A 115,343-nucleotide genomic window follows, 5' to 3' on the forward strand; every position below is an offset into this window, starting at 1 on the left:
CCATATAATGTAAACATTAAGGACCTTGGTTTCATAGAACGTCACCACACTTATTATTTTTCAATATTTTTACTTTCATTATAGAGGATTTTGGAGATTATGCATTAAAAAGTGGTCTTTTTCCTGATTCATTTGTGTGGAGTTCTTCTTTAAGAATGGCTAATACGTCATTTGGTATTGGAACTGCTTTAATTTCAGCTGGCGTTTGTTTTACCCACCCTCTAATTTCATATCCATGTCCAGTTCGTGTTTCTCCTCTATACACCTCATGCCTTAGCTTGATTGTTTTTGTTTTAATTTCCTCAACCTGAGTTTTAATGGTAATAATATCATCATATAATAATGTCTTTTCAAAACTACATCTAGCATCAAGCATTGGCAAAATAATTTGACGTTCTTCTTCTAATGTGTTCGGTGACAATCCACAACTTCTAAAAAATTGATGTCCCGCAATGTCGAACCATTTAAAGTAATTTGGGTAGTATACAATACCTGCTTTATCTGTATCTCCCCAGTTAACGATGACTTGAAATTCATTTGATCTCACATTTCATCCCCCTATTAGAAAAGTGCAGGGCGCAGCTTATCGGCCACCAGTAAAAGACGCTAACAGAAGGTGCACATACATTCCGAAGCAATTGGTTTATGACCTAAGTACCGATGGCGCCGAAACTAGTCATTAGAAACTAAAAGGCTCGCGAAGGTCGCTGAGCCCTAAGATAATTAATTTGAAATTAGTAGGCTATTTTAAAAGAGCGATACCGGAATTTCCGGCATCGCTATGGATTCAGTTGACCTTATTTTCCACTCCAGTTAGCTTCACGCTTTTCGATGAACGCACTAAGGCCTTCTTGTGCATCTTGTGAACGGAATAATAAGTTTTGAAGCTCACCCTCGTAGCGGATTGCTACGTTAAGTGGCATTTCTTTTCCATTCATAATTGATAGCTTAATGTTAGAAGTTGCATAACTTGCGCTGTTCGCAATCTTTTCTGCGTATTCTAACGTTTTCGCTCTTGTTTCTTCTTGTGGAAACACACGATCTACTAAGTTAATATCTAGTGCCTCTTGAGGTGTTAATGTTTCGCCTGTAATATTCAGGTCAAGTGCTTTAGAGTGTCCAACTTGTCGAGCTAGACGCTGAGTTCCACCTGTACCTGCAAGTACGCCAAGGGAAACTTCAGGAAGCCCAATTTTACCTGCTTGATCTCCCATAAAACGAAGGTCACAAGCTAGAGCCATTTCTAAACCACCACCAACTGTGTGGCCCTCTAAACAAGCAATCCAGATTTGTGGTGAGCGTGCAATTTTATCTAATGTTTCGTTACAGAATAAGCAGAATTGTGTTTTAAAGCGTGGTTCAGCCGACTTTAAGAAATTAATATTCGCTCCTGCTGAGAAGAATTTTGGCATATCACTCATTAATACAGCTACTTTAATGTCATTGTCAAAACGAATATCATCAATTGCAGCGTTTAATTCTTTGTAATATTCGAGGTCATAAGAGTTTGTTTTGTTTACATGAATGTGAACTTCAGCGATCCCATTAGCCTTCTTTACTGTTAATGTTTTTGTTTCATTTACTGTAGTTGTCATTCTTCATTACCTCCTAGAATTATGTATTACGTTTTTGAACCTTTCGTAATTAATTTCAAATATACTGAATCTTTTTTTAATTATCAAGCCTGTAAATTGCTCATTTTCGCAAGGAAACAATATCTTTTCTCTTAAATACTCTTTCATTCTATCTTTTTGAAGGTTTTTAAAACGTTCGTAAAAAATACGTAATTTTTGTTTTAGGATGTGGTATTATTAATTTAAATACATAAGCTCTATTAGAAACATGGATATCTTGATAATCAAGGAGGTTAAAATGAAAGGTAATAGTAGATTCAAGAATCTATACGGAAATCTAAACGTTAATACGATTAGTTCAGGTGTTGTTGCAGCTATTTTCGGGTGTACAGGCCCTGCACTGATTATTATCGGAGGTGCATCAAGCGGTGGTTTAACCCATGAACAAACAATCAGCTGGTTATTTGCCGTGTATTTTTTTGGAGGTTTATTGGGACTCTTTTTATCTTTAAAATATAAACAACCGATTGCAGGGGCATATTCAATTGCTGGTGCTGTGCTAGTGGCAGGTGCTTTATCACATTTTTCATTACAAGAAGCAATCGGTGCCTATCTTGTAGCAAACCTCATTGTTCTTATACTAGGTATAACTGGATTAATCGATAAGGTGATGAATTGGATACCAGTTCCAATCGTAATGGGAATGATTGTTGGTGTCATGATGCGATTTGCAATTGAGATGATTACTTCTGTTGAAGTGTCCCCTCTGTTAGCAGGTTCGGCCATCTTAGTCTATTTGTTATCCTCACGATACATAAAAAAAGTACCACCTGTTTTATCAGCGTTAGTAGTATCAGTACTCCTTGCCATTGTCATGAATGAGTTTAATTTTTCAAATGTACAAAGTTCATTTGTGCTTCCTCAACTAGAACTTCCAACCTTTAGTTTTAACGCTATTATTTCTCTATCAATCCCTCTTGCAATCTTAATCATTTGTACAGAGAATGCACAAACTACAGGAATCCTAATGGCAAAGGGATATAAACCGCCAATTAGTGCGATGGCCATCTTTGGCGCAATTTTTGGTTTTATTGCCTCCTTTTTTGGAGCTCACGCCATCAACACTGCAGGGCCAATGACTGCTATTTGTGCATCTGATGAATCAGGTAAGAAAGAAGGCAGATATGCTGCTTCTGCATCAAATGGAGTTTTATTTGCAAGCTTCGGTATATTTGCAGCGCTTGTTGTTCCTTTTGTAATTGCGATGCCAGGTGTAATTGTGAGTACCATTGCAGGCTTAGCGATGATAGGTGTACTCTTATCGTCACTTAAAATTGCTTTTTCCGATACAAAGTTTCAGATGGGGGCATTTTTTGCATTCATTATTGGAATGTCTGGAGTAAATTTCTTTCATATCGGTGCCCCATTATGGGCGATTGTAGGTAGTGTTTTTGTCTCCCTTTTGATTGAAAAAAAGGACTTTGAAAGAAAGATAAAAGTAGAAAAAAATCTCAAGCATGGTGCATAGCATTCACGATGGATGTGTTGTAAATAGATGGACATACTAAACACATCCGAAAATCTCATGAGAGGTGAATCAACATGAACATTGATATAACATCTATTTATGACAACATGCCAGATTTTTCGAATCATATGGAAGCCAGAGAGTGGTTTAAAAATGAGTTTAAGGACAGATTTTTCTTAAGGACACATAGTGATAGCGATGGAAAAATGACGTATTTCTATCACATTGTCAAGGATCCAGAAACGTATCAAAGATACATGGAAAGTTTTGCAAGCAATGAGAAACGTGAAATTACGGAAATGTCAACATTTGAGAGCTACACAACCGTTGAAATTACAGAAGATGGCGATGTAAATATTACAATCTAGAAAGAGCCTCTTATCGGCGACAAACACGCGACGAACTCTTTCCTTAGAAATTTGTGACCTCGAGCAGGTGTCACTAAATACATGTAAAAAGGAGGTTTTCGATGTGAAACCTCCTTTTTATTCAGTCTATTTCTCCTATGACAGCCTCTTTAGACCTTATTGACTTTTTATGAATAAATTCAACCATATCAACTTTATTAATTGGCCGACTGAATAAAAAGCCTTGTATCTCGTCGCACCCCATGTTCACAAGGATATCACATTCATTCCAAGTTTCTACACCTTCTGCCACCACGTTCAACTGAAGTCCATGTGCAATATCAAAAATCGATTTTACTAATAACGCTTTTTTCTCATCTTTATCGATATTATGAATAAATTGTCTGTCGATTTTTATTTCGTCAATTGGAAGCTTCAATAATTGGTAGAGAGACGAGTATCCCTTTCCAAAATCATCAATTGAAATTTGAACTCCTAGCTCTTTCAGTTTTCGAATCCGATCAGCAACATGCTGTTGATTCGTAATAAATACACTTTCTGTAATCTCAAGCTTTAAATATTGTGGCTCTAATCCAGAATCTTGCAATGCCTTATTGACCATTGAAACAAGATAATCTTGTTGAAAATGTTTGGCCGATAGGTTTACCGAAATCGGAACATGAAGAAGGTTTTCAAGCTGCCATTGTTTATTTTGTCTACAGGCCTGGGTGAGAGACCACTCATCAACTTGCGAAATGAGACCTATTTCTTCAGCTACACCAATAAAAACTCCAGGTGAAACCACCCCTAATATGGGATCATTCCAACGAATCAATGCTTCAATACTTGTGATCTTACCTGCCATTGTCTTCGGCTGATAAAATTGTTCAAACCGATCCTTATCCACTGCAGTACGCAGAGCATTTTCTATTTCTAAACGCTCTTGAAATTTATTTTTCATGGACCCATTGAAAAACTGAACCCTATTGCCACCTTTCTCCTTCGAGGTGTACATTGCAATGTCAGCATATTTTACTAATGTATCTAAATCTTTACCATCTTCCGGGTACACACTGACCCCTATACTTGCAGTTATATAGTGATTTTGACCCGCTATTGTATAATAGGATGAAAATTCTTTGACAATCATGTCTAATGTTTTATCTATCTCATCTCTGCTATCAACAGAATGGACAACAACAAACTCGTCCCCTCCAAGTCTGAAAACCTGTCTAGTGTCTTCTTGCAACTTCTTTAGCTTGTTACCAGTTGCTTTTAGAAGTGTATCTCCTGCATCATGACCTAATGTATCATTGATTTGTTTAAATTGATTGAGGTCGATAAAAATAATCGCAAACATTTGGTCATGGTTATTTCGAATTAATTCACGTACATATTTTTGGAAGAAATAACGATTGGGTAAGTATGTTAAACTATCATAAAAAGCAAGTTTATGAAGCTTGTCCTCGGATTCCTTCAATCTTGAAGTTTGTTCTCTTAGAATGTGGTTCATCTCAATGCTCTCTTGAAATAACTCCTTTAGCTTATCAGCCATTTTCTTTAAATTTTTACTCAAGATGCGAAGTTCTGATATTGAACCTTGCGGCCATTCAATATTTTCTAAAGAACGCAGCTTTTGTGGTAATCCAGTTGTAATTGTTGTCAGTTGCCTTAGGTTATTCGTGAGCATTCTGCTAACAGCCATTACAAACAATATGGCTGAAACTGCTAGAATGAGTAAGTATTTTAGTTGGTCGAGAGAAATATTAAAAATTTGTTGTTGATACCCAGCGATTGGGTACTGCAACATAATTCGGTATGAATCCGTATCTCTTATATAAAAATAAAAAGCATCGTCCCACCTTGTAATCGGCTGCATTTCATTGTTAGCTACCGGTAAAGCCTCAAAAACATTAGGTGATATCTTCCGAATTTCATACTTTTTCGGATCAAAATCCGCCAACGCTGTCGATGAAATGACATGATTTCTATTGTCCAATACCGTAATATCGGTATCTTGGTTCTTATTTCGCCATAATATTTCTTCAATTTGATTAATGTCGATACTTCCGTTTGCTTTTTTTAGTTGATACAGGTCGTTTTCTATCCGATTTGCTCTCGTTTCACTAACATTAACTAAGTCCTTCTTAATAACTTCAAAGGTGTTTAATGTATTTGTAACTACACTAATAAAGAACGGAACAAGAATTGTTAAAATGGTGATTTGGGATAAGAATTGGTGTACTGATACATTATTTTTGCTGATTCGTTTATTTTTAACAAACTTATAGAATGGGAAATAAGCTAGCAACATATCTGCAACTAATACATTAAAAAGACCATTTGCAACATCTTTACAGATTTGAAAATAGAGTGCACTGCCTGACAGTGATTCTCGACAGAAAATAAAGAGCAGGGCTATTCCTATAAAAGTCCAGAAAAAAAAGTCAACGAAAAACATTTTTGCTTTTCGCCCTCTTAAGAAAAAGGCTCCAACAAATATGACTTCAACAAGCATGATCACTGCATAATAGGGACTGTTTGAAAAAAACATGGCAATAAAGATGGCAATTAAACTCGTTACAATCGCGGTGGTATAGCCAAAAATGCGAAGTATTAAAAAAACTGAAATACTCGCAAATGTAAAAGTAATTCCATAAAGTAACGTTAATTTGAAATGAGAGGCTAATAATACAAATCCTACCAGGGTTACTAATAGGATTAAATCCGTATTTATCTTGCCTTTAATCTGCAAAAATCCTAGCATAAAGTCTCCCCTGATTTATTTATATGTAAATCGATATTTTCTCTGTGGTTATGATAATAATATCATAAAATCTACATCTTTTTTTCAGTTTTTGTTTAACCAAATCATACAGTCTCAACTCAGATCAAAAGTCAGGATTATTGGCAAAAAGTAGTAAACTCTGTTAACCTAATATAGCTAAACTTTTGTGGGAAAACTATGTTTACATAAAAGTTAATGTAAAAGAAAGGGTTATATGATGAAGAAAATATCAAATGTTTTTTGGATTTCGGTTGCTATCGTTCTTGCAGCTGTCATATTTGGTGTTGCAGCACCAAAAAGTTTTGAAGAAGTAACAGGTAATATTCAATCATTTATTACATCAGCCTTTGGATGGTATTACCTTATTTTAGTCACAATCATTGTGATATTCTGCGTTTTCCTTATTTTTAGCCCAGTTGGGGCAATTCGATTAGGAAAACCTGATGAGAAACCTGAGTATTCAAATATATCATGGTTTGCGATGTTATTTAGTGCTGGGATGGGGATTGGACTTGTCTTCTGGGGGGCAGCAGAACCTCTTTCCCATTATATGACTCCCCCTTTAGCAGAGGGTGCTACAAACGCTTCCCAAAAAGAAGCGATGCGCTATACATTTTTCCATTGGGGAATACATGCTTGGGGAATTTATGCACTCGTTGCACTCGCCTTAGCCTATTTTAATTTTCGAAAAGGTGAACCAGGTTTAATTTCAGCTACATTAAAGCCTGTTCTAGGCAAAAAAGCAATGGAAGGAAAACTTGGTACCTTGGTTGATGTACTAGCCGTATTTGCAACGGTTGTAGGTGTTGCGACAACGCTAGGGTTTGGTGCAGCACAAATTAATGGGGGGTTAGCTTATTTACTTGATATACCGATTAGTTTCTTCATTCAATTAATCATTATTGCTGTTGTTACCGTCTTATTTATGATTTCCGCATGGTCTGGATTAAGTAAAGGGATTAAATATTTAAGTAATGCAAATATGATTTTAGCACTTGCCCTTCTCATTTTAATGTTTGTAGCAGGTCCTACAGTTCTGATTCTTGATATGTTTACAGATACACTTGGTGGATATATACAAAATATTGTACAGATGAGTTTTAGAATTGCTCCACTTAATGAAGAACACCGTTCTTGGATTAACGGTTGGACTATTTTCTACTGGGCTTGGTGGATTTCATGGTCACCGTTTGTAGGTATTTTTATTGCCCGTGTCTCAAAGGGAAGAACAATTCGACAATTTATTATCGGTGTTTTATTGCTTCCGGCATTAGTAAGCTTTATCTGGTTTGCAGCATTTGGGACTTCTGCTGTAGAAGTTCAAAAGGAAGGAAACGTGGATCTCTCACAATTTGCTACAGAAGAAGTACTTTTTGCAATCTTTAATGAATCTTCTCTATCGGTGGTTTTATCAGTGGTTGCGATTATACTTGTTTCGACATTCTTTATTACATCTGCGGACTCAGCTACATTTGTACTTGGTATGCAAACCACATACGGTTCACTAACACCCCCAAATACTGTAAAACTGACTTGGGGAATCCTTCAATCAACAGTAGCTGCTATTTTATTATATAGCGGTGGTTTACAGGCATTACAAAATGCCCTTATTGCAGCAGCTTTCCCATTTTCAATAATAATGGTGCTGATGATGATTTCACTATATCGTTCATTAACAAAAGAGAAAAAAGAACTAGGTTTGTATTTGAAACCAAAACCTAAGAAAAAATCTCCTGCTCCACAGCAGTAAAAATCAAAAAACCGGCATTGTGCCGGTTTTTTTGATTTGCAAAATCTTTTCGGTTTCACTTAGTAACTAACCCTTGTTTCCATGATTTAACCCCATCATCTTCTACAAATTCAATGATGACATCAGTCACTCCATTCATTGCTTGGATTTTTTCCTCAATGCGTTCTTTTATTTTAACAGCCTCTCTAACAGTTATATTACAGTCTATCTCCAGCTTCATTTCGATATGGAAATCCTCTCCTTCCTTCATGGCAAACAATGCGTTTATGTCTTTAATTTCTGGATTTGTATAAATAAGCTCAGCAATTTTGTTTTCTAGCTCTTCATCCGCTTCACCAAGTACCCCTTTGGCATTATCCAAGAATACTCTGCCCACTACGTAAAACATCATTAATCCAATTATGATTGATGCAATTCCTTCTGCGGCATGCCAACCTCCATAATAGGAAAGCAGAATTCCAAGAATTGCAATGACTCCACCAAGGGTTGCGACTAAATCCTCCATGAATACAAGTTTCGTGGCAGGTGTAGCTCTCCCTAAATTGTTGAAACTTTTGCCGATTGCTGCAAATCCTTTAGCTTCAACCCGTGCCTCATGTAAAACTTCCTTCATCGCCTTAAAAAGAACATAAGACTCCAAAATTACAGCTAACCCTAAAACAGACAGATTAATGGCAATCCCACTCGATTCGGTTGGGTGTTTAATATGATGATATCCCTCTTTTATTGTTTCATAACTCATAATCCCTACAATGATCACGGCACCGAGTAAAACCAAATTAACAAGGCGGCCAAAACCGTTTGGATATTTTTCGTTCGGCATTTTTTTACTTAATGCACTACCAATGTATACGAAAAATTGATTGGCTGCGTCACCTAGTGAATGCATTGTTTCAGCAAACATCGCGACATTCCCCGTGAAGAAGTATGCAACTCCTTTAATAATCGCAATTATAGTATTTACAATAGAAGCAATCAAAGATGACTTATTTCCGTTCTTTAATAAACTTTGCTTTTTTGACATAAAGACCTCCAAAGGATGATTCTTTTGGTAATACTTGTAGTATTTATTACTTTTGAAAAATTTATCAGAAGAATTGCGGTAAATCTGGAATGGATGTGTTTCCGCATACTTCCATTTCGGGCCAGATTTAAACCCTTCCGGCGGTTTCTCCGTAAGGCCGACTATGTAAAGGGGGTATTGATGGAAGAAGTTAGCTGGATTTCGGACAAAGTTACTGATTTATCGGACACAACACTCTAGATATCGGACATAATCCTGATTTTATCGGACATAACTTTTAAGATATCGGACATAGTCCTAATTTTATCGGACATATAGCCCGATTCGGAACCAAAAAAGAATGCCTTCCGGAACACCCGGAAGGCTTTAGCTTATCTTTATTCTTTTACAAGTAATGCAACTGCTTCAACGTGCACAGTATGTGGGAATAGGTCCACTGGTTGAACCATTTTTAGGGTGTATCCAAAAGGCTCAAGTTCTTTAATATCCGTTGCAAAAGTCTCTGGGTTACAAGAAACATAGACAATTCTTTCTGGCTGTGAGCGACCAATCCTTCTCATTACTTTACCGCCGGCACCTGAGCGTGGAGGATCAAGTAAAAGTAACTCTGGTCGTCCAAAACTCTCAAGCACTTCATCAATTCCTTTTCTTGCGTCCTTAGCTAAGAAATACGTGTTTGATAAACCATTATCTTTTGCATTGCGTTTTGCAGACTCAATTGAGCTTTCAACAATTTCAATACCTGCAAGCTTTTCAACACGACTGGCAAATGGTAGAGAAAATGTTCCAACACCACAGAAAAGATCAATCATTTTTTCTGTTTTCTTAGGTTCCCCCATTTCCACAGCTAGGTCTACTAACTTTTGAGCTTGCGTTGGGTTTGTTTGGAAGAAGGTGTCAAACCAGACACGGAAACGATATCCATCCATTTCCTCATAAATGAAATCACGCCCCGCTAATACATGCGTTTCTTCAGATTGAGTTCGGTCTGCCCAGTCCGTATTTTCAAGCCAAAGTAAGCTTTTTACTTCTGGAAATTTTTCTTCGATTCGTTTCACTAAATCATCTGAGGCATGTTTAAGATTGCCTTCTGGTGCCTCAGTTGCAAAAATGGCAAGCATGATTTCACCAGTAGCAAATGATTGTCTCACCATAAGGTGTCGAAGAAGACCTTCATGCTGATCTTTGTTATAGCCAGGTAGCTGATGGTCTTTTGCCCACTGTGCAACTTCCATAGCACCTTCCACCATTTTTTCACCTGCAATTAGGCATGTTTCAAGGGAAATGATCTTTCGGAAGTTTCCTTGTTCATGTAAACCTAGTGACCCCTCAGGAGAGAAGGTAAATTCCATCTTATTTCGGTAATGCCATGGCTCGTCCATTCCAATGGTATCTTTAACAAGGTCCGGATTAAAACCTTGTGATTCAACTTGTCGCTTTACATAATTTGTTTTGTACTGAAGCTGTCCCTTGTAATCCCAATGCTGCCATACACAGCCACCGCATTTTTCAAAATGAGGACAGGGTGGTGCAAGACGTTGTTTATTTGCTGCTAGGATTTCCTCAGCCATCACCTTTCTTCGTTTACGATCAGGTTGGTCTACCGTTACACGAACCTGCTCACCAATTAAGGTTTGCGGAATCGTGAGTTTTAGCTTTTTTTTATTACCGTGCTCATTTTCACGCCACACGACCCCTTGACCTGATCCTTTTTCATCTAACTTTTTTATCTCAACAATCATCGTTTCTGGTTTCGTTACTGCCAATTATTGTTCCTCCCTAGGTAAACCTTTTTGTCTATATTCAAGTTAATAAATCTTGTCGTTTTCAGGCTCTGAAGAAATATAAGTATAGTCCATTTCTATCCTTTTTTACAACATACTAACCAAGTATAAAGCACAACTCATAAATTTGGAATTCCTACACCCCTAGAAAGTATTAACATTCTGCCATTTATAGCTGGAGTCCCTCCTAATTAGAATAGCAAAAGAGCATCTGGCTTTCTTCACAAAAGCAAAATAACCTGTTCTTCAAAAGGACAGGTTTCGTTTATAAGTAGGATTTTATGTATTTCCCTTTACTATGGCAACACCTAAGGCATGGTACTCCCATAGAATATCTTCTATTTGCTTTGCTTGTAATTCATCACAATCGATGATAAGAATGGTTTCAGCAATTTTACCATTTTGTGACCTCTTTTTCTTTTTATATACAATCTCTACATATAGTCTGATTGCAAAGCCGATCATAAATCCAACTACTGCACCAATTAATCCCCAATAAATTTGCCCCCAAGTTAGGTTAAATCCAAGGCTTGCACCAATTACAGCAAACGCCGTAGCAAGTGCCGCCCCAATATCAAAAAGAGTGGTGCCATCCGATTCTTTCAATGTATCAAATAGTCTTACGTCTTCTTTTGGATTATCAAGCGGAACCGCAAAAATATTTTCGCTCTTTATCCCCTTTTTCTCTATCTCCACGATGGCAATCTCTAAATAATCATTATTTTTAAACGTTGCAAATACCTGCATTCATTTATCACTTCACTTTTTGTCCTTTGAGAACTTGAAATTGACTTGATTGGTAATTTTCTCTTAAGAAATTCCGTTGATCCCTTTCGTATAACTTGTTATTTTCAACTGCATTAATGTATGAATCATAAATAGCAAAACCAAAAACTGATGGTAAAAACAAGAACCACTCTGGATCTAAAACTTTTGTAGCTTCGTTTACTTTACCTAAGAACAATAGAGAGACAGCTTCTAGAGCATGTGAAAAGTAGAAAAAAATTACACAGCAAATAATTAGAAAGAAAGCCGTAATCGTTTTATGATTATAGAGGTGACCTAACCCTGGCATGAACAATGACCATATAATAACTAGGATTGGATTTCTTTTATCCAAATAGTTGATACCAGCAGCCCCCATGCTAAAAGTGTTAAATCGATGGTTCTCATGGTCGGCAAGTATATACATATTATTAAGATCAATTGTTGATCGGTAGCTGTCCCAAATCCCAAAAATGTAGACAGGTATGTACATAAGGAGCCATCTCGTGTCCAAGATGTTCTTGGCCATTTCTATATTTCCATGAAATGAATGAATCATTGCAAGGTTTACGTTAGCATTAATATTTACAATAACTTCCCAAATAATTAGCAGGTATCCACGATGATATTTGTCTAATAGCAAATGGCCAAACCCCGGAAAAGCCGCCGACCACCAAGCAATAATATATGGGTTCCTCAAGTGAATGATAGATGTACCAAATATACTGACATTTGCTATATAACGTCTTGCCGAATTATCATTCGTGTAATTGTTCATGACGTGTAGGTTAGCCTCCATCCGCTTGTTCCAATTTTATAAAGCCAGTATAAGAGGTAATCTTCCCCAACCTAAATCGAAATATCTAAAATGAAGATACGTTTAGTAGAAAGTCATTCGTGGATGGTGAATACTTCCTTCTTTGTTGTTAAATACTAATTGAAAGTATTTGCACTTTATACGGGGTTAGGTGGAGGTATGTTCTGGAAAAAGAAGGATTTTAAACAAACTGTTAACAGTTATGAAACTGAAGAAAAAACCATTGAGGAAGTATTTAATAAAGCAAAAAAGTCGAGTGATTTTACAACAATCACACCTATTGAGAAAAATAATAACATTTCATTAAGTTTTTTTAAAACGTTAGTTGATTCTAAAACGCTACAACAGTCCCTTTTACAGAATTTAAAAGAAAATATTTCTGTTGTAGAAAAAGTATCTGATTTGAAAAATATTATCCCAATTGAGGATATGGTAGTTACGAAGGATCCAAAGGAAATTGAAAAGGCACTTCATGAAGGTGCAACAGTTATTTATTTTAAAAATCAAATGGATGAATTTGCTCTACTTAAGATTGGGAACGCAAGACTTGGTCAACGGGAAACAAATGACACACAAAATGAATTTAGTGTGATAGGGCCAAAGGTTGGATTTATTGAAGATATTGGGACAAATCTCCATATGCTAAGAGAGCATCTTCATTCACCAGATCTTATTTTTGATGAATTAGTTGTTGGTACAAGGACACAAACAAAGGTTGTCATTGCTTACATAGATGGTGTTACGAATCCTGAGTTTGTAAAAACTGCGACACAGAGATTACAAAACCTTGATGTTGATGCTATATTTGACAATACTCAGCTGGAACAATTAATTTCCGATCATTCCTCATCACCATTTCCATTATTTGTAACAACAGAAAGAATAGATCGGACTGTGGGATCGCTTTTATTAGGACAAGTTGTCCTAATTACCGATAAATCCTCCTATGCTGTAATAGGACCCGTAAATCTCATGGATTTTTTCTCAAATCCAGAGGATTTTTATCTACCCTCTTTAATCGCATCTTTTTTTAAATTAATACGGATTTTTGGAATGCTTTTTTCTATGTTTGCAACATCCTTTTATGTTGCGATTCTAACATTCCATTTTGAGGTTATACCAAAAGACTTGCTTGGTCCAATCATTAACTCAAGAGCCAACGTTCCCTTTCCACCTGTCATTGAAGTTTTGTTCCTAGAAGTAACAATTGATCTTCTCAGAGAAGCTGGAGCTCGTTTGCCCACAAAAATTGGACAGACACTTGGAATAGTCGGAGGAATTGTAATCGGACAGGCAACTGTGGAAGCTGCACTTACCAGTACCATTTTGTTAATCATTGTTGCACTCTCAGCCTTAGCCTCTTTTACAACGCCAATATATAAAATGTCAACTGCTGTAAGAATGTTAAGATATCCTTTTATTTTACTAGCTGCCATTTGGGGTGGTTTAGGTATTTATGTAGGGTTACTTTTTATAATCGGACATTTGTCTCGACTCAAGTCATTAGGGGTTCCTTATATGGTCCCCCTCTATCCCTATCGTAAAGGCTGGGCACTTGGTTCTTTCATAAGGCCTAGTTTCGTAAATCTTAAAAAACGTCCATCGTACTTTAGACCATTAAGTAACAAACGATATACTCCAACCCCATCCCAAGATTCAGAAGATGGACTGAACTCAGAATAAAATTTTCTAAAAAAGAAAGCAGAGATTATATGGGTAAACGGAGAAAAGGTAGAATACTTGTTATTATATTTGTTTGTATCGGATGCCTAGTAGGATGTGCAAGAACTAAGATTGTTGATAAGTTGAGTATTATACATGTATTTGGTTTTGATTTAGACGAGAACGGGAATATGGTTGGAACTGCCTTGTATCCTGAATATACCAAGAGCAAGTCCAGCGATAAAATTCAATATTTAGAAGAGAAAACAGATGCAGTTGCGCTATTAAGACCTAAAATGTCAACACATACAAGTACCCCAGTAGCCTTATCCAAAATTAGGGTTATAGTGTTCGGTAATGATTATGCAAAAACTGGTGTTAACGATGTAGTAGAACGACTTCTTTTGACACCAGAAATCGCGACCAATATACAAATTGCTGTTTCTACCCACAGTGCCAAGGAAACACTTAACTCCCTAAAAAAGGGTAACCTGACGCTAGCTGATCAAATCAAACAAAACATGACAGGACAACAACTTCCAAAGATGAACCTGCATGTTTTTTTAAACCATTACTATGGAGAAGGAATGGATCCGTATGTACCAATGATAACGATTGACGAGAACGATAAGATACAGGTTGATCGAGTTGGTATTTTTAAAAATGATAAGCTCAAACTTCACTTGGATGAGAAAGAAACCTTTACTTTTTCGATTTTAGAGGATTATCGAACACAAGCCATATATGAAATTGTCCTTGACGAAAAGGATCTGAAAGAAGTCATTGTGATTCAAGGGTTTCGAAATAAAAGGAAGTGGGAATGGGTAAAAGATAAGCAGCAATTAAATCTTTCTTTAAAGCTCACATGGATAGTTACACATCATCCGGACCGTTTCAACTTAGAAAATCCACAGGATCTTGAAATGATTAAAGGTATAATTAAAAAAAATGTACAAGAAGATGTCAAGGAACTCTTAAATAAGTTCAAAGAAACAGGTGTTGATCCGCTAGGTATTGGAAATATAGTTCGATCCAAGGATCGAGATTGGGAAAAAACATCCTTTTATGAGCAATATCCTACGCTACCTATCAATATTGATTTGAACTTAGAAATCATACATTCGGGCCTTCAGGGCTAGGCTAGACAAGACTAGGATGGTCAATTATGAACAGTCAGATTAACGAAAGTAAACAAGTCTCTCCATATTTCCTGTTTTTTTTAATCCACACCTCTCAAATTGGGATTGCTTTATTAAGGTATCAAGGAAATGTAAGTAAAGGGGCTGCTAGTGAAGCATGGATGTCCATTTTAGCTTTGGGTTTAAGCCTTCACCTTTTGTTCTATATGATGCTATATATATTAAAACAGTCTCCCGCAGGCGATATTCTTTCGTTTCATAAAGACCTACTGGGAAAGAAACTAGGAGGCGTTTTAAATTTATTGTTGGCATGCTATTTTTCTCTAGCAGGAATAGCGGTTGTATATGGTTATATTGACCTTCTCCAAGTATGGGTTTTTGATGGCATTCCTAGTTGGGAGTATGCTCTTCTACTTTGTTGTCTCGCTTTTTATCTGGTCTCTGGGGGATTTCGAGTTATTACTGGAGTTGCATTTTGGGGTGTCGTGATTCCCATTTTCTTATTAGTTTCCTTTTTTTATATTGCAGGCTTTTTGGAGGTGTCATACCTCCAACCGCTTTTTGATCATAGTTTAAAAGACCATTTTATTTCGATTAAAGCAGCTATCCCATTATTTATAGGGTTTGAAACAGCTCTTGTATATTTTCCATTCATAAAAAACGGAAAAAAGGCGGGCAAGTGGGGGCATTTTGGCTTATTGTTTACAACAATCATAACTGTATTTATAACGCTTGTCTCTTTTATGTTTTTTGTACAAGGAAAAATTCAGCACTTAACATGGCCAACCTTGACAATGATAAAAATCATACAGTTTCCTTTTTTGGAACGCTTTGAGTTTATCTTTATATTCACCTGGCTCTTAGTGATCATGCCAGTTATATGTTTATATCTTTGGTCAGCTGTTCGCTCTATAAAAGTTACTCTTCCAAAAATAAAGCCAACTAATATTCTGCTTTTATTACTAGCTTTGTATCTTTTTGTAAATAGCGAACTTATTGATATCTATTACACTCAACTAATACAAAAAATGGTATTGATTAGTGGTACTACTTTATTATTTGGTTATATCCCGCTGCTTTTCATCATCAGTCTGATTCGTAAGTTCATAAAAAAGCAAAAGCAAGGTTGAGTTTCTTAAGCATGTGTATGGATTAAGAAAACTCAATCTTCTATTGGTCTTTATTTACCAGCTTTAGATTCAAAATTTTCAAGGAAGTTTAGTTGCCCCCTTATTAAGTTTTTAGGCAATGGGGTCGTCAAGAGTACCATTTTTTAGAAATTTAGGGTTATACTCCTATCACAAACGCGATATAATGAGTTTGGAGTGAAATGTTTTCGTATGGAGGGGAAGTTATCATGTTAAAAAAATTCGCAGCTGATGCTTTAGGTTTATCGGATATCGGAAAAATTATTGGTCCAGAGGATTATGACAAAACAGACGCAGATGATTATATTAGACATGAGGATAATGAAAAGATTTACTTCTTGATTAAGACAAAAGCCGATGAGTATTGCTTCACAAACACCGCTTTCATCCATGTTGATGGTGCGAATGCCGTTTCATCGAAACGGATGCTAAAACGCTACCCGTATTCACAACATAAAATCACAAATGTTTTTCTCGAAACAGCTGGTAGAGTTGATTTAGATATCGAAATAAAATTCAACTTAGGTAATCAAGCTTTTAGTATTGATGTGGATAAAAGACAGATCGATAAATTAAATGATTTATACAAAGCACTCGTTTATATTTCTGAAGTTATTCATGAAAATAATATTATGTATGATATGGCGATCAATAGCTTGGACAAAGCGGTAACAGTATTGCACAACTCCCGACCATCAGAAATCCAGCTTGCTGAGGAATACAAGCAATTAACCGAATACGGCTTCTCTTGGCTATCGTCAGCACGGGATAAGTACCTCAGGAAAGACTTTGGTGATGTTTTCGAAAAATATATTAATAACTAATAGAAAAGACGGCATCCGAATTGTGATGATGCCGTCTTTGTTTTTTGTAATTTGATCTATGTCAGAGATGTAGACCTTTACTAGATTCTACATGCTATGTTTGGTCGGGGGATCCATTAAGTTTATGAAGGACATTGGATGACGGCTGCCGGGGCGTTCCGGACTTCATACCGCTTATAAAGGACTTTCGGTGATGGCTGCCAGGGCGTTCGGGACTTCATCCCGCTTGTGAAGGACTTTCGGCGACGGCTGCCAGCGCGTTCGGGACTTCATACCGCTTATGAAAGACTTTGCACGATGGACGTCCTGGTGTTCGGGACTTCATCCAGCTTATGAAAGACTTTGAGCAATGGACGACGATGCGTTCGGGACTTCATCACGCTTATGAAGGACTTTGCGCGATGGACGCCCTGTAGTTCGGGACTTCATCCAGCTTATGAAAGACTTTGAGCAATGGACGACGATGCGTTCGGGACTTCATCATGCTTATGAAGGACTTTGCGCGATGGACGTCCTGGTGTTCGGGACTTCATCCAGCTTATGAAAGACTTTGAGCAATGGACAACGATGCGTTCGGGACTTCATCACGCTTATGAAGAGGATTCACACCAAAATCAAGGTTCCTTTTCCCCTTCATCTCGTTTATGAAGAGGATTCACTTCTAAATTCAAGCCTACTTTCCCCTTCATCCCCTCTATGAAGAGGATTCACTTCTAAATTCAGATTGCTTTTTCCCCTTCATCCCCTCTATGAAGAGGATTCGCTTCTAAATCCAGGGTCCTTTTCCCCTTCATCCCCTCTATGAAGAGGATTCACTTCTAAATTCAAGCCTATTTTCCCCTTCATTCTGCTTATGAAGAGGATTCAGATCAAAATCCAGATTGCTTTTTCCCTTCATCCCCTCTATGAAGAGGATTCACTTCTAAATTCAGATTGCTTTTTCCCCTTCATCCAGCTTTTGAAAAGGATACAGCTAAAAATCCTTGTTCGTTTTCCCCCTCCTCTCCCCTACAACGCGGATTCATCTCGTAATTAAAATTCCCTATCCCTCGTAGCAAGCTCATACTACAACTTTTCTAAATCTACATAAAAAATCGGTGCCTGATTCCCAGCGAGATTGCAAGATTACGATACTCACTGGGTGCCAGGCACCGATTCCGTTTTACCAGAATTAAGTGGCAATCCAACTCTAACACTCTATTTGGTATAACGGTTCGCGTAGCATGAGGCCACGAATGCATTTGGTTTTATTTTCGGTTCCACACCAATTGCTTCCATTCGTGTCACCATTTCCTTCACAAATTCACGTGTTTTGTTTCTCTTCCCTGCTCCGATGTCAATGTGCCCCTCCATTGTGAATGAAGCACCATCATATATATAAGGGAGCACGATATCGATGAGTTGATTTTTCTTCTCTTCGGTAAACAATGAAACAACTTCCTCCGATAATGATAATTCATAGGAAATGCGCTCATGCAATTGTTCCATTCTCCTTGGAACAACCACTTTTCGGATACATGCCCAGACACCTTTTCCTTCATTAAGGATGACAACACCTGTTATAAAGGTAGTTTGTCTTGGGTGCACTTGAGAATCTGTCCCAATAATGAGCCTGAATTTCCCACTAGGTTGGGAGCGCATGAACTCAGTAATATGCTCAAAAACTCGATCAAATGACATCCGTTTTTCCGTGAGATTTTTAAATAAGAAGTGATTATTTGAATTGTTTTTCATAAATTCATATCACAACTTTCCCGGTCTCTTTATTGACCTGCTTTTATACATTTTATGACCGGAAACAGAATAATGTGTGCTAAATGATGATTTGGTACAAAAATTGAAGCCCCACAATAAAAATCATGCTATTTTTCCTAGTACTTTGTTACCTACTTTCACCCACTTTTTGATTGTATAATATTACCATAATCCTAAATTGGAGCGTGCATGTGAAAAAAATGAAAAAACAAACAATTGATCCATTTGATTCCATTCTGTCAGAAGCCATAAATAATCCTGAGAAGCGCTATTATTTTTATAAAGCCCTCCTGGATTTAGAGGTGGTTGCAATCGGCACGGTTTCCTCCAGCACAAATGGAGAACCTATTTTGAATTTAAAGTATATAGAAATGAATAATGAGCTTGTTCTCCCTGTGTATTCAAGTATTGAGAAATTCAACTCCATCTATAAGGGAAACTATAAATATATAAAAATCTCCACACGTATGTTACTAAAACTAATTGAGTCAGATACCCCATGGGTTCTTAACCCTGGTTTTGATGTTAGTAAAAAGATTATCCAACAGGAACTCGAAACACTACGGGACGGAAGAATTTTACATTACTTTTTTGAGGAGTTAAGTGTTGAAGAAAAACAGAATTTCTTAACAAACCAAATGGAAGGAATCCCTCAATCTGTTCTAAGTGTTATTTCCGACAATTTAAAAAGCTTTCCTTCAATCAAAAACGCATACTTTACCCATATATACAATCCCGCTAGTGCAAGTAAGCCGATTCCATTTATTGGATTAACGGTAGACAATCAAGATGCGAAAAGTTCCGAGAAACTAGTATTGGATGTGTTTAAAACCGTTGATACACTTTCTAATCAGCAAATTGAAATTGTGATTCTACCAGAAGATTTGCCACTAACAAATTCGATTATAGATCAGACCAACCCCTTTTATACTCGTACAGCAATAAATGATTTGAATTCCTTGTTTCGATAATATTCACGAAAGGAGGTTTCGAAATGGCTCAAATAGACATAAAAGTGAATAGTGTCCGCTCCTCAAACAGTCGGTTAAAAGGAATCACTTCCGATTTAACAGATACACAGAGTCGAGTATCTAGTCTACGCCATGCGATTGACAGTCAAATCACTAGTAGGCAGGGCATTGCATTAAATCTAAATAATGTAGCTACTTCCATACATGATATAGAAAAACGTCTCAATCAACTGTATAGTTTCGTGGATACTACCATGACTCGGTATGAACAAGCTGATAAACAAGTAAACTCTCACTCACAACATTTAACCGCGCCTCCTACAAAGTCGTTTTGGGATTCGGTTGGAGATTTCTTTGGAGTTGTCGGCAGGTCTGTTAAAGGATTTGCAACAGGACTATGGGATGCCGTCGCATCCACTGTAGAAGGGATCTGGCATGCAATTACACACCCAATAGAAACGATTAAAGGATTAGTTCATGTTATTCAACACCCAGTTGAAACAGGAAAAGCGATATGGGATGCAATCAAAACATCATGGAACGAAGATGTTGTTAACGGTGATGCTGAAAGTCGAGGAAATTGGTTTGGTCGCGCTTTTGGAGAAATTGCGTTGGCAGTTGTAGGTGCAAAAGGTATTGATAAAGCAATAAAATTATCAAGAGGAGCAAATATTGTTGATGAGGTTGGTGGGGTTCGGATCGTTGATAATTCAGGCTCTAGTAATAAACCTGATGCAATAGACCCAACTGACGTGGGATTTACGATTGAACCAAGAATTGTAGATGAAATATTACAGACTAATAAAGGAAATCGTCCTGACCCTTCGACCTATTTACCACAAGAGTATATCGTAAATCATTTAGCCAAATTTGATGATGGTGTTACCAAAATCGCTTGGGCAGCACCAACACGACCATTAGGACCACCTGGAGGAACGTTCGTGATGCCAAAGTCTGTTGCTGACGAACTAATCACCCAATCCAATGGAAATGTAACAAAGTTAGAGGAATTATTAAGTTTAGAACCAGGCACACTTGGCGAAACGCCAGTTCGAATCGACATATCTCATCCAACAGGACTAAGAATGCCAGATGGTAATGAATTAGGTGCGAATGAACAGTGGATTCCTGGTGGCTATACCGGCGGAGGAATACCTGAGGCTACCATCGATCAAGTCCCACTTGATAAATTAGTAGTAACTGATTTATTTTTAGATTAAAGGAGTGAGGAAAAAGTGAAAAAAATATTCTCAGATTATGGCATTGATATTCACGAAAATAATGGTCAGTACTTCCTGACATTTGACCAAGGTGAAATTGCTGTTCAGATGACAACTATTGAAATCTCAAAAGAAGATGCTGAAAAAGCCCAACAAAGTGCGAATGATGCTTATCAGGTAATTATTAAGCACCAGAATAATGCAAGAAATTCTAATGTGTAATCTAGCAAACCTTCATTGGTTATGGTAAAGACCAAAAATGCCTAGACCCTTAATGGGCTAGGCATTTTTATTATTTCAAAACATTCACTGCTCCCTCTCCCCTTCAATCTCAATCACGCCTTTCAAATCGCCCTGCACGCTTTATGATACAAGGGGAACTTTTGAGCGGTAGGGTCGTTGGTTGTTGATGAGGTTGGCGGAGGTACGCAATATTATTCAAAAATAGAGGTTGTAGATGACTTCGGTAACAAAGTTCCTGCGACAGTCGAGAGCTTAATCAAATATGGTTATATTAAATAAGAAAAAGGGAATGAAATAAATGGACAAAGATCAACTATTACAAATATGCAAATATGTAGGTATTGCAATTAAACATGATAATCATATCTTGATGGAAGTGAAGTCACCTTACGAAAATTATGCTCAACTCGAGTTTAGCAATGGTAAATATGAGTATTCTGAAATTAACTTTGAAAGACAACCTAATCCAAAGAAAGAAAACATCGTTATGTTTAATGATGGAGCAAAAGCAACAAAGTATTTCTTAATTAAATTATTAAAGAAATTCTTTTTCTATAAAATTTTCCCTTCTGATAACCCAGTTCATGATTTCAAAAACACTAATGAGCTAATTGCCTATTTCCAAAAACTTGGGATTTCAAGTAAATATTATCATTTCAACACAATAAGTTCACAGACTATTCACTGTGAGATAGATAATAGTAATAACATGCTAATTAGTTATATTGATGTTAACAACAAAAAAAGCTTTACCACTATGCCACTGAGTGTAAATCGAGGTATTTTTGTTTTGTATCGATTGACTTATTCTTTGTATTTAATTAAAGAACTTGAGCAAAAACTAACCCTGCAAGGGCTTCTAAATGAAAAATTTGATGATGAAGATATCGAATTATTAATAAAATAAATCAACATAACCATGATCAATATTAATCTCGTCGAGGAATGATTGTTGAAGAGATATTTTAAAACTAGAAAAAGAGCCCTGATATAGAGGAGATGTGGTCATTATATGACGAAAGAACAGGCACTGCAAATAATTAAAGACGAGAATCTACAATTCTTTAACTGGTATAATGATCATGACATTAGTCCGAACGAGGTGTTAATCAGTCAACAGGGAAATACCTGGAAGGTTTCCACAACAGACGAACGCGCAAATGCTATTTCCGAAAAAGATTTCGACAGTGAGGAACAAGCATTAGAAAATTTTATTAAAAGAGTACGTGGATTGAACAAGTTTCATAATCTATCTAAATAAGAAATTTCCCCTAGGTTTTAAATTTTAAAATAATACTGAGGAAACAATTATGAGCGTATATGCAATTTATCAGAATAAGAACTACCCAGTGAATATTCGGGGTCAAGTACTTCGTTTAAAATGTGTATATAAAAATAACGGCTTTCAAGAACTTATTGATTTAGCAGGAAACAAGCATAAAGATATTTTTATAAAAGAGGTTTCCCTTGATGATGTTGAGCTAGTTTATGAGTTAAAGATTAACGCAATTTTTAAAGGAAAGGAATTTGAAACCTATGGGGTTGATACCTCTACATTAGAAAATAATTACATACTATTATTTAGCAAGAAGTATGAAGATGTAAATAATTACGGTTTCATCAAATACGAACAATTTGTTTACCAAAAAGAGGCAAAACTTGAAGACATTGATTCGTTAGTTGAAATAAAAAAGCCAATCTTAAAGTGGGAGAACCAGCCTGAATCTCGGAAAACAATTGCCAGTAACAAGATTCAAGAATATTTAAGAACAACCAAAAATGCCTAACCCTATAAAAAGGCTAGGCATTTTTATTTCGAAGCCTTCACTGCTCCCTCTCCCCTTCAATCTCAATAACGCCTTTCAAGTCATCTTGCACGCTTTGTTCTGCAAGGGGAACTTTAGAGCGATAAGCAGAGCGCACAATTACATGTGCCGCGACTGGAGCTGTAAGGAATACGAAAAAGATTCCTAGAAATAAGCGAATACTAAAAGTACCTTCCATGATAAAGAATAGAAACGTTCCTACAAGAGTAAACAGAACGCCCATCGTTGAGCTTTTTGAAGCTGCATGAGCACGGGAATATAAATCAGGTAATCTAATTAAACCAACTGCACTTAAAAAACTAAAGACAGTTCCCACTAATATCGATAAAACTGCAATGACTTCTAACACCTCAATCGGATTGCTTACGCCGCTCAATTACAACACCTCTTTCAATGAATCTCGCGAAGGAAATCGTTCCGATGAAGGAAAGAATCCCAATTAATAAAATCACTTCAAAAAAACCAGTATTCCTTAAAAACACGGAAAAAATAGCTACTCCCGAAATGATATTAATCCCTAAGACATCAAGCGCTTGGACTCTATCAGAGGCTGAGGGGCCTTTCACTAACCGATAAATCGTCGCAAAAATAGCGAATGTTAAAAAAAACAATGAAATTATTAAAATGATTCTGATCATTATCGCGTCACCCTCTTTATCGCCGCTTCAAATTTTTCCGTTGAACGTATGACAGCATCGCTTGATTCCGGAATATCCATAGCATGTATATAAAACTTTTTCTCATCATGTGATACTTCAACAACCACCGAACCAGGGGTTAACGTTAATAACATCGCAAGCAAGGTTATCTCCAAGTCCCCTTCTAGTTCCGTCTCTAAGGTAAAAATGCCCGGTGTGATATTAATTTTTGGACGCATAACTTGCTTAACAACTAACACACTGGATGTAAATAATTCTTGGATGAAAATAAAAAATAATTGTAAAATAGCAACCAAAGTCACGATATAGAATTGATGAGGGAAATACCTCCGTAGTATAAATAGCACGATTAGACCAAATAAATAACCACTAAAAAAGGTTAACACGGACCAACTATCCTGAAGGAACATCCAAATAAAACCGATTAACAAATTAATTAAAACCTGCATGGGCATTGATACCACCCCTTTCTTATTTAAAGAATAACCACGGGATTTTTCAAAAGATACTCTTCATCCGTCACCTTTTCACGCTCAAAAAACTTATTCAATAAAGGCACTACCCAAGACCGCCTCAATATAGATAGATGGATTCATAATCACTTCAACCGCAAGGTCAACATACTCACTAATCCCTTGAGTCCCTAATCCAAGCGTAATTGTCAAGCCGGTAAGAATGCCCATAGGTAATAATAATCCTTTTAAAGACTTAGTTGCGCTTTCCTCTGGTACGTCAGTATAACCCCAGAATCCATTCATAAAAATTTTCATCACAGAGTAAAGAACCATTAAACTTGTGAGCAGACCAATTCCACCAAGCCAAAAATAGCCCGTTGCGAAGGTCCCCTCTGTAATAAATATTTTTCCTAAAAATCCACTAAGGGGTGGTAATCCTCCGAGTGACAAAGCTGCAACGAAAAACATCCACCCGAATTTTGGTTGTAGGCGCATTAAACCACTGAATTCTTTTAAATTACTAGACCCAGTCAGATAAATAATAGTTCCTCCTAAAAGAAAGATAAGTGCCTTTACAATCATATCGTGGATTAAGTAGTAAATAGATCCGGTTATCCCTTCAGCAGTTAACGATGCAACCCCTGCTAAAATAAAGCCAACTCCTACGACCACATTGTACGTTATAATCCTTTTAATATCCCAATAAGCCACGGCCCCAAAGGCTCCAAGCAACATCGTAATAGCTGCTAAAACACCGATTAATAGATGTGTCACTTCTGGTTCATGGTAAAACACAAGCGTGAATACTCTCATAATCGAATAAATTCCAACCTTTGTTAACAGCGCTGCAAAGATTGCAGCAATCGCTGTTGGTGGTGCACTGTATGAACCCGGTAACCAAAAGAAAAGGAACAGTCCTGCCTTTAAACTAAACACAATCAAAAATAGGATTGCGACTGTCGTCATAACACCGTCCTGACCGACCTCAGCAATGCGAACTGAAAGATGTGCCATATTTAATGTACCTGTCATCGCATATAAATAGGCAACAGCTACTAAAAATAAGAAGGAAGAAATCAGGTTCACTAATATATATTTGATAGATTCCCTAAGCTGTATTTTCGTGCCACCCAAGGAAATTAAGACATAGGATGAAACAAGCATGACTTCAAAACATACGAATAAGTTGAAAATATCCCCTGTAAGAAAGGAACCATTAACACCTGTAATTAAAAATAAAAAGAGCGGATAAAAATAAAATAGTTCTCGGTCCCTCCCAATTGTGTAAAACGCATAAATGAGACAGCACAATGCCACAATGCTAGTGACCATAACCAAAATAACAGCCAACATATCTGCAACCATACTTACACCAAATGGCGCTTCCCATCCACCTAACTGGAGAACCTGAATTCCATCTATTTTTATTTGTTGCATCAGTACCAATGAAACCGCAAATATACTTACTACTGCAACTATACTAAGCGCCCTCTGCAGCATGATATTTTTTCGAAAAATAACCATAATCATCCCAATAAGAATAGGGATGATTATTGGAATAATAACTAAATTACCCATCGTTTTTACCTCTCAATGCTTGCGTATCGTCCGTGCCTAAAACCTTATACGCACGGTAACTTAGCACTAAAAATAAAGCAGTGGTCGCAAAGTTGATGACGATTGCTGTTAAAAGTAGTGCCTGTGGTAATGAATCTACATAGGATAATCCCTTTATTCCCAGTAGCGGAGGTCCACCCTTTTCGAGGCCCCCCATTGTAATAATGAGTAGGTTCACACTATGACCGATTATAGATGTTCCTAATATGATTCGTAATAGAGTTTTCGTTAAGATAAGATAAACCCCGATTGCAAATAAAATCCCGACAAGAATAGACATTAATGTTTCCATTATCGATCATCACCTATACTCATAATAATTGTGAGTGATGTTCCAATGACCGCCAAGGCGACACCTACATCAAACAAAACCGCTGAAGCAAGCTCTGTTTCTCCGAAAACAGGGAGCTCAATATATCCAAATGTTTGGGTTAAAAATGGCTCATTAAATAGCAAGCTTCCGACCCCTGTGCCAACTGCAATTAATACTCCGATCGCAGCAACCACTTTAAAATCGAGGGGCAAATTTTTGCGAACCGTTTCTATATCAAAGGTTAGGAACAGAAGGACCAATCCGGCTGAAAAGGTCAAGCCTCCTATGAAACCACCGCCTGGATGGTGATGACCAGAAATAAACAAGTTGATTGCAAATGTAAAAATAATAATAACCGCAATCTTAGTGATACTTCTTATAATGACGTCATTCGGCTCTTTCATCTGAACCCTCCTTTACTAAACGTAGCTTTATTAATGAATAAACTCCTAATCCTGCAATGCTTAACACCAGAATCTCAAGCATTGTATCAATACCTCTAAAATCCACTAGAATAGCATTGACGATATTCTTGGCTCCTGCAAGTTCATAGGCATTTTCATAGTAGCTTGAAATCGAATCAAATAATCGATTTCCATTCACAGATAATGCCACTAGTGTGATGACTACTCCTGACCCAATAGCTATGACCGCATTCGTTACCTTAAACGGGATTCGACTAATTTCTTTTCGCAATTGCGGTAAGTGATAAAAACATAATAGGAAAAGAGCGGTTGTGACGGTTTCCACAACCAGTTGAGTCAAAGCCAGATCTGGTGCACGGAATAAGACAAAGAAAAATGCCACTAAATATCCTAGTGCTCCCACTGCAACAATCGAAGAAATTCTTGATTTTGCAAATAGAACGGTGACAGCTGAAACTACAGAAACGATCATAATCGCGATTTCAAATAGTGTAGCCGGATTATCATTTGATGAATCAAAGGAAATCCCATCAAATAACCAGATTGATCCCCCGACAACGATAATCATGAAACCAAAGATATAAACAAGATAATCACGAATAAAACCTGTCATATAAAAGTTTGTAATCAAACCATAAATCTGTTCCAATTTATTTAAAGAAAGATTATAGATATGGTTAATTGTTAATGACTGTGGGTAAAACTTGTAAACCCGGTACCATTTTCTAATATTGAGATAGAGAATCGTTCCGAGAACAACTACCCCGATTGTCATCCAAAGTTCCTGATTCCAACCATGCCACGCCGTTATTTTCAACCTCAACACATCTGCCTCTGTAAGCATCGGCAATACTGACGTTAACGCCGGTTTTAATAAATACTGTGAGATCAGATTCGGGAAAAAGAAACCGAGAATCACGAGTGACCCTAAAATTATCGGAGGTATTAACATTCCAAGTGGCGCTTCATGAACAACTCGGTAATTATCGAGCTTATATTTCCCTCTAAATGTTTTAAATACAAGTATCATACAGTAGATAAATGTAAAAACACTGGCGATCCAAGCAATGATAGGAATTAATACGCCTATCGTTCCCATGTTAAAAAAGTCCATTTTTGCTGCATTATTGACCGCTGCAAAAAACATTTCCTTACTTAAGAAACCATTAAATGGAGGCAGTCCAGCCATTGAAAAGGCGCCTATCACCATTAGCGTAAAGGATATAGGCATAAGATGAATAAGACCACCCAACCTTCGAATATCACGAGTCCCTGTTTCATGGTCAATAATCCCGACTACCATAAAGAGACTCCCTTTAAATGTCGAGTGATTCAGCAAATGAAACAGTGCTGCAAAGACGGCTGTGCCGTATACAGCTGTTTCATCCCCCAAACCGAAATACATCGCAGCTGACCCGAGACCAAGAAGACTCATGATCAAGCCTAATTGGCTAATCGTTGAGTATGCCAATAGAGCTTTTAAATCTGTCTGACGTACCGCATTAACAGATCCGTACAGCAATGTAATTAAACCTACTCCCGTAACAATCCAAAACCATTCAGATGAGCCACCAAAAACAGGAGTTAATCGTGCAACTAAATAAATACCTGCTTTAACCATTGTGGCTGAATGTAAATAGGCACTAATAGGGGTCGGAGCTTCCATTGCATCTGGGAGCCAAATACTAAAAGGAAATTGAGCTGATTTCGTAAAAGCACCTAATAAAATTAATACCATTGCTGGTACGAATAAAGCACTCGATGTTATCGCATCAGTATTCATCAACATTTCACGAATGCTATAGGTTCCGGAGTTACTTGAAATCATTACAAGTCCCGCAAGCATCGCTAATCCACCAAAAATTGTAATTAGCATAGATTTTTGCGCACCGTATCGTGATTTCTCACGTTCATACCAATAGGCAATTAATAGGAAAGAAGATACACTTGTTAGTTCCCAAAATACATAAAGAACAAAGATATTATCAGAAAATACTAAGCCAAGCATGGCTCCCATGAACATCAGTAAATACACGTAAAAGTTATGAAGTGCTTCACGTTCTTTTGATAAGTAAAAAATGGAATATAAAATAACCAATGCACCAATACCCGTAATTAATAATCCAAACATTAAACCTAATCCATCGATATAGGTAGTAAAATTAATATTATAGGAAGGTATCCAAGGAAGGCTTGTAATAATGGTATTCCCATTAGAAATGTTGGGAATAAATGTAATAAGATAAACAAAAATCAGGAGTGGCACCAAGATCACGAACCAGCCCGTATGAATGCGAGGACAAAACTTCTTATATAATATAGGAACAAACACGGCGAAAATAAATGGTAGCATGATTAAAAAATGGAACCAATACATTGGAATCGCCTCCTTAGTGGATGATTTTTACAAAATGGCTGAATGGATTGACTCATTTTGTAGCATGCGATATAGTCATACATAGTTTATAAATTAAAGAACATTTTTTAATAACTTTTGTAATCAGTAGCTATTTAATTTCCTACTGAAATATAGCTTAGCGGTTGCCTCGATATACTCAAATATCGGATCTAATTAGCTAAGTGAATTTTAATAGGTGGTGTGATAAATGTAAGCCCAGCTAAATTAAGGGTTTATCCTTTAGTAGTTCCTTATTTGCTTGTTATTTATGAAACGGAAGTTGGCTAGGCCAATGATTTCACATCAACTTCGAGGTGAGTAATAATGAAATTAATAAAAGAGCGAATGGACGAGAGTATCCTTGTCTGTGTATATTATGGCCCAAATGGTGAACGTCTCATCCAACGTGGCTGCAAGATTGCAAAAATGCTAGATTGTCCACTTTATATCTTAACTGTTGATCCAAAGCCTTTCGATGATCTCGACCCTGAAAAGGTAAGCTATATTGAAAGATGGAAAGAGTTAGCTGACAAACATAGTGCGGATGCGTTTATTATCAAGGACAATGAAAAAAGACCAATTTCAAAAGTAATCGCAGATGTTGCAAGAGAGAAAAATGTTACCCAAATAATTCTTGGCCAAACCGCACAAAGTCGTTGGGAACAAATCGCAAAAGGTTCAATTATAAATTCATTGTTAAGAGAGATTCCTTTTGTAGATCTTCATATCATATCTGTTGCCCGTTACCTTAAAAACACTGAAGGCCATTTTGACAAAGGTGTTCGTGCATACCTAGTCCAGGAGGGTAATGTTTACCGCCTCATCTTTAAACATACAAAAAGTGTCCTTTATGAAGGGATCTTCTTTAAGGAATTCGGTACAGACTTTAATAATGGAATATTTAAATTCATGAAAGACCAGAAGACATTACAGGTCCAAGTGAAAGAGGATATCGTTTCCGATTTTACAAATGTAGAAATGAACACAAATTTAGACGACGATGATGACTTTTTATGACCACTCCGCTATCATGCGGAGTTTTTTTGTACTTTTTTTTTATTTATAGGTTTACGTCCACTTTCACTAATTGCTTCTCTTCGTTATTAATTCCGATATATTTGAACGTTTCGGAAGGTGAATGATGGTTGTAGATATCCATTAATATTGAAATTGCAATTCCTTTTAGGTATGCATGATAGCCAAATGTTTTTCGAAGAGTATGCGTTCCGATCTTCCCAGAAACTCCCACCTCTTTAGCAGCATGATTAATAATCCGGTATGCCTGCTGTCTGGAAATTGGTAGATTATCCTTCTTTGATTTAAATAAAAAATCACTGCCTTCGTATTCTTGTGAACTTAAATACTCAGTAAGTTCATTTTTTATCATATTATTTAAATAGAAAGCTTTAACTTCCCCACTTGTTATGTCATTTATATAGAGGAAATCCTTCATTCCAGATTCACCCCATACGTCTTCAACACGTAATGAAAGTAAATCACTAACCTTTAATCCTGTGTTGATCCCAAATACAAAAAATAATAAGTCCCGATGGGATTGCTTTTTAAGCACTTCCTTAATTTCATTTATTTTATTTACGTCTTTAATTGGATCGACAAATTCCATCGATATCCCCCTACTAATGTTACATAACTTAAAACTAACATACATTAAGTAACATGACAAGAATCATGCTTACAAATTTTTTAGAGAAATGCCCTCACTTTTTATTGAATAACACCATGTACTGCTAAAATCTCAAATTTTCAGCTAATAAATTGGATTATTTTATTTGGAGCAGGGCAAATTATAAAAAATCTTATTAACTTTATTCAGGAAAAGTCCACCACTTTATATGTAGTGGGATGAGTGCACTAATAGTAACTATTCAGAAGGAGAATTTGGACTGAATAAAGTTAAAGCCCTAGGCGGACGCCATGATTTTTCGGAGGTGTTTTTTCGACCATAAGATCAAAGACTACTAACGCCACTTCCTGTGGCAACGTCTTTGTGACCCACCTCGTGTGGGCCTAAGAATCTGGCGATAGTACGCTAAGCGGCATTTGATTAATTTTCACTATTATCACAATGGAAAGGAGTTTTACGGGATGAAAAGGTTTGGATGGGTTATTATTGTCCTGCTTGTTGTAATTGCCATCGGAGCTGGTGTAATGATTTCAAATAATATCGGCAAAGAAGAACAAGCTGAACAAGGAGTCGAAAACCAAGAAAAAGAAAAGCAGAAAGTAGACAAGAATAAGCATTTTTCAGTACAACATAAGGATTATCCTGGAAAAGTTGCCCCGAAATTTTCAGCTGAGGATTTGACGGCGGCACCAACAGGAGATTGGATTACACATGGTGGAAATATCTTCAATGGTAGGTACTCTCCGCTAGACAAAATCAACATATCAAATGTAAAAGGCTTAAAAGCTGAATGGGTTACAAGTCTCGGCTCAGGTTATGAATTTAAATATTCAGGCGAAGCAACTCCAATTGTCTATGACGGGGTTATGTTCACCATTACCGGTGCTGATGATGTTCAAGCAATTGATGCTAGAACTGGTGAATTAATTTGGGAATATCGCCCTGAATTAGCAGCGAACTTAGATACGGTCTGCTGTGGATGGACAAGTCGTGGTGTTGGATTAGGAGATGGAAAAGTCTTTGTCGGGCTATTAGATGCAAGACTAGTTGCATTAGATCAAAAAACAGGCGAACTTGTTTGGGAAACGAAAGTTGAGGATTGGGAAAAAGGATATAACATCACTAGTGCCCCACTTTATTTTGATGGATTGGTATACACAGGGGTTGCTGGAGGTGAATATGGAATCCGCGGTTTCGTTGCTGCATTTGATGCTGATAAGGGTAAAGAAGTTTGGAAAACCCATACGGTTCCTGGACCAGGTGAGGTTGGACATGATACCTGGCCGCAAGACACTGATGCATGGAAAAGAGGCGGAGCAGCTGTATGGCAAACCCCAGCAATTGACCCAGAGTTAGGGCTTCTCTATCTCTCAACTGGTAATCCATCTGCTGACCTAGATGGAAGCACTCGTGAAGGTGACAATTTATTTGCCGATTCCGTTCTTGCATTAGATGCGAAATCGGGTGAGTACAAATGGCATTTCCAAGAAGTACACCATGATATTTGGGATATGGATGCGCCAAACCCTGTAGTTTTATTTGATGTAGAAATGAAAGGAAAGATGAGAAAAGGTATTGCACAAGCTGGAAAAACTGGCTGGCTCTACATACTGGACCGAACTAACGGTGAACCACTGATCGGCATTGAAGAAAAACCAGTACCACAGGATGAAAGACAAAAAACAGCGGCCACTCAGCCGTTCCCGGTTGGAGATAATTTTATTCCACAGGGAGTCACAGAAGAAGATGTTAAAAAAGATTTTCCTGAGGGTTGGAAAGGAAAAATCGGTACGATCTTCACACCGTTCTGGGATGAGTTTGTTACATTAAAACCGTCACCACAAGGTGGAGCAAACTGGCCACCTTCAGCTTACAACCCAAATACTGAGCTGTTCTATTTATTAGCAAATGATACGTATTTTTCATACTCACATCGTGAAGGTGATGAGGCGAATAATTATAAAGAAGGCGAAGTTTGGCTTGGTAGTATATGGCAGCCTGTTAATGGAGCTCCTGGCCGTGGTGTGGTAACAGCCATGGATATTAAAACAAACAAAATTGTATGGCAAAAACATTGGGATCAAATTGCCTATAGCGGTCTATTGACAACAAAAGGAGATCTCTTGTTTACAGGTCATAACGATGGCCGAATCATCGCATTCGACGCAACTAACGGGAACGAATTATGGGAGTTTAAAATGGATGCCGGAGCAAACGCACCTCCTATCACATATGAAATTGATGGTAAGCAATATATTTCAATTTTTGCTGCTGGTAACTCACTTGCAGGAACAACACATGGAGATAAAATCTATACCTTCTCACTTGAAGGTGCGTATGCATCTCTAGAAGATATACCTGAAGATAAAATCAACATATCACCAACAGCAAATGATCCTTCCGCTACCGATAAGAAACAAGATGCAGAAGAAAGTGATAGATCAACTGCACATGAAGGCGCAGACATTTACAAAAACAACTGCTTGGCATGTCACGGTGACAACGGTGAAGGTGGTCACAACGGACCAAACTTACAGAAGAGTGAAATGCTCCAAGACAGGGACGCTTTAATTAATCAAATTAAAAATGGTAGCGCTGGAATGCCTCCATTTAAGGACAGCTTGGATGATAATCAAATTGATGCATTAGTTGAATATTTACAAAGTCTTGGTAAATAACAGAAAAGGGAATCGTTTGATAACGATTCCCTTTTTTTGTTGGTGTTTGTTAACTAATGTTTGGTATCGATTCGCTGGGGTTTTTATTGACGTGGATGAAAGACTTTAGCTTGCTTCCTCCTCCTCGCTCGGGACTTCATTGACCGGATAAGGACTTTAGCTTAAATTCCTCCTCATCACCTATGAAGGGGTAAATCACTAAAATATTTGACCGGTTTCCTCTTCATCGCCATCATGAAGTGCATAATCACCAAAATATTTGACCAGTTTCCTCTTCATTGCCACTATGAAGGGCAAAACCATTAGAATATTTAATCGGTTTCCTCTTCACCACCACTATGAATGGCAAAACTACTAAAGTATTTGACCGGATAAGGACTTTAGCTTAAAGTCCTCCTCATCACCTATGAAGGGGTAAATCACCAAAATATTTGACCGGTTTCCTCTTCATTGCCACTATGAAGGGCAAAACCACTAAAATATTTGACCGGTTTCCTCTTCATCGCCACCATGAAGGGCAATATCACCAAAATATTTGACCGGTTTCCTCTTCATCACCACCATGAAGGGCAAAACCATTAAAATATTTAATCGTTATCCTCTTCACCACCACTATGAAAGGCAAAACCACTAAAATATTCGACCGGTTTCCTCTTCATCGCCACTATGAAGGGCATAATCACTAATTCGTAAATAACTGAAGCTTCCTTAAGATATATTGTGACTTATCAACAGCGGAATTCACAGTGCCATACTCTTTTTATCGATCAATTAATTAAGAAAGATATACAAATATAATATCTAAAATTAAAACTTCGTTATATTCAGTAATTTAGTCCTATAATTTTGTGAACTCCTATTTACACTATTTAGCTTAATCTACGGGTAGACATTTACACATATTTCACATTGTAAAAGTTGTAAAAGCATTGGCTATTAATGAAAATATAGAAATTCTTGAATGCATATTTTGTAATAAAATGCAGATACTCTATTGTCCTTTAACGCTTTCATTAAAAAAATTATCAAAAAACACGAAATATTGTAGAAAAATGAAAAATAGATGTTATAATGTTCAATATCGTATAAAATTTTCTGAAAATAGGGGGCTTTATCATGAAAGGAAGAAAACTTTCCTGGATGGTACTCTTCTTCGTGTTTGCTTTAGTTTTAGCAGCATGTGGAAGTAATGAATCCAGTAACGAAGGCGAATCAACATCTGATGGCGCTAAAGACGAAGGAAAAACATACACATTTAAAGCAGGACATTCTCAAACAGAAGAACATCCTTATCATCTTGCATTACTTGATTTAGCTGAAAATGTGAAAGAACGTACTGATGGAAAAGTTACAATTGAAATTTTCCCACTTAACCAATTAGGTGCAGAGAGAGAACTAACAGAAGCACTTACACTTGGAACTGCTGATATGTCAATTTCATCAACAGCCCCAATTGCAAACTTCTATCCACAAATCGGAATCGTTGATTTACCATTCTTATTTGAATCAAGAGAACATGCATACAGCGTACTTGATGGACAAGTTGGTCAAGATCTATTAGCTGGTATGGAAGATGTAGGACTTGTGGGTCTTGCTTGGGCTGAAAATGGTTTCCGTCATATCACAAACGGCAAACACCCAATCACAAAGCCTGAAGACTTAAAAGGATTAAAAATCCGTACACAAGAAAACCAAATTCACTTAGATGCATTCAATGCTCTTGGCGCTCAACCAACACCAATGGCTTGGAACGAAGCACTAACTGCTCTTCAACAAGGAGTCGTTGATGCACAAGAAAACCCATTAATCATTGCTGATACGTACAAGCTTTATGATGCTAACCAAAAATACATGACATTAACAGGTCATATTTACTCACCTGCAGTTGTCATGTTCAGTAAATCAGTTTTTGATACACTTCCAGCTGAATACCAAGATATTCTTAAGGAAGAAGCAAAAATTGCGGGTGATAAAGTTCGTGAACTTAGCACAAAAGCTGACACTGATTCTTTACAGGTAGTAAAAGATGCCGGTATGGAAGTTATCGAAGATGTTGATGTACAACCTTTCCGTGACGCAATTCAATCTGTATATGAAAAGTACGAAAAAGACTTTGGTAAAGAAAACATCGAAGCAATCTTAAACGGAAATTAATCTAAATAAAAAAAACTTGGTGAGTGCCCAGCACAATCCAAGTTTTTAACTTTATTCAGGCGGGGTTTGAACCCCTACTGAATAAAGTTAAAAGCCTACGGCGGAGACAAGCGATTTTCAAAGGAAGCTTTTATAGCGTAAGATCAAAGACTAAGAACGCCACTTCCTGTGGCAACGTCTTTGTGACCCACCTCGTGTGGGCCTAAAAAATCTCGGCGAAAATCCGCTAATGCGCATTTAATTAGATAATAAGGGGAAATAAAGGTGATTAAAAAGATAGTAGATTTAATAAACGGATTTTTTAAATGGATACTAATCATCCTATTTTTTTTATTGGTAGTCGTTGTCTTTTTACAAGTGCTTTTCCGATTCGTTCTTGAACAGCCCTTGGCATGGACAGAGGAATTAGGTCGTTACTTACTCGTGTGGACGACGTTCCTGGGAGCAGGTTATGGAATGAGTGTAAAAGCACACCCTGGGGTTGAAATTCTCTATGACGCTTTCGGACCAACCGTAAAAAAAATACTAAATGTAGTTATTTCAATTCTTGTTATCTTTTTCTTTTGGCAGATTATCGTCCATAGTTTCGACTTTATCGGCCGAAGCATGATTCAGAAGTCTCCGGTTCTTCAAATACCGATGGGATATATCTATACAGTAATTCCGATATCAAGTGTTCTTTTTATTATCAATCTACTTTATGTCGTAATTACTGAATGGAAAAAGGAGGCGAAGAACTAATGGCTTGGTTATTATTTGGGATATTAATCGTCCTTTTCTTCATTAATGTACCAATCGCAGTTGCCCTGGGACTCGCTTCTATGATTGTGCTTATGATTCAAGATAATGTTCCATTAATGGTTATAGTTCAAAAAATGTTTACATCAACAGACTCGTTCACATTGATGGCTGTTCCCTTCTTCATCCTTGCAGGTAAGTTAATGGAGGTTGGCGGGATTTCTAAACGACTCGTAGATTTTGCAATGACGATTGTTGGAAGAATGCATGGTGGCTTAGCGATGGTTTCTGTTGTAACATGTATGTTCTTCGCTGCTATTTCAGGATCTGGTGCGGCAACAACAGCAGCAGTTGGAGCTATCATGATTCCAGCAATGGTTCAAAAAGGCTATGATAAGAGCTTCTCTACTGCCATTCAAGCTGCAGGTGGAACAATCGGTGTTATGATTCCTCCAAGCGTACCAATGATTTTATTTGGTGTTATCGCTGGGGCATCAATCAGTGATTTATTCATCGCAGGAATTATCCCTGGTATCTTTGTTGGTCTATCTTTAATTCTAGTTGCGTACTTTATTTCTAGAAAACGCGGGTACGGTAAAGAAGAAAAAAGTTCAGTTAAAGAAATCTTCACATCCTTTAACAGAGCCATTCTTGCGATATTGATGCCAGTTATTATTCTTGGCGGTATCTATGGTGGAGTGTTTACTCCTACTGAAGCTTCCGTTGTCGCTGTTGTTTATGGATTAATAGTTGGTCTGTTTATCTACAAGGAAATTAAATGGAAGGACCTTCCTGAAGTTTTTATTCAATCAGCTGTTACATCTGCAGTTATTATGTTTATCATTTCGTGTGCATCGATTTTTGGATTTATTTTGACAAGGGAACAGATTCCACTGTCAATTACAAATGCGCTACTTGCAATTTCAGATAATCCAATTATCGTTTTAATTATCATTAACTTAATTCTATTAATTGTAGGTACATTTTTAGAAACATCTGCTGCGATTATCATCATGGCACCAATCTTGCTTCCGGTTACAACAGCTGTTGGCATCGATCCAGTTCACTTCGGGATCATCATGGTTGTAAACCTTGCAATTGGATTCATTACACCACCAGTTGGTATTAACCTATTCGTAGCATCCAATATCGCAAACTTACGATTAGAAAAAATCGTTCGGGCAATTATTCCATTCCTGATTATTCTAATTATCGACATCATCATAATTAGTTTCGTACCTGAATTGAGTTTGTTCTTCTTGGATAAATAAAAATAGTGGAGTGCTTGTATCCAAATAATTTATGGATACAAGCACTTTTTTTGCGCCTACTTAGTATTTCTAATAAATGAACTGAGCATTTAAATTAAGTAATGGAAGCCTTTTGCAATTTACTAATAATCTGACAACCTCTTCATATACATTAGATGATAGTAACTTTATCATTGGAGGGGGAAAAGAAATGCAATTTTATTACGGTAATCAGATGCCATTGCGTGTTTTGGATGAGGCTGAATTTTGGAAACATCAAGAAGAAGAACATACTGTTGTTATTAGGGAACTTGTGACGAATCTTGAACAAAAATATGTGGACGCATTAAAGGAATGGGAAAAGTCATTTAAACACACCCATCAACAAGTTGTGAGATACATTGAAACAGTGAATCGAACACAGGGACAGGTTTCACAAGCACTCTATCAAGATATTCTTCAACTAACCTCTTTTTGCTTGAAGCAAAGTGAGCAGTTTATTCAATTTTGCCGAACGATGACTGAAGAAAGTAAGCCAATTAGTTCCAATCCAACTGCCAAAGTTGTAATGAATCATTTTATTGTAGAATCAGAGTATTTTATTGGTGTGGCGCAGACGATATTGTATCAGAGATAATTTCAAGGGTTTTCCTAAATAGTGGGTGAAGGCCCTTTTTCTATGCTCTTCTTCCACTCCCCCTCTTTTAAAATTCGATAATTTCTTCTATTCATTTTATAATAATATGTATGTGTTTATATATTTGAGTCGCAACGACAGGAGGCAAACGATGCAACAAGATATTATATCTTCCATGATTATCAAAAATATAAAATCAATCGAAGAATTACATCAGGTTCATGAATTAGAATCGACCGTTTGGAGTCCGGAGGATACGGTTCCGATTAGTCATACTGCAGCAACGATTAAGAACGGTGGGTTTATTTTAGGTGCTTTCTACGAGGAGCAACTGATTGGTTTTCAATATAGTTTCCCAGGTTTTGATGGGATTAAGCCCTACCTTGTTTCTCATAGTTTAGGAATTCACCCTGATTTTCGCAAGTTAGGTATCGGTGAAAAATTAAAGCATGAACAACGAGCGTTGGCAATGAAGATAGGATATGATTTAATTTCGTGGACCTATGATCCTCTTGAAACAGTAAATGGTAATTTGAACCTACATAAATTAGGGGCAACATGTACTGCTTATATCGAAAATGCATACGGGGAAATGACGGATGGCATGAATGACGGTCTTTCCACTGATCGTTTCGTTGTTGAATGGGCCGTAAAAGAAGTAAAACGTGGAAGTAAAAACTACGAAATAAGCAAGTTACCACTCTTAATAAATGTGGAATTTCAAGATGGCTCCCTAATTCCCGGGGATATAAACTTAGAGGAAAATAGTGATGCTTTGTTAGTACCGGTACCTGGCAATTTTCAAGAAATTAAAAGGATGAACTTCAATACCGCCATATTATGGAGAGAAAAAACAAAACAGGTGTTTACACATTATTTAAAACACGGATGGGTTGTAACAGATTTAGTAAAGGACCCCCAGAAGAAAAGTCAGTATATGTACCTTTTGGAAAAATAATTTTTTTGAGGAGAATTGACTTGGAAATTAAAAGTATTATTTTACGATATATGAGAATGAGATTGCTCCACCCTTTTAAAACGAGTGTAGGAACTATTACGGATAAAGACTTTATTTTAGTTGAGGTCAAATCAAAAAGTGGTTTGTCTGGTTGGGCAGAAACAGTCTCCGACGCAATTCCCATTTACCACGAAGAAACAGTTAAAACAAACTGGCATATGCTTAAGGATATTTTAATTCCGAAGCTCATGGAAACAGAGCTTAAACACCCAGAAGATGTGTCAAAAGCTTTCAAGGATTTGCGTGGAAACTATAATGCAAAGGCGGCCCTTGATGGTGCCATCTGGGATTTATATGCTAAGGAAAATGGCATCTCATTGACTAAAGCGATCGGCGGCATTAAGGATAAAATAGAAGTTGGAGTAAGTGTCGGAATTCAAAAGTCTGAACAGGAGCTTCTTCAAAAAATCGAAGGCTTTGTAACAAAAGGTTACAAGCGTATTAAGGTGAAAATTAAGCCAGGTTGGGATATGAATATTTTAAAAGCGATTCGTAAGGAATTTCCGGTGATTCCGCTTATGGCGGATGCGAACTGTGCATATACCATTAATGATATTCCTTACCTCAAACAATTGGACGAGTTCAATTTAATGATGGTCGAGCAGCCCTTAAGCTATGACGATCTCATTGATCACGCCAGACTGCAAAAAGAGTTAAATACCCCAATCTGTCTGGATGAGTGCATTCACACAGTTGAAGATGTTCGAAAAGCAATTGAGATTGGCAGTGGAAAAATCATCAATCTTAAAATTGGTCGTGTAGGAGGTATAACAGAGTCCTTAAAAATTCATGAGCTTTGTGAAGAGAACAAGATCCCGATGTGGTGTGGTGGAATGCTCGAGGCCGGGATAGGCAGAGCACATAATATCGCCATTACTAGTCTAGCAAACTTTACGTTACCAGGTGATACAGCCCCTTCTTCCCACTACTGGAAAGAGGATATTATTACTCCAGAAGTTACGATGAAAGATGGATATATTAAGGTTCCTACAGGGCTTGGAATTGGCTTCGAACCTAACATGGAAAAAATAGAGGATCTCATGCTCTATAGTGAAACATTTCATAATTATGAATAAGATAGTCCAAGAGAGATAATAAATGGAAAAACTATACACATGTGTATCATTTTTAAGCAAATAAGAGTTAAAAGCATTCGTAAAATAGAATTACGTATGCTTTTTTATAGATTGACTATATAAATGCATTCGCAAAATCCAAAGAATGGTAGAATTGATTTCAAAAAAGATATAAAATGTAAAAATTCTCCACTTGTGTATCCTTTTTAAGAAAAAATATGATAAAAGCATTCGTAAACAAGAATTACGTATGCTTTTTTATAGATTGACTATATAAATGCATTCGCAAAATCCAAAGAATGGTAGAATTGATTTCAAAAAAGATATAAAATGTAAAAATTCTCCACTTGTGTATCCTTTTTAAGAAAAAATATGATAAAAGCATTCGTAAAATAGAATTACGTATGCTTTTTTATAGATTGACTATATAAAAGCATTCGCAAAATCCAAAGAATGGTAGAATTGATTTCAAAAAAGATATAAAATGTAAAAATTCTCCACTTGTGTATCCTTTTTAAGAAAAAATATGATAAAAGCATTCGTAAAATAGAATTTCGTATGCTTTTTTTATAGATTGACTATATAAAAGCATTCGCAAAATCCAAATAATGGTAGAATTGATTTCAAAAAAGATATAAAATGTAAAAATTCTCCACTTGCGTATCCTTTTTAAGAAAAAATATGATAAAAGCATTCGTAAAATAGAATTACGTATACTTTTTTATAGATTGACTATATAAAAGCATACGCAAAATCCAAAGAATGGTAGAAACGATTTAAAAAAAGATACAAAATGTAAAAATTCTCCACTTGTGTATCCTTTTTAAGAAAAAATATGATAAAAGCATTCGTAAAATAGAATTTCGAATGCTTTTTTATTGATTGACTATACTAAAGCATTCGCAAAATCCAAAGAATGGTAGAAATGATTTCAAAAGAGACAATAAATGTAAATATTATCCACTTGTGTATTGTTTTCAAGTAAAAATGTGATAAAAGCATACGTAAACAAGAATTACGTATGCTTTTTAATAGATTGGCAGTATAAATGCATTCGCAAAATCCAAAGAATGGTAGAATTGATTTCAAAAGAGATATTAAATGTAAATATTATCCACTTGCGTATTGTTTTTAAGTAAAAAAAGTGATAAAAGCATACGTAAAAAAATTTTTAAGAGGCACTCTTTCTTACCTTTTGATGTTTTTCCTGAAAGGACTAAACTAGCTGCCATTGCCAGAACCGATGATCTTTTACTTCGTTGATAACACCCTCGTAAAGTGCACTTATCCTCAGCCGTTACTACACCCGGCACGTTTTCAATACCATTTACTTTTAGCCACCTGTTGCCCCAACCAGCTTATAATGTGTGTACCCTTCATGAATAGAATAGAATGGCTACATCTTTATTTAACTCGTGCTTAGAAGCATTAGTATATTATCCTTCAAGTTGCAAAAACTACCAAAAACAGTTTTTTAAGGTGGGGGTTGTGAATGAAAAACAGGATGATTGATTGGCCAACTTTTATTGGCGCATTTTCATTATTGATGTTGGTTACGATTCCTCTCGTCCTCTTTCCTAAAAAAGGTGAAGAGGTGGTTAATGCTGCGAATACGTATGTGACCACAAACTTCGGTGTGCTCTATTTGCTAGTTGGAATTGTCATTTTCTTTTTTCTCATCTATGTTTCATTTAGTGCAAACGGTCAGATATTGCTTGGGGATAAAGGAGAAAAGCCCGAATTTAATGATTTCTCTTGGGCTGGCATGCTATTTTGTGCTGGGATTGGCTCTAGCATATTATATTGGGGAACAATCGAATGGGCTTATTACCTTCAAGGTCCTCCCTTTGGAGTAGAACCTGGCACAAAGCAAGCCATTGCATGGGCAACCACCTATGGGATTTTTCATTGGGGACCAATTGCTTGGGCGATTTATACACTTCCAGCCTTACCAATTGCATATTTTTATTATGTTAGAAAAAAACCTGTCTTAAAAATTAGCGAAGCGACACGGCCATTAATTGGTAGACTAGCCGACGGTCCTATTGGTACCATAATCGATATCTTATTTATGTTTGGTCTTATAGGTGGTGCCGGAACGACGCTTGCCCTAGGCACTCCGATGATTGCTGAGGGTATTTATCGTCTAACCGGCATTGATGTGAACATGACTGTAAAGACGATTATTTTATTATTTGTGACTGTTATCTTTGCTGTTAGCTCTTATACAGGATTAAAAAAGGGAATAAAGATTCTTTCTGATGTAAACCTATATCTTGCTTTCTTTCTTTTGGCTTTTATCTTTTTATTTGGGCCAACTCGATTCATGTTAGAAACAACAGTAAATAGTATTGGTCTTTTATTGGATAACTTTTTTCATATGAGTACATGGACAGAGCCGTTTAATTCATTGGGCCCATTTGAGAAAACCTCCTTCCCTGAAACTTGGACGGTGTTCTATTGGGCATGGTGGCTTGTCTATGCCCCATTTGTCGGTCTATTTGTTGCCAAAATTTCACGTGGACGTACGATTAAACAGATGATTCTTGGGACGATGATCTATGGTACAATCGGAAGTATTTTATTCTTTGGTGTATTAGGAAATTACGCGATGCATCTCCAACTTACAGGAGAAATGGATATTATTAATACATTGAATACAGAAGGAGCTTCTCCTGCTATTTTAGATGTTATTGAGAGCCTTCCGTTTTCATGGTTTATGGTCCTCGTATTCACTGTACTTGCTATAGTATTTCTTGCTACAACTTTCGATTCAAGCTCTTATGTGTTAGCGTCTGTTGTACAAAAGGAGGTTAAAGATGAACCAATAAGGTGGAACCGATTATTTTGGGCATTTGCCCTCTGTATAATGCCACTAACTTTGATGTTTATCGGCGGACTCGGCACCTTGCAAACTGCAAGTATCGTCGGAGGCTTCCCTCTCCTTTTTATCATGGTCATGCTTGGTTGGTCCTTTCTAAAAGCATCCACCCGTGATATCATGGCATCCGATTATTATGAGCCAAAAACGATTGAGTTAAATTATCGTAAAATTCTTGAACGCTTGCGTCGGAAGAAAAAAGCAAAAGGGAAAGCATCTGGCGAACAAGACCAAAAGGGGCCAATCGATGCCCATTTTGAAGATGACAAAAAATAAATCTAGGACAGAGCCCATTTCGGCTCTGCCCTTTTTAATGGGACGCAGGGACAGGTCCCTTGACCCACTTTTTCTATCATTAGAGTCCAATAGCTTAGTGTTCGTGTTCAGCCTCCATTGCTGCTGCTTTTGTTTTATGGACAGTACCGAAAGGATGATTTGGTGGTGCATAGATTGAATATAGTTTTATTGGAACATTTCCTGTATTTGTTAGGTTGTGCCAATACCCTGCTGGAATAATAATGGCTGAATCGTCAGCAATTTGTCTTACAAAGTCTAACTGATTTTTGTTTTTCCCCATTTGAACAATTCCATTGCCTTGTTCAACACGTAGGAATTGGTCCACATCAGGATGTATTTCTAAGCCGATATCTTCTCCAGGTTGTAAACTCATTAATGTTACCTGTAGGTGAGTACCTGTCCAAATCGCGGTGCGAAACGTATTGTTTTGCTTGGAAGCTTCATTGATATTAACTACAAATGGCTGCTTACCTTGATCATTAAATTCGCGCATTTCCCTTCCCATATGCGGGTGATAGTATCCCCAATAGTTCCAGTAATGCATAGGAACATTCGTGTAATATGGATGGTGGTGATGATGTTGGTGGTAATAGTGATAGGGGTATCCATATGTTACATAATTCATTTTCTTCAATATCCCTCCTCAAATTGCTAAAATATCCTATGCAAGAGAGAGTGTGAACGGTACCCAAATTATTTGTCAATTATGCGGGACGGAGGGACCTGTCCCTGCGACCCACATTCTTACAATTCATCTAAAAGGAGAACTTCTCCTGTTGATGCATGAACGGCAAATTGGCAATCTATTTTTCCACACAGGACATATTGATTTTGGTCAAAGTCATACACGTAATAAGGCTCTAATTCGAACTTTCCTTTGACCTTTTCATAGGCCTCATCCTTGCTTATCATCACTTTCTCGGGTTCTTCAAATTCATCAAACATCTCTAACATCATCTGGTTATCCATATAATTCACAGCCTGAAGACTTTCAGAATCAATCATGACATTAACTTTCCGCTGAAATACGCGTTTATCCTGCTTGTTTGCTCTTACTATCGCATGAATATACCCCGACTCGCGATGAAGTGATTTTAACATCCAGACTCCAGAATCACTGGGATATACCCTTCGTAAAAAATCCCGGACCTCTATCGTACACATTTCTTGCTCTGTCTCTGTGATTGGTAGTGTATCAGGTGAGGGCTCGCCTGAAAATGCTTGGTCAGCCGAAACCTCTTCATGCCAAGTTATCTCGTTTCTTTCAAATGAAGAATCCTCAATCGGCTCATCCCAATCCAACGTTTTATCTATTTTCATATATCCTCTAACATCCACGATAACTTCAAAAGGGATTGTGGCTGATTGGTCATTCCGTACATAAAGTTCTTCTACTGCATAAGCGGAGACTAGTCGTTGTTGTTCCATTAACGGAAAATCAATCAACTTCACTTGATTTTTTGCGATTTCCTCAATTTTCTCAAAGGTCAATGTATAAGGTTCTATTTTCACCATGTCCTTCGCTGGAAAATGACCATGTGCAGAAAACAAAGTTAGCCTACCCTCCTGATCGAAATTGACCTCAATCATTCCAGAAGGCGAAACAGCAACACCATTAATGCATTCTTTAAAATGTAGCTCTCCCTCTTCTTCCTTATGTAACTGGAATTGCTGCTCAAACGTTAATCCTGTCTCCTGCTCAACCCATTTTATAATGTCATTTTTATCAGAGAAGTTTATCCCGTTTGTGGCAAACGTCTGACCCATCACGAAAATTACACTTTCAAAGTTACGACTATTTACATCGATTGTGATAACTGCCGTTCCAACTGGATTTTCATCCTCATACTCTTGTCCCAAACAATGATTAGGAAACCATTCCATTGACATTGTATAGACCGTCTCATTAAAAATATTGACACTTCGATTGAAACTGTAAGTTTCTAAATAATAGTCCCACAACCCAAACTTTTCTTTTGTAAAATCAACTAACTCCCGAGTTCTTTTATCCATATTGCCACCTCCAATATATTGCTTCGATAATAACTACGAATTACTCACCCAACGGTTTCACATTTTACCAATTTCAGGTTAATAAAAAACTGCACTTCTTTAAGTGCAGCAAATAATGGGTAGTCGGTATTCCGGTCCCTCTGACCTAGTATATTTTTGAATAAATGACAAAGGAGATAAACATCGTAGAGATTAATAATGTTGTGAGGATGTTGATCAGTTGTGCTGCAGTTAAAGCAATCAATTCAAATTGTAAACCAATGTTAAAAGCAATTAGAAAAATCATCATCGCAAAAAAAGAGGCGAAAATACCTTTCTCTCGGATAAGTTTCATGCGTTCATCCTTTTGCTTAAATTGTGGATACAAATATGCCAAACAAAAACTCATGACTGCCATAGCCATTGTCATAAAAGCCATAGGTGCGGGTGATGAATTAGCCATAATCCCAACAATTAGTAAAAAAACCGACATCACGGTAAACAAAATACCCAACACGATAAATGGAACTCGTGAATTTCCCATCTTTTTTCCTCCTTTAATATGACTTCGTCAAGAATAAATCCTTATTTATAATCTTCTTTCTCTAAAATGAAAATGTCTTCAACCTTCGTTTCAAAAACTTCAGCCATAATTAATGCTAAGGGAAGAGAAGGGTTGTATTTGCCCTTTTCAATTGAAATAATCGTTTGCCTGGAAACACCCAATTTTTCAGCAAGTCGATCCTGCGAAAAACCGTGTTTTTTCCTAAAATCTGATACTTTATTTTGCAACCCATTCACCACCTCTTATATTATTCATCATAATGTAAAGCTTCCTTTACGTCAAGTTTCCTTTACATTTTTTTAGGCAAAAAAAGAAAGTTAGTCACTTGAACTAACTCTCTTGCAAAATCACAATTTAGACCCCCACTAAGTAACCCGTCTCACTATGAATTTTTGTCGAGTACTTTTTGTATGGATTGATTAAGTTTATTTATATTTACTTGTACAGACTTTTTATCGCTTAACTGATACTTTTCTTTCAATTGGAGGATCCTAGTCACACTTTCATCGATTCTCTCTTCGGATATTTCACCATTTTTGATCGCACTTTTAATCGCATTATGGACCCGAACCACACTGTTGTAGTCATGTGCCACCATGATAATGTCACTTCCGGCCTTAATTGATTGAACCGCTGCCTCACCAATATCGTAATCATTGGTGATTGCTTTCATGTAAAAATCATCGGTAATGACTACTCCATTAAAACCTAGTTCTTTCCGCAGAATATCGGTGATTATGGTTTTAGACATGGAGGACGGATAGGTGTTGTCAAGCGCCGGGACTAAAATGTGGCCGACCATTACCATATCTGCTCCTTCTTTAATAGCCTTCCGAAATGGAATAAATTCCAGACTTTCTAGCTCCGCCCGCGTTTTTCCAACCCTAGGTAATTCAAGATGCGAATCAACATGTGTATCCCCATGCCCTGGAAAATGCTTGACTGAGGAAATAATAGACTGTGACTGCAGCCCTTTCATTGTTTGGATCCCAAGACTACTCACAATCTCTGGATTACTGCTAAACGAACGGTCACCAATAACAGGGTTATCAGGATTGCTATTAACATCAAGCACAGGTGCAAAGTCCACATTAAACCCAAATGCTTTAAGCTCTTTTCCAAGGACTGTGCCGATTTCATACGAGAGGGTTGGATCATTTATCTTTCCAATTTCTAGATTTGTCGGGAAGGTGATTAAACCTCCTGGCAACTTTGAGATTCGACCGCCTTCCTGATCCACACCAAAAAATAATGGAATTTTACCTTCATTAGCCTGTTTTATTTGGTTCAAATAGTTGACAGTTTGTTTCGGAGATACTAAATTATCCCCATTAAAAATGATGCCTCCTACTTGGTATTTCGTAATTAACTGGTTCATATTTTGGCTCATCGTTGTACCGGAAATCCCAGCAAAAATCATTTGACCAATTTTTTCATCTAAACTTTGGTTTTCACTTTCACCTTTATCAACCGATTGTTGAAGGTTTGTCACCACAGAAATATGATGAACAGTTGGGTTAGGCTTTTGTTCAGTCGGTTTCGGTAAAATCCACTTCAACTGAAAAGTAGGATTGACTTGATAGATGAAAATTACTTGGTTTACGTTTTCATCTTTATAATATTTAACCTCATCTGGCTCGCCTATCGCTTTTTGAATATCTTCTAAATGAATATCCATTAAATCCGAGTCGTAGGAACGGATGTCAAAAGCAGTCTTATTCTTAATCCCAATTGTTACGTCATGATCAGGATACACCACGAAGTCCCCAATCGAGCTTTTGTCAATAGTTGGCGGCTCTCCCCATTGATTGTGTATTTCTTGAATGTTTGTCTGTCCTGCTATAAAAGGAGTGTGCGGAACCTTCCCTGTTTTAGAAATTGAAAAAATTTCCTTAACTTGTTCTAAGGAATCTGGTTTTTCTTCTGCTGTTCCTTCTGGCAATGTCTCAGATTCATTTTTTTCTGGTTGCTGAGTCGACTCCTCACTTGGAGCACTCTGTTCACTTTGCTGTTTGTTACCTTTTTCAACATACATATAAACAGCTGCAACCACTACAACAACGGAAAGTATACCAATCAAACTTGTTAATATTCCTTTTTTCAACATAGGCTACCTCCCTGCAAGTTTTTCTTCTATAGTATTAGACTCTTTTAACAGCAGAAACGTTACATTCGTTTTTGGGACACGGGACCTGTCCCTGTGACCCACCAGATCGGTTTCATTGTGCAACAAGAATTCAAAGAGGCAAGGGTTCAAGTCCTTGCCTCTTTTTTATAATATTCCCCTAGAAACTGTGGCAATGCAAAACAGCTTACCACCATTTGCTCGTTCACATATTTTGTTTCTTTGTGGCTGACTTTGCTTGGGTTTACTTTAATGTGCTTCTTAGTTCCGATTGTGAAACTCCACATTCCACCAGGGTAGGTCGGTACAACTGCCGTATACAACTTAGTCTCATTGAAAAGTTCTGAGATTCGAGTATAGGACTGTTTCATTATGGCAGAATGGAATATTGGTGATTGGCTTTGACAAACCATGATTCCGTCATCTTTTAAGGCCTCATATAAGCTTTGATAGAAGCTCTCTTCGAATAATACCGCTGCTGGTCCAATTGGATCTGATGAATCCACGATTATCAGATCATACTCATTTTTCTTAGTAGCCGCGAATTTTACACCATCATCAAAAATAAGATGAACACGTGGATCTGCTAGGCGACCTGATACCTCAGGTAAATGTTCGATACTAGCTTTTACTACAAGCTCATCAATTTCAACCATATCAATATGTTCGATTTCTTCGTATTTGGCTACTTCCTTTGCAACTCCACAATCACCACCACCAATGATTAATACCTTTTTCGGATTAGGGTGAATCGACATGGGCACATGTGAAATCATTTCATTATAGATATGTCCATCAACTGAGGTCGTTTGAACAATACCATCTAACACTAGCATTCTTCCAAAATCATATGAATCCAGAATCATGACTTCCTGGAAAGATGATTGTTGATCAAAAATAATATCTTTAATCCGATAGCTGATTTTCAAGTTGTCGTACTCATCTTCGGTGAGCCATAAATCTCCATTTTTCTTAGATAAATAAGGCTTATTAAGTTCCATCATCATCCCCCATTCTATTCTTACTCTTCCAATATAAGAATAAGAAAGAACACTATGCATGTCCAGCAAAGTGGGTCGGAGGGACAAGTTCCTCGTCCCAGTTTAATCCTGTTGTGGAACGCGGGACCTGTCCCTGTGTCCCGGCATTGTAACAGTGATCTCTGTTCCGATGTTTTCCCACGATTCGACGTTAATATCTCCGCTATGCAATTTTGCAATTTGCAGCGCTATACTCATTCCAAGCCCTGTTCCTTCTACACGTTCATCTGTGTTTGTTCCACGATAATACCTATCGAATAAATGCTTCTTAGTCACCTCATCCATCCCAACACCGCTATCCTTGACAATTATTTTCGTCCTACCTTTTTCATTGGTTTCCTCTAAGAGAACTTCAACGCTTGTACCAGGCGGATTATGTTTCATCGCATTATAAATAAGGTTATCTAGCATTCTTTCAAACAACCGTTTGTTTACTTGTAGATAACGGTTATTGCGTAAAGGATCAAAGGCAATCGGGTAGTCTTTTATTATCCGGTCCCTTTCAAACTTCCCTAAGACCCCTTCTACAAATTCACTTACTTCTACTGTCTCAAACTGCACTTGATTCGTACCATTTTTCAGTTGAAAACTTAATGAAAAATCTTCTATTAAATGTAGCATATAATCACTTTTTTCACGTATCGTTTTCCCTATTTCTTCTAACTCATCCTTGGTCCAATCATATTGGCCACTTTCTAAGAGATTTCCATATCCCTGCATCGTCGATAAAGGTGTGCGTAAATCATGAGATATTCCTGTCATCCATTCTGATCGATTTTTCTCTAATTGCTCCCGCTCTTTCCTCGAAGCTTCGAGTTTACCTGCCATATCATGAAATGCCTCAAACACCTCTAGATATAACTTATATCGCAACCGAATCTTTCCATTCTTACGATATACCTTCTTCTTTTCACGCTCTGTTAGTACTTCACTGTAGTTTTCATTTCCCATCCTGCCAAGCCAATTCGCAAAAATAAACAGTGGATTTCCATAGCGAAATCCATTCCATATTGAAATTGCGATAGTGATAAGGAGGACAATCCCCCCAGTAATAAGAAATCCTCGTGCTACATCAAGATACGTTTCTAGTTTCACTACATTGCTATTTTCATTTGGTATATATAATTCCCAAACCATTCCATTCTTAGTGTCTTCATAAGTCGTTCTTTTTGATGAATAAATATCAGGTGCAACATCTCTAACAAAAACATCCAAAGGCTTCTCGTCTTCACGGTTTTGTAACCCAATCATTTGTTGCAATGACCCATCCTTACGATATATTTTCAGAGTGCCTTTTTGTTTTTTTAATAGATTCTCGACTTTAAGTTGGTCCGCTTCATCTATTGTCCCACTTTCCCCATACGCCCCAACAATTTGTTTTAGTAAAAGGTGTGCTTGATCCTGGTAGCCTAAAACAAATAGGTAAGGTACCTCGTAAAATGTCTCTAAGTAAAAGGCAAGTGAAAAATCTTGTAATTGCTTTGTTTCCTTCATCATTTCCAACTCTTGATATGTATATTTGTTCGGTATTTCACCTGGTACATTTCCTGATTCAATCACAGTTCCCTCATGATCAATTATTTGTACCCAAATTTGTTCCTTTTCTAAATCTTTATCCCAATCCTTGTTCATACTGAATTCTGAAAATGAAAACCCCGTATTGACTGAAATGGCCTCTAACTTTGCCTGGTAATAATTAGATTGAGATACATCTTCTGCATAAATACCTATAGCTATAATTAGGGTTAGAAAAATGACAATAACCATTAAGGCAGCTACTAACAAAAACTGTAATGAGAAATGCAAAAATAAACGCCATCTTAGCTTTTTCATGATTGATTTCCCTTAACAAGTTTATATCCAAGACCTCTTACTGTTAGTAAATATTTAGGGTTACTTGGGTCCTCCTCGATTCTTTCTCTAATTCTTCTAATATGTACCGAAACTGTATTCTCATCAACATAATTGTCAAATCCCCAGACTGCTTCAAGGAGTGCAGATTTAGAATGAACAATATTCGGATGCTTGCACAAATAAAGCAACAACAAATAAACTTGAGTTGGACAAGGTACTGGCTGACCGTTTACCAACAATTCTCCTGCGCCTTCATCTAACAAGAATCGATCAAAATCAAACTGCTTAGATTTCAATAGAATTGTAGGCTCAGCTAATTTAGAACTTCTTCTTAAATACGCTTTAATTCTTGCAGCCACCTCTAATGGATTAAACGGCTTTGTCACATAATCATCACCGCCAGTAGCAAATCCCGTTAGTACGTCTAAATCTGATACTCTAGCGGTTAAAAATAAAATATAGGCTGACGATAATTCACGGATTTTCGGACAAAAGTCGAATCCGCTGCCATCTGGTAGCATCACATCAAGGATAACAATATCAACCTGTTGTTTTTTTAGAATAGTAAGCGCATCTTCCCCTTTGTATGCCGTATATATATTTTGAAATCCTTCCTTTTTCAACATCATTTCTAACATTTTCACAATAGCTTGTTCATCATCAACTATTAAAATATTTGTCTCATTATACATAAGTTTCCACCTCATCCTTATCATAACAAAGCAACTTTACGAACAGTTGAACAAATCAAATAAAGTTTTATGCATCCGTAAGGTAGTGGTTAATTTTTGGAAAACTCATCCCTTTAACATATAAGGTAGTTCAATATGAAAGGGAGCAGAAAATGAAAAAACGAGTTAGGTTGATGGATGGACTAAGGGGATTCAGTTTAATTGGGATATTAATAGCGAATGTATTAATTTTTCAATATGGTATGTTTGGGAAAGATCAAATGGAAAACTATCAGACTTTAGCGTCTGATCAAGCATCCTATATTTGGATCAAAATCTTTATAGAAGGTAGCTTCATGCCTATCTTTTTGTTTTTATTTGGCTATTCTATGGTTAAATTATCGGAAAAACTTGAAGGCAATGGTAAAAAGATCAAACGACACCTAGTACGTCGTTTCATATTATTACTTACTTTCGGATTACTCCACTCCTTTTTTGTTTGGGAAGGAGATATTTTATTTTCCTACGGACTGATTGGCTTACTTATGATTGGCTTTGTTAAACGAAAGAAAAAGACAATACTAATTTGGACTGTGACGTTATTTTCTTTAAGTACATTGTTAGGGGTAATTGGAGCAAATGAAGAAATGGAGAAACCAAAGAATTTAGATTCCTATATCCAAAAGGAGTACGAAGCATATTCAAGTGGAGATTATTGGGAAACTTATGATTTTCGCAATAACGGAGAAGATCCGTATGGTTATCCTGATTTTGTATACCTAGTCATGTTAGTGCTTATGCCACTTGTGATCTGCCCGATATTCTTATTCGGAATGTACGCCGCTAAAAGCGGATGGTTCACATTTCCTGAAAAAGAAAAACGGAAATATAGTTGGTTAGCTTGGCTATTTCTACCTATGGGCTTAGGGTTAAAATCTTTACCATATCTGTTTCCAGAACATATATGGACAGAATCAATTTATACAATAGGTGCGCCCCTTCTCTCGGTCGGTTACATCTTCCTATTTGCATATTTTTATACAAAAGGAGAATCCGTCATTTTAACTCTTTTTGAAAATGTAGGACGTCTATCCATGACAAATTATTTAGCGCAAAGTTTTATATGTACTCTTATTTTTTATGGATATGGTCTAGGATTATTCGGAAAGATGGGTGTTCTTAATGGGATTTTGTTAGCAATCGTGATTTACTTATTCCAAGTTATTTTAAGCCACTTTTATCTTAAAATCTGGAAAATGGGACCTTTTGAAAAAATCATGAGAATCGGCACCTACATGACATGGCGAGGAATTCCAAAATCCAAAAAGGCACAAATTCGATTGCATGAAAAAGCTACGCATTAATGTGCGACAACTGTAAATGGCATGAGCTGAATATGGCGTTCGTATGAGTTTTCACCTTCACATTTGGCTATCAGCCATAAAAATATGTTATCAGCCATATTTTTTAGTTATTGGCCATAAATTTTCAGTAACAGCCGTATTTTCAAATTAACGGCCATAAATCGAAAAAAACGCCGCGAGTGTATTTGCACTGTTGCGGCATAGTATTATGAAGTGCTGGGACGAGGGACCTGTCCCCGTGTCCCAACAACCATAAAGATATTTTATCAGCCGTATTTTTTAGTTATTGGCCATTAATTTTCAGTAACAGCCGTATTTTCAAATTAACGGCCATAATTCAAAAAAACGCCGCGAGTGTCTTTGCACTGCTGCGGCGTAGTATAGTGAGGGCTGGGACGAGAGACCTGTCCCCGTGTCCCAACAGCCATAAAGATATTTTATCAGCCATATTTTTTAGTTATCGGCCATAAATTTTCAGTAACAGCCGTATTTTCAAATTAACGGCCATAATTCAAAAAAACGCCGCAAGTGTCTTTGCACTTCGGCAGCGTAGTATAGTGAAGTGCCGGGATAGAGCCCGGCGTCTTTTCTAAAACTTTTTAAGGAAGACTTTTTCCATGATGTGGTCAGGGCCTTTTTTGAAGACGATATCTGCGCGACGACGTGTAGGGAGAATGTTCTCTCGTAAGTTTTTGGCGTTGATTTCCTCCCAGATGTCAGTTGCCTTTTTAATCGCCTCGTCTTTTGACAACGATGTGTAGCGATGAAAATAAGACATTGGGTTCTGGAACGCCGTCTTTTGCAGTGTCAAAAATCTCTCAATGTACCATTTTTTAATATTTCTTACGTCCGCATCAATATAAATTGAGAAATCAAAAAAGTCACTGACAAAAACCGAATGGGACTTGCTGACTTGAAGGACATTTATCCCTTCAACGATTAAAATATCTGGCTGCTTAATAACCTCTACCTTATCGGATAGCACATCATACGTTAGATGAGAGTAAAGTGGAGCCTCCACTTTCGACTTACCAGACTTTACCTTCATCATAAACTCAATTAATCTTTGAGTATCGTAGCTTTCGGGAAATCCTTTTCGGCTCATCAAGCCCTTACTCTCCAAGGTTGAGTTTGGATACAAGAATCCATCTGTTGTAACTAACCCTACCTCTTTATGCTCATCCCAACGTGATAATAGAGTTTGGATCACCCTCGCTGCGGTGCTTTTCCCTACAGCCACACTACCTGCAATTCCAATAATATATGGAATTTTCTTAGCTTTATAGTCTAAAAATGAATTCGTTGCTCCCTGTAGCTGTTGCGATGCTTTTACCTTTAGATTGATCAAACGGGTCAATGGCAAATAAATTTCTTTTACTTCCTGAAGAGAGATTTCCTCGTTGATACCACGAATGCTCTCTAGTTCTTCTTCAGACAGTAACAAAGGAGTTTTATTGCGCAGTTCCGCCCATTTTTCTCTATTAAATTCAATATAATTTGTTAACGGATTCATAGCATTTACCTCTATTTTAGATTCATGTTCATTTTATCAGATTGTTACTTGAATTAATATGTTTTAATAAGAATGAGTTGTGCTCGCGATTTGCAAGACTTTCTTCGTTCTATTATTGACAACTTGAATGATTTTACCTAAAAACAACGCAATCACTAGAGTCCCAAGTCCAACCGGTCCTCCTAAAAGAAATCCGAGAACGGCTCCTGTACCTTCAATCCCCATTCTTACAATATTAAAGCTTAAACCGAACCGATTGCAAAACGCAACCATCATTCCATCTATTGGTGTCTTAGGTAAATTCGCCTCCATATAAATGCCAATCCCAATTCCAGCGATAACAAGACCTACAATGAAACTGACAATTTGTAATTCCCGAGATGATGTAAAGTCAACATTCCCTAATACAATATAAAACCAAAAATCAACAAAAACACTTCGGATTAAGATTGGAATAACCGATTCGATTCGCAATCTCTTTTTTTCAAGAATCCAGGTAATGAATATAAAAGTGAACTGTGTGAAAATTGACCACGTTCCAATCGTCAAACCTAAATGCTCTGTAAGCCCTACAGCTACGGTATCCCATGGCCCCGCTCCGATCAATGATTGAATAATAAAAGCAATTCCTAACGCAGTTAGAGCGAGTCCTCCAAAATAAATTCCTATACGCTTTCCCATGCTGCACCTCGATGTTGATTGATATTTCAAAATAATTATTTAATTATAACATTTGCACGCAAAATTCATCAAAAAAAGAGGCATCTGCCCACCAAAAAGGACAGAAGCCTTTAAACATTTCACTAGACTCATATTTTTTCATATTGAGTATTCTTGATATATTATGAAATACTATTCTACTTCTATTAAGACGGCTGCTCCTTGACCTCCACCGCCACACATTGAGGCAATGCCTCGGCCGCCGCCACGTCGTTTAAGTTCGCGAGCAAGTGTTAATACAAGCCTGAATCCGCTAGCACCTAGAGGATGACCAAGTGCTATTGCTCCTCCGTTCACGTTAACGACATCCGAAGGAAGACCGAGCTCTTGCTGACTAGCTATCACAACACTTGCAAAAGCTTCATTAATTTCAAACAAATCAATATCTGAAAGGCGTAAATTTGTACGTTCCAATAAAGCCCGTATCGCATTTGCCGGCTGGAGGTGCAATGATGGATCTGGCCCTGCCACAAATGCCCAGTCAATAATGGTTGCTAGCGGTGACTTACCTATTTTTTCACATGTGTCTAAACTAGATATTAGGCCTGCACTGGCACCATCTGACATCGGACTAGCGTTTCCAGGAGTAATGGTTCCCCCTTCTTCAAATGCCGGGGAAAGCTTTTGTAGTTTGTTAATGGAGGTTTGAGGACGAATACATTCATCCTCGGTAAGAATTTTGCCGGAAACATTAACTTCAACTATTTCATCCTTAAAAACTCCATTACTTTGTGCACGAGCTGCCCGTAGTTGTGAGTGTAGAGCAAATTCGTCTTGTTCTTCTCTGCTAATTTGTAATTCACGATTTGTACGTTCAGATAACCCGCCCATTGATTGATCAGAAAGCGCACACCATAAACCGTCATTCAAGGTATCATAGAATTCAATAGCACCCATTTTAACTTCTCGTCTAAGGTTAGATAGATGTGGTGCATTCGTCATGGATTCGAATCCCCCAACAACAAATAGGTCCCCTTCTCCTCTTTCTACACGGCGAGCAGCGTCAGATACTGCTGCTAAACTAGCAATACAAACGCTGTTTAATGTCAAGGCGGGAGTATGTATCCCAACACCAGCTTGATAAGCAACTTGACGCGCAGGGTTTTGACCTTGCCCAGCCTGTATGACTTGACCTAGTATAACGCCATCTGCATTAGCCGTTTCAGGAACACGGCGAACGAGCTCCGAAACTACCGCAACACCTAGTTCAGTTGCTGTATTCATGCTTAAACTTCCCTTAAACCGTCCAATAGGAGTACGAACTCCATCAATTAATACAGTTTTTTTCAACGAAATCACCCATCCTTTTTTGAAACTACTAAATTACTGGGTTAGTGAATCACGGTACGTTTCCCGTGCAAATAACGTTGCAACAATGCTAATCACACCTAATGAGACTAAATATAGAATAATTGGTAAGCTTTGCCCATTATATTTTGCTAGTAACCAAGTCGCAATTAGAGGGGAAAATCCACCTGCTAGGATAGCTCCAATTTGGTAACCAATGGATGCTCCACTTAAACGAACCTTCGACCCAAAAAGCTCAGAGTAGTATACTGCCTGAGGGCCGTAGACAGAGTCATGTATGACATTCAATCCAAGCACGATTCCTATTGTGATCCAAAGTACTGACCCTGTGTCCATCAGCGCAAAAAATGGAAAAATGAAAAGCGTCGTCGCTATTGTTCCACCCAAATAGACAGGTTTACGGCCAATCTTATCTGATAAATAGGACCATAGTGGCATGGTCACAAAACCAACTGCCGAAGAAATCATAACTGCATTTAGACCAATAGATCGGTCAACATTAACCGTTCCTACTAAATAGGTTAGAACAAATACAGAATAGATATAAAATGTTCCGTTTTGAACTAATTTCATACCAATCGTTAAGAATAATGGTTTTTTCTGGCTACGTAGTACGGTGAGCACAGGTTTTTCTTCTAACTGTTTCTTTTCTGCCAAATCCTCAAATACAGGCGACTCGCTGACTCTTAAGCGAATCCAAAGTCCAATGATGACAAGTATTGCACTTAGTAAAAAAGGAATACGCCAGCCCCAGGCAAGGAAAGCTTCATTAGACATATTGTTATTTACCGTCGAGAACACGAAGGTGGATAAGAGAAGACCAGCAGGAACTCCCATCTGTGGAAAACTACCGTATAATCCCCGTTTTCCTTTTGGAGCATGCTCGACAGCCATTACTACAGCTGAGCCCCACTCGCCTCCAACGGCAAATCCCTGGACAATTCGTAGAAGACTTATTAATAGTGGTGCCATCAATCCGATTGTTTGATAGGATGGTATCAGCCCCATTAAGAATGTTGCTATTCCCATTAATAATAGTGAAAGTGTAAGCATTTTTTTCCGACCAACTTTATCGCCGAAATGTCCAAATACCATACTTCCTAAGGGCCGTGCGATAAATCCTGCGGCATATGACCCAAAGGCCGCTAATGTCCCGTATAGAGGGTCGAAAGTTGGAAAAAACAATGCTGGAAATACTAAAGCAGCAGCTGTACCGTATAAATAGAAATCATACCATTCAATTGTTGTACCAATAAAGCTAGCCAAACCGACCTTGCGATGTTCTTTAGAAAAACCTTTTTTCTCGGTATTTATATCCTCCTGAATTACTGGAGCTGTAGACATCGACTTTCCTCCCTTTTTACGCTGGTGTAATATGTCTTAATGCTATTTTTCATTCCTTACTTTCGAAAAATGGCAACCACACATCATTGCATTTTATATATTTGACTTTCAGCGGCTGCCCAATTTTTAATTTTTGATCAGAATCAACTAAAAGATGTGTCAGCATCGATGGGCCTTCTTCTAGTTCAACAATCCCTAATACATAAGGTGTAACTTCTGCCCATCCAGGATGGCCAGGTCTGTGTACAATGCTCCATGTCTTTAATGTTCCTTCTCCTGAAGCTGGTTTCCATTCTAACTGGTCACTCCAACAATGCGGACAATGGGAACGAGGATAAAATACCCATTCACCACAATCACAGCATTTCTGCAAAATAAATTCCTTACGAGCTACTGCATCCCAGAACGGCTTAGTGATAGGTGTTATTGTTGGTCCTGGGACCGTTAAATTTTCAAATTTCTCTATCATAATTCCACCCCCAAGACCAGAGCAGCAGCTTCACTCAATGTAGCTCCATTCCCTGTTATCAGAGCATGACGGGCATTTGGAATTTGTCGCAAATCTGCTTCATGTCGCAATTGATGAACAGCTTCAATAATATGGGACATTCCACCAGCAAGATCTGCCTGACCAAATCCTAATTGTCCCCCGTGCGTGTTAAGTGGCCAATCCCCATCATGACCGAATGAATGCTCTTTCATCCATGAACCAAATCTTCCAGGTGCACATAGACCAGCATTTTCTAATGTTTGTGCAACTACACTCGTATAGCAATCATAGATAGAAAGTAAATCCATGTTTTGAACGGATAAACCTGCTTGTTCCAATGCCCTTGGGATCGCATAGCTTAGTGGAGCATTTTCCAAGGAAGGGGCTTGGCTGACGGCTCTATGAGTGATTTTTTCACCCGCCCCTAGTAAATAAACTGGAGGATGTCCTCCCTTAGAGGCATTTTTGGCAGAGGTAACAACGACAGCTGCGCCACCTGCTACAGGCATAACGATTTCAAATAAATGCAAGGGATCCACAATTAGCGGTGAATTCAACACGTCCTCTACTGAGGCTGGTTTTCCGTATGTAATGGCTTTAGGGTTGAGCTGCGCATTTTTTCGTGCCCAATGAGCAATGAGTGCAAAATCTTCTTGTGTTGATCCATACTCGGCCATGTGCCGTTGCTTTAACAGCGCATAAGAAGTGTTTGCGCCAGAAGCACCAAATGGAACATCAAATTCACGAATTGGATTACGATTTGGTGAACGTAAAGCTTTTCCTTTTTCATTGATATTGGCAAGCACACATACAACTGTTTCACACATTCCCGCTTCTATTGCAGCCACCGCTCTCCATATCATTCCCGCACCGGTAGCACCTCCAAGATCAACTACATTTGACATTGTCGGCTCAAGACCAAGGTATTCCGCAACAGTAGCTGGCACATGCTGCGGAGTTTCGCCTACTTGGGGGCCAACTAATAAACCATCTACCTCGTCTTTTTCAATTCCGGCATCTTGAATGGCCAGCCTTACTGACTCGGCAATTAATCCAAGAGTTGTCACACCCTCGCTATAACGGACTGGAGTAAGTTCTCCAATCCCTATAATTGCACCTTTCGGAACTTGGAGTTTACCCATTATACGAAACTCCTTTCGGACAAGCTGCTATATTCCTCTAGGCACGCTGGGTTGGCAAGTGAACCCCTATTCTTTATTGGCTGTCCAAGAACAGTTGAACGTACTGCCCCCTCTACCTTCTTGCCGTTAATTGTATAAGGAATCTCTTTGACACCGTATATACGCCTTGGCACATGCCGCGGTGAAGCTTTTTCCCTAATTTCCTTACGAATCTGAATCGCTAATGTTTTATCCAGTGATCCATCCTCGGTGACGACACACAGTGCAATCTCCTCATCATTATCAACAGGGTAGCCAAACACGATTGAGTCCTGTACCTGAGGAAGCTGCTCCACAACTCGGTAAATTTCAGCAGTTCCAATCCGGACACCCCCAGGATTAAGCGTCGTATCAGCTCTTCCATAAATAACTAACGTTTGCTCTATTGTTTGCTCAGCGAAGTCACCATGTGACCATATACCAGGACGTTCAGCAAAATATGCGGAAAAATAGCGCTCATCTCCGTCCTCTCCCCAGAATGTGATTGGCATACTAGGAAAAGCCTTTGTACACACTAACTCCCCTTTTTCATTGATTACGGATACACCTCTTTCATCGAGGACATCTACTGCCATCCCCAGTGCTTTACAGGTAATTTCCCCGCGTCTCACTGGATGTACAGGAGAACCCATCACAAAGCAGCCAATGATTTCGGTACCACCTGAAATCGAAGCCAACATGATATCCTGTTTAATATCGCTATAAATCCAATCATATTGTTCCGCCGATAAAGGTGCTCCACAAGAAAGAACACTGCGTAAAGATGAGAGGTTGTGTCTCTGACCAACCTGATAATCTGACTTCGCCAAGGTGTCTAAATACTTAGGACTCGTTCCGAAATGCGTAAGCCCAATCTCTTCTGCAATCTCCCAAAGAATCCCTATATTCGCCTTAGGTATTGGTGACCCGTCATAAAGAAGAATGGCAGCACCGCTTGCTAATCCAGATAGCAGCCAAGGATACATCATCCATGCTGTATTGGTGTACCAAAACAAGACATCTCCAGCTTTTAAATCACAATGTAACTGATGTTCCTTTAAGTGTTGAATTAATGTACCTCCGACTGAATGAACAATGGCCTTTGGCAGCCCAGTGGTCCCCGAAGTATAAAGGATGTAAAGTGGATGATTGAATGGAACTTGTGTAAATTCCAGATGGGATGATTCATTTTGACATAGCTCTTGCCAGCTCATCACTTTCGTTTCTTGATTAATCGATATATCTGCACTCTCAGATAAAGTCACAATAGCGGAAACATCGTTCAGTACCTCACTTACAGCGGAGATGTTATCTCGAATATCATAAGACTTTCCGTTATATTGATAATCCAAAGTTGCAATTAATACTTTTGGATGAACTTGCCCAATCCGATCGATAATCCCCTTTGGACCAAAGTCAGGAGAGCATGATGTCCAAACAGCACCTAATGAAGTGGTTGCCAATAAGGCTACGAATGCTTCAATTCTATTTGTTACAACTCCAGCAACACGATCACCAGCACTTACTCCCAAACTCTTTAACCCAGACTGGGCACGTGCCACCCTATTACGCAATTCTCCCATTGTGATTGTTTGAGAGACGCCGTTTTCATCTGATTCAATAACTGCGGTTTGCTGATCGTCACCACGTAAAATATTTTCTGCAAAATTTAATCTAGAATCAGGAAACCATTGTGTACCTAGCATTCCACCATCGCTTGGAGGAACTACGACTCTTTCTCCTTTATCTCCAATAACTTTTGCAAAGTCCCATACCGCTGACCAGAATGATTCAGGTTGAGCGACTGACCAGCGATGAAAACGTTCATAGGGTAGGAGTGGAAAACCGACCTCTTGTGAAAACTTCACCAAATTCGACTGTGAGACCCAAGTTTCACTCGGCTCCCATAGAACCTTGGATTCTAGTAAACTGTGTTGTGTTGTCATTATCTATTCCTCCCTCATACTAAGAGAAGCATTATTCTAAGCACACACCCATCCCTTAGTTCATATTTTAATAGTTTCTCTTTACAATCATCCCCTACCTATAGAGGTAGGGGAAATCTTCACAATTATATTTCACAAGCATACGTAACAATAGCACCTCTGAGACGTTGTGCCTCCTTATAGGTACATCTGTTTTGTACTACCTCAAGTCCTGCCTCTTTCGCAACTTCCACTGCCCTTGGGGAAATAACACCTTCTTGTAACCAGAATACTTTTGGTTGAATCTTTGCTGCTTCAGCTGCAACTCCAATTGCTGCCTCAGGACTACGGAATACTTGAACGATATCTACCTTTACCGGAATAGATGTTAAATCTGGATATGCCTGTTCACCGAGTACCTCTGTTTCCCTTGGATTAACCGGGATAATTTTATAACCGAGACGCTGCATTTTTCGTGCAAGTCTGTAGCTTGGGCGAGCTGGATTACCACTTAGACCAACAACGGCAATTGTTTTTGCACGCTGAACTTCTTTCCCTTCAACTTCTTCACGAATAAATGTTGATTGAAGTGCCCAGCGTATGACTCCCTCATCATTAACCGCTGTTTCTCCTTTTTGCTCCCCTTTTGATGAAATGCCTGTCGCTTCATAAAAAGCCTGGTCCAAGTCATTAACTAAATCACGGTATGATTCAATACCAACTGATAATCGGATTAATTCTTCACTTACTCCAGTTTTTACTAACTCTTCCGCACTTAATTGCTGATGAGTTGTTGATGCCGGGTGAATAATAAGTGACTTGGCATCTCCAACATTTGCTACATGTGACCATAGTGCAATGTTATTAATTACTTTCTTACCGGTTTCTCTTCCACCCTTAATGCCAAAGTTTACGATTGAGCCATATCCCGAACGCAAATATTTAGTAGCTAGTTCATGTGCTGGATGCTCTTCAAGACCAGGGTATGAAACCCAATCAACCGCAGGATGGTCATTTAAGAATTTTGCGACTTTCAGTGCATTTTCATTATGTTTTTCGATTCTTAGGTGTAATGTTTCAAGACCCTGTATCAATAGGAACGCACTATGTGGGCTTAATGAAGAACCAAAATCTCTTAAAAGCTGAACTCTAAGTTTGGTACTAAATGCTAAAGTTCCAAATTCATTTGCATACTTAATTCCGTTATAACTTTGATCTGGCTCTGTAAAGCCTGGGAACTTTTCACTGTTCCAATTAAAACGGCCTCCATCAACGACTAACCCACCAATTGTCGTTCCATGTCCACCTATCCACTTTGTTGCGGAGTGAACCACTATATCAGCACCATATTGGATTGGTTTACAAACATATGGAGAAGCAAATGTATTATCTATAATGAGTGGTACTCCATTTTCATGTGCAATCGCTGATACTGCTTCAATATCTAAAACATGCAAGCTTGGGTTTCCAATCGTTTCTGCAAATACGGCCTTTGTTTTAGGTGTTATAGCTTTTCTAAAATTCTCAGGATCTGTTGGATCAACGAAATGAGTCTTGATTCCATATTTCGGAAGCGTAACAGCGAAAAGATTGTAAGTTCCGCCATATAAGTTGGAAGCTGCTACAATTTCGTCTCCTGCTTGTGCGACGTTCATAATGGATAGAGCAATTGCGGCCATTCCTGAAGATGTTGCTACAGCTGCGACACCATCCTCCAACAACGCGATTCGTTTCTCAAGCACATCAACAGTCGGGTTACCGATTCTAGAATAAATATTACCTGACTCATCAAGACTAAATAGACTTTGAGCATGATCTGTATTATGAAAGACGAAAGAACTCGTTTGATATATTGGTACTGCACGTGAACCAGTTGTAGGATCTGGGGATTGACCACCATGTAAAAGTATCGTTTCATCATCATAAGTTTCATATTGTTTTGTCATTGTTTAAACCTCCAAGTTCAATTTTCTGCAAGTTTGCTAGATAAGTTTTTATTTTATGTAAATAAAAAGCCCCCTCAAAATAAGAAGAGGGGGCCTCAACTTATCTTTCAGATGTACACACATCTGCAGGAATTAGCACCTTTTCAAGTTTTCACTTGAAGGTTGCTGGACTTCATCGGGCCTGTTCCCTCAGTCTCTCTGGATAAGAATTTTATTAAAATGACGTATTAACGCTTTAATCCTTCATTAATATAAAGTATTATAGAATACTTTATTTTTTCAGTCAATATATTTTTTAGAAAAATATATCTATTGCCAAGATTTTTTCTATTTAAATTAACTGTTGAAAAGTTCTCCTTCTTCCACTTTAAAATAAGGCTCTTTTCTAAAAGATTGTTGCTTTTATATGTAGGGTGATTACCGCTCCTGGTACTCGCTTTCCGCGGACGATCCGCAAGCCTCCTCAACGAAATGTGGAGGCGGCTTGCACAGAAACGAGAAAATTGGCCGACTAAAGCGCCACGTCGTGTGCGTCGGAGACTCCGACAAAGAGGCGTATTTTGCCTCTGAAGGAGGAGTTGAAATTTCTCGAGTTTCTAGCCGCTGCAACTGGACAAGTCGCTATGTCACTGCGGGGTCTCACCTGGATCGCTATTCCCGCGGGACCTTGAATTGCTTCCTCGAAACTACACCGCACGAAGAAAATGCAAGCATTTTCGAGGATCCCGTACCATCCACTGAAATAATTAATTGGACAATAATATATCCCTTGCATATTCGGATCAAAAAGCAACAAAGTTTACGAAAATAGCCTAAAATAAAAACCCCTTCTGAAAGACCAGAAGGGGCGCAAGAATTTACAATAATAATATTTGCATTCGTCCACCTTCTCATCTCCGGAATAAAAATACTCCTCTGAACTTGGCACCGGGCATTCAAATGCTGGTTGCCGAGGCTTCGTAGGGTCAGTCCCTCCACCTCTCTTGATAAGAAGAATTGCATTATTTAACTTTAGTTGTAATGTTAAACATTTTAGATAATTTAGTCAATGGTTTTTTTATAGATGATAAAAAATTTTTTTATTGTTTCATATATTTATTTAAAACAACTATAGAGCACTAGAGCAAGGTTCCACCATAACTTAGTCTAACCGATAAACAAGCATTTTCAATTCCCTTAACAAATGATAAAATGGCACTAGTTCTTAGTTCCTGTGTTTTAAAACTTTAACATCCCTCTCGATGATAACGGTTACAAATATACAAGATTATTAAACTAATGACAAAATAGAAAGGCGAAAGCCCATGATCAAAAAATTTAAAAAATGGAACACATTACGAAATCAGATCTTATTTATCTTCTTATTTGTCATGATTATCGTTCTTTTGATTGTAGGTCTATTAACATTAAGACAGGTCTCTACTCTTTTAAAAAGCAATGCAGAAAAACAAATCCGCCAGGTTGCGATTGAGGCAAACGGTAGAATGGAATCTTTATACGAACAAATTAATATGTCGTCAAAGCTCGTCATTACGGACGAGGGCGTTCAAAAAGCCCTAACAAAAATGTTTGATGGAAAAGAAATCTCCTTCCAGGAACGTCAACAATTAATGGGACATGTAAACCGTATTATGGGGAATACAGATGGCATCTTTTCATTTCAAATCTTTTCTGGGGAACAACAACGTGTTATTCCCCTAGATGAAGACTTATTAAAAAATCGGATAGAGAAGAAATGGATTGAAAAAGCTAGGCTTGCAAAGGGTGGAATGGTTTGGATAGGAGATGACCCGCAAGATAAAAACAATTTCCTAGCCATACGTAGGATTAGTTTAATCGAGCGCAGATTTGTACATGGCGGTTACCTTTTAATAAGTATAAACCGTGACCATTTTCAATTTCCAGTATCAAACAACCAATACTCCATTCTTTTGGACGAAAACGATCAGCCAATTGTTCAAAATTACAATGGAGATATCTCAAAAATTCTTTCAAGTCCTAAGGGTACTGTTCAACTCGACGAAGGCGACTATATTGTAACAAAGGAAACTTCCAAACTTACAGGCTGGACCGTCCTTATATTAACGCCCATTAGTGAACTTACAAAAGGGCTAGCTGGAATTCGGACAGGCATCATTTTATCTGGTGTAGCTGGTGCAATCATTTTTATGATTTTTTCCTTATTTCTTTCAACTGTCATTACAAGACCGATTGTCCACTTAACAAAAACAATGCAGCGTGCTGGCCAAGGTGCTCTAACTTTGAATCCAGATGTTTCATCTGTAAATGAGATCAATGAGCTAAACAGTACCTACAATCAACTAGTAAAGGAAACAAATCACCTAATCCGAATGGTCTATCAAAAGGAAATTTTACGAAGTAGAAGCGAATTAAAAGCTTTACAAGCACAAATCAATCCGCATTTTCTCTTCAATACCTTGGATGCCCTTCATTGGTCACTTGAAGAAAAAAATGAAGATGAGTTATCCGAAGTCGTCATTGCAATGTCTGATTTATTTCGATACACCATTACAAAAGAAACAGATGATGATTGGGTATTTTTAAAGGAAGAAATTAAACATATTAGTGACTACATGGAAATTATGAAAATGCGTTTTGGTGATCGATTGAAATGGAAGGTCTCTGTTCCACAGCAATTTGAACATATTCGAATACCAAAACTCATCATTCAACCACTTGTTGAAAATGCAATCTTACACGGGGCTGGGAATAAGGTCGGTGATAGTCTTGTAACTGTATCCATTGAATCAGTTAAAACTGATAGAATTAGAATATCTGTTCAGGACGACGGTCCAGGAATGGACCAAGATCGAATCAATCAAATATCTGAATCTATGAAAACTGGCAGTGTGGCTTCAACAAGGGGTAAAGGCATTGCCATTTCAAATGTATATAAACGATTAAAACTCTATTACAACGAGAATTTGCATCCCGAACTTTTAATTGAAAGTGAGCCAGATAAAGGAACACGAATTTCATTTGAAATTCCAATAAATGGGGGGAATTAAAATGTTTTTCAAAAATATCGTGATTGTTGATGATGAACCAAGAACTAGGCAGGGCTTGCAAAGGACGTTGGAAAATTGGAATAATGGTGAATTTAATATCCTCACTGCTCAAAGCGGTGAGGAAGTGTTACAAATTGCAGAAAATCAAAAGATCCATATATTACTTTCCGATATACGTATGCCTGAAATGACAGGACTTCAGCTATTAAAAACAATAAAAGAAAAAGGAATGTCACCAGTCGTTATTGTTATATCCGCTTACTCAGAGTTTGAGTATGCCCAAGAGGCGCTCCGTCTTGGAGTCGTGAACTATCTTTTAAAGCCAATAAGCAAATCTAAGTTACTTGACGCGGTTGAAGAAGCGATTCAAATTTTGGAAAATCAGTTCAGAGTAGGAATGATTGAGAAAGTTGTCGATAAAAAAATCATTGATGCCTCAACGAAAATGGATACAACAACAGATACAATTCGTGAGGCTATTACCTACATTGATCGTCACATCAAGGATGATATTAGCCAAAAAGACGTTGCAGCTCATGTGCATTTAAACCCTAGTTACTTTAGCGTGTTATTTAAAGAGGAAGTGAAATTAAATTTTAGTGAGTATGTGACACGACGTAGAATTCAACGTGCAAAAGAATTTCTCCTTTCTACCAATCATACCATCAATGAAATTGCTGAAGAAGTTGGCTATAAAACAGCTAAGTATTTTATTAAGATTTTTAAAGAGTATGAAGGAATGACACCTACCACATATCGAAAAACAAGAAGTGAAAGGGCTTTCTAAAAATAGTAGTATTTTTCCCAATCATCGTTCCCTTTTTTGAAAATTCCCATGATGGTAGACTTTAAGTGTAAGGCAAAGAGGGTAAGACAAATTAAGGGGGTTTTTGATTAATGAAAAAGAAAGCGTTTGCTACTGTGATGTCAATGGCATTAGCTGGTGGTTTAATCTTAGGAGGATGTTCTTCATCAGATGAAACCGCTAAAGATTCCAGTGGATCTAGCAGTGATAAAACCGTTGTAAAAATGATGCACTTATGGCCAGAAGGTAGCTCCAATGCGCAGTTTACAATAGTAGATGATATTATCAAGGCTTATGAAGAAGAGAACCCAGATGTAGACATTCAAACTGAAATTTTAGGTAACGAGCAATACAAAGAGAAAATAAAAGTATTGTCAGCTTCAAACGAACTTCCTGACGTAGGTATTACTTGGGCTGCTGGTTACATGAAGCCTTTTGTTGATGGAAATATGTTCGCTCCACTTGATGATATTGTTGAAAAAGATAAGTTCGTAGCTGGCACTTTGGATGCCTTCTCAGTTGAAGAAAAACCATATGCTTTACCTTTAGAATTAAACATTACTCCAGTTTACTACAATAAGGAAATCTTTGAAAAATATAATTTAGAAGCTCCAAAAACATATGATGAGTTCTTAAATGTTGTTGAAACACTTGTTGATAACGGCGTTACCCCTATCACTTTAGGTAACAAAGACCGTTGGACTGGCTCTATGTGGTACATGTACCTTGCAGATAGAATCGGAGGGCCTGAAAGCTTAAATAATGCAATCAATCGTACAGGTAGCTTTGAAGATCCAGCACTTGTAAAAGCTGCTGAGGAAATCGAAAACCTTGTAAATATGGATGCATTTGTTAAAGGATTTAATGGTCTTTCAAATGATGAAGCAAAAGGATACTTCATGAATGAACAAGCAGCTATGTACTTAATGGCAACTTGGGAACTACCAAACTATACAACATCACCTGATGTCGATCAAGAATTCAAAGATAAAATTGGGTACTTTAAATTCCCGACCTATGAAGGTGGCAAAGGTGACATTGATAGCTACGTAGGTGGTCCTGGTGTTGGTTTATTCGTTTCTGAACAATCAAAAGTAAAAGATGAAGCAAAAGAATTTGTTTCTTACCTTGTTGATGAGTGGGGCAAGCGTTCAGTTGTTGATGCTGGTGTAATCCCTGCAACAGTTGTTGATACATCTGCTGGCGACCTTCACCCAATGTACATTGACATTCTTAACGATTTAGGAAATGCTTCAAACTTAACACTTTATGCAGATGTTCAAATGTCTGCTGGCGTGGCTGATGTTCACTTAAATCAAATTCAGGCATTATTTGGCGGACAAACAACTCCAGAAGAATTTACAAAAACACAAGAGGAAGCTCTTGCTGCCGAAAAATAATTGTGGCTTAAAGAGAGAGGGCATATTGCTTGTAATATGCCCTCTTCTTCATAGAAAGGAAGGGGCAAAACCATTATGAAAACTGTGATGTCGAATAAGTTCGTTATCGCCCTTTATACACTCCCTGCTTTACTTCTCATTCTAGTCCTTATTTATATTCCAATTACTTTATCAGGTTACTACGGTCTCATGGATTGGGACGGAATAGGTGAAATGACATTTATCGGATTAGAAAACTACATTACTTTAATTCAGGATAAATTATTCTGGTCAAGTACCTGGCACTCATTTTTACTAGCAATCTTTTCAACAGCTAGCTTACTTTTATATTTAGCTATTTCACTTGTTTTAGCTAGCAAAATCAAAGGTTCTGACCTTTTGCGAAAAATTTATTTAATACCAATGCTATTATCTTCTGTTGCGATTGCCCAACTATGGATGAAAATTTTTGACCCTACTAACGGTATGGCAAACAAATTGCTTGAGTTCTTTGGAGTCGAAAACACACCCATCTGGTTAGCTGATCCAAAGATTGCACTGTATGCAATCTTCATTCCAATCATTTGGCAGTACGCAGGATTTTACATTTTGATCTATTATGCAGCTTTGAAAAATGTTCCTGACGAAGTCATCGAAGCAGCAAAAATCGATGGGGCTAGCCCATTTCAAATTGCCTATAAAATCAAACTTCCACTCATCTCTGGAGTTTTCAAGGTAACAATCATGCTAGCAGTTGTGGGTTCATTGAAATACTTCGATTTAATCTATGTAATGACCGGAGGAGGTCCAAACGGTGCAAGTGAAGTGATGGCCTCATATATGTACAAAGAAGCCTTCAAATTAAACAACTTCGGTTACGGTAGTGCAATTGGCTTTGGCCTATTAGTGATCTGTCTTCTTATGACATGGTTAACATCACAATTAACGAAATCTAAAGACGATGTTCAATTTTAAGGGGGAGTGATTCAAAATGAGTGAGGTTCGTATACAACAAGTTACACCAAACCTTTCCACACAAAAGCCTAGAAGATCCTTCTTGAACAAGATTGGATTTGGATTTCTATATCTCTTACTAGGTACTTTTGCAATTATTCAAATCTATCCATTGGTTTGGTTGGTGTTCTTTTCCTTAAAAACCAATAAAGAAGTTTTCGGTATGTCTCCCTTCTCTTTACCACAAAGCCCGCAATGGGAAAACTATACGAAAGCTTGGACTTCCGGAAATATCGGTGTCTACTTCTTTAATAGCGTATGGATCACTGTATTATCAGTTGTCCTAACGATTATTCTTGCTAGCTTTGTAACATTCGCAGTAACACGAATGAACTGGAAACTAAGCGGCCCTGTTCTTGGATTATTCTTAGTCGCCTATATGATTCCGTTACATTCTACTCTAATTCCACTGTTTAAAATGTACAACAGTGCAAATTTAATTGATAATCCATTATCAATCGTATTATCCTATACTGCATTTAACTTGCCATTAACTATCATGATTTTACTTGGGTTTTATAAGACATTCCCTCGCGAAATCGAAGAAGCTGCAGTTATGGACGGATGCTCAGTACATCGAATCTTCTTCCAAATTACGCTACCAATGACGGTTCCTGTATTATCAACAACCGCCATAATCAACATGATTTACAACTGGAACGAATTTGTGTTTGTAAATACATTCATCAGTTCTGATAAGTGGAAGACACTAACTGTCGGAATCAATAACTTCGTCGGTCAATATTTAACAGACTGGGGCGCAATCGGTGCAACACTTGTTATCAGTATCGTGCCAATTCTACTCGCCTTCTTATTCTTAAGTGATAAGATCGTTGAAGGAATGGCAGCTGGTTCTGTGAAAGGATAAGGTTATGAGTAAGAACCACCGCTTGGGATTGGGGCCATCGCAACAAACATGCCACCATCTGCAGCCAGAAATATGAATGGCCAATAGGCTTGGTTTGGAGTCAAACAATAAGAGACAGATAGGAAAGCTTCTACTTGAATCTTCCTATCTGTCTTTTTGTAATTGAGGGAAATTGAGGGATTTAGAATTTGGAGTTTGGAGTTGATATGGTAGGGTTTGGGGCTGGCGAAGGTTTTAACACTATTGAGCAATCTTAAGTTGGCTGTTCTTTATTAAGACTCTTTCTTAGGTAGTCCATTCGTTTTGGACTTCATGATCCCTATGAAGAACGTTATCTATTAATCTACTTACAGGTTGACCTTCATAAACTTGACTACTTTTCCTCTTCATCAACACCATGAAGAGGATTCGGAGCCCGCTCGACGTTTTTTACCCCTTCATCGACTCTATGAAGAGGATTCAGCTTCTGCTCGACGCTCCTTTTCCCCTTCATTGACGCCATGAAGAGGATTCGGCTTCTGTCCAACGCTTCTTTTCCTCTTCATCGACGCGATGAAGAGGATTCAGTATCAATCCAAAGCTTCTTTTCCCCTTCATCGGCGCTATGAAGAGGATTCGGATTCTGTTCGACGCTCCTTTTCCTCTTCATTGACGCGATGAAGAGGATTCGGATTCTGTCCAACGCTTCTTTTCCTCTTCATCGACGCGATGAAGAGGATTCAGTATCAATCCAAAGCTTCTTTTCCCCTTCATCGGCGCTATGAAGAGGATTCAGCTTATGTTCGACGCTCCTTTTCCCCTTCATCAACACCATGAGGAGGATTCGGATTCTGTTCGACGCTCCTTTTCCTCTTCATTGACGCGATGAAAAGGATTCAGTATCAGTCCAAACATTCTTTTCCCCTTCATTGACCCCATGAAGAGGATTCAGTATCAGTCCAAAGATACTTCTCCCCTACATCAACTCTTGAAAAGATAATTAGAACCTCTGGGATTCAGAATGGCTTTCTAATCCGCAATATAACTTCTTTACTTAACCTAAGCTTTCCTTCTTCCGTTCCATCTTTTGAAAAGCACGGTAGCATGCAGCCATGATGATTGCTGCAGATAGGCTCCCCCCGAAGAAAAAGCCCAATCCAGGGATATATTTTATGACAAAGAATACCATTACCAAACTAATAACCATCACAACATTTTCAAGTGGGTTAATGAGCATTAACAAAAATGAGTTTTTAATCATATGGATAATCTTAAGTTCATAGTGGACAAACACCGGAAATATGTACAACAACGTCATAACTGCTGCAAAAATAAACAAATAAATTGGGATTTGAATTGCGCGAACAAAACTTCCACCTAAATTCCTTACAAAAAACAAGTCAAGTATTATCAAGACTCCAACCACTACAATGATCAACCCTAGACCGTTACTTTTTATAAACTCAGCTTTATAGGTACTCCAAAAGGTACCAAAGACTGGAATATCAGTATCTCCCATTAACCATTTGCGAACAACCGCAAACATGGCCACCGTTGCTGGAAAGAATCCCAAAGCAACTAGTCCCACTAACGAGAATCCAATCCAAAGTAGATTTAGATACGCGAACTTTGAAATCCACAATGTAGCCGCATAGGCTCGGTTTGCTGTTTTACTCATCAAATCCCTCCGACGTCGACAAATACAAAATTATTTTGATATGAAATTTTATCACACTCTACTCTTAAAATCCTTTCATAGCGCTCAACAACAAGTAACAAATCAAATTCCTAACAAGCTTCCGAACCACTCTAACTGATGATTGTAATGTTTCCTCATGGAATAACAAATATATCACTCTCTCACGCTTCCAAATAAAAACTCGAATCATATGTCCATAAAAAAGAACGAGACTAGCTCGTTCTTTAATATGCTCCTCTGATAAAATCTTTTACATTTTCATGATAGAAACGCTGAATTTGTTCTGCTTCTTCGTTTGTAAATGATTTTTCTTCAAGAGATGCCAGGTTATTTTGAACTTGTTTTACATTTTTAAAGCCAGGAATTATACATGTTATTTCTTTTTGATCTAATATCCAACGTAGAGCTGCACTTGCCATCGAGTTACGTCCATTTGCGATCCACTTTAACTGGTCCGCAAGTTCAACACCCTTTTTAAAACCAAGTCCAGCAAATGTTTCCCCAACATTAAATGCTTCCCCATTTTCATTAAAACGACGGTGGTCATCCTCTTCAAAGACATGATCAGCAGTAAATTTACCAGTAAGCAGCCCGCTTGCAAGTGGCAATCTCACAAGTAGTCCGACTCCTTTATTGTAGGCCTTAGGAATTAACTCATCCAGTGGCTTTTGGCGGAACATATTAAAAATAATTTGCAGGCTCTTCACATTTGGATTCTCCAAACAAATAAGACCTTCCTCAACTGTTTCTACACTTACCCCATAATGACGAATTTTCCCTTCGAGTTGCAAACGGTCGAGTACTTCAAAAACACTTCCATCTCTTAAAATCTCTGTAGCAGGGCAATGAATTTGATATAAATCAATGGCATCTCGATTTAAACGACGAAGGCTGTCTTCACAATATTTGCTTACTTGTTCATAACTGTAATTTTGGGGATCAAAGATGTCGCCTTGACGGCAGAACTTAGTGGCAATATGAATCTTATCTTCCTTGCCTTTTGTTGCCTTGGCCAACAACTCTTCACTATGTCCGTCACCATACACATCGGCTGTATCAAAAAAGTTTACACCTTGATCCATTGCAAATTCCAGAGACCTTAGAGCTTCAGTATCATTCGTTTTCCCCCAAGCACCGCCGATTGCCCAAGTACCAAAGCTCACTTCACTAATTTTTATTCCAGTGTTGCCTAATTCACGGTAATTCATTTTTATATCCCCTTTCATTGCAGCTTATCCATTAATCCTCTTATTGACCAATATTTGATGGTTAATAATGCCCAATTCGTATCAGATTTCACTTTTTAAAACGCTCTTCTCCCTCTGCTCCGAACTTATGTAAATGACCGAAGAATAATACTGGCCTTCAATCTGTTTCATTTAAATGGAAAGTGGGACAGGGGACCTGTCCCCGTCCCATTATTTTCTAAAGGCTCTTAGCTGTTCGTTGAGAGCTTTTGTTTGGGTATAAACTTGTTGGTAGATGGCAAATATTTTTTGGTACGCTTCCACATTTTCTGGAATTGGTTCATATGATTTCGAAGTTTGCAGGAACGTATCCGCACATTCTTTTAATGATTCAAACCATCCACTGCCATATGCAGCAAGCATGGCTGCTCCCATTCCAGGACCTTGTTCAGATGTTAATTTCTCTATTTTCGCGTTAAAAATATCGGCCTGCATTTGTAGCCAAGCTTCGTTTTTTGCACCGCCGCCAATTGATATAATTGTATCTATCGTTTTGCCGCTATTTCTGAAGATTTCAATCGACCCGTTCAAAGAAAATGTAATTCCTTCGAGTACCGCACGGGCAAAATGCTTTCGTTCATGGGCTGCATCAATACCAATAAAGCTGCCTCGGATATTCGAATCTGCATGTGGTGTTCTTTCACCTACAATATAAGGTGTAAATAATAATCCGTTGCTACCTGAAGGCACTTCCTCGATACCCTCTAAAAATTGATCGAAAGTCTCTTCTTTTGCAAACGTATCCTTAACCCAACTCAGGCTATATCCTGCCGCAAGAGTGACACCCATTGTATAATACGTGTTTTCTTCACCATGGTTAAAATAGTGAACCTTACCTTCAAAATCAAGATCATTTCGTTCCTCGTAGGACAACACTACACCTGAAGTGCCTATGCTGCAGAGAGTCTTACCTTCCGACAAGATTCCTGAACCAATCGCGCCACAAGCGTTATCCGCTCCTCCAGCAAACACCTTAGTAGCCTTAGATAGTCCTGTTATCTCAGCAAATTCAGGAATTACCGTACCAACAAAGTCGTGTGACTCCACTAAAGGTGGACAAAATTCTGGCACAAGTCCAAATGCATTTAATACTTCCTTACTCCATTCACGATTTGCCACATCTAACATCAATGTCCCCGCCGCGTCTGAGTACTCCATATGAATGGCACCTGTAATTCGATAACGTAAATAATCCTTCGGAAGCATGAACAGATTGGAGCGTTCGAATATTTGCGGCTCATTTTCTTTTACCCAAAGAATTTTCGGCAATGTAAAACCTTCTAATGCAGGGTTCTTTGTTACTTCCAATAGTTGTTCCCTACCAAAAGTCTCATAGATTTGCTCACATTGCTTCGTCGTTCTTGTATCATTCCATAAAATTGCGTTTCTCAACACTTGATTTTCATTGTCTAGTAAAACTAGTCCATGCATTTGTCCAGAGAAACTAATTCCTTCAATATCATTTACGTCCCCATCGAATTGAGCAACAAGTTCTTTTAGACCTGCAGTTGTCTTTTCAACCCATTCTTCCGGATTTTGTTCACTATAACCTGATTTCTCAATTATAAGTGGATATGATTTCGATACCTCACCTGCTACTTCCCCGTTCTGATTTACAAGCAAAATTTTTACAGCGCTTGTTCCGAGGTCCACACCGATTACATATTTCATCCGTCTCATCCTTTTCTACAAAAATGTGCTGGAGTAGCATACACCCAGCACATTCTTGTTTTCTATTCATTAAGCATTTAAAGTTTCTAGTAGATATTGGTTGATTAACGCTTTTAAGCGTTCTGTTCTACCTGATGTATTTTTAATTTCAGTTAATCCAAGTGCATATGCTTCTAGCTCACGGAAGTTGGTTTTTCCTTCTACGATTTCTAAGCCAATCCCTTTCGTATAACTGCTATAGCGCTCTTCTACAAAGTTATCAAGCACTTTATCTTCGATTAGTTTATTAGCTACCTTTAAGCCAACCGCAAAAGCATCCATACCCGCAATATGTGCGTGGAAAAGATCATCTGTATCAAATGAACCTCTTCTTACTTTTGCATCAAAGTTTAGACCACCATTGCCTAGTCCACCATTTTGCAGAATTTCATACATTGCTAATGTGTTTGTATATAGGTCTGTTGGGAATTCGTCTGTATCCCAGCCAAGTAATGTATCCCCTTGGTTTGCATCAACTGAACCAAGCATACCATTAATACGAGCTGTTCTTAACTCATGCTCAAATGTATGACCAGCAAGTGTTGCGTGGTTTGCTTCAATATTGAACTTGAAGTAATCTGTTAGGTCATATTTTTGTAAGAATGCTAGACCTGTAGCTACGTCAAAATCATATTGGTGCTTAGTAGGCTCTTTTGGTTTTGGCTCAATTAAGAATGGAACATTTAATCCAATTTCCTTCGCATAATCAACGGCCATGTGGAAGAAACGAGCTAAGTTGTCCATCTCAAGCTTCATATCAGTGTTTAAAAGTGTTTCGTAACCTTCACGGCCACCCCAGAAAACATAGTTTTCTGCACCAAGTTCTTTAGCAACTTCTAATCCTTTTTTTACTTTTGCAGCAGAGTAAGCAAATACATCTGCATTTGGAGAAGTCGCAGCACCGTGTGTATAGCGTGGGTTTGTGAACATATTAGCTGTGTTCCAAAGTAATTTTACTTTGCTTGTCTTCATGTAATCTTTAATCATTGCAATAATGACATCAAGATTTTCATTCGTTTCCTTCAATGTACTACCTTCTGGAGCTACATCAACATCATGGAACGCAAAGAAAGGAACATCTAATTTTTCAAAAAGCTCAAAAGATGCTTCAACACGAGCTTTTGCTAAGTCTAAACCCTTAAGGTGATCCCAAGGACGTACTGCAGTCCCTACACCAAATGGGTCTGTTCCATCAGCAGTAAATGTATGCCAATATGCAACAGAATAACGAAGAATTTCCTCCATTGTCTTGCCATTAATTTTTTCTTCTGGATTGTAATATTTAAATGAAAAAGGATTCGTAGATTTAGCGCCTTCATATTTAATTTTGTTAACTGAATCGAAATAAGCCATCGGGTTATTCCTCCTGGTATTTAGAAATTTTTTTTAATGCTATCAAAAGCTTGTCATCTTTAAGCAAGCTTCCATAATCAGAGTATAACACCGCTTACAAAGTTTGTCTATACAATAAACTAAGTATCTCGAAAATTATTTTACTATTATATTTATATGTACTTAATTTATCCCCCATTCCTTATATATACTGAGTTTCACATTCGTATATTCACCATACTAAGTTTTATGATAAAATAAACACAATACCAAATAAGGAGTTAAATCAGTGAGAACGATGACATGGAATCAACAGGTTGTTAAAAAAAATAATAAAGCACTCGTCCTTCAATTAATTATGGAAAACGAGCCAATTTCACGTGCGGATATTGCTCAGACTTCAGGCTTAAATAAAACAACAGTTTCAACTTTAGTTACTGAATTATTAGAGGAAGATTTAATTTTTGAATCAGGACCAGGTGTCTCTAGTGGAGGTCGACGTCCCGTGATTCTTCACTTCAATAAGGATGCAGGTTATGCAATTGGAATCGATATTGGTGTAAACTATGTGCTATCTGTCCTTACCGATTTAAAAGGGAATATTTTAATTGAAAAAAGCCAAACACTGAGCCACACTACTTATGCGTCAATCATGGATATTTTACAAAAAATGATTCAGTCGCTAATGGATGAAATGCCAAAGAGCAGGTACGGAATTGTCGGTATCGGAGTTGGTGTACCGGGAATTGTTAATAATGAGGGGTCCGTCCTGCTAGCTCCGAATCTTGGATGGAGTAATATCCAATTAAAGGAGGAGCTTGAAAAACTCTACAATGTTCCAGTTATTATCGAAAACGAAGCAAACGCCGGGGCTGTTGGTGAACAGAATTTTGGTATAGGACAAAACCACAAAAACATTCTTTATATCAGCGCTGGTATAGGAATTGGTGTCGGAATCATTGTTAACAGGGAGCTTTATAAAGGAATAAATGGATTCTCCGGTGAGATGGGACATATGATTATTGACATGAACGGTAAGCGTTGTAACTGTGGAAGTCGTGGATGCTGGGAAGCTTATGCATCAGAGCAAGCATTACTTGAAATGTCTGATGCTAGTATTAAATCACTGGAAGGGTTACTTGAGTTAGCGAAGAATGGTGACAAAAAAGCGAAGCACCTCTTTGAAGAGATTGGACACTATCTAGGACTTGGAATTAATAACATCATTAATACTTTTAACCCCGAACAGGTCATCATCGGAAATCGACTTGCATTAGCGAAAGAATGGATCGAATCACCTATCCGGAATACGATTGAAAAACACACACTCGCATTCCACCAAAACGACTTGCAACTCAATTTTTCAAAACTCGGTAAATACTCAACCTCGTTAGGTCTATCAGCCTTCGCTGTAGACAACTTTATCAAAGGTTAAGGAAACTCGCCCACGTCTCTCCCCTGCTTTTAATAGAAAGCAGGGCTTTTTTTATAAAAAAATTCGACAGGCTGTCCTGTCGAATCTCTACATTATTTATCTCCATATGGATCAATTGTTTGAATTGTTCCATCTTCATTGTATTTAAGTTCTGTAAATTTAACGCTGCGCTTATGGTTAATCCCATTTGATAAAGAGCAGTCATGGTAGAAGAGATACCACTTATTCTTAAATTGAACAATTGAATGATGGGTTGTCCAACCAATTACTGGCTTAAGAATTGTTCCCTTGAACACGAATGGTCCTTGTGGATTTTCACTGACAGCGTATACAATTTTATGTGTTGTTCCAGTTGAATAGGATAGATAATAAAGTCCATTGTATTTATGAACCCACGGTCCTTCAAAATAACGACGGTCTTCGTCACCTGCTACTATTGGGTTTCCATTCTCGTCAACAATTGAAATTTCCTTCGGTTCACTTTTAAAAGTAAGCATATCATCATTTAATTCCGCGAAGATCGGTCCTAATGCAGGTTCTGTAGGAGCTGGTCCTTCTGTAACCTCAGATTTAAATGAGCCCGTTTGCCATTTTTCAAGCTGACCACCCCAAAGCCCTCCGAAATACATAAAAGCGCTATCATCTTCATCTACAAAAACAGCTGGGTCGATACTAAAGCTTCCTGGTATATAATTTTCCTCTGGTGTAAAAGGTCCAGCTGGGCTATTCCCTGTCGCAACTCCAATTCTGAAAATACCTTCTTTATCACGTGCAGGAAAGTAAAAATAGTACTTGCCATTTTTGTAAGCTGCATCAGGTGCCCACATTTGCTTACTTGCCCATGGTACATCCTTTATATGAAGTACTTCCCCATGGTCTACAATAGGTCCTTCCATATCCTCCATGGATAAAACGTGGTAATCTTCCATTTTATATTGGTCCCCATTATCATTTGACGGTTCATCGTGTTCAAGGTCATGTGATGGATAAATATAAAGTTTTCCTTCAAAAACGTGTGCAGAAGGATCTGCTGTAAAAATATGTGTAACGATTGGTTCATTAGGTTTTGTGTTTTTCACCATAACAGCCTCCAGTAACTTTTATGATACCTACACATTCATTAAATCATATTCAATATACTTTGTATAGTGAAACAACTAACTTGTAATTACTTTTTTAAAAATAAAAAAGTGCCAACCCTGACTCTTCTATAACACGTCAGTGCTAGCACCTCATTTTATTTATAAATTCCGTACGTCTTTTTAACATCTTGTATAAAAATGATACCATTTCCTGGTTCATCGATTTTTATTTTTTTCCTAATTGATTCTACAATTGCATCTGTGCTTGCTGTCTCAGCTAAAATTAATACAATCTCTTTTTCAGGTTCTATTTCCATTGAAAATAGTTTACTTGTTTCATGGATTCCAGAACCTCTTGCATTCATGATTGTACCACCCTTAGAACCAGCTTCGACCGCTGCATCAATCACATCTTCGGCATTACCCTTTTCTACAATCACTGTAATCGCATGATACATTGGATTGTCTGCACCTTCCTCTTCTTTAATTTCTTCACTTTTACAGCTACTTGCTCCAACAATATGACCAACAGAAGTCGTAAATGCTATTCCATGATTAGGTTTAGAGAATTTAAATTTTTCATCAAGCTGATCTAGCGCTTGTTCCGCTACCTTATTATTCGAGACCATGATAACAATTTCTTTTCTAACGTCATTTAAAGCTAAGAATTCTAAGAGGCGATTTTTTATTGTGCCTTTTCCTAACAACACTGTTCCTCCTGATATTCCGAATTTCTTAGCTGTTTGCATGATTTTACTTCCCATACCATGATTTACAATTATGCAAACCAGTTCAAAGTCGGCTGATTCAGAATTACCCAACATTCTTCTCCAGTCCTCCTTTTTTTGATTTTAATTTAAATACATATCCTAATACCTGTAAAGCAATTAATGGTGTTAACGCGACCATTGCAATCATTCCAAATCCATCAATTAAGACATTTGCACCGTCAATTGCCTCAGCAGCACCTTGAATAAACGCTAAGATAAATGTTGCTGTCATTGGACCTGAGGCAACACCACCTGAATCAAATGCAATCCCGACAAACAGTTTTGGTACAAAATAAGTCATGGCTATCGCAATAATATAACCTGGCAGAAGATAATGCCATAACTGTAATTCGGGAATTAATATTCTTAGTATCGACAACGCGACCGCAATACCTACTCCTATAGATAAAGAAAACATGACCGTCTTTCTCGGTACATACCCACTTGTAACATCTTCTATTTGATGTGTCAACACGTGAACAGCAGGTTCTGCCAATATTGTTACAAGCCCCAAGATAAAAGCTACAATAACAAGATATGCTTTACTGTCTAAAGATGCAATACTATACCCAACTGCAGTACCTACATCCATAAATCCAGCATTCACTCCGACTAAAAACAGGACAAGTCCGATAAATGTAAATAAGAGACCCATTATAATTTTCCGTACTGCTTTTTTAGACTTTTTAAATGAGACTTTTTGAAAAATAAGAAAAAGGATTAAGATTGGTAGTAGCGCAATAATGATTTCAAACGCTATGATTGGAAATTTGTGCAAGAAAGGTCCAATAATAGAGCTTGAAACCTCATTATTTTCCAAACTTCCTGAGATTTTATCCGTTTTGGCAATGATGTTCATGATCATGACAGAGATGATCGCACCTGTAGAGGCGATTGCAACTAAACCGAAGCTATCTTTCTCTGAAGCTTTACTATCCTTTTTTAGTGTAGAAACCCCTAAGGCAAGCGCTAAAATAAAAGGAACCGTCAATGCCCCAGTCGTTGCCCCTGAAGCGTCAAATGATATGGCTAAAAATTCTGGAGAAGTGAATATGGCGAGTACAAAGATGATTAAATACAAAATGGATAACAATTTATATAAAGGAAAGTTGTAAACAATTCTTGCAAGACCCACCGCAATTAAAGCACCAATTCCAATCGAAACAATCACAACAAGACTAGCCTTAGAAATCAATCCAGATGTAACAAGGTCAACCTGTCCGGCGAGTATATGTAAATCAGGTTCGGCAATGGAGATGAAAAATCCTAGCGCTAATCCAGCTATCACCACAATCCATATTTTATTAGATTTTGCAATACTTGCCCCCATTGACTGTCCAATTGGCGTAATTCCAAGATCGACTCCAAATAAAAAGATAGACAAACCAATAATGATTAAAATCGCTCCAATGATAAAGCGAACTATTAGTGTCATATCTAAGTGAACTAAAGTAAAGTTTAGTATCAAGACAATAGCGGTAATAGGGAGAACGGCATACAAAACTTCCACAAGTTTAGAAACTAAAACATGCAATTTTAGATCATTCCTTTCTAGTAAATTTGTATTACCTAAAAAATAGAAATCTAGTATATTAATGTGGGTATTATACAGATAGATTTCCAAATAATGGATTATAAATTAACATCCACTTTTATAATGTATTTTTCGTTTTTTTCAATACCGATATAATGTAATGTTTCTGCAGAAGACTGGTGACGATAGATCTTTGATAAGATGGAAACAGCTATTCCCTTCCGATAGGCATGATATCCAAATGTCTTCCTTAAGGTGTGAGTCCCTATTTTTCCTGGAACTCCGACCTCTTTTGCTGCATGATTAATAATTCTGTATGCTTGCTGACGAGTAATTGGTTTATTATTCTTTTTTGATTTGAATAAATAATCACACTCCTGTAAATCAACTTGGCTTAAATATTTCCTTAGTTCTTTCTTCACACTGAGATTAATATAGAAGTCAGTTACTTCATCTGTGTGGGGGCCTTCTATAGAAACAAATTCTTTTATATCCTGCCCATCCCAGATATCACCGACTTTTAAAGAAAGTAATTCACTAACCCTCATCCCTGTATTGATCCCAAAGACAAAGAACAACAAATCCCGCTGTGAATGTTGACTCAATACTTCCTTCATACCCTTAATATCAGCAATTCTTTTGATAGGTTCAACAAACTCCATAGGATTTTCCTCCAATTATCCTCCAATTACCAATGTTACTTAACCATATTTTAACACCAACTATGTAACACCACAATAAAAAATGGGTCACAGGGACAGGTCCCTTGTCCCACGACTATTCCACTATACTTTTTCATAAAAAAACTCGACAGTTCTCAGTCGAGTCGCTGTCGAGTTTTATCCATTCTTCATTTTGGCTGCCATATATGCAGGATTTTCAGCTCCTGTGATAGAACTACCTGCAATAATAATGTCTGGGTTATAAACAGCAATATCAGGTATGTTTTCGAGTTTAATTCCACCCGCAACGGCTACCTCAAAGCCAAAGCCCTCAACAAGTGAAAATAATTCGGTGTTAAAGTTCCCTTCTGTTTGTTTATCTTTTCCAACATGTAGACTTACTAGTTTTACACCAAGCTCTTTAAGCTCTATTAGCCTTTCTCTGGAATGGACCTCTAATAAATCAATCATGATTTGATTTCCTGTTTCTTTGGCTATGTCTAGTGTATCTTTAATTGTAATGTTGGACGAAAATGCCATTACGGTCGTAATATCTGCACCTGCATCAAATGCTTGAAGTGACTCATGTTTCCCTGCATCACAGGTTTTCATATCAGCAAGAATCACTTTTGTTGGGAATAGCGAACGCATTTCTCTGATAATGGACATTCCATACTCTTTAATGACACCTGTTCCAATTTCTAGGATATCAGTACTTTCTTCAGTTTCTTTTGCAATTCGAATACACTCTTCTTTTGTTAATCTATCTAATGCTAACTGTAATTTCAATCTAATCACCTCATATTCCCATTACCAAGTAAGAATAGAAATTTCTACTTACCTTTCAATTCGTTCAACTTCCCCGAGCTTTGCCTGAACATCTTCAATATAAGGCAGTCCTTCATTATCTCCTTTTACGCTTACAACCATTGAACCAATTGTATTTGCAAAATGTAGCGTTTTTTCAAGTGGCCAACCTTTTAAAATACCGTAAAGGACACCGGCATTAAATCCATCACCGGCACCAACCGTATCCACTACCTTTGACGCCTTTATTGCCGGTGATTTTATCATATCACCGTTAAAATAACCGACTGATCCTTTTTCCCCTTGTTTGATAGCAATAAAAGATATGCCCATTGCTTTCATCTTTTCAATAATTGTTTCAGGGTTCTTTTCACCGATGATAATTTCCATTTCTTCGTCCCCTGCAAGTAAGATGTCCACGTGTGGTAGAATCTCAGATAACACTTTTCTGGCTTCTTCCTTACTCCACATGCGAAGTCTTATATTTGGATCAAAGGAAATTTTTAACCCATACTTCTTTGCAAGCTTAATAGCTTGATAGATTACTTTGATGTTAACAGAGCCGATGGCTGGATAAATCCCAGTAATGTGTAGAATTCTTGCTTGTTGGAAGTAGTTTTCATCTAAGTCATCTTCACTCATGGCAAGTGTAGGGGATTTGTCTCGATAATAAAAAGTTCTAACATTTCCATCTTCCATAATTTCTTTAAAATTTAAAGATGTTGGATATCCGTCAACAAATTCTACCTGTGAAACATCAATTCCCTCACCGCGAGCAAAATTTAGAATGTATTTTCCAAACTCATCGTTACCTAAGCGGCTAATATATCCGGTTTTCAACCCAAGTCGCGCACACCCAATTACTAAATTGAGCTCTGCTCCACCTATTTTTTTTTCAAATCCATTTACAAATTTCATCGGTCCAGTTGCAGTAGGGTTAAATGCAATCATTGCTTCCCCAATCGTAATCACGTCTTTCATAACCGATTCCTCCAAAACTTTATTTCTGCCAAATTGTACACAGCTCAACTTGCCACTTGTTGAACAAGGGGAGCTGCCAATTAGTTTCTTGTGTGAATTTCGATATTACCATTCCGAGCCACAATCACTTTGTCTGCCATCTCACCAAATAGACCTGTATCAACTACCCCAACTAACTTAATCAACCTCTCATGTAATTGAATCGCATCATCAATAAGTCCAAAGTCACAATCTAAAATGTAATTTCTATTGTCAGATATAAACACTTGATTTTCTTTCATTCGTAGCGATGGAATTCCGCCGATTTTTTCAATACTCTTTACTGTCACTTCAAATCCAAATGGTATAACCTCCACTGGTAGAGAGAAAGCACCTAGCTTAGGAACTAATTTTGTAGAATCGGCAATAATAATCAATTCATCTGCGCAAGCGTCAACTATCTTTTCTCTTACTAGTGAGCCTCCCCCACCCTTAATCAGGTTTAGTTCCTTATCGATTTCATCAGCACCATCAATGGCAAGATCAATATGTGTAGTCGTGGAAAAGTCAGTTAACGGAATGCCCAGTTCTTTTGCTAGACGTTCTGTTTTTTTCGACGATGGGATTCCTTTAATGTGAAGCCCCTCCTTCACACGTTCACTCAATTTTTTTAGCATCAAGTTTACTGTAGAGCCAGATCCTAATCCAACTGTCATACCATTTTTCACAAATTTAACTGCTTCTTCAGCCGCAATTCGTTTATCGTTATCCATGCTATCGCTCACCCCTGTAAATCCTTAAAATAGACCAGGATTAATCAATTTTGGAATATAAAATGCAATTTCTGGGAAAAACGCAATAAATAATAATACCACAATGATAATTGCAATATACGGTATTACTGCAACAAACGACCTCTCGATGGACATATCCCCAATTTTAGCCGCTAATAATAGACATAATCCGTATGGAGGTGTAATCAATCCTATTGCTAACGTAATTACAACAATTAAACCTAAGTGTACTGGATCAATTCCAAACTGCAGAGCAGTTGGTAGAATAACCGGTACGAATAGTATCATCGCTGGGATAGCATCCATAAAAGTTCCTACAAACAGGAAGAACCCGATAACAATGATAATAAATAACCATTCTGTCCCAACATTATTCGCAAAGAATTCTTGGGCTATCGTTCCTAATTGATAGTAGCTCATTAATTCTCCAAGTGCGCTTGCAGCTGCTAACGCGAACAATGATAATGAACTCAATGCTAACGTATCCATTAAAATTTTTGGTAGGTCTTTTACTTTTAACGTTTTGTAATAGAACATACATACAATCAACGTGTAAAGCGATGCAACTGCCGCCGCTTCTGTTGCAGTAAAGAAACCTGAAATGATTCCACCAATGATAATAATTGGGGTTAGTAATGCTGGAATTGCTTCAAAGAATAATTTAGCAAATTTTTTCATCTCTACACGCTTGGAGCGTGGATAATTTCTTTTGCTAGCAAGAATGTATATAAAAATCATCATACCTAAACCAATTAAGATGCCTGGCACAATTCCACCAAGAAACAACGCACCAATCGAAGCATTAGTTAAACCTGCGAAAATAATCATCGGAATACTAGGTGGTATTACGACCCCTACAGTTGAGGATGCAGCCGTAACTCCAACTGCGGTTTCTTTGTCATATCCCTGTTTTAACATGCTCGGAATTAGGATTTTACCTACCCCGGCTGTATCTGCTTGTGCTGCGCCAGACACACCAGCAAACATCATAGATACTAGCACGTTTGCATGGGCTAGTCCCCCGCGAATCGGACCAACAATTGCAAGTGCTAAGTTAATGAGCTTTTCGGAAATTTTTCCAGAGTTCATTAAATTAGCAGCTAAAATAAATAACGGCACTGCTAATAGAACGAACGAATCAAGTCCATTCACCATCTTCATTGGAACAGTGGCTTCAGGAGTGTAAGGGATTCCAAAAATACCAAGCAAAGCAACGATTCCGATTACAAAGGCGATTGGAACTCCAATTAACATTAAGATGATAAATAATCCAAGAAGTATAAATCCCATTATGATCTAACCTCCTTCGCTTTATATTCTTGAACATGGTTAATTAAATGTGATACCGAGTAAATAATCATGGTACCCGCCATAATAGGAATTGCGATCCAAATATACCCCATTTTCATATCAGGAAACGTAGCCCATGTGTAATTCCAAAATTCATTTACAACGATAAGACCTAGGAAAAATATACAAATATTAAATGAAATTAAAACAAGATCGTTAAAAATTTTTAATGTTAACTCCTTTACTCCTGTTAGCTTTTTAATGATGAAATCAAAGTTGAAATGTTCCCTACGATTCACCATTACCGCTGCGCCCATGAATATCGACCAAATAAAGGAATAATTCGCTACCTCTTCTGTCCAAATTACAGATATCCCTAAATGTCTGGTAATAATTTGTAACAAAATCACAATAAAGAAAATACTTAAGAAAAATACCCCAAGCGTGATTTGTAATTTTTCAAGTGTCTGGACAAAACGCTTCATTTGAATCCCCCTAACTATTCGAGTTCAATAATCTTTTGTAATAAACCTTCTACTTCAATTTCCTTTGCAAAGTCTTCAAGAATAGGTCTTGCAATATCTATGAATGGTTGCCTATCAATTTCATTTACAATTGCGCCTTCTTCAACTGCTTTTTGCTTATACTCTACATCTTGTTTGTTTGTTGCTTCACGTTCTGCTTTTACCGATTCTTCAGCAGCTTTTAAAATGATGTCCTGCTGTTCTTTAGAAAGGTTGTCAAATTTTTTCCCATTGATTAATAAGAATCTTGTTGTATAGTCATGGCCAGTTTCGGTAATGTATTTCCCATTTTTTGTTGTGTGATGAGCTTGTTGAACAAAAAATGGGTAAGCGTTTTCAGATGAGTCAACAACGTCTTGTTGTAATCCTTGATAAAGCTCTCCCCATGAAATTCCTGATGGAATGGCTCCGGTTGCCTCCCAGAAATCTGAAACAACACCAGACGTTTGGGTACGGATTGACATTCCTTTCAAGTCGCTAATAGAGTTAAGCGGTTTCTTTCCATAGTAATGTCTTACCCCAGCAGACCAATAACCTAGTAGTTTAAAAGAGTTATCTGATTTTTCATTGATAATATCAGCCATTTCTTTACCAACCTCACCATCTACTACGCTTAACCAATGGTCATAACTAGTAAAGAGATATGGAGCAGAAAATAAATCTACTTCTCTAATCCCTGTTTGTGTCATAAAACCTGGCGAAACGAGTACCACGTCCGCTGCACCTAGTTGAAGTTTTTCAACTAACTGTGATTCTTCTGTTCCAATTGTTCCGGCATGCACTTCAACTTCAATAGTTCCATTTGATTCATGCTCCACAACATCTTTAAATTTCAACATTCCTGCTTGATATGGATTATCTGGAGATGTTTGGTTATGTGCTGCGATTATCTTGATTTTCCCATCTCCATCTGCATCCACTTCTGCACTAGTACAACCTGCTAATAGTCCTATGGTTAAAAAAACGAGTAATATGAAAATGTATTTATTTTTCATTCACCTTCAACCTCCCAATATAATTTCATTTGAAACAAACATTACTCTAGGTTTGCATGTTTTTGATTTAAGTTGGAATGACTTTTACCTTCAGGACTTTTTTGTAAAAGGTAAACAATAATTGCATCTAAAAGCAGGTGAGCAGATTGGTCAAACTGACTACCAAGCGGCTGTATAGTACTAGGTTCAGATGCTATGCGTTTTTTTGTTGCTGCTGGAATTCTTACTGATATATCACTGAGTTGCCCGATTAAAGAATCCACGTTCGTTGTAACCAACACAACTTTTGCATCAATTTCTTTTGCCTTTCCTGCATACTGTACAAGAGATCCTGTATTTCCTGATCCAGAGATTAAAACCAAGAGATCACCTGTTTCTATGCTTGGTGTAATCGTTTCACCCACAACAAAAACTGAATATCCACAATGCATTAAACGCATTGCAAATACCTTACCCACTAGGCCAGAACGTCCTGTACCGGCAATAAATATTCGCTTGGCATTTTGTAATTCATTCGCTAATTCCAACGTTTTACTTTCATCAATTTGTCCTAATACACCAGAAACTTCTTCGGCAACTGTTTCAATTATTTTTTTCACTTTCTATCACCCTTCATTTTAATAAGATTCTCTTTCAAGTAATCGAGGTTCAAACCGATATATACCCGCCTGGTTTATATGATCTTTGTTTTGAATCTTCTCGAATAATATATTTGCTGCTTTTTCTCCCATTTCAAAAGTAGGTTGTGCAATAGTTGTTAAGGCTGGACTAAAGACCTCTGCATATGAGACGTCATCTATGCCAATTAAAGCGACATCATCAGGAATTTGGATATTTAGTTTCTTTGAATAAGCCAATACTTCATATAACACTAAGTCATTACCTGCCAGAATTGCGTTCGGTGGATGTTGTAAATGTAACAATCGATCTAACACTTGTTGCATTTCTGAAATCTCACAATTAACAAGATATTCCTCATTTAGGGGGACTTGGTATTGTTCCAATGCTTTTTTATATCCATTTAATCTCTCAATACGCGGTGTGATATTCGAGTGTAGAGAAGGTGCTAACATCGCAACCTTGGAATATCCATGTTTAATAAATGACTCTACCGCTAGATAAGATGCTTTCTCGTTGTCTAGTAATACTGCGTCGATATCTACACCTTCAATCAAGCGGTCAATAAAAACAAATGGGTAATTCTCCTTCACTAGGTCTTGATATAATGAGACATTCTCTCCTGTCGGAATAGCAATCAGTCCATCAACTTGTTTCGCCCGTAACATATCAATATATTTCTTCTCTTTATCCGGATTATCGTCTGCATTGCATACAATGACGTGGAAATCTCTTTCATTGCAAACATCTTCAATTGCTCGAATAATTTGTGTAGAAAATTCATGCAAGATATTTGCAACGATTACTCCGATAGTTGTTGTAGATTTTTGTTTTAAACTCCTTGCTAAAATGTTTGGTCTGTATCCAAGTTTCTCTATAGCATCTTCAATTCGCTCTTTCGTTTCCTCGCGCATATAATCGAAACGCTGATTTAAATATTGGGAAACGGTGCTTTTTGAAACACCAGCATGTTTTGCAACATCAGCAATTGTTATCTTTTTCATCTATTTATCTCCTAAACACTTAATAGAAGTTTCACTAAATCGGTTTAGTAAACCGGTTTAGTGAAAGTATAAAACATATGAAAGCGTTTTACAACCATTTTCTTAAAGTTTTTTAGTGACTTCCGCAAGTCATTTTATATAAAATCACTATTCTTGCATTTAAAAAAACCCCTCGCCAATTGCGAAGGGTTCGTAAACTTTACGATTAATATACGTCGCGTAGGTAACGACCTTGTGTTTTCATATCTTTAAGGTATGCTTCTGCAGCTTCTCTGTCCATGCTGCCTTCTTGTTCAATGATTGTGAGAAGGGCTTCGTTCACATCTTTTGCCATATGTTCTTTATCTCCACAAACATAGAAATAAGCACCATTGTTTATCCACTCAAATAATTCTTTACCATGCTCAAGCATCTTATGCTGCACATATACTTTTTGAGCTGAATCACGTGAGAAAGCTACGTTGATTTTTGTCAAGATTCCGTCTTGATTGTATTTTTCCAACTCGTCTTGATACAAGAAGTCAGTCGCCTTATGCTGATCTCCAAAGAACAACCAAGATCGACCTGTTGCCTTATTTACAGCAAGTTCTTCGATAAATGAACGGAATGGTGCAATCCCAGTTCCAGGACCAACCATAATAATATCTTTATCTAATTCTTCTGGTAAATGGAAGTGTTTATTAACTTGAACGAAAACTGGAAGAGTATCGCCTTCCTGAACTCGTTCCGCACATTGTACAGAGCAAACTCCTTTGCGTTCACGACCGTGCGCAGTATAACGCACCGCACCGATTGTTAAATGAACTTCATCTGGATGTGCCGCTAAACTACTCGCAATAGAATAAAGTCTAGGTACCATTTGTCTTAATAAAGCAACGATATCTTGGGCTGAAGCCTTCCATGGACGAAAGTCACGCAGCATATCAAGTAAGTCCCGACCATCGCAATATTCTTTTATTGCCGCTGTATCTTCCACAAGCTTTTGCAGCTCTTCATTATCAGTGAATGCTGCTGCACCCTGCAATATTTTCTTTGTAAGTAATGTGATATCTAAATACGTAATCAATGCTTCTTTGAGAGGCATCGTTTCACCTTTACGACCGACTTTTACAACCTCATCTGCATCCCATTTCATTTCCTCAAGAAGGGTTGCGACTAATTCTGGATCATTTGAAGGTGCAATTCCAAGTGTATCACCAGGGATGTACGAGAATCCTGAACCTTCTAATGAAAGTTCAATATGTCTGGTTTCCTTACTAGAACCTTCCCCATTTAAGTTAATGTTCTTTAGAACTTTTGCTTGAAATGGATTCGTTCTTGAAAATGTTGTAGGAACAGGCTTTTTCGGATCTTTTTCGTTATCTATAGTTCGTTGCATTTTCTAAAAACCTCCAACAGTTATATATATAGTTAGAATAACACATGTACAAGTTACCTTGTGTGCATTTTGACACATTTTCATCACTTTTTCATTATACTACCAAAAGAGAGCCCAGCCCAATAAATTCGCTTAGTCTTTACATAATCTTGTTCTTGAATTGTGTCAATTCTTTTTAAAATCCAGAACTGCGCTATTCGCACATGTTCGAAAAATCTCGAGGGATTCTTTTGATATTATATTGTACAATAAATCAATTACGTGCACGACAAACTTGAAAAATGGGATGTTGGTTTTTATTTGTGGTAAGTGGTATTATTCGGTAAAATTGGGACGACTCCTCTGTTTCCAGCGTTGGGGTTCATGGTGGGGAACTGTACCTATCCCACTTATTTTAGTGAGTTTTTATAGTTTTGATCGGCTTTGATGCTGAAAATAAAGTAGAGCATTACCATGATTGGGAAACAAAAAACTACGATTCCTCTGAAAAGTGCAAATGGTGTTTCAAAAAGAAAAGCTCCCCAAAAGTCCATTCCAGCCTTTTCCCATAAACCAGGAGTATAATATAATTCTTTTGGATTTAAAAGAGCAGAAGCATATTGATGATCATTGTTGAATAACGCGATAAGAATAGGTAAATAACAGATAGCAAGACTCAAGTACATTTTTGACAGTCTTTTATATCGGAAAGCTCTGGAGTCAGAATCGGAAAAAATATCCACGTCCGCACTTTCACTCACTTTTTTAAAATATTGTGTGCCAGAACTCTTTGTTCCCGCAATATGCTTCCATCCGCAATCCTCGAAAAGAGTTATATAGTCGATAAAATCCTCTTTTGATTTAAATTTCCGGTAATCAATTCTTATGTTTACATTTTCAGGTTCTGTAGGGCGAAATTGATAAGTAAATGACTTTCCAACAAATTCATAGCCTTTTGTAGCCATTTCACTTAACCATGTTTCTTCTTTTTCAAAGTTAAGGAATAACTTTAATTTTCTCATCTCTTCACCTCATTTTTTTTAAAAAGCCTCTTCGGTTATTCGAATCATATGCTTCATTCTTTCTAAATCAAGTTGCAACATTTCTTTTCCTGTTTCTGTAATGACATAAACCTTCCTTCTGCTGTCCTCACTTGGTACAGGCTCGATAAACTTCAACTTTAGCAAATTATCGATAGCCCCATACAGAGTGCCCGCTGCCATCCTTACCTGCCCATCACTAAGTTCTTCAACTTTTTGGAGGATTAAGTACCCATGTGCCGGCTCCAATAATGCCAAAAGAATGTAATAAACTGTTTCTGTTAGTGGAATATTTTTATCTCTTTTCATAACTTTCACCTCAGTTCAGGCTAACTATATAGTTTGACTGTATAGTTTAATTTTATACAGTTACACTGTATAAGTCAATAAAGCATTTGAAAAATAGGTAAATTTCCCAACAACACCTTTTATAAAGGCTCTTTCCTAAAAGATTGTTGCTTTCTGATAATAAAGGCAAAACTAGTTGATTGGAGTGTAAGGTGGCGACTCCTCGAAAATGTATTCACATTTTCTTCGTGCGCGGGTTATTTCAAGGAAGCAAATTCAATGTCCAGCGGGAAAAGTGTGAGACTTGAGACCGAGACCCCGCAGGAGCGGCAGCGACTTGTCCAGTTGTAGCGGCTAGAAACTCGAGAAATTTCAAGTCCTCCTTCAGAGGCAAATTACGCCTCTTTGTCGGAGTGGCCAATTTTCTCGTTTCTGTGCAAGCCGCCTCCACATTTCGTTGAGGAGGCTCAAGCCACGCCCGCGGAAAGCCTCCACCTGAAGCGGAAGTCAACGATATAAAAAACAACGAAGTTTGCGAAAACAGCCTTTATAAAATAAAAAACACCTAGTCGAAAAACTGGTGAACAGGAGTAGTTGACGTAAAATGGGGAATTTATACTTACTGGCCTTTGGGACACTGTACCTGTCCCTCTGTCCCAAAAAAAGAGAGCCCAAGGGCTCTCTCTAATTATGCTTTAATTTTCAGATTGTGTTCCGTATGCAGAGTTGCGATTATGCCGTAGAATGCATAGTAGAAGGATTCGGGTGCAATTAAGCGAAAATGACCAACTTCATCAGTGTTGAAATTCAGGGCGTTTTCTAACAGACGATAGGTGGAGTACGCATAAAAGCAAAAATATACATAATCAAACTTCGGCATTTTCTCATATATAATAGCAATTTCTTCCTTATATAAATCAATATTAGCTGTTGCTTCGTCAATTATTGTTTTTAAATCTTCTAGTCCAGCTTCAAGGATTAGATCATTCTTTTCGATTTTTATTGTAGCCATTTTTATACCTCCATTATCATTATCTACCCCCATTAGACCATTTTTTAAAACGTTTTGTTATGATATGAATCACTCTTATTCCATACGGATAAATTCTTATTTTTCATCTAGAAAATCTTTAACAATCACATTAAATTTTTCACTATGTTCCCAAAACATCATATGACCTCCAAGAACCTTTACTTGAGATTCTGGTGTTAATTGTTTTGTATACTTTACGGCAATATCCGCCCAGTGCTCTGCAACAAAGGTTAAGGTAGGAACGGCTTTACTAGCTTGTTTGGCTTCCTCTCGATAATCCGAAAACATACCAGAGGCAAATAAATTACCAGCGATGTAATATGGGGTTTTCAAAGATTGCTCTACTAACCATGTTAGCTCATCTTTCTCAAGTTCTCTCTGCACCATTACTTGGGTAATATAACTGGTTATGAAATCTCTGTGTCCTGTTGGATTTCGTAAATAACCGTTATAGATTGCTGCAATATCATCTAATTTTCCTTCAACCCACACTTCTTCATTTACTGATAAAGATTTAGGTGGCATATCCACAAGTATTATAGATTTAATGTTTTCTGAACTATTTTGCTTCAAATATTCCCAAACTGTGAAACAACCAAACGACCATCCTACTATAGTTGCATTTTTCACATCCAAAGCTTGCAAAACCGTCGCTAAATCAGATCCGTGTGTGACATAATCATTTCCATGAGGAGTTATAGTTGATCTTCCGTGGCTCCTTGGATCAATCACAATTACTCGGTTGGTTTTTGAAAAATACTCAACTTGCTTATTAAAAACCTCTGTCGTAAAAGTAAAACCTGGAATGAAAACAATAGCTTCCCCTTCTCCTACATCTTGTACAAACAATTCGACTCCTGGATTGACTTCAATATATTTCCCTTCATTAAAACCCATCATAACTCCCCCTATATTAAGCTTTTAAACACTATATTCATTGTTTCTGATCTAAATTCCTTTTATATTGTTAATCAAAAAATACCAAATAGAAAAGCCTTCGAATATTTTCGAAGACTTAACTGTTACTATTTTTTACAGCTTAATTTACTGCTAGTACTGCCTTTTTTGAGTATTGCTTTCCTGGATGATGAGCAGGCAACTGGCTCCCACGTCCAAACAGGCTTTCTCTTAATGTGTCACCTTCGTATTCTTTCCGTACAAGACCTCTTTCCTGTAATACTGGTACAACTAGCTCTATAAAATCTTTAAATGTTCCAGGTGTAATCGCGTAAGCAATGTTAAATCCATCGACTCCGGTCTCCTCCACCCAGCTCTCTAAATCATCAGCTACCTGTTCGGGGCTTCCAACAGTCACAGGACCAAGGCCGCCAATTCCGGTGTATTTCTTTATCTCATCAATCGTCCATTTTTTATCAGAATCGATTTTTGTAAAGTTCTCAACGGTCGATTGAATCGCATCATTTTTCACATACTTTAAATTTTCATCTGGACTATACTCTGAAAAGTCGATTCCAGTCCAGCCACCTAGAAGTGCTAATGCCCCTTCATAGCTTACGTGTTTTTGATACTCATTGTATTTATCTTGTGCTTCTTCTGCTGTTTGACCAACGATTGGAGTAATACAAGCAAGTATTTTTATTTCATCTGGTGCTCTGCCAGCCTTGATTGCTTCTTCACGTAGTTTCTTGACGGAATGCTTAGCTGCATTTTTAGTCGGTGCCCCAATAAAAATTAATTCCGCATGTTTACCAGCAAAAGCCCGCCCCTTACTAGAAGTTCCGGCTTGGTAAAGGACTGGTGTTCGTTGTGGAGAAGGTTCGCAAAGGTGAGCACCTGGAACCTTATAATACTTACCTTCATGATTGATATCGTGAACCTTACTTGGATCTGCAAAAATTCGATTCTGTTTGTCTAGTAAAACTGCATCATCCTCCCAACTTCCTTCCCATAATTTATAGCAGACTTCTAAGTATTCATCGGCAATATCATAGCGCTCATCGTGTTTAATCTGATCTTCCAAGCCCATATTCACAGCGGCACTTTTTAAATATGAAGTTACAATATTCCAGCCTACACGCCCTTTTGTAATATGATCGAGCGTCGACATCCTGCGAGCAAATGTATATGGATGCTCATGAGTAACAGATGCAGTAACCCCAAATCCTAAATGTTTCGTCACCGCTGACATTAACGGTACAACAAGGGATGGATCATTGACAGGTGTTTGTGTACCTTGGCGGATTGCAGCATCTCTTGAACCTTGATACACATCGTATGGCCCTAGTACATCTGCTAGAAATATAGCATCGAATCTACCCTTTTCTAAAAGCTTCGCGAGTTCAATCCAATACTCGCTGTCTTTATAACGATGGGATTGATCCTCTGGATGTGTCCATAGACCTGGGGATTGATGTCCCACACAATTCATATCAAACGCATTTAAATAAATTCTTTTCTTCGTCATTTTCATTAACTCCTCTTCCATTAATTTTTCAAGGCAAAGTCTTTTTTCTTATTTACTGTTTCAATAAAGTAATAAAGCTCTTTTTTCAATCTCACTAACACATTCTCGTCCGTTATTGGGTTGACTACTTGTGTTTTATCGATTTGGCAATCTTGGAAGTACACTCCTTGTTGGCTTTGCCCCTTTAATGCAGCCAATAATGGTTTGAGGCTGAACTCAATCGCAAGTAAGTGGGCTGGGCTTCCACCTGTCATGATTGGTAATACTGTTTTCTGCGACAGCACATCTTGGGGAAGCAAATCTAGTACTGCCTTCAAAATCCCAGTGTAGGCTGCCTTGTATACGGGCGATCCTACAATCACTCCCTCAGCACCTTGAAGGAGTAAAGTCAGATCCTTAAGTGCAGGACTATCAAACCTCAGATTAAAAATGTCCTCAAATGGAATATCTCTAACAGATACATATGTGACCGAGAAACCCTCTTGTTTCAGCTTTTTTCCAACATACTGTAGGACTAAATCCGTTCTAGAACTCTCAGACGGACTTCCTGATAAAATTACGATTTCACCCATTTTAATCATCCTTTCGCTTGTGTCTTTTTTTTATTTAAATGAGTTTAACTTCGGATTATTTGTAAAGAATCCCCTCTTTTCCAAGAAAAAAACGAATAAAAAAGGCATCTTTATCTAAAGCGTCTTTTTTGGACGCTTTGAAAATAAAGATGCCTTTAGTCGTCTAATCGGCACGTTATTTACTTAGTTTTAGTTTGGGTTGATGTGGATTTTTGCAAGGAAAAACGCTTCTTTTCTGTTGCATCGATTTGGGTAATTTCCCCATTGTGAACCGTGATCACAATAGATCCAAAATCCAATTTCTCCAAGGTAGATAAAATATGCTTTACCTTTGATTCATCAAGCTGCGCCATACAACTCCCCCTTGTTCAAGATGTATATGATTCATTGCCATTGGTTGACCAGTATGGCAATCAGTTCTGCGGCTAAAAAATCAAATGCGCCTTGGCGTATTTGCGCCAGATTTTAGGCCCAAAGGAAGTGGGTCATAAAAACGTTGCCACAAGACGTGGCGTTCTTAGTCTTTGATCTTACTGCTCGAAAACTTCCTTTGAAAAATCGTGGCATCCGCCGGAGGCTTTATTTTTATCAGTAGAAGTATGACTTTTACTGATAAAAATAAAAAAGCCCTCTTCTAATAAGAAGAGGGCATACGTGATTATTTTCATACGCTCTTCTTATCTTTCAAGCTTTACGCTTGCTGGAATTGGCACAGTACAATTGTCTGTTGCCGAGGCTTCGATGGGCCAGTCCCTCCACCTCTCTGGATAAGAATAAAATGGTAATTTAGTTGTTGATATATAAATTACACGGAATTTTTGTTTCTGTCAATCGATTTCAGTGAAAATTTTTAAAAGGTAGAAATTTTAGTTATTTTGTCATAGTGTTTATCGTTCTTCTAAGGATTAGGCTGTTTATACACCTTTAAAAAATGTTTATGCTAGGACTTTTGTATATACTTGGAAAAAGTTGATTTAAAATTGCTCCTTTTGATATGACTTTTGGGTACTTTTTGAAAAACAAATATCATAAACGCTTTTTTTCTTATGATTTTTGGATAGAACTGGTAATATCCATAATATAAATGCTGCTTATTGCATGACTTTTGGAAATCACAGGAAAAACCTGCATTATACCATTTGGTGTAAACCCACAAAAAAAGACCTCGAATCATTATATAATTCGCGGTCGCCGTTTATGATATTTTATTAATTTCACAGTAATCGTTCGAGCTCAGCTTTTTCTTCAGTGGACAATATTCTCTCAGCCAATGGAAAAAGCATATTTTCTTCCTTCGCGAAGTGCTGTGTTAAGGTTGCGTACGCTTGGACTGCGTAAACTGTAATAGTTTGTGCATCATATTCATCCATATCCTTTCCCACTAGAGCAGCCTCATCAAGGAAATCTCGTAAATGCTTTTCCGCTTTACGATGCTCATATTCCATTGTACCGATGGTTTGGTCTTTATCACCAAGACGACGGTCCATCATTGGGAACAGTCCTTCATCCTCACGTTTTGAATGTGCATTAAGCTCAATATTAAATGATGAAATCTGCTTGTATAATTCTGAAAACAGTTCAAGCACTCTGGGACCAGATTCGTATTCTATTTCTTCCGTGATCTCATAGAAACGATTCATCATTGCCCTCAATGACTCGTGCTCATCCTTTAATTTTTGCAGCGGAGGACTAAGTAGCTTCACATTTTGATCCTCTATCAACATTCAACTTCACCCCTTCACCAGTCATATGTCACCTTCCTATAGCATACGATAATTGCTCAAAAATTTTAGTGATAGGAATCACTAGGTCGAATCCCCTCACAAACAATGTCCTATATGATGCTTGATGATGATAGATATAATAAACCAAGTAGGCAATCAACTAACGGAAAAGGTTGTCTCTACGATATAGGACTAAGTTTTGTAGATATAGGAGTAAACTTGCGATTTAACGGACGGAGTTTAAAGGATTTAGGACAAATATCTCAATATATCGTACATAACCATCCATAGATTCAGCCATATAAAAAACCTTCCAAGCACTCGGAAGGCCAATTATGAGCTTCAGCAAAGAATTACTATTTCTTTCTTTTTTCTCAGTTGCTTTGTAGTTCTTGAATCGCGTTTGGAATAACATATGTTTCTATTACCTGGTTTAAACAGTGGGACGCGGGACCTGTCCCTGTGTCCCTGGTATGGCGCGAAATTTGTGTCGCTCAATGATTTCTCATAATTCTCTCATTCTCTTTTAATTTTTGTACTGTAGATTACTAGGTAACAACGTTTTATAGGAGGATTTTGAGATGAAGATTGTTATTGTGCCTTCGGGTTTTAAGGAATGTTTAGATGCAGAGGAAGTTGCTTTGGCAATGGAACGGGGTGTGAGGCGCTTTGATACGTCAATTGATCCTGTAGTAATCCCCATGGTTGATGGTGGGGAAGGATTTGTAAAGACTATTATTAGCATTAAAGGTGGAGATTTAATTTATAAAAAGGTAACTGGACCAGTCGGGAAGAAAATCAGTAGTTATTTTGGCTTTTATGAAGAGAGTGGTAGACGTATCGCTGTGATTGAAATGGCAGCCGTAGCTGGGTTGAAGCTAGTGCCTCGTAATCAACGAAATCCGTTAAGAACTACGACCTATGGAGTTGGAGAATTAATAATGGCTGCACTTGATTTCGGTGTCGATCATATCTTAATTGGCTGTGGAGATTCAGGTACTTCTGATGGAGGTGCAGGGATGGCACAGGCGTTGGGGGTTCAGTTTTTAAATAAGGAGCAACAACTCGTCCATATCATGGGAGGCGAGGATTTATTGGAAGTCGACTCACTCAGAACCACGAATATAGATAGTCGATTAAAGTATGTCACCATCGATGTAGCATGCAACTGGAAGAACGTATTATGCGGAGAAAAAGGAGTAGCACGAATATTTGGTCCCCAAAAAGGCGCTACTTCAGAGCAGGTTGAGGTCTTATCAACAGCGCTAGAAAATTATGCAACTGTCATTGAAGATGCAACAGGATTGAATGTTCGCTCACTACCAGGTAGCGGTGCATCTGGAGGTTTGGGTGCGGGATTACTCGCATTTACAAATGCAACATTACATCCACGATTCGATATCATTATGAATTTTATTAATATTGAGGAAGCAATTTCAAATGCTGATATCGTTTTTACTGCTGAGGGGAGTTTAGATTTTCAAACTCCTAACGGAAAAATCCCGGCCGAAGTTGCGCGGATTGCGAAAAAAAATGATATACCTGTTATTGCTATTACAGGAACTATCGGAAAAGGAGCGAAACTTAACTATGACGCAGGTATAGACGCTTATAGCAGTATTATTAAAAGACCTGTTTCCTTGGAGTTGGCCATGAAAAAAGCACCGAAATGGATAGAGGAAAGTACGGAGTCTGCATTACGAAAAATCGCAATTGGTTGGGGAATGGCAAACAAAAACCTGTTAAAGAAAGTGTCTATTTAACATGATTACGGGATTGGAGAAACAAATTGAAAAGAGTCAACCATTAAAATCTGCGGTCCTGCCCATTTCAAAGCCGTTTGCTCTCGTTGTTTTACATGTTCTCTTCTTGGCAGGTATTGTCTTTATCGATGGTTTGGATTATCGCTCAAAGATTGCTTTATTTACTTTTTTATCTGCAATGACATTATGGGTTACTACAAAAATCCCAGCTGGCTTTGTTGCTATTTCACTGATCGTGTTCACCATTCTCATGAATGCCGGAGAACCGAATTTATTATATGAATCACTCTCTGAAAAAGTAGTATGGTTAATGATCGGATCTTTTATTATAGGTGAAGCAGTCAAAGAATCTGGATTAGCAGATCGAGTCACCCTGATGCTGTTGAGCAAATCGAAAGATAAAGGAAAAGTTCTAGCTGGGGTGAGTTCCATTTTGTTCGCATCCGCATTTTTTATACCGTCTACTTCCGGTCGGGCAGCATTATCTATGCCAATTATCAATCAGCTAAACCAAGAATATACGAAAAAAGAACAAAGTGTGTTTGCATTGTTAGCTCCCATCATTATATTAATGAGCACGTCCGCCACCCTAATTGGAGCTGGATCTCATTTAATCGGAATTGGATTACTTGAAACCACCGTTCATCAATCCATTTCCTTTATCCAATGGTTCCTATGGGGGCTTCCCTTTGCTTTGGTTATGACAATCCTTTCGTTCTTTACTGTGAAATGGCTCCTATGGCCAAGGGATGAATTAAGAGTGTTAAAAAACACTCAATCTGTTGAAACATCTTTATTGAAGAAACAGATGAATAGAACGGAAAAAAAGACCTTGATCTTGATGATTTTTTTAATAATCGGATGGATGACAGAAAGTGTACATGGCTATGATATTGCTTTTATTACGATGGTAGGTGCCACCTTAGTGATGACGCCCAATTATGGAATCATTAACTGGAAACAAGGAATGAAGTCAGTATCGTGGAATTTGATTTTATTTGTTGCAGCAGCCGCTGCCCTAGGAAAGATGTTGGTTGAAACAAGTGTCGTGAAATGGCTGGAAAAGGAAATGCTGAGCTTTCTGCATTTGTTTACAGTTGCTCCAGAGTGGTTAATTGTTTTGGTCATTTTAGTCGCAACAGTTTCAAGCCATTTATATATTACTTCACATACCACACGGGCCATCGTGTTTATCCCGGGATTATTATTATTTAGTGAAACAATTGGAGTAAACCCTTCAGCGGTTGTGTTTTTAAGTTTAATAGGGATGAACTACTGTGTGACATTTCCCGTCAGTTCAAAAGCATTACTTCTCTTTTATGAAGATGAAGGAAATTCATATGACGCTAAAAACCTATTAAAAATTAGTGCAATATTAATGCCAGTCTATATCCTTGTCATGATGACATTCTATTTCTCCTACTGGCAATGGACTGGACTACAATTGTAGTTGGGACAGGGGTTGACTGTCCCTTTTTTCATTCATAGTGTCTGTAAAAAAATGGTGGGACACGGGACCTGTCCCCGTGTCCCAGAAAATCTTGCAATGGGCTGAGCGAATATTGTTTCCTCCAAAATACAATAATCTTCATCGCCCCTCCACATTTAACTCAAAATTAGAAAACTCCGCACAAACAATATTGACTTTTAACAATACATCTATTATAGTTATATACATAACTATATAACCATTTATGTATATAACTTATATATTACGAATAGTAGGCGATTATTATGCAAAAACCATTTGTTCAAGACAAACCCATTTATTTGCAGGTTCGTGAAAAAATCGAAGATCAAATACTTAACGACCAACTAAAAGAAGGGGAGCAAGCACCTTCAACTAATCAGTTAGTTAACTTTTACAAAATCAACCATGTCACTGTATCAAAAGGAGTAAATCAGTTAGTTGAGGAAGGGATTCTTTTTAAAAAAAGGGGAATTGGAATGTTTGTAGCCCAAGGTGCAAAAGAAAAACTAATCCAAAAACGCAAGGAATCTTTCGTTGATGATTATGTAGTCAAATTAGTTCATGAGGCTTATAAGTTAGGAATCACTGAAAATGAAATCATTGAATTCATTAAAAATGTAAAAGGGCGTGAAATAGAATGAAGGTTAAAGCGGAAAATCTTCAAATTAAATACGGAAACCAATTAGCTCTTAAAGATGTTTCTTTTGAGTTAAACGGAGAAAAGATATATGGATTACTAGGCAGAAATGGTGCAGGAAAAACCACTCTTCTTTCCATTTTGGCATCATTCCGTGAACCAACTTCAGGATCCCTTACCATCAATGGGGAAATACCATTTGAAAATGCCAAAGTTATGCAACAAGTGGCATTTTTGTATAACAAAGATTATAAAGATGAGTCAGATAATGTTATAGCAATGCTGGAAGACGTACAAAGATATCGTCCACATTTTGATAGAGACTATGCAGATTTTCTAATAGATCGATTTATGCTCGATAAAAAGAAGCCGATTAAACAGTTTTCAAAGGGAATGCAATCTTCTTTAAATGTCATTATTGGTTTAGCAAGTAGATCACCCATCACTATATTTGATGAAGTATATCTAGGAATGGATGCCCCTTCGAGGGATATATTTTACAAAGAGCTTATCCAGGACCAGGAAAAACATCCACGGATCATTATCTTATCCACTCACCTTGTTTCGGAAATGGAATATTTATTTGATGAAGTTCTTTTATTAGACAGGGGTAGCATTCTACTTCAAGACGATTACGATTCACTTATTTCAAAGGGAGCCTCAATTACTGGAAATGTAGAGTTGGTCGATGAGTTTGTTAAGGGTATGAGACAGATTAACATACAACAACTAGGAAATACAAAATCCGTTACAGTTTATGGAGAACTTACAGATCACGAAAAAGAAGTAGCTTTCGAATCCGGACTTGAAATAGCACCCGTCTCCCTTCATGATTTATTTGTTCATTTAACGCAAGGAGGAAATTAAGAATGAAACCAACAGCAGTATTTCCAAGGGTTGCAAAAGACATCTTTTTTGTCCAATTAATGTGGACTGGCGGTTTTTTAGGAATTATGTTAATCGTGAATATTGTTAAATTAATATTTGCAGGTATAAAAGGAAACGAGGCTGAGGGATTTTTTAGTTCTATATTTGTTGCAGGAAATATTTATATGCTGATAATCGGGATTCTTGCTATCTATTTTCTCCCCCATTTTGTAGGAAACGGTGTGACTAGAAAAGATTATTTTATTGGTACAGTTCTCGCTTCTATTGGTCTATCAATCATTATACCGATTATTACCCTATTGGTATCAGTTCTGGAACGATTGATATTAAATATTTTGGATATAACTTTAAAAGGACAAACAATTAATGAAGTGGACGTTGACGGTGCAGTTATTGGAGATATAGTCCAGTCTATCATCATTTCACCTTATGTTGATCCTCAAAGCAATTTGTTTTTGGCTATTAGTGTACTAAGTCTAAATCTTTTAGTTATTTATTTGATTGGTTGGTTAATCAGTTCAAGTTTCTACCGATTTGATACTGTAGTCGGAATCGGTTTTATTTTGATTGGATTAAATCTCAAAATGTTAAAAGATACTTTCCTTAGAATTTCTCTCGATTTACCTATACCTGGTTGGTACACTAAATTAGATATCCTGCCGATAAGTTTCTCATTAATCGGTATATTGTTGATCATACTAATTTCGATTTGGTTTATTCGACTATTAACTAAGAAAGTTGCCATTAAAATGTAAGAAAGCCGATATTGTTTATCGGCTTTTTTTATGTAGAGTTGTTCAACTATTGTAAAAATATAATGGGGACACGGCACCTGTCACCGTGTCCCAACCTGTCATGCGTTTATCATTTTTTGAGCCTGATTTTGGTGTAATTTTTTCATTGCAAATCTGGCAATGGGTTGTGCAATTAATGATTCTACCCAAAATGCGATGAAAAAGTTACGCGGCCAATCATAGAAGAATGTTCGAATTGGTTCCATGCTAATTTCCTTCATACCTATCCACGATCCGATTATTGTTAGTAAGATTGATAAAATGGTTACACTAAACAATATTGTAAATAAAACTCTGGCATTGAATCCATCTGTGGGTTCAATGAACTTAGGTACTAATTTACTAACAATCGGATTTGCCACAAGAGTGACCAAGAGTATGACACAAATCCATACAAACGGAAGTACTTTTAATGTTTCAAAATAAACTTCTTTCCGGAAGCCAAATTTAAATCCCATAATAAGAGGTCCGATAATGTTTACCGAAAGTATTGAAATAATGGCTAAAAACAATAAAAATTCTTTTCCGTTTCTTGGTAATCTTGTTTCTTCTTGCATATCCGTCATCTCCAAAATAAATATTTCAGATAGCAGACGTATCGTTAGACATATATTTTTGGTCAAGTTAGATGACCAATATCTCTACAAACTGATTTAACAATATTATCACGAGGCATGAAAGTAATTCAATACTTCGTTATTAATTTAAATATTTATATACCCCCTTTATTGTAGTAAAACCAATAAGTAGTTCAACGTTTTTTTAGTGTAAATGTGTGCTTTAGCTTCCTAATATGGTGGGACAAGGGACCTGTCCCTGTGACCCACTCTTATTTGATCCATTGTAGGACGATTTCATCAAAGACGGGTTGATTGACCAGTATGCGGTTCATCCAGTAGTTATCATTTTCGGAAGTGATTGAGCGTGGTGCGAGAATTGATGCAGTCTCGTAACCTGATTGTTTAATTGGATTCACAAGTTCTGCTCTCCCATTTCCAAATGGATAGGCGAAATCTTTTACCTCAATATTTAAATGATCTTCAATTAATTCTTTACTAAGTTGAAGGTCTTCTTGAAAATCTCTGTAGTTTCCTTCAAGGAAAAACACTGGGACATCACCTGAAAAATAATGCATGTCAAAGGTATGGGAACCAATAGTTGCCAGCCCACTTTTTATCATCGTTTGAAGTTGCCCCCATGACGCCATTTCTAAATTCGAGTAATCCTTTCCCACCTGGCCTGCAATGATAAATAAAGTAAATGGGATGTTATTTTTCTTTAAAATCGGATAAGCATTCTTATAAACTGACACATCAATATCATCGAACGTTATCCAGATACATTTATCAGGAAAAGTACCTGTTCGCTTTGCCTCTCTTAGTTCATCCGGAGTAACAAAGGTTGCACCCTGCTCTTTTAATTGTTTCATCTGATTTTCAAGTTGCTTGGTATAGACACTGTATTTCGTTAATTCTTCCGACTGAGTGGCCAAGCCAAAAATTTTATAAAAAAAGTTCTCATCGCGAACTCGATGATACGTTAAACCTAAGCATCCATTTTTGTCGAGCTCCTCTGGAAACGTCATTGCAGGATCGGTAAATTCTTTAGTCGAGATTAAATATACAATTCCTCCAACGAGAGCAAAGAAAATAAAGATAATCAAGATATTCTTACTCATTTCATCACCTAACGAGATCCTGGATTGGATTTTTCTCCAATGTAATGTCTTTTGCATTTTGCAAGGAATCATAGTCCTCTTTACTAATTAAGCCAAGTGCTAAAACCTCTTCTTCAGTCGTTGGTTGCGGATATTTTCTTCTTGCCAAATGACTAAACCTTTTTGTATTGTAGTACTTCCAAAACCATAATCCTAAGTAACATGCGATAAAAATAGCAAATACTGTATAAATGAATTCCCTTATTTCAATATTTGTTGTTTTAAATAACATCTTCACAATATTTAAATACTCATTATTATTGTTAAGAATAGCGCTGACAAAAAAGAAGATGACAAATAGACAAAATATCCAAATTAAAAGTGAAAAAAAACCAATAATCACTTCATGAGCCCAATTACGTTTAGTTTTAATAATTAATTCATTCTGTTCCCTCTGTCTGGGCTTGTCCATGTCGCATACCCCCCTTTGATTCGTGACTTTATTGCTTTCGGGAACGCAAACACCACAATAACTGCATTTAGTACCCAATAAATGACCGGATACCAAGCTGCCCACAGATAGTACTTCAAAATTCGGTCATATGGAGAATCCACCTTAATAGAAATCAACAATTGAATTAAGCTTAAAAAGATTAGCGAAAATGAAGAAAAGGTGATCCAAATGAATAGCTCATTAATGCTCGTAGCGGTAGCGAAATAGTAAAGAGTCACAAAAGTCCAAGAATAAGACCAAAGTAAGCTTACCCATTGCTCGATATAAATGGGCCAAATTCTTCGGTGCTTCCAATTCAGCATTATTTTCCAATGTCTAAGAATAACTTCCTGTCCACCTTGAGCCCACCGAATTCGTTGTTTCCATATCCCTCTAATCGTTTCAGGTACCAGCATCCAGCACAGCGCACGTGGTTCATATCGGATATCCCAAAACCTCTCTTGAAGCTTCCAAGATACTGAAATATCTTCGGTAATCATATCGCGGTCCCATAGGCCAACGTTTATTAGAGCTTTCTTTCGAAATGCCACTACTACACCTGATACTGTCATAATTTTACCCAACGTACGCTGGGTTCTTTTTATCGCACCTATAATCGACGCATATTCCACAATTTGTAGGCGGCTCAGTAATGTATCACGATTGCGTATCCTAGGGTTACCTGTTACAGCACCTAATCTCTCACCACGATTAAAAAATTGGTAAATCAAATAGTATGGGGCATCAAGGTCCAAAATGGCATCTGAATCAATACAAATTAAATATTCTGCTTTAGATGCATGTAAGGCAATATGTAAGGCATTGGCTTTCCCTCTATTTTCCTTACAATCAATGACTCGAAGTTCTTGATATTGAGGGGCTAATGTATGGAGAATATTAGCTGTACGATCAATACTTCCATCATTCACAACAATGATTTCTTTATGCGGATAATTCACTTTTACTAGATGTTTGACTGTTTCTTCAATCGTTTCCTCCTCGTTATAACATGGGATTAAAATACTAACAAAGGGCCACTCAACCTTGTTAAAATCAACCTTATTCTTTCTTTCCCTGTACCTAAAAAAGAGGCTAGTACCTGCTATCCAAATTAAGGACATAATCAAAGGGTACCAAAAAATAAATTGTGAAAGATACGCTACCAAACTCTCCATATAATCAACCCTGTTTCGTAAAAATAAAGATAAGTAACAGTAGTCTATGTAATTCCGAATACATTTATAATGGGACGGTCTACTTTCCCATGTTTTCATCCTCCAAATAAAAAAGTGGGAGGCGATAATCGCGTCCCACAATTCATATTCTAAATTCCGTTTCTTCATCTGCAATATTGAAACCTGTTGCTTCGATTTCTTTCCTTAATGCTCCGTCTCTGTGCAATACAGGGTTTGAATGATTAAGATGTGTAAAATATATTTCGGTTTCTCCTACTAAATCCTGTAGCAACTCCATTGTCTCAGTCATTAGTGGATGGGGAACCTGTCGATAATCACGCCCAATATTCGCTAAATCCTGTGGCGAATGAAATGTGCCATCAAGGAAACAAATGTCCGCCTCTTTCACTGCTTCTCGAATATCAATATTCCATTCTTCCCAACGATCAATATCTGGAATAAATAAAACCTTTTTATTTGGGCCCTTGATCCAATAAGCAAACGTCTCAGAAAACTCATTTCGATGAGGAACGGTTACCGGAGTAACTGTTACTTCCGAAGAAACATTCACAGGTTGTCTATCCTTGATTTCTTGGACAACAATGTTCTCAAGTGCCGTAAGCTGGCTCCAAGGAGCATCATTTTCAAGTAATCTTTTCATTTTTGTCCCTGCCATTACGGGTAATTGTCGGGAATTAATCGCTTCTTTCCCTAAAAACATCAAACCTGGATAATGGCCGATATGGGCATGCGTTAGAAAAATACTGCTCATCAATTTGGATTCTAATCCATATCTCATTTGTAATCGCGCCATTTGCTCTCGGAAATCAGGGGTAGCCTCAATTAAATGCCATTTATCCTCATTTGGTAAAATGATCGCTAGTGATGCCGCTGTTCTTTTATACTTTGGATCTTCCATTGCCCTTTTACAATTTTCACAAAAACAATTCGCTTGTGGTAAACCGCCATCTTGCGCAGTCCCAACCACACTTAAAATAACTTCACTCACTATACAACTTCCCTTTCTACTTGAGCAGGTTCTCTTTCTTGGCTGTAATCCTTTCTAGCAATAGTCCATCCGGTGAAACCAAACAACAGATTTACTAATGGAACAAGATAGATAAAGAAAGCATAAGGGATAAACTCCCATGCACTGACACCTAAAATGCTCGTTGCAAACACGGCTGGAACACTCCATGGGATGAGGTTAATTCCTACCGTCCCCATTGACTCCACTGTTCTAGAAAGGTTTTTCGTATCAATATTCATATCTTTATACTTTTGAACGAAAGTTCTTGCAGGTAAGATAATTGCCAAAAACTGAGCTCCACTTGCTAATGCAACAACAAAGGTTGATAAAAGAGTAGATCCAATGAGTGCTCCAGTTGTTTTTACCTTCCTCATCATCTTACCTGTTAGTATTTCAAATGTTCCCGTTTCTTCTAGAATACCACCAAGTGCAGTAGCAATCATTAGCATTCCAACGGTTCCAAGCATCGAAGCAAGTCCACCTCGATTTAACAGTGAATCAATTTCACCTATTCCCGTTTCAATCTTAAAGCCACTTGTCATAAATTGAACAATTGAACTTACCGAGATTCCTTGCACTACAACAGCTATAACGGCCCCTAACAAGCCGACACCCATTAATGCTGGTAATGCAGGAGTACGTTTTAGCATTAAAAGGATCGTTAATATCGGTAGTAATAATAACAATGGGTGAATGACGAATGCTTCGTCTAATCCAGACATAATGACTTCAATCGTTCCATTACCGATACTTGTGTTATTAGCAATCTCAAAACTGCCAAACATCCAAAATAACAGAAGGGATACTACAAATGCAGGAATCGTGTCCCAAAGCATGTGTTTAATATGACTAAATAAATCCGTATCTACTAGAGCTGCAGCAATATTGGTCGTATCTGATAAAGGTGAAAGTTTATCCCCTAAATAGGCACCTGAAAGAACAGCCCCTGCAACGAGAGCCGATGAGAATCCCAATCCTTCTCCAATCGCCATGAAAGCTAGTCCTACAGTTGCGATAGAAGTAAAGGATGTTCCTAGAGTAATCGAAACAATACCTGTTATTAGCGCAACGAACGGAACAAACCATGACGGATCTAAAATCGAAACACCATAATAAATCATTGTTGGAATAACTCCACTCGCAATCCAAGATCCAATAATCGTCCCGATTACCATTAATATAAATACAGCTGGTAAAGACCTTGTTACTCCATTTACCATCATTTGTTGAATATCATTCCAACTCCATCCACAGCTGATTGCTATGATGGATGCCAAAATCACCCCAACTATTAACGGAAAATTCATTCCTGCATTCCAGATAAAAATAGAGCAAGCTGCAGCAATGATTAATCCTAATAATGGAATGATTGCTTTCCAAATTGTAAGATTTGATTTCACCTTTTCCCCCACCAGTTCTAAAAATCGATTTTTATAGTTTATAAGATTCAACATATACTTTAGTGCTTTAAAGCTTTCATGCTTTTATGCTTTTTACTGCGATAATCATAATTTATTTTCATTCATTAGTCAATATCCTTAGTAAACATATGCACAAAAAAACGAATTCCATTTAACGGAATTCGTTTTCACTATTAATACCCACGGCCTTTTTCATCTTCTCCCCAACATTCAACATCACCCATATTTGGTACGTTTTTCTTGTAGAATACTGGATCCTTGCCTTGTCTTTGTTGGACTACATAATCATGAATAACGCCTTTTACTACCTTCCATAGCAGCAGGATTGCAATAAGGTTAATGATTGCCATAATGGCCATAAAGAGATCGGCTAAATCCCAAACAATTTGTACTTTTGCAATGGAACCAAACATGACAAAGACGACAACAAATAGACGAAATATGCCTAAGCCAATTTTCGATTCATTAATAAATTCAATATTTGTTTCACCGTAGTAATAATTACCAATTATTGAACTGAAGGCAAACAGAAATACAGCTACTGCTAAGAAGATTCCAGCCCAATCACCTAAATTCTCGGCTAAAGAAACTTGAGTCAAGTTAACTGAAGCAGCGTCAGATTGAAGATACGCATCGCTTAGTAATACGATGGCAGCTGTTGCAGTACAAACTAATAATGTATCAATAAAAACCCCTAGCGTTTGAATTAAACCCTGTTTGACTGGATGAGTAACAGATGCCGTTGCCGCTGCATTCGGGGCAGAACCCATTCCCGCTTCATTTGAGAATAAACCACGTTTTATCCCGTTCATGATTGCTGCCCCTAACAAACCAGCAAAGGCTTCTTCCAATCCAAATGCAGACTTAATGATCAACGCTAACACACCGGGGAGCTCAGTAAAATTTTGAATTACAACCAGGAGTGCGATAATAATATAAAGAACTGCCATAACCGGAACAATAATTTGAGTGACACTCACAACACGCTTTAATCCACCAAAGACGATAATACCTGTTATAACAGCAATTATGATCCCAACGACAACACGATTAGCACCGAAACTTTCTTCAAAAGCAATGGATATCGTATTTGCTTGTACCGCATTAAACACAAAGCCATATGTAAATGTAATAACTACGGCAAAAATGATCCCCATCCACCTTTTATTTAATCCTTTTTCCATATAATAGGCGGGACCACCACGAAACAACCCAGTTTCGTGATCTTTAATTTTATATACTTGTGCTAGTGTACTTTCAACTAGTGAAGTTGCACCACCAATTAGTGCAATCATCCACATCCAAAAAATTGCACCAGGTCCTCCAAGGGCAATTGCCGTCGCAACCCCGGCTATATTTCCAGTCCCAATCCGGGATGCAGCAGAAATTGTAAAAGCCTGAAAAGAAGAGATCCCTTTTTTCCCTGATTCATCTCTTGGAGTACTTTCCGTAATAACTTTAAACATATCAGAGATTAATCGGAATTGAATAAAGCTTGTCTTAAATGTAAAAAAAAGACCAACTCCAACCAACAATATGATTAACAAATACGAATACAAAAAGGTATTGATTTCACCTAAAGTACTACCAAACCAATCCATAGATTCCCCTCCTACACTTATAGTTACAAATCCTTCTATTCCTTATACATTTTTTGGGACAGAGGGACATGTCCATAGTCCCAAAGTTTTTTATTTAAGACGGTTTCTAGCGGAAACACTGTAAAATAAAAGTGGGACACGATAAATATCCCCGTGTCCCACCCTTTTATACAAATTTCATCTGTTCATTTCTAATGCGTATTGCTCTTTCAGGATAATCTGTAATAATCGCATTGACTTTAAGACTAAGTAATTTTTCAATTTCATTTGGTTCATTGACCGTCCAAACCCTTACCTTATCAAAAAGATGTTGGAAACTCTTCTCATTATCCTCTTTAATCTTTTTATTAAGATAGTGAATGGCTTCTTTTGGGAAATACATTGGGAATTGCTTGCTGAGTTGTAATACTTGTTGGTATATTTCCCCCTTTGGCAAAAGAATCGCTTTGTTTAAGTGAAAAGCCTCTAAATATAACGAAGTAAGATAATCGTGTGGAAGAGAAATACCTTCATTTAACAACCAGGCTATTTTGGTGTCCGAGTTAATCTGCTTTATTCTCAAAATGGATGGCAAATGAAAGGATGAATAAATTATTTCTAAATTCTTTCCATATCGCTCAACAATTGCTAGTACCTTTTCCTCAATTCCTTCGTAAGGTACAGAATAGGTTTTTAGCTCGATATTAAGTTCGATTTGATGAGGAGCCACTAACGTTAGTACTTCTTCAAGCGTAGGGACCTGCTCATTATCCCATGCTTCCTCGTATTCGTTAAAATGTGTGAAGGAGCTTCCGGCGCTGTATTTTCTGATCTCAGCTAAGGTTAAATCTTTTATCCAACCAGATCCAGTTGTTGTTCGTTCAAGCGTCTCATCATGAATGACAACAACTTCCCCATCCTTTGTCAGATGGACGTCTAATTCCAAACCATCTACACCTTGATCAATTGCCTTTTTAAAACTAAGCAAAGTATTTTCAGGATATAATCCCTTTGCACCACGGTGTCCATAAATTTTTGTCATCGAAAGTCACCCTCTACATTCGTTTTTTAAAGTGTATTATCTGTACCCATCTTAAAGTTCTTTTTTGTAAAAAAATAAATAGTGGGACACGGTACCTGTCCCCGTGTCCCAAAACTGAGGAGCAGAACGCCGTGTCCCAACGATTTATTTTGCTCTTGCTTTGTTGGCTTGTTCAATTGCTTTGTTAAATTGGTCTACGGCAGTGGTATAGGCCTCATCTACAGACCCGCCATTGTATACGGATTCGAGGGCTGTTTCCATTACTTTTCTACCCTGTGGAAGCATATCCATTAAAGCGCCTTGTGTAGCAAATGATGATTTAGTTGCTTGTAATTGATCCACCGTAACACGTAATTGTGGTTTTTCAGTATGGGCATCTTTTACCAATTGTTCCTCGTATGCATCAGGGTTTATAGCAAAGTAACCTGTACCTACATGCCATTTTGCTTGTACTTCTGGAGTTTGTAAATATTTCATGAATTCCCATGCCGCTTTTGTTTCTGCTTCTGGTTTTCCATCGATCATCCAAAGACTAGCTCCACCAATGACTACCCCTTCACGTTCCTTATTTTCAGGGTGTGGTAGGAAAGCAATACCCACTTCAAAAGGAGCATTGTCGATAACATCTCTAGCACTAGCTGATGATTGTAAAAACATGGCTACATCCCCAGCTAAAAATCCAGCAACCATGTTATCTCCGTTTGTACCATAATTCGCAAATGTACCGTCGTCTACCATTCTTTTAACCCATTCAAAAATGGATTTTCCTTCATCTTCTGTCCATCCGATCTCAGTTGGAGTCTCTGAACGTCCATTGTCATTATTCAGTAGTAAAGCACCTTGATTCGCTAATAATTGTTCCCATAACCACCCATACGCTTGTAAAGCGAAGCCTTTCATTTCCGGATTGGATTCCACAATCGCTTTACCAGTAGCTTCTACTTCTTCATAAGTTGCAGGAGGTGATTCTGGATCTAAACCAGCTGCAGAAAATGCATCTTTGTTATAATACATAACCGGAGTGGATGAGTTAAATGGCATTGAATAAAACTTTCCATCTAATGAGTAATAATTCACAATGTTTTCTTCTAATCCACCCATTTCATAACCATCAGCATCTACTAGTTCTTGAATCGGGATAATATTTCCACTATTAATCATTGACATAGTTCCGATTTCGAAGGTTTGAATCATTGTTGGAGCACTATCAGTACCAGCAACAGCATTAAACTTTGTTAATGATTCATCGTATGTACCTTGATATTCCGCATTTACTTGAATATCCTCCTGTGATGTATTGAAGTCTTCCACAATTGCATCTAGTGCTTCTTGACCCGCACCACCCATAGAGTGCCAAAAAGTTACAACCTGTGGGCCACTACTTTCTTCCGAATCTGATCTGTCATTTCCTGAGTTTTGGTTGCTGTCTCCAGAGGTGGACTCACCTCCAGCACATGCTGTCAAAAGCAAAACGAAACCTAGAGCAAGGAACATCATAAATCTTTTCATTTCTTCATCTCCTTTATTGTATGTTCGAGGTATCTGTTATTTTACAGCGCCCTCTGTTAAACCTGTTTGTAGCTTCTTTTGTCCTAGGAAAAGCAGTATTAATGTTGGGATAATCACAATAACAGCTCCTGCCATGATGACACCCCAATCATTTAACTGTTCCTGTGTTTGTAATTGTTTCAAGCCAATTTGCACCGTTCGAACAGTGTCGTTAGTGGTTGCAAGAAGTGGCCATAAATACATATTCCATGATGTTAAAAAACCATATACCCCTAATGTAACTAGGCTAGTCCTTGATACAGGCAATACGACAGTTAAGAAAAATTTGAAATCACCAATCCCAGCAATTTGGCTCGCTTCCCTTAGTTCTTTAGGAATTTGTTTAAAGTTCTGTCGTAACAAAAAGGTGCCAAACGTCGTTGCAAAGAATGGAATGGTTAAGCCTGCGTAATTATCAAGCCAGCCTAAATCACGGATAATGTGAAAGTTAGGAATGATAGACGCCTCAAAGGGAACCATCATTGTTGCAATAAACAGATAAAATAATAAATCTCTTCCTTTAAATTCTAAAAATACGAAAGCATAGGCTGCTAGACTTGATAAAGCCAGTTGGCCGAGCATAATCACAATTGAAACTACAAAACTATTAAACAAATATTTGAATAACGGAAAACGTTCAAAAGCTACAACATAATTGTCTGCTGTTAGCTCGGTCGGCATACTAGCTGTTAAAATATCCTGGTTCGTCATGAAACTCATAACAATCGCCATTATGGCTGGGCCTGCAATTAAAAGGGCTGAGACAATTAATAGGATATAGAAGGTTACCTTTCTCCCCAATGACATCATCATTGATAGTGGACCCTCCTCTCACCTAGCTTAAATTGCAGTGCAGTCATTACTAAAATTAGTATAAATAACACGATTGCTTGTGCACTTGCTGACCCGAATTGATAATTCACAAATGCCTCACGGTAAATCGAATACACGATTAGGTTCGTCTCATTTGCTGGACCGCCTTGTGTCAAAATATCAATTTGACCAAACGTTTGGAACGAATTGATAATCGAGACTGTAATCACAAAAAATAATGTCGGTGAAAGCATCGGGACCGTAATTCTTCTAAATTTATAAAAATACCCTGACCCCTCAATATCCGCACTTTCATATAGTGAGGTATCGATAGATTGTAAACCACCTAATAAGATCAAAAATGTAAAACCTATATTCATCCAAATAGTCGTAATGGCAATCGCAATCATTGCCCATTTCGGATCTGTTAACCAGCCAATCGATTCCGCTCCAAACATGTTAAGTAATTGGTTCAATAAACCCATTGTCGGATTGAATAAGTAAAGCCAGAATACAGAAGCAGCCGCAACAGATATTCCCATGGTTGACGTATAAACGGTCCGAAAAAAGCCAATACCCTTTAACTTCTCATTGGAAATGACGGCTAAAAACAAACTGATAATAATAGTTGCAGGTACCGTATAGATGACAAATAAAAAGGTATTTTTAAAGCTTTTTAGAAAAATAGGATCGGAGAACATATATAGATAGTTTTCTAAGCCCACGAATACAGTCGTAGCTCCCTTTGCATCAGTTAAAAAGAAACTTAAATAGAGAGTTTTAAACAAAGGGTAAAATAGAAAAACACCAAACAAAACAATAGATGGCAACAAAAATACAATTCCTTTAAATAAACTTGAAATGCGTTTTTTCCTTCTTGCTTTTTCAATTTGAGCAGTAAAGGATTCTTTACTTTCAATAATTGGACTGATCATACTCATATGGCTACAACCTCTTGTCTCTTCCCTAGTTGAGCAGATTTAAGTAGATTCCCACTGTCACCATCAAAAAATAAGATGTATTCTGGCTTAATTTGCACAGGGACCATTTGTCCAAATTGAACGTTCCATTGTCCAGGCCATTTCGCTGTCCATAATTCAGAACCTACATCAAAAGCAATGGATGTTTCATTGCCTAATTGTTCAATATTCACTGCTTCCAAATATGAAAGATGTTCTTCTTTATTTAGCCCCGAAAATATATGTTCAGCGCGTATCCCCACGACTAGGTTCCGATTTCGTGGTAGATCACTTGTTATCTTAGGATCGACTGGTATATGTAGCTGATTTTCAATAATCAGTTGGCTCTCATCCTCCGAAAATGTAGCCTTCCCCAGATTCATTTTTGGTGAACCGATAAACGACGCAACAAATAAATTTTTAGGTTCGTTATATAAGGTAATCGGTTTACCTACTTGTTGGATTTTACCCTCATTTAGCACCATAATTCGGTCACCCATTGTCATCGCTTCAACTTGGTCATGGGTAACATAAATCATCGTTAATCCTAGACGTTTCTGCAGCCTTCGAATTTGAACCCGCATATTAGCACGTAGCTTTGCATCCAAATTAGATAGTGGTTCATCCATTAAACATAAAGGGGCATGACTTACAACCGATCGTCCAAGTGCAA

The 115,343-nt window shown here is 37.6% G+C and carries 105 protein-coding genes and 3 riboswitches (2 of these 108 cut by a window edge); of the genes, 35 read left to right on the top strand and 70 right to left on the bottom strand.

Features of this window, described 5'->3' with window-relative positions:
- The 3 genes from NST91_RS21455 to NST91_RS21465 all read right to left on the bottom strand — a co-directional run.
- Positions 1 to 35, bottom strand: partial view of a PaaX family transcriptional regulator gene (locus NST91_RS21455; protein WP_341332752.1) — the beginning only. Its footprint begins 838 nt before the window's first position; 35 of the gene's 873 nt are visible here — the first part of the coding sequence; its start codon is at positions 33 to 35; its stop codon lies beyond the left edge, outside the window.
- Positions 36 to 97: 62 nt separating this feature from the next.
- Positions 98 to 547 (bottom strand): acyl-CoA thioesterase, encoded by a 450-nt coding sequence (locus tag NST91_RS21460; RefSeq protein ID WP_341332753.1) that lies wholly within the window; start codon positions 545 to 547, stop codon positions 98 to 100.
- Positions 548 to 797: 250 nt separating this feature from the next.
- Entirely contained in the window at positions 798 to 1,595 is a 798-nt protein-coding gene (locus NST91_RS21465) for an enoyl-CoA hydratase-related protein (RefSeq protein WP_121447828.1), read from the bottom strand.
- Positions 1,596 to 1,872: 277 nt separating this feature from the next.
- Between NST91_RS21465 and NST91_RS21470 the strand changes: the two genes are divergently transcribed.
- A complete protein-coding gene (locus tag NST91_RS21470; protein WP_341332754.1) occupies positions 1,873 to 3,102 on the top strand; it encodes a benzoate/H(+) symporter BenE family transporter in 1,230 nt (409 codons plus the stop codon).
- A gap of 74 nt (positions 3,103 to 3,176) precedes the next feature.
- Positions 3,177 to 3,470, top strand: coding sequence for a hypothetical protein (locus NST91_RS21475; protein WP_099352882.1), 294 nt, complete (start codon positions 3,177 to 3,179; stop codon positions 3,468 to 3,470).
- Between the two features lie 121 nt (positions 3,471 to 3,591).
- Here the strand turns inward: NST91_RS21475 and NST91_RS21480 are convergent, their stop codons facing one another.
- Positions 3,592 to 6,216 (bottom strand): EAL domain-containing protein, encoded by a 2,625-nt coding sequence (locus NST91_RS21480; protein ID WP_341332755.1) that lies wholly within the window; start codon positions 6,214 to 6,216, stop codon positions 3,592 to 3,594.
- 238 nt (positions 6,217 to 6,454) lie between these two features.
- Between NST91_RS21480 and NST91_RS21485 the strand changes: the two genes are divergently transcribed.
- Complete coding sequence (locus NST91_RS21485; RefSeq protein WP_341332756.1) at positions 6,455 to 7,987, top strand: glycine betaine uptake BCCT transporter; 1,533 nt, start codon at positions 6,455 to 6,457, stop codon at positions 7,985 to 7,987.
- A gap of 55 nt (positions 7,988 to 8,042) precedes the next feature.
- On the opposite strand, the gene NST91_RS21490 is transcribed toward NST91_RS21485, so the two are convergent.
- The 4 genes from NST91_RS21490 to NST91_RS21505 all read right to left on the bottom strand — a co-directional run bounded on the left by NST91_RS21490 (position 8,043) and on the right by NST91_RS21505 (position 12,338).
- Positions 8,043 to 9,011: a cation diffusion facilitator family transporter gene (locus NST91_RS21490; RefSeq protein ID WP_341332757.1), complete on the bottom strand. Its 969-nt coding sequence runs from the start codon at positions 9,009 to 9,011 to the stop codon at positions 8,043 to 8,045.
- A gap of 377 nt (positions 9,012 to 9,388) precedes the next feature.
- Positions 9,389 to 10,753, bottom strand: coding sequence for a 23S rRNA (uracil(1939)-C(5))-methyltransferase RlmD (rlmD, locus tag NST91_RS21495; protein WP_445724518.1), 1,365 nt, complete (start codon positions 10,751 to 10,753; stop codon positions 9,389 to 9,391).
- Positions 10,754 to 11,074: 321 nt separating this feature from the next.
- Complete coding sequence (locus tag NST91_RS21500; RefSeq protein ID WP_341332759.1) at positions 11,075 to 11,542, bottom strand: hypothetical protein; 468 nt, start codon at positions 11,540 to 11,542, stop codon at positions 11,075 to 11,077.
- A 7-nt stretch (positions 11,543 to 11,549) separates the two neighbouring features.
- A complete protein-coding gene (locus NST91_RS21505) occupies positions 11,550 to 12,338 on the bottom strand; it encodes a hypothetical protein (protein ID WP_341332760.1) in 789 nt (262 codons plus the stop codon).
- Between the two features lie 198 nt (positions 12,339 to 12,536).
- Between NST91_RS21505 and NST91_RS21510 the strand changes: the two genes are divergently transcribed.
- The 4 genes from NST91_RS21510 to NST91_RS21525 all read left to right on the top strand — a co-directional run bounded on the left by NST91_RS21510 (position 12,537) and on the right by NST91_RS21525 (position 17,150).
- Positions 12,537 to 14,060, top strand: a complete 1,524-nt coding sequence (locus tag NST91_RS21510; RefSeq protein ID WP_341332761.1) for a spore germination protein — start codon at positions 12,537 to 12,539, stop codon at positions 14,058 to 14,060.
- Between the two features lie 29 nt (positions 14,061 to 14,089).
- Positions 14,090 to 15,178 (top strand): Ger(x)C family spore germination protein, encoded by a 1,089-nt coding sequence (locus tag NST91_RS21515; RefSeq protein WP_341332762.1) that lies wholly within the window; start codon positions 14,090 to 14,092, stop codon positions 15,176 to 15,178.
- A gap of 26 nt (positions 15,179 to 15,204) precedes the next feature.
- Entirely contained in the window at positions 15,205 to 16,308 is a 1,104-nt protein-coding gene (locus tag NST91_RS21520; protein ID WP_341332763.1) for a GerAB/ArcD/ProY family transporter, read from the top strand.
- 227 nt (positions 16,309 to 16,535) lie between these two features.
- A complete protein-coding gene (locus NST91_RS21525; RefSeq protein WP_341332764.1) occupies positions 16,536 to 17,150 on the top strand; it encodes a PH domain-containing protein in 615 nt (204 codons plus the stop codon).
- A 1,197-nt stretch (positions 17,151 to 18,347) separates the two neighbouring features.
- On the opposite strand, the gene NST91_RS21530 is transcribed toward NST91_RS21525, so the two are convergent.
- Entirely contained in the window at positions 18,348 to 18,884 is a 537-nt protein-coding gene (locus NST91_RS21530) for a ribonuclease H-like YkuK family protein (protein ID WP_341332765.1), read from the bottom strand.
- 221 nt (positions 18,885 to 19,105) lie between these two features.
- On the opposite strand from NST91_RS21530, the gene NST91_RS21535 reads away from it, so the two are divergent.
- From NST91_RS21535 to NST91_RS21565, 7 genes are all read left to right on the top strand, one after another.
- Positions 19,106 to 19,876: an enhanced serine sensitivity protein SseB C-terminal domain-containing protein gene (locus tag NST91_RS21535; protein WP_341333582.1), complete on the top strand. Its 771-nt coding sequence runs from the start codon at positions 19,106 to 19,108 to the stop codon at positions 19,874 to 19,876.
- A 23-nt stretch (positions 19,877 to 19,899) separates the two neighbouring features.
- Positions 19,900 to 21,096 (top strand): hypothetical protein, encoded by a 1,197-nt coding sequence (locus NST91_RS21540; RefSeq protein ID WP_341332766.1) that lies wholly within the window; start codon positions 19,900 to 19,902, stop codon positions 21,094 to 21,096.
- A gap of 15 nt (positions 21,097 to 21,111) precedes the next feature.
- Positions 21,112 to 21,318, top strand: coding sequence for a hypothetical protein (locus tag NST91_RS21545; protein WP_341332767.1), 207 nt, complete (start codon positions 21,112 to 21,114; stop codon positions 21,316 to 21,318).
- Between the two features lie 177 nt (positions 21,319 to 21,495).
- Positions 21,496 to 21,618, top strand: coding sequence for a hypothetical protein (locus NST91_RS21550; RefSeq protein WP_341332768.1), 123 nt, complete (start codon positions 21,496 to 21,498; stop codon positions 21,616 to 21,618).
- A 19-nt stretch (positions 21,619 to 21,637) separates the two neighbouring features.
- Positions 21,638 to 22,246, top strand: a complete 609-nt coding sequence (locus tag NST91_RS21555) for a hypothetical protein (protein ID WP_341332769.1) — start codon at positions 21,638 to 21,640, stop codon at positions 22,244 to 22,246.
- Between the two features lie 105 nt (positions 22,247 to 22,351).
- Entirely contained in the window at positions 22,352 to 22,600 is a 249-nt protein-coding gene (locus NST91_RS21560; RefSeq protein WP_341332770.1) for a hypothetical protein, read from the top strand.
- A 49-nt stretch (positions 22,601 to 22,649) separates the two neighbouring features.
- Positions 22,650 to 23,126 (top strand): UCP033725 family protein, encoded by a 477-nt coding sequence (locus NST91_RS21565; protein ID WP_341332771.1) that lies wholly within the window; start codon positions 22,650 to 22,652, stop codon positions 23,124 to 23,126.
- Between the two features lie 37 nt (positions 23,127 to 23,163).
- Here the strand turns inward: NST91_RS21565 and mnhG are convergent, their stop codons facing one another.
- The 7 genes from mnhG to NST91_RS21600 form a co-directional block, all read right to left on the bottom strand.
- Positions 23,164 to 23,541, bottom strand: a complete 378-nt coding sequence (gene mnhG, locus NST91_RS21570) for a monovalent cation/H(+) antiporter subunit G (protein ID WP_341332772.1) — start codon at positions 23,539 to 23,541, stop codon at positions 23,164 to 23,166.
- On the bottom strand, positions 23,516 to 23,803 hold the full coding sequence (locus NST91_RS21575) for a Na(+)/H(+) antiporter subunit F1 (protein WP_309100504.1): 288 nt from the start codon (positions 23,801 to 23,803) through the stop codon (positions 23,516 to 23,518). The genes mnhG and NST91_RS21575 overlap by 26 nt, the downstream gene beginning before the upstream one ends.
- Positions 23,803 to 24,279, bottom strand: coding sequence for a Na+/H+ antiporter subunit E (locus NST91_RS21580; RefSeq protein WP_341332773.1), 477 nt, complete (start codon positions 24,277 to 24,279; stop codon positions 23,803 to 23,805). Before NST91_RS21580 ends, NST91_RS21575 begins: the two co-directional genes overlap by 1 nt.
- A gap of 87 nt (positions 24,280 to 24,366) precedes the next feature.
- Entirely contained in the window at positions 24,367 to 25,857 is a 1,491-nt protein-coding gene (locus tag NST91_RS21585; protein ID WP_341332774.1) for a Na+/H+ antiporter subunit D, read from the bottom strand.
- Positions 25,850 to 26,188, bottom strand: coding sequence for a Na(+)/H(+) antiporter subunit C (locus NST91_RS21590; RefSeq protein WP_099364023.1), 339 nt, complete (start codon positions 26,186 to 26,188; stop codon positions 25,850 to 25,852). The genes NST91_RS21585 and NST91_RS21590 overlap by 8 nt, the downstream gene beginning before the upstream one ends.
- Positions 26,188 to 26,613 (bottom strand): Na(+)/H(+) antiporter subunit B, encoded by a 426-nt coding sequence (locus NST91_RS21595; protein WP_341332775.1) that lies wholly within the window; start codon positions 26,611 to 26,613, stop codon positions 26,188 to 26,190. Before NST91_RS21595 ends, NST91_RS21590 begins: the two co-directional genes overlap by 1 nt.
- The gene (locus NST91_RS21600) at positions 26,597 to 29,011 is read right to left on the bottom strand and encodes a Na+/H+ antiporter subunit A (RefSeq protein ID WP_341332776.1); all 2,415 of its coding nucleotides are present in this window, start codon (positions 29,009 to 29,011) and stop codon (positions 26,597 to 26,599) included. The genes NST91_RS21595 and NST91_RS21600 overlap by 17 nt, the downstream gene beginning before the upstream one ends.
- Positions 29,012 to 29,356: 345 nt before the next feature.
- On the opposite strand from NST91_RS21600, the gene NST91_RS21605 reads away from it, so the two are divergent.
- Entirely contained in the window at positions 29,357 to 30,049 is a 693-nt protein-coding gene (locus NST91_RS21605; protein WP_121447805.1) for a universal stress protein, read from the top strand.
- 43 nt (positions 30,050 to 30,092) lie between these two features.
- On the opposite strand, the gene NST91_RS21610 is transcribed toward NST91_RS21605, so the two are convergent.
- Positions 30,093 to 30,656 carry a tyrosine-type recombinase/integrase gene (locus tag NST91_RS21610; RefSeq protein ID WP_341332777.1) on the bottom strand — a complete coding sequence of 188 codons (564 nt, stop codon included), beginning with the start codon at positions 30,654 to 30,656 and terminating at the stop codon, positions 30,093 to 30,095.
- A 482-nt stretch (positions 30,657 to 31,138) separates the two neighbouring features.
- Between NST91_RS21610 and NST91_RS21615 the strand changes: the two genes are divergently transcribed.
- The 8 genes from NST91_RS21615 to NST91_RS21650 all read left to right on the top strand — a co-directional run bounded on the left by NST91_RS21615 (position 31,139) and on the right by NST91_RS21650 (position 43,385).
- Positions 31,139 to 33,355 (top strand): outer membrane protein assembly factor BamB family protein, encoded by a 2,217-nt coding sequence (locus tag NST91_RS21615; protein ID WP_341332778.1) that lies wholly within the window; start codon positions 31,139 to 31,141, stop codon positions 33,353 to 33,355.
- A 1,116-nt stretch (positions 33,356 to 34,471) separates the two neighbouring features.
- The gene (locus NST91_RS21620; RefSeq protein ID WP_341332779.1) at positions 34,472 to 35,509 is read left to right on the top strand and encodes a TRAP transporter substrate-binding protein; all 1,038 of its coding nucleotides are present in this window, start codon (positions 34,472 to 34,474) and stop codon (positions 35,507 to 35,509) included.
- Between the two features lie 264 nt (positions 35,510 to 35,773).
- Complete coding sequence (locus tag NST91_RS21625) at positions 35,774 to 36,250, top strand: TRAP transporter small permease (RefSeq protein WP_341332780.1); 477 nt, start codon at positions 35,774 to 35,776, stop codon at positions 36,248 to 36,250.
- A complete protein-coding gene (locus tag NST91_RS21630) occupies positions 36,250 to 37,518 on the top strand; it encodes a TRAP transporter large permease (protein WP_341332781.1) in 1,269 nt (422 codons plus the stop codon). The genes NST91_RS21625 and NST91_RS21630 overlap by 1 nt, the downstream gene beginning before the upstream one ends.
- 190 nt (positions 37,519 to 37,708) lie before the next feature.
- On the top strand, positions 37,709 to 38,134 hold the full coding sequence (locus NST91_RS21635; protein ID WP_341332782.1) for a DUF2935 domain-containing protein: 426 nt from the start codon (positions 37,709 to 37,711) through the stop codon (positions 38,132 to 38,134).
- Positions 38,135 to 38,285: 151 nt separating this feature from the next.
- A complete protein-coding gene (locus tag NST91_RS21640) occupies positions 38,286 to 39,092 on the top strand; it encodes a GNAT family N-acetyltransferase (RefSeq protein WP_341332783.1) in 807 nt (268 codons plus the stop codon).
- A gap of 20 nt (positions 39,093 to 39,112) precedes the next feature.
- Positions 39,113 to 40,228, top strand: coding sequence for an o-succinylbenzoate synthase (gene menC, locus NST91_RS21645; protein WP_341332784.1), 1,116 nt, complete (start codon positions 39,113 to 39,115; stop codon positions 40,226 to 40,228).
- A 1,492-nt stretch (positions 40,229 to 41,720) separates the two neighbouring features.
- Positions 41,721 to 43,385: a BCCT family transporter gene (locus NST91_RS21650; protein ID WP_341332785.1), complete on the top strand. Its 1,665-nt coding sequence runs from the start codon at positions 41,721 to 41,723 to the stop codon at positions 43,383 to 43,385.
- Between the two features lie 94 nt (positions 43,386 to 43,479).
- Here the strand turns inward: NST91_RS21650 and NST91_RS21655 are convergent, their stop codons facing one another.
- The 8 genes from NST91_RS21655 to NST91_RS21690 form a co-directional block, all read right to left on the bottom strand.
- A complete protein-coding gene (locus tag NST91_RS21655; RefSeq protein WP_341333583.1) occupies positions 43,480 to 44,031 on the bottom strand; it encodes a cupin domain-containing protein in 552 nt (183 codons plus the stop codon).
- 119 nt (positions 44,032 to 44,150) lie between these two features.
- Positions 44,151 to 45,419, bottom strand: a complete 1,269-nt coding sequence (locus NST91_RS21660) for a hypothetical protein (protein WP_341332786.1) — start codon at positions 45,417 to 45,419, stop codon at positions 44,151 to 44,153.
- A gap of 145 nt (positions 45,420 to 45,564) precedes the next feature.
- Entirely contained in the window at positions 45,565 to 45,942 is a 378-nt protein-coding gene (locus NST91_RS21665) for a permease (protein ID WP_341332787.1), read from the bottom strand.
- Between the two features lie 41 nt (positions 45,943 to 45,983).
- Positions 45,984 to 46,190, bottom strand: coding sequence for a helix-turn-helix transcriptional regulator (locus NST91_RS21670; protein ID WP_341332788.1), 207 nt, complete (start codon positions 46,188 to 46,190; stop codon positions 45,984 to 45,986).
- 155 nt (positions 46,191 to 46,345) lie between these two features.
- Positions 46,346 to 48,070 (bottom strand): beta-N-acetylhexosaminidase, encoded by a 1,725-nt coding sequence (gene nagZ / locus NST91_RS21675; RefSeq protein ID WP_341332789.1) that lies wholly within the window; start codon positions 48,068 to 48,070, stop codon positions 46,346 to 46,348.
- Between the two features lie 146 nt (positions 48,071 to 48,216).
- Entirely contained in the window at positions 48,217 to 49,092 is an 876-nt protein-coding gene (gene speE / locus NST91_RS21680) for a polyamine aminopropyltransferase (protein ID WP_440273593.1), read from the bottom strand.
- Between the two features lie 99 nt (positions 49,093 to 49,191).
- Positions 49,192 to 50,961, bottom strand: coding sequence for a sensor histidine kinase (locus NST91_RS21685; RefSeq protein ID WP_341332791.1), 1,770 nt, complete (start codon positions 50,959 to 50,961; stop codon positions 49,192 to 49,194).
- Positions 50,958 to 51,674: a response regulator transcription factor gene (locus NST91_RS21690; protein ID WP_341332792.1), complete on the bottom strand. Its 717-nt coding sequence runs from the start codon at positions 51,672 to 51,674 to the stop codon at positions 50,958 to 50,960. The genes NST91_RS21685 and NST91_RS21690 overlap by 4 nt, the downstream gene beginning before the upstream one ends.
- A 152-nt stretch (positions 51,675 to 51,826) precedes the next feature.
- Here NST91_RS21690 and NST91_RS21695 point away from each other — a divergent pair, with 152 nt between their 5' ends.
- On the top strand, positions 51,827 to 53,017 hold the full coding sequence (locus NST91_RS21695; protein ID WP_341332793.1) for a DUF418 domain-containing protein: 1,191 nt from the start codon (positions 51,827 to 51,829) through the stop codon (positions 53,015 to 53,017).
- A 589-nt stretch (positions 53,018 to 53,606) separates the two neighbouring features.
- On the opposite strand, the gene coaA is transcribed toward NST91_RS21695, so the two are convergent.
- The 8 genes from coaA to NST91_RS21735 all read right to left on the bottom strand — a co-directional run bounded on the left by coaA (position 53,607) and on the right by NST91_RS21735 (position 63,423).
- Entirely contained in the window at positions 53,607 to 54,530 is a 924-nt protein-coding gene (coaA, locus tag NST91_RS21700; protein ID WP_341332794.1) for a type I pantothenate kinase, read from the bottom strand.
- 63 nt (positions 54,531 to 54,593) lie between these two features.
- Positions 54,594 to 55,211 (bottom strand): YczE/YyaS/YitT family protein, encoded by a 618-nt coding sequence (locus NST91_RS21705; RefSeq protein ID WP_341332795.1) that lies wholly within the window; start codon positions 55,209 to 55,211, stop codon positions 54,594 to 54,596.
- A 171-nt stretch (positions 55,212 to 55,382) separates the two neighbouring features.
- Positions 55,383 to 56,540, bottom strand: coding sequence for an acetyl-CoA C-acyltransferase (locus NST91_RS21710; protein ID WP_341332796.1), 1,158 nt, complete (start codon positions 56,538 to 56,540; stop codon positions 55,383 to 55,385).
- Between the two features lie 33 nt (positions 56,541 to 56,573).
- The gene (locus tag NST91_RS21715; protein WP_341332797.1) at positions 56,574 to 57,902 is read right to left on the bottom strand and encodes an MFS transporter; all 1,329 of its coding nucleotides are present in this window, start codon (positions 57,900 to 57,902) and stop codon (positions 56,574 to 56,576) included.
- Positions 57,903 to 57,951: 49 nt separating this feature from the next.
- Complete coding sequence (locus tag NST91_RS21720) at positions 57,952 to 58,371, bottom strand: Zn-ribbon domain-containing OB-fold protein (protein ID WP_341332798.1); 420 nt, start codon at positions 58,369 to 58,371, stop codon at positions 57,952 to 57,954.
- Complete coding sequence (locus tag NST91_RS21725; RefSeq protein WP_341332799.1) at positions 58,368 to 59,534, bottom strand: thiolase family protein; 1,167 nt, start codon at positions 59,532 to 59,534, stop codon at positions 58,368 to 58,370. Before NST91_RS21725 ends, NST91_RS21720 begins: the two co-directional genes overlap by 4 nt.
- Entirely contained in the window at positions 59,534 to 61,498 is a 1,965-nt protein-coding gene (locus NST91_RS21730) for an acetoacetate--CoA ligase (protein WP_341332800.1), read from the bottom strand. Before NST91_RS21730 ends, NST91_RS21725 begins: the two co-directional genes overlap by 1 nt.
- 125 nt (positions 61,499 to 61,623) lie before the next feature.
- Complete coding sequence (locus tag NST91_RS21735) at positions 61,624 to 63,423, bottom strand: PLP-dependent aspartate aminotransferase family protein (protein ID WP_341332801.1); 1,800 nt, start codon at positions 63,421 to 63,423, stop codon at positions 61,624 to 61,626.
- A gap of 97 nt (positions 63,424 to 63,520) precedes the next feature.
- A riboswitch (SAM riboswitch) is annotated at positions 63,521 to 63,632 on the bottom strand.
- 678 nt (positions 63,633 to 64,310) lie between these two features.
- Positions 64,311 to 64,416: riboswitch (SAM riboswitch) on the bottom strand.
- Between the two features lie 311 nt (positions 64,417 to 64,727).
- Between NST91_RS21735 and NST91_RS21740 the strand changes: the two genes are divergently transcribed.
- The 5 genes from NST91_RS21740 (at position 64,728) to NST91_RS21760 (ending at position 70,518) form a co-directional block, all read left to right on the top strand.
- Positions 64,728 to 66,452 carry a cache domain-containing sensor histidine kinase gene (locus NST91_RS21740; RefSeq protein WP_341332802.1) on the top strand — a complete coding sequence of 575 codons (1,725 nt, stop codon included), beginning with the start codon at positions 64,728 to 64,730 and terminating at the stop codon, positions 66,450 to 66,452.
- A 1-nt stretch (position 66,453) separates the two neighbouring features.
- Positions 66,454 to 67,239, top strand: coding sequence for a response regulator transcription factor (locus NST91_RS21745; protein ID WP_341332803.1), 786 nt, complete (start codon positions 66,454 to 66,456; stop codon positions 67,237 to 67,239).
- A gap of 110 nt (positions 67,240 to 67,349) precedes the next feature.
- Positions 67,350 to 68,657, top strand: a complete 1,308-nt coding sequence (locus tag NST91_RS21750; protein ID WP_341332804.1) for an extracellular solute-binding protein — start codon at positions 67,350 to 67,352, stop codon at positions 68,655 to 68,657.
- 75 nt (positions 68,658 to 68,732) lie between these two features.
- A complete protein-coding gene (locus NST91_RS21755) occupies positions 68,733 to 69,611 on the top strand; it encodes a carbohydrate ABC transporter permease (RefSeq protein WP_341332805.1) in 879 nt (292 codons plus the stop codon).
- Between the two features lie 16 nt (positions 69,612 to 69,627).
- On the top strand, positions 69,628 to 70,518 hold the full coding sequence (locus NST91_RS21760) for a carbohydrate ABC transporter permease (RefSeq protein WP_341332806.1): 891 nt from the start codon (positions 69,628 to 69,630) through the stop codon (positions 70,516 to 70,518).
- Between the two features lie 1,033 nt (positions 70,519 to 71,551).
- Here NST91_RS21760 and NST91_RS21765 read toward each other — a convergent pair.
- The 4 genes from NST91_RS21765 to xylA all read right to left on the bottom strand — a co-directional run bounded on the left by NST91_RS21765 (position 71,552) and on the right by xylA (position 76,506).
- On the bottom strand, positions 71,552 to 72,175 hold the full coding sequence (locus NST91_RS21765) for a YesL family protein (RefSeq protein ID WP_341332807.1): 624 nt from the start codon (positions 72,173 to 72,175) through the stop codon (positions 71,552 to 71,554).
- Positions 72,176 to 72,420: 245 nt separating this feature from the next.
- On the bottom strand, positions 72,421 to 73,404 hold the full coding sequence (locus tag NST91_RS21770) for an aldo/keto reductase (protein ID WP_341332808.1): 984 nt from the start codon (positions 73,402 to 73,404) through the stop codon (positions 72,421 to 72,423).
- 210 nt (positions 73,405 to 73,614) lie between these two features.
- Positions 73,615 to 75,114 carry a xylulokinase gene (xylB, locus tag NST91_RS21775; protein WP_341332809.1) on the bottom strand — a complete coding sequence of 500 codons (1,500 nt, stop codon included), beginning with the start codon at positions 75,112 to 75,114 and terminating at the stop codon, positions 73,615 to 73,617.
- 69 nt (positions 75,115 to 75,183) lie between these two features.
- Entirely contained in the window at positions 75,184 to 76,506 is a 1,323-nt protein-coding gene (xylA, locus tag NST91_RS21780) for a xylose isomerase (protein WP_341332810.1), read from the bottom strand.
- Positions 76,507 to 76,783: 277 nt separating this feature from the next.
- On the opposite strand from xylA, the gene NST91_RS21785 reads away from it, so the two are divergent.
- The gene (locus NST91_RS21785; RefSeq protein WP_341333584.1) at positions 76,784 to 77,920 is read left to right on the top strand and encodes an ROK family transcriptional regulator; all 1,137 of its coding nucleotides are present in this window, start codon (positions 76,784 to 76,786) and stop codon (positions 77,918 to 77,920) included.
- Positions 77,921 to 78,012: 92 nt separating this feature from the next.
- On the opposite strand, the gene NST91_RS21790 is transcribed toward NST91_RS21785, so the two are convergent.
- The 21 genes from NST91_RS21790 to NST91_RS21890 all read right to left on the bottom strand — a co-directional run bounded on the left by NST91_RS21790 (position 78,013) and on the right by NST91_RS21890 (position 97,399).
- A complete protein-coding gene (locus NST91_RS21790) occupies positions 78,013 to 79,002 on the bottom strand; it encodes a glycoside hydrolase family 43 protein (RefSeq protein ID WP_341332811.1) in 990 nt (329 codons plus the stop codon).
- 155 nt (positions 79,003 to 79,157) lie between these two features.
- A complete protein-coding gene (locus NST91_RS21795; RefSeq protein WP_341332812.1) occupies positions 79,158 to 79,826 on the bottom strand; it encodes a P-II family nitrogen regulator in 669 nt (222 codons plus the stop codon).
- Positions 79,816 to 81,306 (bottom strand): DUF1538 domain-containing protein, encoded by a 1,491-nt coding sequence (locus NST91_RS21800; RefSeq protein ID WP_341332813.1) that lies wholly within the window; start codon positions 81,304 to 81,306, stop codon positions 79,816 to 79,818. The genes NST91_RS21795 and NST91_RS21800 overlap by 11 nt, the downstream gene beginning before the upstream one ends.
- 98 nt (positions 81,307 to 81,404) lie before the next feature.
- Entirely contained in the window at positions 81,405 to 81,968 is a 564-nt protein-coding gene (locus NST91_RS21805) for a tyrosine-type recombinase/integrase (RefSeq protein WP_341332814.1), read from the bottom strand.
- Positions 81,969 to 82,145: 177 nt separating this feature from the next.
- Entirely contained in the window at positions 82,146 to 82,757 is a 612-nt protein-coding gene (gene hxlA, locus NST91_RS21810) for a 3-hexulose-6-phosphate synthase (protein ID WP_341332815.1), read from the bottom strand.
- A gap of 48 nt (positions 82,758 to 82,805) precedes the next feature.
- The gene (locus NST91_RS21815; RefSeq protein WP_341332816.1) at positions 82,806 to 83,756 is read right to left on the bottom strand and encodes a sugar kinase; all 951 of its coding nucleotides are present in this window, start codon (positions 83,754 to 83,756) and stop codon (positions 82,806 to 82,808) included.
- A gap of 80 nt (positions 83,757 to 83,836) precedes the next feature.
- Complete coding sequence (gene rpiA, locus NST91_RS21820; protein ID WP_341332817.1) at positions 83,837 to 84,508, bottom strand: ribose-5-phosphate isomerase RpiA; 672 nt, start codon at positions 84,506 to 84,508, stop codon at positions 83,837 to 83,839.
- 24 nt (positions 84,509 to 84,532) lie between these two features.
- Positions 84,533 to 85,819: a TRAP transporter large permease gene (locus NST91_RS21825; RefSeq protein ID WP_341332818.1), complete on the bottom strand. Its 1,287-nt coding sequence runs from the start codon at positions 85,817 to 85,819 to the stop codon at positions 84,533 to 84,535.
- On the bottom strand, positions 85,819 to 86,304 hold the full coding sequence (locus tag NST91_RS21830; protein WP_341332819.1) for a TRAP transporter small permease: 486 nt from the start codon (positions 86,302 to 86,304) through the stop codon (positions 85,819 to 85,821). The genes NST91_RS21825 and NST91_RS21830 overlap by 1 nt, the downstream gene beginning before the upstream one ends.
- 14 nt (positions 86,305 to 86,318) lie before the next feature.
- Positions 86,319 to 87,338 (bottom strand): TRAP transporter substrate-binding protein, encoded by a 1,020-nt coding sequence (locus tag NST91_RS21835; RefSeq protein WP_341332820.1) that lies wholly within the window; start codon positions 87,336 to 87,338, stop codon positions 86,319 to 86,321.
- A gap of 41 nt (positions 87,339 to 87,379) precedes the next feature.
- Positions 87,380 to 87,937 (bottom strand): 6-phospho-3-hexuloisomerase, encoded by a 558-nt coding sequence (gene hxlB, locus NST91_RS21840; RefSeq protein ID WP_341332821.1) that lies wholly within the window; start codon positions 87,935 to 87,937, stop codon positions 87,380 to 87,382.
- Between the two features lie 18 nt (positions 87,938 to 87,955).
- Complete coding sequence (locus tag NST91_RS21845; RefSeq protein WP_341332822.1) at positions 87,956 to 88,960, bottom strand: LacI family DNA-binding transcriptional regulator; 1,005 nt, start codon at positions 88,958 to 88,960, stop codon at positions 87,956 to 87,958.
- A 205-nt stretch (positions 88,961 to 89,165) separates the two neighbouring features.
- Positions 89,166 to 90,338, bottom strand: a complete 1,173-nt coding sequence (locus NST91_RS21850) for a sulfite reductase subunit alpha (protein ID WP_341332823.1) — start codon at positions 90,336 to 90,338, stop codon at positions 89,166 to 89,168.
- A gap of 389 nt (positions 90,339 to 90,727) precedes the next feature.
- Positions 90,728 to 91,339 carry a DUF2812 domain-containing protein gene (locus NST91_RS21855; protein ID WP_341332824.1) on the bottom strand — a complete coding sequence of 204 codons (612 nt, stop codon included), beginning with the start codon at positions 91,337 to 91,339 and terminating at the stop codon, positions 90,728 to 90,730.
- A gap of 18 nt (positions 91,340 to 91,357) precedes the next feature.
- The gene (locus NST91_RS21860; RefSeq protein WP_341332825.1) at positions 91,358 to 91,666 is read right to left on the bottom strand and encodes a PadR family transcriptional regulator; all 309 of its coding nucleotides are present in this window, start codon (positions 91,664 to 91,666) and stop codon (positions 91,358 to 91,360) included.
- 667 nt (positions 91,667 to 92,333) lie between these two features.
- Positions 92,334 to 92,657 (bottom strand): hypothetical protein, encoded by a 324-nt coding sequence (locus tag NST91_RS21865; protein WP_341332826.1) that lies wholly within the window; start codon positions 92,655 to 92,657, stop codon positions 92,334 to 92,336.
- Between the two features lie 96 nt (positions 92,658 to 92,753).
- Positions 92,754 to 93,575 carry an alpha/beta fold hydrolase gene (locus NST91_RS21870; RefSeq protein ID WP_341332827.1) on the bottom strand — a complete coding sequence of 274 codons (822 nt, stop codon included), beginning with the start codon at positions 93,573 to 93,575 and terminating at the stop codon, positions 92,754 to 92,756.
- Between the two features lie 142 nt (positions 93,576 to 93,717).
- Positions 93,718 to 95,103, bottom strand: a complete 1,386-nt coding sequence (locus NST91_RS21875; RefSeq protein WP_341332828.1) for an LLM class flavin-dependent oxidoreductase — start codon at positions 95,101 to 95,103, stop codon at positions 93,718 to 93,720.
- Between the two features lie 20 nt (positions 95,104 to 95,123).
- Positions 95,124 to 95,675, bottom strand: a complete 552-nt coding sequence (ssuE, locus tag NST91_RS21880; RefSeq protein WP_341332829.1) for an NADPH-dependent FMN reductase — start codon at positions 95,673 to 95,675, stop codon at positions 95,124 to 95,126.
- A gap of 179 nt (positions 95,676 to 95,854) precedes the next feature.
- The gene (locus NST91_RS21885) at positions 95,855 to 96,028 is read right to left on the bottom strand and encodes a DUF2292 domain-containing protein (protein WP_121447758.1); all 174 of its coding nucleotides are present in this window, start codon (positions 96,026 to 96,028) and stop codon (positions 95,855 to 95,857) included.
- A gap of 321 nt (positions 96,029 to 96,349) precedes the next feature.
- Positions 96,350 to 96,449: riboswitch (SAM riboswitch) on the bottom strand.
- A gap of 440 nt (positions 96,450 to 96,889) precedes the next feature.
- Positions 96,890 to 97,399, bottom strand: coding sequence for a hemerythrin domain-containing protein (locus NST91_RS21890; RefSeq protein WP_341332830.1), 510 nt, complete (start codon positions 97,397 to 97,399; stop codon positions 96,890 to 96,892).
- Between the two features lie 581 nt (positions 97,400 to 97,980).
- On the opposite strand from NST91_RS21890, the gene NST91_RS21895 reads away from it, so the two are divergent.
- From NST91_RS21895 to NST91_RS21915, 5 genes are all read left to right on the top strand, one after another.
- A complete protein-coding gene (locus tag NST91_RS21895; RefSeq protein WP_341332831.1) occupies positions 97,981 to 99,162 on the top strand; it encodes a glycerate kinase family protein in 1,182 nt (393 codons plus the stop codon).
- 1 nt (position 99,163) lies between these two features.
- The gene (locus NST91_RS21900; protein ID WP_341332832.1) at positions 99,164 to 100,612 is read left to right on the top strand and encodes an SLC13 family permease; all 1,449 of its coding nucleotides are present in this window, start codon (positions 99,164 to 99,166) and stop codon (positions 100,610 to 100,612) included.
- 284 nt (positions 100,613 to 100,896) lie between these two features.
- The gene (locus tag NST91_RS21905; protein ID WP_121447754.1) at positions 100,897 to 101,274 is read left to right on the top strand and encodes a GntR family transcriptional regulator; all 378 of its coding nucleotides are present in this window, start codon (positions 100,897 to 100,899) and stop codon (positions 101,272 to 101,274) included.
- The gene (locus tag NST91_RS21910) at positions 101,271 to 102,137 is read left to right on the top strand and encodes an ATP-binding cassette domain-containing protein (RefSeq protein ID WP_341332833.1); all 867 of its coding nucleotides are present in this window, start codon (positions 101,271 to 101,273) and stop codon (positions 102,135 to 102,137) included. Before NST91_RS21905 ends, NST91_RS21910 begins: the two co-directional genes overlap by 4 nt.
- Before the next feature lie 2 nt (positions 102,138 to 102,139).
- Positions 102,140 to 102,913, top strand: coding sequence for a hypothetical protein (locus tag NST91_RS21915; RefSeq protein WP_341332834.1), 774 nt, complete (start codon positions 102,140 to 102,142; stop codon positions 102,911 to 102,913).
- A 98-nt stretch (positions 102,914 to 103,011) separates the two neighbouring features.
- On the opposite strand, the gene NST91_RS21920 is transcribed toward NST91_RS21915, so the two are convergent.
- The 12 genes from NST91_RS21920 to NST91_RS21975 form a co-directional block, all read right to left on the bottom strand.
- A complete protein-coding gene (locus tag NST91_RS21920) occupies positions 103,012 to 103,509 on the bottom strand; it encodes a hypothetical protein (RefSeq protein WP_341332835.1) in 498 nt (165 codons plus the stop codon).
- 272 nt (positions 103,510 to 103,781) lie between these two features.
- Positions 103,782 to 104,630: a polysaccharide deacetylase family protein gene (locus tag NST91_RS21925; RefSeq protein WP_341332836.1), complete on the bottom strand. Its 849-nt coding sequence runs from the start codon at positions 104,628 to 104,630 to the stop codon at positions 103,782 to 103,784.
- A gap of 4 nt (positions 104,631 to 104,634) precedes the next feature.
- The gene (locus NST91_RS21930) at positions 104,635 to 105,081 is read right to left on the bottom strand and encodes a hypothetical protein (RefSeq protein WP_121447749.1); all 447 of its coding nucleotides are present in this window, start codon (positions 105,079 to 105,081) and stop codon (positions 104,635 to 104,637) included.
- Positions 105,045 to 106,376, bottom strand: a complete 1,332-nt coding sequence (gene pgaC, locus NST91_RS21935; RefSeq protein ID WP_341332837.1) for a poly-beta-1,6-N-acetyl-D-glucosamine synthase — start codon at positions 106,374 to 106,376, stop codon at positions 105,045 to 105,047. Before pgaC ends, NST91_RS21930 begins: the two co-directional genes overlap by 37 nt.
- A 43-nt stretch (positions 106,377 to 106,419) precedes the next feature.
- Complete coding sequence (locus NST91_RS21940) at positions 106,420 to 107,286, bottom strand: MBL fold metallo-hydrolase (protein ID WP_341332838.1); 867 nt, start codon at positions 107,284 to 107,286, stop codon at positions 106,420 to 106,422.
- Positions 107,286 to 108,707 carry a Na+/H+ antiporter NhaC gene (nhaC, locus tag NST91_RS21945; RefSeq protein WP_341332839.1) on the bottom strand — a complete coding sequence of 474 codons (1,422 nt, stop codon included), beginning with the start codon at positions 108,705 to 108,707 and terminating at the stop codon, positions 107,286 to 107,288. The genes NST91_RS21940 and nhaC overlap by 1 nt, the downstream gene beginning before the upstream one ends.
- Before the next feature lie 194 nt (positions 108,708 to 108,901).
- A complete protein-coding gene (locus tag NST91_RS21950) occupies positions 108,902 to 110,329 on the bottom strand; it encodes an alanine/glycine:cation symporter family protein (protein ID WP_341332840.1) in 1,428 nt (475 codons plus the stop codon).
- Between the two features lie 166 nt (positions 110,330 to 110,495).
- On the bottom strand, positions 110,496 to 111,350 hold the full coding sequence (locus tag NST91_RS21955; RefSeq protein ID WP_341332841.1) for a glycerophosphodiester phosphodiesterase: 855 nt from the start codon (positions 111,348 to 111,350) through the stop codon (positions 110,496 to 110,498).
- 144 nt (positions 111,351 to 111,494) lie between these two features.
- On the bottom strand, positions 111,495 to 112,859 hold the full coding sequence (locus NST91_RS21960) for an ABC transporter substrate-binding protein (protein WP_341332842.1): 1,365 nt from the start codon (positions 112,857 to 112,859) through the stop codon (positions 111,495 to 111,497).
- Positions 112,860 to 112,895: 36 nt separating this feature from the next.
- Positions 112,896 to 113,711, bottom strand: a complete 816-nt coding sequence (locus tag NST91_RS21965) for a carbohydrate ABC transporter permease (RefSeq protein ID WP_341332843.1) — start codon at positions 113,709 to 113,711, stop codon at positions 112,896 to 112,898.
- Positions 113,708 to 114,652 (bottom strand): carbohydrate ABC transporter permease, encoded by a 945-nt coding sequence (locus tag NST91_RS21970; RefSeq protein ID WP_445724498.1) that lies wholly within the window; start codon positions 114,650 to 114,652, stop codon positions 113,708 to 113,710. Before NST91_RS21970 ends, NST91_RS21965 begins: the two co-directional genes overlap by 4 nt.
- A protein-coding gene (locus tag NST91_RS21975) for an ABC transporter ATP-binding protein (protein WP_341332844.1) crosses the window boundary here: on the bottom strand, positions 114,649 to 115,343 show its 3' portion. 427 nt of this gene lie beyond the right edge of the window; only the last 695 of its 1,122 coding nucleotides appear in the window; the start codon falls outside the window, past its right edge — the gene reads right to left on this strand; its stop codon occupies positions 114,649 to 114,651. Before NST91_RS21975 ends, NST91_RS21970 begins: the two co-directional genes overlap by 4 nt.

Source organism: Ferdinandcohnia sp. FSL W7-1320, from assembly GCF_038050315.1.
Taxonomy (GTDB): Bacteria; Bacillota; Bacilli; order Bacillales; family Bacillaceae_L; genus Ferdinandcohnia; species Ferdinandcohnia aciditolerans.

Coding starts and splice junctions, on each gene's coding strand:
- NST91_RS21465 (WP_121447828.1), bottom strand. CDS start 1,595: ATGACAACTACAGTAAATGAAACAAAAACATTAACAGTAAAGAAGGCT.
- NST91_RS21470 (WP_341332754.1), top strand. CDS start 1,873: ATGAAAGGTAATAGTAGATTCAAGAATCTATACGGAAATCTAAACGTT.
- NST91_RS21475 (WP_099352882.1), top strand. CDS start 3,177: ATGAACATTGATATAACATCTATTTATGACAACATGCCAGATTTTTCG.
- NST91_RS21480 (WP_341332755.1), bottom strand. CDS start 6,216: ATGCTAGGATTTTTGCAGATTAAAGGCAAGATAAATACGGATTTAATC.
- NST91_RS21485 (WP_341332756.1), top strand. CDS start 6,455: ATGAAGAAAATATCAAATGTTTTTTGGATTTCGGTTGCTATCGTTCTT.
- NST91_RS21490 (WP_341332757.1), bottom strand. CDS start 9,011: ATGTCAAAAAAGCAAAGTTTATTAAAGAACGGAAATAAGTCATCTTTG.
- rlmD (WP_445724518.1), bottom strand. CDS start 10,753: ATGATTGTTGAGATAAAAAAGTTAGATGAAAAAGGATCAGGTCAAGGG.
- NST91_RS21500 (WP_341332759.1), bottom strand. CDS start 11,542: ATGCAGGTATTTGCAACGTTTAAAAATAATGATTATTTAGAGATTGCC.
- NST91_RS21505 (WP_341332760.1), bottom strand. CDS start 12,338: ATGAACAATTACACGAATGATAATTCGGCAAGACGTTATATAGCAAAT.
- NST91_RS21510 (WP_341332761.1), top strand. CDS start 12,537: ATGTTCTGGAAAAAGAAGGATTTTAAACAAACTGTTAACAGTTATGAA.
- NST91_RS21515 (WP_341332762.1), top strand. CDS start 14,090: ATGGGTAAACGGAGAAAAGGTAGAATACTTGTTATTATATTTGTTTGT.
- NST91_RS21520 (WP_341332763.1), top strand. CDS start 15,205: ATGAACAGTCAGATTAACGAAAGTAAACAAGTCTCTCCATATTTCCTG.
- NST91_RS21525 (WP_341332764.1), top strand. CDS start 16,536: ATGTTAAAAAAATTCGCAGCTGATGCTTTAGGTTTATCGGATATCGGA.
- NST91_RS21530 (WP_341332765.1), bottom strand. CDS start 18,884: ATGAAAAACAATTCAAATAATCACTTCTTATTTAAAAATCTCACGGAA.
- NST91_RS21535 (WP_341333582.1), top strand. CDS start 19,106: ATGAAAAAACAAACAATTGATCCATTTGATTCCATTCTGTCAGAAGCC.
- NST91_RS21540 (WP_341332766.1), top strand. CDS start 19,900: ATGGCTCAAATAGACATAAAAGTGAATAGTGTCCGCTCCTCAAACAGT.
- NST91_RS21555 (WP_341332769.1), top strand. CDS start 21,638: ATGGACAAAGATCAACTATTACAAATATGCAAATATGTAGGTATTGCA.
- NST91_RS21560 (WP_341332770.1), top strand. CDS start 22,352: ATGACGAAAGAACAGGCACTGCAAATAATTAAAGACGAGAATCTACAA.
- NST91_RS21565 (WP_341332771.1), top strand. CDS start 22,650: ATGAGCGTATATGCAATTTATCAGAATAAGAACTACCCAGTGAATATT.
- NST91_RS21575 (WP_309100504.1), bottom strand. CDS start 23,803: ATGATCAGAATCATTTTAATAATTTCATTGTTTTTTTTAACATTCGCT.
- NST91_RS21580 (WP_341332773.1), bottom strand. CDS start 24,279: ATGCCCATGCAGGTTTTAATTAATTTGTTAATCGGTTTTATTTGGATG.
- NST91_RS21585 (WP_341332774.1), bottom strand. CDS start 25,857: ATGGGTAATTTAGTTATTATTCCAATAATCATCCCTATTCTTATTGGG.
- NST91_RS21590 (WP_099364023.1), bottom strand. CDS start 26,188: ATGGAAACATTAATGTCTATTCTTGTCGGGATTTTATTTGCAATCGGG.
- NST91_RS21595 (WP_341332775.1), bottom strand. CDS start 26,613: ATGAAAGAGCCGAATGACGTCATTATAAGAAGTATCACTAAGATTGCG.
- NST91_RS21600 (WP_341332776.1), bottom strand. CDS start 29,011: ATGTATTGGTTCCATTTTTTAATCATGCTACCATTTATTTTCGCCGTG.
- NST91_RS21605 (WP_121447805.1), top strand. CDS start 29,357: ATGAAATTAATAAAAGAGCGAATGGACGAGAGTATCCTTGTCTGTGTA.
- NST91_RS21610 (WP_341332777.1), bottom strand. CDS start 30,656: ATGGAATTTGTCGATCCAATTAAAGACGTAAATAAAATAAATGAAATT.
- NST91_RS21615 (WP_341332778.1), top strand. CDS start 31,139: ATGAAAAGGTTTGGATGGGTTATTATTGTCCTGCTTGTTGTAATTGCC.
- NST91_RS21620 (WP_341332779.1), top strand. CDS start 34,472: ATGAAAGGAAGAAAACTTTCCTGGATGGTACTCTTCTTCGTGTTTGCT.
- NST91_RS21630 (WP_341332781.1), top strand. CDS start 36,250: ATGGCTTGGTTATTATTTGGGATATTAATCGTCCTTTTCTTCATTAAT.
- NST91_RS21635 (WP_341332782.1), top strand. CDS start 37,709: ATGCAATTTTATTACGGTAATCAGATGCCATTGCGTGTTTTGGATGAG.
- NST91_RS21640 (WP_341332783.1), top strand. CDS start 38,286: ATGCAACAAGATATTATATCTTCCATGATTATCAAAAATATAAAATCA.
- NST91_RS21650 (WP_341332785.1), top strand. CDS start 41,721: ATGAAAAACAGGATGATTGATTGGCCAACTTTTATTGGCGCATTTTCA.
- NST91_RS21655 (WP_341333583.1), bottom strand. CDS start 44,031: ATGAATTATGTAACATATGGATACCCCTATCACTATTACCACCAACAT.
- NST91_RS21660 (WP_341332786.1), bottom strand. CDS start 45,419: ATGGATAAAAGAACTCGGGAGTTAGTTGATTTTACAAAAGAAAAGTTT.
- NST91_RS21665 (WP_341332787.1), bottom strand. CDS start 45,942: ATGGGAAATTCACGAGTTCCATTTATCGTGTTGGGTATTTTGTTTACC.
- nagZ (WP_341332789.1), bottom strand. CDS start 48,070: ATGTTGAAAAAAGGAATATTAACAAGTTTGATTGGTATACTTTCCGTT.
- speE (WP_440273593.1), bottom strand. CDS start 49,092: ATGATGGAACTTAATAAGCCTTATTTATCTAAGAAAAATGGAGATTTA.
- NST91_RS21685 (WP_341332791.1), bottom strand. CDS start 50,961: ATGAAAAAGCTAAGATGGCGTTTATTTTTGCATTTCTCATTACAGTTT.
- NST91_RS21690 (WP_341332792.1), bottom strand. CDS start 51,674: ATGTATAATGAGACAAATATTTTAATAGTTGATGATGAACAAGCTATT.
- NST91_RS21695 (WP_341332793.1), top strand. CDS start 51,827: ATGAAAAAACGAGTTAGGTTGATGGATGGACTAAGGGGATTCAGTTTA.
- coaA (WP_341332794.1), bottom strand. CDS start 54,530: ATGAATCCGTTAACAAATTATATTGAATTTAATAGAGAAAAATGGGCG.
- NST91_RS21705 (WP_341332795.1), bottom strand. CDS start 55,211: ATGGGAAAGCGTATAGGAATTTATTTTGGAGGACTCGCTCTAACTGCG.
- NST91_RS21715 (WP_341332797.1), bottom strand. CDS start 57,902: ATGTCTACAGCTCCAGTAATTCAGGAGGATATAAATACCGAGAAAAAA.
- NST91_RS21720 (WP_341332798.1), bottom strand. CDS start 58,371: ATGATAGAGAAATTTGAAAATTTAACGGTCCCAGGACCAACAATAACA.
- NST91_RS21725 (WP_341332799.1), bottom strand. CDS start 59,534: ATGGGTAAACTCCAAGTTCCGAAAGGTGCAATTATAGGGATTGGAGAA.
- NST91_RS21730 (WP_341332800.1), bottom strand. CDS start 61,498: ATGACAACACAACACAGTTTACTAGAATCCAAGGTTCTATGGGAGCCG.
- NST91_RS21735 (WP_341332801.1), bottom strand. CDS start 63,423: ATGACAAAACAATATGAAACTTATGATGATGAAACGATACTTTTACAT.
- NST91_RS21740 (WP_341332802.1), top strand. CDS start 64,728: ATGATCAAAAAATTTAAAAAATGGAACACATTACGAAATCAGATCTTA.
- NST91_RS21745 (WP_341332803.1), top strand. CDS start 66,454: ATGTTTTTCAAAAATATCGTGATTGTTGATGATGAACCAAGAACTAGG.
- NST91_RS21750 (WP_341332804.1), top strand. CDS start 67,350: ATGAAAAAGAAAGCGTTTGCTACTGTGATGTCAATGGCATTAGCTGGT.
- NST91_RS21755 (WP_341332805.1), top strand. CDS start 68,733: ATGAAAACTGTGATGTCGAATAAGTTCGTTATCGCCCTTTATACACTC.
- NST91_RS21760 (WP_341332806.1), top strand. CDS start 69,628: ATGAGTGAGGTTCGTATACAACAAGTTACACCAAACCTTTCCACACAA.
- NST91_RS21765 (WP_341332807.1), bottom strand. CDS start 72,175: ATGAGTAAAACAGCAAACCGAGCCTATGCGGCTACATTGTGGATTTCA.
- NST91_RS21770 (WP_341332808.1), bottom strand. CDS start 73,404: ATGAATTACCGTGAATTAGGCAACACTGGAATAAAAATTAGTGAAGTG.
- xylB (WP_341332809.1), bottom strand. CDS start 75,114: ATGAAATATGTAATCGGTGTGGACCTCGGAACAAGCGCTGTAAAAATT.
- xylA (WP_341332810.1), bottom strand. CDS start 76,506: ATGGCTTATTTCGATTCAGTTAACAAAATTAAATATGAAGGCGCTAAA.
- NST91_RS21785 (WP_341333584.1), top strand. CDS start 76,784: ATGACATGGAATCAACAGGTTGTTAAAAAAAATAATAAAGCACTCGTC.
- NST91_RS21790 (WP_341332811.1), bottom strand. CDS start 79,002: ATGGTGAAAAACACAAAACCTAATGAACCAATCGTTACACATATTTTT.
- NST91_RS21795 (WP_341332812.1), bottom strand. CDS start 79,826: ATGTTGGGTAATTCTGAATCAGCCGACTTTGAACTGGTTTGCATAATT.
- NST91_RS21805 (WP_341332814.1), bottom strand. CDS start 81,968: ATGGAGTTTGTTGAACCTATCAAAAGAATTGCTGATATTAAGGGTATG.
- NST91_RS21815 (WP_341332816.1), bottom strand. CDS start 83,756: ATGAAAGACGTGATTACGATTGGGGAAGCAATGATTGCATTTAACCCT.
- rpiA (WP_341332817.1), bottom strand. CDS start 84,508: ATGGATAACGATAAACGAATTGCGGCTGAAGAAGCAGTTAAATTTGTG.
- NST91_RS21825 (WP_341332818.1), bottom strand. CDS start 85,819: ATGGGATTTATACTTCTTGGATTATTTATCATCTTAATGTTAATTGGA.
- NST91_RS21830 (WP_341332819.1), bottom strand. CDS start 86,304: ATGAAGCGTTTTGTCCAGACACTTGAAAAATTACAAATCACGCTTGGG.
- NST91_RS21835 (WP_341332820.1), bottom strand. CDS start 87,338: ATGAAAAATAAATACATTTTCATATTACTCGTTTTTTTAACCATAGGA.
- NST91_RS21845 (WP_341332822.1), bottom strand. CDS start 88,960: ATGAAAAAGATAACAATTGCTGATGTTGCAAAACATGCTGGTGTTTCA.
- NST91_RS21850 (WP_341332823.1), bottom strand. CDS start 90,338: ATGCAACGAACTATAGATAACGAAAAAGATCCGAAAAAGCCTGTTCCT.
- NST91_RS21855 (WP_341332824.1), bottom strand. CDS start 91,339: ATGAGAAAATTAAAGTTATTCCTTAACTTTGAAAAAGAAGAAACATGG.
- NST91_RS21860 (WP_341332825.1), bottom strand. CDS start 91,666: ATGAAAAGAGATAAAAATATTCCACTAACAGAAACAGTTTATTACATT.
- NST91_RS21865 (WP_341332826.1), bottom strand. CDS start 92,657: ATGGCTACAATAAAAATCGAAAAGAATGATCTAATCCTTGAAGCTGGA.
- NST91_RS21870 (WP_341332827.1), bottom strand. CDS start 93,575: ATGGGTTTTAATGAAGGGAAATATATTGAAGTCAATCCAGGAGTCGAA.
- NST91_RS21875 (WP_341332828.1), bottom strand. CDS start 95,103: ATGACGAAGAAAAGAATTTATTTAAATGCGTTTGATATGAATTGTGTG.
- ssuE (WP_341332829.1), bottom strand. CDS start 95,675: ATGGGTGAAATCGTAATTTTATCAGGAAGTCCGTCTGAGAGTTCTAGA.
- NST91_RS21885 (WP_121447758.1), bottom strand. CDS start 96,028: ATGGCGCAGCTTGATGAATCAAAGGTAAAGCATATTTTATCTACCTTG.
- NST91_RS21890 (WP_341332830.1), bottom strand. CDS start 97,399: ATGTTGATAGAGGATCAAAATGTGAAGCTACTTAGTCCTCCGCTGCAA.
- NST91_RS21895 (WP_341332831.1), top strand. CDS start 97,981: ATGAAGATTGTTATTGTGCCTTCGGGTTTTAAGGAATGTTTAGATGCA.
- NST91_RS21900 (WP_341332832.1), top strand. CDS start 99,164: ATGATTACGGGATTGGAGAAACAAATTGAAAAGAGTCAACCATTAAAA.
- NST91_RS21905 (WP_121447754.1), top strand. CDS start 100,897: ATGCAAAAACCATTTGTTCAAGACAAACCCATTTATTTGCAGGTTCGT.
- NST91_RS21910 (WP_341332833.1), top strand. CDS start 101,271: ATGAAGGTTAAAGCGGAAAATCTTCAAATTAAATACGGAAACCAATTA.
- NST91_RS21915 (WP_341332834.1), top strand. CDS start 102,140: ATGAAACCAACAGCAGTATTTCCAAGGGTTGCAAAAGACATCTTTTTT.
- NST91_RS21920 (WP_341332835.1), bottom strand. CDS start 103,509: ATGCAAGAAGAAACAAGATTACCAAGAAACGGAAAAGAATTTTTATTG.
- NST91_RS21925 (WP_341332836.1), bottom strand. CDS start 104,630: ATGAGTAAGAATATCTTGATTATCTTTATTTTCTTTGCTCTCGTTGGA.
- NST91_RS21930 (WP_121447749.1), bottom strand. CDS start 105,081: ATGGACAAGCCCAGACAGAGGGAACAGAATGAATTAATTATTAAAACT.
- pgaC (WP_341332837.1), bottom strand. CDS start 106,376: ATGAAAACATGGGAAAGTAGACCGTCCCATTATAAATGTATTCGGAAT.
- NST91_RS21950 (WP_341332840.1), bottom strand. CDS start 110,329: ATGGATTGGTTTGGTAGTACTTTAGGTGAAATCAATACCTTTTTGTAT.
- NST91_RS21955 (WP_341332841.1), bottom strand. CDS start 111,350: ATGACAAAAATTTATGGACACCGTGGTGCAAAGGGATTATATCCTGAA.
- NST91_RS21960 (WP_341332842.1), bottom strand. CDS start 112,859: ATGAAAAGATTTATGATGTTCCTTGCTCTAGGTTTCGTTTTGCTTTTG.
- NST91_RS21965 (WP_341332843.1), bottom strand. CDS start 113,711: ATGATGATGTCATTGGGGAGAAAGGTAACCTTCTATATCCTATTAATT.
- NST91_RS21970 (WP_445724498.1), bottom strand. CDS start 114,652: ATGAGTATGATCAGTCCAATTATTGAAAGTAAAGAATCCTTTACTGCT.